The organism is Flagellimonas sp. (genome assembly GCF_965215805.1).
GTDB lineage: Bacteria > Bacteroidota > Bacteroidia > Flavobacteriales > Flavobacteriaceae > Flagellimonas.
This window is the reverse complement of sequence record NZ_OZ244124.1, coordinates 2,256,562-2,371,904: the sequence shown is the minus strand read 5'-3', so window position 1 is coordinate 2,371,904 and position 115,343 is coordinate 2,256,562. Positions and strand designations below refer to the sequence as shown.

Below are 115,343 nucleotides of genomic sequence, written 5' to 3'. Positions count from 1 at the left end.
GGGTTTGATGTTCATAGGGTTTCTGCCAGGGTCCATGATAAAAATGGCGTTTATAGTCCAGAATATGATCACATGGCTCTTTTGGTAACCCTAGATGATATAAAGTACCTGGTAGATGTAGGTTTCGGAAAATTTACCCTGGAACCACTGACCATAAACCTAAATGTCCCCCAACACGATCTCTACGGCACTTTTGTTCTAGATTCATACGAAACGGATCTCGCTTACATAAAGGTTAGTGAGCTATCCAATGGAAATCGGGTACCTCAGTATATTTTCAATCCCAAACCCAGGAGTTTGGATGAATTTGAGGGCATGTGCAACTATCATCAAACCAGCCCCGATTCCCATTTTACAAGAAAAAAGGTAATCTCCATAAGTACTGAAAAAGGTCGTATCACACTCAATAACAATAGTTTAAAAGTCACAAAAGGGTCAGATACTGAAGAAATTCAGTTTCATGAAAATCAGTTCGAGGAATACCTGAAAAAGTATTTTGACATAGATTTGAATAGTGCAAACTGACACCACATACAGAGCCTTTTTCCTTTAGGAGTGATGGCACTTTTTTTATTGATTTCTTTTGAACTTGCAAATTGTTATCTTTTAAGATAACTTTATACAGTGGCAAGACAGATTGTATTTTTTGAAAATCACTTTATCGACTTCTATCGCAAACAGGATTCCAAAGTGAGGGGAAAGATTCAATACGTCTTGGAATTGATCAAACAGGTTGAGCGTGTCCCTCAAAAGTTCCTCAAACATATTGCTGGTACTGGGGGATTGTACGAGATTAGAATAGAATATCATTCCAACATCTACAGAATCTTCTGTTATTTTGACGAAGGAAAGCTGATAATTCTCTTCAATGGTTTCCAAAAAAAGACGCAGAAAACTCCTAAAACGGAATTAGAAAAGGCCAATAGGCTGATGAAAAGATATTTTGAAAGCAAACAATAACCTCATGGATGCATACAAGAACATACGAACTTTTGAGGAACTCATTGAGCATGAGCATGGGAAAATAGGCACCGAAAATCGCAACAAGTATGAAGAAGGTGCCCAAATGTTCATTATCAGTGAAATGTTGAAGGAGGCCAGAAAGCAGGCCAACCTCACACAGGAACAGCTTGCAGAGCGGGCAGGCACTAAAAAGAGCTATATATCCAAATTGGAAAATGCCAAGGGCAACATTCAACTTTCCACGCTTATCCGGATTTTTGAACAAGGTCTTGGCCGAAGAATAGGATTGACATTTTTATAACCAAACATATGAACGCAGAATTATTAAAAACCTACAAGCAGTTGGAAGGCATGCCTCAAACCGAGGAGGTAGTCCAGATTAAAAACCAGATTAAAGAGTCCTTGTATCAACAATTGAGATTTCACTTCTTGGAACTTTCAGGGATTGGAAGAGTTATTGGGTACGATGAACTCCAAAGCGAACTAAGCAAGGCCATTGAATTGCTCGAAATTGAGAAGCAACGAGGAAAATAGCTCCTTGTGAATACAAACAACCCCAAATACAGAGCCTTTTTCCTTATTCCTCCAGAAGTGCAACTACTGGATTTTGCAGGCCCCGCCCACCTATTTTACGAGGCCACTTTGTATGGAGCCAATATTCAAAACCATTTTTTAAGCATGTCATCCACGCTGGAAGAGGTGACTTGTGCTGGGGTGTCCTTAGGTAAACTACAACCCTATGATGCATATGAATTGGGACCAAATGACCTTCTTTTTATTCCTGGATTGGAAGGATGGATTTTTGCAGAGCCGGGCTATGCGGCCAAAAACCAAGAATTCATCCTTTGGTTAAAAAATCAATATGGAACTGGGGCTCAAATATGCTCGGTTTGTACGGGAGCGTATATTGTGGCTTATGCTGGACTTTTCAACGGCAAGAATTGCACCACCCATTGGAAGTATTTGGAGGATTTTCAAAAACGGTTTCCACAATCCAAACTACTTGTTGATCGATTGATCGTAAAAGATGGGAATTTATATTCCAGTGCCGGCGTGTCATCCGGAATAGATTTGGCTCTTTTTATCTTGGAAGAACTATTTGGGCCGGTGTTTGCCACCAAAATTGCCAAAGCAGTGGTCATTTACCTGCGTAGAACGGACAGTGACCCCCAATTGAGTGTATTTCTTCAGTATAGAAACCATTTGGATAACCGAATCCACCAAGTACAGGATTATTTGGCCCAGAATTTGGCCAAAAAGACCAACTTGGAAAGCTTGGCAGCACATGTGCACATGAGTCCGCGAAATCTTAGTCGTTTGTTCAAAAAAGTCACTGGAATTACCGTTGGAAGCTATTTGGAAAAGCTTCGGGTGGAGCGTGCTGTTCAGTTATTATCGGATGGCTCTAAAGTGAGTGCTACATCCTTGGCTTGTGGTCTTCGGAGCAGTAATCAGCTTAGGGCATTACTAAAAAAACATACGCATTCCCTTCCTTCGGAATGGCAGGGATAAATGTCCGTATACTGCGCCCAGTTGTCCTTTCTTTAGTTCTTATATAGGTATAATTTTGTTTCATCATCAAACAAGAAACAATGAAACAGTCTTTTTTTATTATCACGCTACTATTTATGATTTCCAACGGCCTTGCCCAAGATTCCCAAATTCCATCCACCAAATACATTTGCCCCCCTTGCAACATGTCCTGTGACGAAGTGGAACACGACGGCCCTGGTATCTGTACGGATTGCAACATGGTCCTGATTCGAAAGGATTTGTCCAAAACCATAGCCTTTTATCTGCAAGACGGTGTGGAAGTCCTTGATTTTGCAGGCCCTATGGAGGTTTTTGTATATTCAGGATACAAAGTATTTACCGTTTCAGCCACCCAGGAGCCTATAATTTCCCAAGGTACACTAAAGGTCATCCCAGATTACAGTATTGAGAATGCCCCAAAGGCAGATATTTTAGCCTTTTTTGGAGGCAATTCGGGGGCCGCATCCCAGAACAAGGATGTTATCCAGTGGGTTCAAAAACAAGAGGAAGTTCAATACCACTTTTCTGTATGCACAGGAGCGTTTGTCCTTGCAGAGGCAGGTCTTTTGGACGGAAAAACAGCTACTACCTTTCACAGTGCCCTGAATAGTCTGGAAAAGGACTATCCAAAGATTGACGTAAAAAAGGACGCTCGTTTTGTAGATAATGGCAAAGTCATCACTACAGCAGGGGTATCTGCTGGAATAGATGGCGCCTTGCACTTAGTAGCTAAACTTCAAGGACTAAATGCAGCCAAACGCACGGCCTACTATATGGAATATGATAATTGGAAACCTGGTGACGGATTGATTTTGTCCAACGACAGTCCCTACAACCAGTTGGCAAATGCACGTTTTTTCCGCGAATTTGAAGGAAAGTACGAACATGAGGATGGAAGTCAGATTATAGTTGCCTACAACGGGGAAAAGGAAAATCTGCAGGCGCTAATCAATGGAATTCCTTATCCCGTATATCACGAAAGTGAAGATATGTTCTCCAATGTCAATAGTGAGCCCATATACTTCAAAAGAAACGATGCCAACCAAATTATTGGTTACTCCCTCACAGAAAATGGGGCTATCTACAAGAAGTTGTAATCACTCAATCCAACCAAAGTAAACATACCAAACAGTCCTTAGAAGGTCATGGTAATCACCATGGCCTTTTTCTTTTATTTGGATAAATCTACACGTTTTACCATACAAATACTTCATAGGTTAATCCAAAAGGGCCAACCGTCAGATCAGGCGCATTTCACAACCATACAACACTTACTTTTCCCCTTTAACCAGGGTCACAACAAAAATTCAATTAATTGTATTGAAAATGTAGATGAAATGACCCATCAATTTTGGGTTGATATGATGAGAATATTACCAATTGTACTCCTATGTATTTTATTTAGTCCAACCGGTTATGGGCAATGTCAGAATTGTAATGATGTTTCCAATTCAATTTCTTATAACGGAGACGGAACCTTTAGTGCAACCAATGCCCAAGCCTATTATTGGGAGATTTGTAGCGGGGTCGCCAGTATTATGGGTTCAAACACGAACCAAAATGTAGCGATAAGCTGTGGATCTGGAGTTTTTAAACTTAAACTGATTCGTTTTACGAATGGGAGCTGTGTTGAAACCTGCGTATCCCACGAATGTGAAAATGGCATGATCGGAGAAGGTGGTGGCAGTGAAGGTGGAGGGGGCATGGGTTCATCTGGAGATTGTCCTTCCGAGGAAGATATCATATTCTCCAATGAGGCCGGAAATGGATTGTGCGCCACTGGAATGGCGGCTATAGAAAATTTGGAAAAAATTAAATCCATAAAATGGACATGGGCCTTAGCAGGGCACTCTGGAACAGTTGTGACCACCGGCAATACGGCATCTTTCTACTATCCGCCAGGAAACTGGACCAATTACTATATGGCTGTTTGTGCCGAAGTAACTCTTGAAAATGGAACAGATTGCATTAAAAAATGCAATAGTTTTCTGTTGGATTGTGGAGGAAATGGTGGAAATAATGCAAAATCAATCATGTATCCCAATCCAGCCAAAACACAACTTACTATTCAATCCAATAATCAGAATTCCCAAATAGCAGAGGTAAATATCCACAATAGCTACGGTATCTTAATCCAGTCCATCGATAATCCAGATATGGAAAATCCTATACATCTATTGGAAAAGGGAAATGGAATCTATTTCGTGACAGTACATTTTGGTGATGGTTCTACCGAGTCCAAAAAACTGGTAATAAATAATTAGAGACAGCTAAAAATCGTCATCAAGACAATTTCTATGTAAATTTAACGTTAAGTAATTGTAAAGTAAACGTAATCTATTTATCTTTAGGAACTAAACCATCAAATTATGACTTCACGGACGCGTATTTGGAGAAAAATGGTGGCTGATAGGTATGAAAGCATATGGCAATACTTAAAGACCTATGCCAAAAAATGTAGGTTGTTGTATTATGACACCTTGAGCATTTAACGGGATACCTTGTATTTTTGAGGTAAATACACCACCTTTTTGGTTTCAAAAAAATCTTCGGAAAAATAATCCTTCAAATCAAAAACTTGAGCGTTTTGATAGGGCCGTAGTTCCTCTGACAGGTCGCCACCTTTCAAGTAGAGAATCCCATTTTTTCTACTATGCATCGAGTCTTTTTTGATTTTCCCCTTGGTCCAACGGACAAAAGTTGGCATAGCGGCAACTGCCCTGCTAACAATAAAATCAAATTGTTCCTCCAAGTCCTCAACCCTTGTGTGCAAAGCTTTCACATTGTCTAACTGAAGTCCATCCACCACTTCCTGTACCACACGTATTTTTTTGCCAATAGCGTCCACCAAAGTGAATTGGACTTCGGGGAAAAGGATGGCCAACGGTATTCCTGGAAAACCTCCTCCGGTACCCACATCGAGAACCATAGACCCTGAATTGAAAGTTTGAATTTTGGCTATCCCCAATGAATGCAGTACATGGCGCAAATACAACTCGTCAATATCTTTTCTGGACACTACATTTATTTTCTTGTTCCAATCCTGATATAATGCCTCCAAAGCCTGAAAATGCTCCTTCTGTTTTTCGGTGAGTGTCGTAAAATAGTTAAAGATCAAATCTGAGCCCATTTGTTAACTGTTAATTTCGGCAAAATTAATACTTTTGGGCACCTAATTCTCGTTTAGAAATGGAAGTGGCTATTGCAAGACATTAATAGCTATTTTTATAAAAAAATATTTTATGGAAAATACCATACGGTTTTCAAGAAAAGATTCCGCACAATTTTTTAGAACACTAAATAAACGGGTTAACCAATACTTTAGTGAAAACCAAATCAAGAAAACCGGTAATTGGAAACTTCACTTGAAAACCATAGTGATGTTCGCCGTCTTTTTGACTCCCTATTTTTTAATGCTGACCTTAAACTTACCTTTTTGGGGCTACGTATTGTTATCCATAACCATGGGTGTGGGCATGGCCGGAGTTGGAATGAACGTTATGCACGATGGAAACCACGGCTCTTATTCCACCAAAAAATGGGTGAACAAGTTAATGGGGGGTAGTATCTACATCTTGGCAGGCAATGTTTACAATTGGCAGGTACAGCATAATGTATTGCACCATACCTATACCAATATCCACGAGCACGATGAAGACATGGAGGCAGGCCGTATCCTTCGTTTTTCCAAACATGCAGCATGGCAGAAACACCATAAATTTCAGCATTACTATTCCATTTTCTTGTATGGACTTTTGACTTTCAACTGGGCCATCACCACAGATTTTCAGCAAATGTATCGCTACATGAAGCGAAAGCTGTCCTATGGAAAATTACCCAATCCGATTATCAATTGGAGTACTTTGGTAATTACAAAGGCCATATATATTACTATTTGGATTGTGCTTCCATTGATTTTTGTTGAAATTCCTTGGTGGCAAGTACTATTGGGCTTCTTTATTATGCACTATGTGGCGGGAGTGATTCTAAGTGTGGTTTTCCAGCTGGCTCATATTGTCCATGATGCGGAAACTCCGCTTCCAGAGAAAGATGGTACAATGAAAAATACTTGGGCCATCCATCAGCTTGCTACAACCGTTAATTTTGGGACCAAAAACAGGATTGTAAATTGGTTTACCGGTGGATTGAACCACCAAGTGGAGCACCATATATTTCCTAACATCAGCCATATTCACTACACAAAAATTTCCAAAATTGTGAAACAGACGGCCAGGGAATTTAATTTGCCCTACAACGAATATAAAACTACACGAAAAGCCATAATTTCGCACTTCAAACATCTAAAGGAGTTGGGGAAAAACCCAGCCCTTCAATTTCAGTAAAATAGCAAGGTCCATGAGCAACCAACTTTCTGAAAGAATTAATAGTTTAGTTCCTTCGGCAACCCTTGAAATGGCGGCAAAAGCCCGTGAGCTGAGAGCTTCAGGAAAAGATATTATTGGTTTAAGTCTGGGAGAACCGGATTTCAATACGCCAGATTACATTAAGGAAGCGGCCATTCAGGCCATTAATGATGGATACAACTCCTACACTCCAGTTGACGGCTATGTAGAACTTAAGGATGCCATCATCACCAAATTTCAGCGGGATAACGGCATTGGTTATGACCGCTCACAAATTGTAGTTTCCACAGGGGCCAAACAAGCTCTTTATAATGTGGCGCAAGCCTGTTTGGACAAAGGCGATGAAGTTATCCTACCTTGTCCATATTGGGTAAGCTACAGCGATATTGTAAAATTGGCCGATGGGGTTCCCGTAGAGGTTGCCACTTCCATAGAAAATGATTTTAAAATGACACCAGAGCAATTGGAGGCGGCGATTACGCCAAAGACCAAAATGCTTTGGTATTCCTCTCCTTGCAACCCAAGTGGTTCCATTTATAGCAAGGAAGAATTAAGAGGTTTGGCCGATGTGCTCCAAAAACATCCCCAAATTGTTGTGGTCAGTGATGAAATCTACGAACATATCAACTATGGGGTAACCCAGCATGCCTCTATGGCTGGTTTTGAAGACATGTACGATCGCACCGTTACGGTGAATGGGGTAGCCAAGGCTTTTGCCATGACCGGATGGAGAATCGGGTATATTGGAGCCCCAAGCTATATTGCCCGGGCTTGCAACAAATTGCAAGGTCAAGTAACCAGTGGAGCCAACTGTATTGCGCAGCGCGCGGTAATCACCGCCCTTTTGGAACCACCAAGCAGGGTTCAATACATGGTTGACGAGTTTAAAAACAGGCGAAAGCTCATTTTGGAACTCCTGAACAATATTCCAGGCTTTAAATGCAATGAGCCCCAAGGTGCTTTTTATGTTTATCCTGATGTTTCAGCCTATTTCGGAAAGACATTGAACGGCAAGAAAATTAACAATGCTTCGGATTTTGCAATGTACTTGTTGGAAGAAGCCAATGTGGCCACCGTTACAGGTGATGCCTTTGGAAATGGAAATTCCATCCGTATTTCCTATGCAGCCAGTGTGGAAGAAATCAAAGAAGCCATTGCCCGAATTAAGGCAGTTGTCTAACCCACATCCGTCAAAGGAATATAAGGGGGTTTATCTTAAGATAAACCCTTTTTTCATGGGGTCTTTGGGATCCAAAACAAACGTATGCATCCCAGTTATGTGAGCCGTGCCCTCAACCTGGGGAATAACAGCGGTGAATGGACCATAATCAACTTCCTTCACCACACTTCCAACAAATGTGGAATTAGTGATGCTTTCTATCACCATGGCCTGCCCAGATTTTATCTCATTCCTGGCCCAATGAATGGCCATTCTACCAGAAACACCGGAACCTGTGGGACAACGATCCACTTCTCCCTCAGCGAAAATGCAGACATTTCTACTATCCACCCCTTGAGTTTCGGAACCATCAATAAAAATAGTGCCATAAAGAAAACTCAAATCCTCTTCAAAAGGATGCAATATCTCTTGGTCTTGCTCCATCACGGCATGCTTGATACCCATTCCCTTTCTTATCAAATCTTGGAATGAATCTGAATCCAGTGCCAATTCCAGCTTGTTCTTTCTAAGGTCAACATAGGTATAAAAAGCGCCGCCATATGCCAAATCGTAGGTCACCTCTCCCAATCCTTTCACCCTTACTTTTCTATCCAATCCCACTACAAAGCTGGGCACACAATGAAATCGAACTCCTTTTATTTCTTTCCCATCCATTTCAACATAGGAGTAAATTCGTCCGCAAGGAGCGTCAATTTTCAACTCGGTCACTCCTTCTTTTTCATCAACCCACCCCATCTGAACAGCCAGGGTGGAAATGGCTATGATGGCATGCCCACACATGGTACTATACCCTTCGTTGTGAAGGAAAATAATCCCAAAATCGCCTTCCTCGTCATTGGGAGGCAACAGTATACAGCCATACATATCCGCATGCCCTCTGGGCTCAAACATCAAAGCAGTTCGCAGTTCATCGTAATGCTCCTTGCAATACCTTCGGTATTCCAGCACATTGTTCCCTTTCAATTCCGGGAAACCACCCACAATGACGCGAAGGGGTTCACCTCCCGTATGCATATCTATGGTCTTGATCTGCAACCAGTCCTTGGGTGGATCAAATGTGTTATGCTCTAAAATCCTATCGTACGTTTGTCCCATTCTTAAAATTTGGAATAATAATAGCTTGCGGCAATCAAATCCTCCAAAGCGTGTCCCACGGATTTAAAAAGGGTTATTTCATTTTCCGAAGTCCTTCCAGGAACCGCCTCCGCACACAAGTCAAATAAATCCGCTTTGATATCCGACTCCTTCAAAAGTCCATTTTTTAACGGGATGGCGATATCGCCACTTTCCTTCAGCCCACTTTCGCGAGTATCCAAAAACACCGATGCCCTGCGAATGGTCTCATCATCAGATTCCCTCATGTTTGGCTTGTAGGCTCCTACCAAATCAATATGCTGTCCGGGAACAAGGTCGCTTCCAATCACCAAAGGTGTTTCGGAAAGCGTGGCACAGGACACCAAGTCCACATCTCCAATACAGGATGCTACACTAGGCACGCTGCAAACTTCAAAAGGCTCTTGGGAGAGTTCCTGACATACAGCATCCGCTTTTGTTTGACTCCTACCCCATATATAGACCTTCTTTATTGGACGAACCGTTGCATGCGCCCTGATCAGATTGATGGATAAGGCCCCAGTACCAATAATAAGCATGGTCTCCGTATTTTTCCTGGATAGAAAAGACGAAGCCAAAGCAGATGTCGCGGCAGTGCGCTTGGCAGTCAAATTCTTTGCCTCCATGATGGCCTTTAATACCCCTGTTTTGGCATCCAAGTACAAATAACTTCCCTGAATGGACGGTAGGTCGAATTTGTCATTTCCCGGGTTTACCGTTACCACTTTAACCCCTGCTTCATTGCCTGGATTCCATGCAGGCATCAATAACAAAGTAGTATCCTTTTGGGTCTCTGGATTTGGAAAATCGTGATGATGACGCTCGGGAACCAGCATATTGTTATTTGCAAATCCTTCTTGCAGCGCCTGGGTCAATTCCAAAAAATTGGTGTGCTCTTCAATAAATTCCGAGCTGATCTGTAGTGGTTGCATGTTTGAAAAATAGAACTAAAATGGATTTCAACAGGACATATCCGCCACAATTTTCCACTCCCCATCAATCTTGCGAAGAATAATCAAAAACACCCCATTGGCATCTCCAGCTTTTCTTTTTAAATGGTACTGCCCCATGACATGATAAGAGTTGGACTCTATTTGGGTCATGTCATCAATAGTGAAATTCAAGGTTCCCGTTTCATCCTTGGTCGGATATCTTTTTTGGTAACCTTCCAATGTTTTTTGCCAGCCCAAGGTCAAGCCATTGGCTCCATAAAACTTCAAGGAATCACTCTTCCAATAGGTTTGCATAAACCCCTCCAAATCGTGATTTGACCACGTTTTTTCCTGATCTCTTAACAAGCTAATGATTTCAGCTTTATCGGCTTCTTCTGAGGTATTGCAAGCCATACACAGGAGCAACATCCCAATAAGGAAAGTAAATATTTTATTCATGACGTCCAGTTGATTTACTTCGGAACGGAAAACTACGTTTTTTTCCAGAAATATGGGGTCATCAGGATAAGGACCGTAAAAAGCTCCAATCTGCCCAAAAGCATAAGAAAACCACACCACCATTTACCAGCCGCAGGAAGACTGGCATAGTTACTTACCGGATTTAGGTCTCCCAAAGCAGGTCCCACATTACCCAATGATGAGGCTGCACCACCAATGGCGGAAACAAAATCCAGTCCCATAAAGCCCAATACCAAGGATCCTATGATAAATAGCAACATGTAAAGCACAAAAAAGGCGATAATATTGTAAACGATATGCTCGGTAACTGTCTTTTCGTTATACCGAACAGGAATTACGGCATTGGTGTGCAAGGTGCGCTTAAACTCCAAAATTCCATTTTTAATGATCAACAAGTGTCGCATCACCTTGATTCCCCCTGCAGTGGATCCTGCGGACCCTCCCAAGAACATCAAACCAAAAAAGAAAACGGTCAAAAAAGAGGTCCAACTCGTAAAATCAGCCGTTACAAAACCCGTAGTGGTCACAATGGCCACCACCTGAAACAAGGCGTGCCTAAAGGCACTTTCAGTAGCTCCCCACACCATGGGATGGAAATCGGAAACTGGAACTTCCACCTTATAATTCACCACCAAAAAAGCAGCCAAGGCAAACAGCACTATTAAAATGGAGTAGTATTTAAACTCCTCATCTTTAAGAATTCGCTGGACTTTTCCAGTAAACGCGAAATAGCTCAACACAAAATTGCTCCCTGCCAAGAACATGAACAAAATGGTAATGTATTGAATGATAGGTTGATGGTTCCAGTAGGCCAAACTGGCATTTTTGGTAGAAAATCCACCAGTGGAAAGTGTTGCCAAGGCGTGGTTCATGGCATCAAACAGGGACATCCCTGCCAAATTCAACAGTACCGTTTCTGCCACGGTGTAACCAAAGTAAATGAGCCACAATCGCTTTGCGGTATCGGTTATACGAGGGTGCAATTTGTCTCCGGCGGGGCCTGGAGCTTCCGCCGCAAAAAGCTGCATTCCCCCTATTCCCAAAAGTGGTAGAATGGCTATGGCAAGTACAATGATACCCATCCCTCCGATCCAATGCGTCAAACTTCGCCAAAACAGAATGCCTTTGGGCAATGCCTCTATATCGTTTAAAATGGATGCACCAGTAGTGGTATACCCTGATATGGTTTCAAAAAAGGCATCAGTAATACTTGGGATGGCTCCGGAAAAAAGGTAGGGAAGCGTCCCGGAAATAGACATGATGATCCAACCAAAGGTCACCACAATATATCCTTCCTTACGCTTGACCTCCTTTCTATGACCTCGGGTATAGAACATAGCCATAACCCCAAACAACATGGTTACAATGGCCGCCAAACTGATATCTAGGGTAACACCATCCTTGTACAGTCCACTGACAAAGGCCGCCACCAGCATAAAGGAACCATTGCAGAGCAGCAATAATCCCATGATATGAACAATTATTCGCGTATTAAGGCCCATTATAAGAAGAGCTTTTCAATCCTTGGAATGGCCTTGGGTAAGCAACATACCACAACACGGTCCCCTTCCAGAATCTTGAAATCCCCAAGGGCAATAATTCCCTTTCCATCTCGGATTACACCCCCAATACTCGCTTCCCGAGGGAAATTCAATTCCTTGATAATCTCCCCGTTGACCAAGGAAGTTGGTTTAACCTCAAACTCGAGAATTTCTGCGTTAAGGTTATTCAAGCGGGTAAGTGCCAAGACTTCCCCTCTTCGGATATATCTAAAGATATTGTTGGCTGCAAGCAGTTTTTTATTGATAAGTGTATCCACCCCAATGGACTGTGAAAGCTGGAAGTAGTCCATATTTTCTACCATGGCGATAGTCTTCTTTATCTTTTTTGATTTTGCAACCAAACAGGACATTATATTGGTTTCCGAATTTCCCGTTACCGCAATGAACGCGTCCATGGAATCCAAACTTTCTTCGTCCAATAGCTCAACATTCCTTCCATCCCCATTGATGACCAAGGCATGCGGAAGATCATCCGCTATATCAAAGGCCTTTTCCTTGTCCTTTTCTATCAACTTTACATTGAATTTTTTGGTACAAAGGTCCCTGGCTGTCTTGAAGCCCACCTTGCTCCCACCCAAGATCATCACATTTTTGATGTCCTTTTTCTGCATTCCAGTTAGTTTGTAGAGTTCCTCTACCCCTTCACTGGTGGTTATAAAGTACACCTGATCGCCTTCCTTAAAAACGGTATCACCTCTTGGAATCAATGTAAATTGGGTGCCCATGCGTTGCAGTGCAATGGGCATAAAGTGCAGTTCGGGAAAGATTTTGGCGGCTTCTTTTACCATCTTGCCCACAAATGGGGCTGCTTTAGGAAGAAAAACGCCAATCATGGTCAAGAGACCGCCCTCAAATTCATAGGTATCATTAAACGCCGACTGATTCAATAATAACTGGATCTCAGTAGCAGCCAATTCCTCGGGTGATATCAATTCATCTATCCCCAACTCATCAAACTTAATGAGTTCCCTATTATCCATGAACTCGGTATTGGATATTCGTGCAATGGTACGTTTGCACCCTAGTTGCTTCGCCAACATACAAAGGGTCAAATTGGTAGTTTCCGAAGCCGTTACTCCTATCACCAATTCGGAGCTCTGCACCTTGGCATCCCGTAAAACTTCTATGGAGGTGGCATCACCTCGAAGTACGCGAATATCCAAATGATTGTCCGCATAGGTAAGGCTTTCCTTGTCTGTATCGATCAATGTAATATCCTGCGCTTCATAAGACAAGAGTTTTGCCAAATGAAAACCTACTTCACCAGCTCCGGCAATAATAATCTTCATCGATTAAAATAAGATGTTCTTAAATAAATTCAATTCGCGCTACAAATGGTAAAAAAAGAATAGAGATTTGGTCCAAAAAGACACATACGTAACATGATACGGAAAAGCTTTCCTTTGTTGTACGGCAAAATTACACAATTATTTTTGTACGCCTTCCATATACCGAAGTTGTATATTTGCCCCCAAATTCAGTGAATGTCAAAAAAAGTCACCCCATACAAGGATTCCGAGCTGGGAAAAAAGGAACAGGTCACCCAGATGTTCGATACCATTTCCAAGGATTACGACGGGCTAAATCGGGTTATTTCCTTTGGTATTGATGTTAAATGGCGCAAAAGGGTTGTGGAAATTCTTAAAGGAAAAAAACCAGATTCCATCCTGGATATTGCCACAGGTACCGGAGATTTGGCCATTGCCATGACAGCAACAGGCGCCGAACATATAGTGGGATTGGACATTTCCCCTGGAATGTTGGAGGTTGGAAAAACCAAAATCACCAACAAAAAGCTTGAAAACATCATTGAAATGGTAGTAGGTGACAGCGAAAACCTATCTTTTAAAGACCAATCCTTTGATGCCGTTACGGTAGCTTTTGGGGTACGAAATTTCGAGAATCTTGAAAAGGGGCTTCAGGAAATACATAGGGTTTTAAAGCCTGGGGGCAGTTTGGTCATCCTGGAGACCTCTGTGCCTACTAAATTTCCATTTAAACAGGGTTACGGGTTGTACTGCGGCTACATCTTGCCCGTTATAGGCAAAATTTTCTCCAAAGACCGGTCTGCCTACGCTTATTTGAGCGAATCCGCTTCCAAGTTTCCACACGGTAAAGCTTTCAACAATATTTTGGCCAAAATTGGGTTTATAGGTATAGAGAACAAACCCCAGACATTTGGGGTGGCATCTATATATGTCGCGACAAAATAAATTGATGAAAAACCTCTTATCGTTACTTGGCTTGCTCTTGGTATGCCAAAGTGCCTTGTCCCAATTCAAAAAAGATCCCATTCTAAATCTTCAGACGGAGGATCAGAAGTTGTTGAACTGGGGTTATTATCTCGGGTTTAATCAATACGATTTCCAATTTGATTATAAAAACAATACAAGTCAAGACATCTTGGTGGACAAGAGTGTAGGCTTTAACGTTGGATTGATTGGTGAGCTACGAATCAACGAATTTTTGGATGCCCGCTTTGAGCCAGGTCTTTTATACACGCAACGGATTTTGGGATTTAGATGGTTTAGCGATGAGAATGACGCTTTTAGGGAAGTCCGTTCCACCTATATCCGTTTTCCATTGTTGCTCAAAGCCAGTGCCAAGCGTTTTGGCAACTGGAAGCCGTTCGTCACTGGAGGCGTTTACACGGCCATGAATCTAGGAAGCAAGGAGGACAGTTTGGATGACAACAGTACGGGTGAATTCCGTATGAAAAAGAATGTCTATGGGTATGAATTGGGCTTTGGAATAGATATTTACACAGAGTATTTTAAATTTTCACCTTCCATAAGAGGGGTATTTGCCCTAACGGACGAATTGGTACCTGACAACGACCCCAACAGCCCTTGGACAGGCAACATCAATGCCATGCGCACCAGAGGATTCTTTATCAATTTTACTTTTGAGTAGTTGGATAGTTGGATAGTTGGATAGTTGGATAGTTGGATAGTTGGATAGTTGGATAGTTGGATAGTTGGATAGTTGGATAGTTGGATAGTTGGATAGTTGGATAGTTGGATAGTTGGATAGTTGGATAGTTGGATAGTTGGATAGTTGGATAGTTGGATAGTTGGATAGTTGGATAGTTGGATAGTTGGATAGTTGGATAGTGAAACTATAAATTCCAAAACTCAAAATTCAAAATTCAAGAATTCCTCCTAATCTCATTAAGAAGAATAGCAGTTGCGGTTGCAACATTCAAACTTTCTGCTGATTTTGGGCCAAACTGTGGAATAGACACTCGTTTTGCAATAGCCTGTTCCACTTCTTTGGAAATTCCGTTCGCCTCATTGCCCATGACCAAAATACCTTTTTCGGGAATGTCCTCCCGATAGACGTTTTCCCCATCCATAAAGGCCCCATAAACCGGAAGTTTTGTTGTTTTAAGGAAATTCGGTAATTCCATATAATCTATCTGTACGCGGGCTATGGATCCCATGGTGGCTTGCAATACTTTTGGATTATAGCAATCCACGGTATCAGGGGAACAAATCAGATGCTTGATTCCAAACCAATCACACAATCGGATGATAGTGCCCATATTTCCTGGGTCCCGGACAGCGTCCAAAGCTACAATCCAATCTGCTTGTATGGATTCCTGGGGTTCGGGCATATGAAAAACACCCAAGACACCACTGGGGGTTGTTTGCCCGCTCATTTGTTTCAAATCCCGGGTGGTCACGGCTACCGTTTCTTTAAATTCCAATCCTTTCAAGGCTGGGTCAATAAATATTTTAAAGGGAATCAATCCCTCTGCCAACAACTCACTTACGGACTTTTTACCTTCCACAACAAACAGCTTATGTTGACTTCGGTACTTTTTTTGCTGTAAGCTTGTAACTAGCTTAATTTGGTTTTTGGTAACCATCTAAATCGTGTATTTTTGGCGTCTATGAGGGGTTCTTTTGGTCTAATGCATTACTGGGCAAAAATAGGGCTATTGTTGCTTATGCTGACCATGCTTGGTTGCAATACCTTAAAAAAGGTGGAGGACAACGAATTACTGCTCACCAAGAACTCCATTTATGCCGATGATGAGAAAATAACGGATGAGGATATTCGAAGCCTAATCGTCCAAAAACCCAATAGCAGTGTTTTGGGGTATCCGCTTCGGCTAAATCTTTACAATTTGGCCAAGGACAATCCAGATTCTTCATTTACCGATTGGCTTCATCGAAAAGAAAAAAGAGAAAAGCGACTCAACAACCTGCTTTCCCAAAAACAGGTAAATCGTCTTAGAGAGTCCTTTGTGGTTAAGGGTGCCAGTGAATTTCTAAAGAGAATTGGCGAACCACCGTCAGTAATCGATACCAGCTTAACACAAAAAACGGTGGATCGTTTGCAGGCTTACTACAACAGCAAGGGTTACTTTAACAATACAGGGAGCTTTGATATTGTAGAGAGCAAAAGAAAAAAACGGGCGGGAATTGAGTACAAAATCAATCTGGAAAAGCCATTTATGGTAGATACCGTGGTCACCAACATTACTTCTCCCGAATTGGATTCCATTTACAATAAAACGGCCGAGCAATCCTTTGTTAAGGAAGGGGATCAATTTGATTTGCTCAACTTCAACAATGAACGTGAACGGTTGACCATCCTTTTCAGGAATTCCGGAGTGTATAATTTTCAGGAAAGTTCCATCAACTACGATATTTTAAGGGATACAACCCTGGCCGCTGATGATCAATTGATGGATGTACAATTGAATATTCAAAAACCGCGAAGCACCAATGATAGTACTGCCCAAAGTCCTTATCGCATCCATCGGTTCAAAAAAATCAACGTATTTGCCGATTATCAGATAGCTGGAAGCCAAGATTCCCTCAGCACTTTGGAATATGGCAACTACACCATTTTTTACAATAACAAGCTCAGATACAGACCCAAAGCGCTTACGGATGCCATTTTCTTTCAAAAGGACAGCATCTACCGCGATTTGGACCGGATCAGGACCTATAGGCAAATCACCAACCTAAACACTTTTAAGTATCCCAATATTGAGTTTATACCGGATTCTACACAGGCCCAACTCATCACCAACATTTATCTGGCACCAAGACCCAAGTTTTCCTTGAACTTGGATTTTGATGTAACCCACTCCAACATTCAACAGGTGGGTACCGTATTTGGCGCTACCGTGATTACCAGAAATGTTTTTGGGGGAGCGGAAACCTTGAATATATCAGCTAGAGGTTCCATTGGATTATTAAAGAACCCTTCACTCTCTGATGAGACATTTACCTCTGAGCTGGGGGGAGATATCAATATCACTTTTCCACGCATTTGGTTTCCGCTGAACACAGAGGGCATTATTCCTTATTATATGTTACCCCAAAGTCGGTTTTTGGTGGGTACCAATTTTCAACGTAACCTTGGGTTGGATAGGCAAACGTTCAACACGGTTTTGTCCTATAATTGGACCCCGACATTGAGTTTGAAGAACAATATTGAACTGATGAACATTGAGTTCGTAAGAAATGTAAATCCAGATAATTTTTACAACGAATATCGAAATACCTTCAACAATCTGGACATCATAGCTGATGATTTTGACACGGATCCGCAGTATGCCTCCTTTTTCGAGGATTCCAGTGACCCGAATGATCCTAGATTAAGCATCCCTGATGGGGCAAACGGATTTGTGCAAGCAGTTTTGAACAATGAAATTCCAGTATCCCAAGATGATTTTAATGAGGTAAACAGTATAGAGGAACGCCGACAGCGGCTCACTGAAAACAATCTCATTTTTGCCAGTAATTACACCTTCACCAAAAATAGTAGGACGGACATTAATGACAACGACTTTTACCAGCTTCGGGTCAAGCTAGAAAGTGCAGGAAACCTACTGTCTGCTTTGGAAGATGTGGTTCCCTATAACAAAAATGACGACGGACAGCTCTTGGTTTTTGGGGTTCCTTTCTCCCAATATATCAAAACCGAGTTTGATTACATTCGACATTGGGAGCTTTCCGATACGGATGTTTTGGCCTTCCGAAGCTTCTTTGGACTTGCGGTGCCCTATGGGAACTCTGAAAGTGTGCCATTTGTCCGAAGTTATTTTGCAGGTGGTTCCAATGACAACCGCGCATGGAATCCTTATGAATTGGGCCCTGGAAGCACGGACAACATCAACGATTTTAATGAGGCCAACCTAAAAATTGCCATGAACCTGGAATATCGGTTTCCGATTGCGGGTGATGTGAAGGGTGCGTTGTTTGCGGATGCGGGGAACATTTGGAATGTCTTTGACAATGAGGATAATCCAGATGCTATTTTTAGCGATTTTAACTCCTTGGCAGACATTGCCTTGGGAACCGGATTAGGGTTGCGATACGATTTCACTTATTTCGTTTTTCGACTGGATGTAGGCTTTAAAACATACAATCCAGCGGAAGAATGGTCTCAACGTTGGTTCAGGAATTACAACCTCAGTGAAGCCGTATTCAATATCGGAATCAATTATCCTTTCTAGACTAATTATTTTATTACTTTTGTTCCCTAAATCAACAAATAACTAACTAAAATTATGTCCCACAATATCAAGCCGGGAGTAGCTACAGGAGATGAAGTTCAAGCTATTTTCAATCATGCAAAGGAACACGGATATGCCCTGCCAGCCGTAAATGTAATTGGTTCCAATACCATTAACTCAGTTTTGGAAACTGCGGCCGCACTAAACTCGCCCGTAATTGTCCAATTCTCTAATGGAGGAGCCCAGTTCAATGCTGGAAAAGGACTGTCCAATGACAATCAGAGAGCTGCAGTTCTTGGAGCCGTGGCCGGTGCCAAGCACGTTCACCAATTGGCTGAAGCTTACGGAGCAACTGTTATTCTTCATACCGACCACTGTGCAAAAAAATTATTGCCTTGGATTGATGGGATGTTGGAAGCCAGCGAGGAGCACTATGCTGCCACTGGCAAATCGTTGTTCAGCTCGCATATGATCGATTTATCCGAAGAGCCCATTGAAGAGAACATCGAAATCTGCAAAAAGTATTTGGAGCGCATGAGCAAAATGGACATGACCTTGGAAATTGAGCTTGGTGTTACCGGAGGCGAGGAAGATGGTGTGGACAATACCGATGTGGACAGCTCCAAATTATATACCCAACCAGAGGAAGTGGCCTATGCTTATGAGGAATTGTCCAAGGTAAGCCCAAAATTCACCATAGCTGCAGCTTTTGGTAATGTTCATGGTGTGTATAAGCCAGGTAACGTTACCTTGACTCCGAAAATCTTGAAAAATTCACAGGAGTTTGTTTCCGAGAAATACGGGGTAGAGCACAATCATATCGATTTTGTTTTCCACGGAGGTTCCGGTTCTTCAGTTGAAGAAATACGGGAATCCATTGGATATGGTGTTATAAAAATGAACATCGATACGGATTTACAGTATGCATTCCTATCCGGAGTACGTGATTATGTTCAGGATAAATCGGGCTATCTTCAAGCTCAAATTGGAAATCCCGATGGGGATGATCAGCCCAATAAGAAATTTTATGACCCACGGGTTTGGCTTCGTGATGGAGAAAAAGCATTTGTTGAGCGCTTGAAAAAAGCCTTTGAAGATCTAAATAACGTGAACACGTTGTAATTGACCATAAATAGCCGTTTAATTTAATACTGATTGCATGTCGTCTTGGTTTAAGAGAAAGGAAAAAGGAATTCAAACCGCTACTGAGGAGAAAAAAGACACCCCCAAAGGCCTGTGGTACAAATCGCCCACAGGTAAAATTGTGGAGTCAGAGGATTTGGCCAAAAACTTTTACGTAAGTCCAGAGGACGATTATCACGTAAGAATTGGCAGCAAAGAGTATTTTGAAATCCTTTTTGATGACAACAAGTTCAAGGAATTGGATGAAAAGCTGTCTGCCAAGGACCCTTTGAAGTTTGTGGATACCAAAAAGTATTCGGACAGGCTAAAGGCTGCTCAACAAAAAACAGGATTGAAGGATGCTGTTCGAACAGCGGTTGGGAAGTCCAATGGCAATGAATTGGTCATAGCTTGTATGGATTTTAGCTTTATTGGCGGATCTATGGGAAGTGTGGTTGGTGAGAAAATTTCCCGGGCCATCGATGTGGCCAAAAAGAAAAAAATCCCATTTGTGATGATTTCGAAATCGGGAGGTGCACGAATGATGGAAGCTGCGCTTTCTTTGATGCAATTGGCCAAAACATCAGCCAAACTGGCCCAATTGGCAGAGGCAAAGATTCCCTATATCTCTCTGTGTACCGATCCAACTACGGGCGGAACAACCGCTTCGTACGCCATGCTGGGTGATATTAACATTGCAGAACCTGGAGCTTTGATTGGTTTTGCAGGCCCAAGAGTGGTCAAGGATACTGTGGGAAAGGATTTACCGGAAGGTTTCCAGACTTCTGAATTTGTGAAGGAACATGGTTTCTTGGACTTTATTGCACACCGAAAAGAACTGAAAAGGAAAATTAATCTATACATCGACCTGATAATGAATCAGCCGATACGAGCATAAAAAAAGCCCCGATGAATCGGGGCTTTTTTACTTAGCCTATTCTTTTTACTTCTTCCAAAAACGTCTTAGGAATATTTCTACCTCCGTACCATCAGGTTGGGTCAAAATTCCTTTGGCATCACAGGTACCGTCTCCAAAATCCAAGCTAGCGGTACTGTCATTTCTTGAAATCTCCAGAACACCACTCACAATAAATCTACATGCCATTTCCCTACGTAGCGGTGTAATCACTTCCTTTACAAACTCATTGCCTTCGCGTCCTATATAGGTACGCTTGCCCGTAATCAAGAAAACATTGTCGCCCCAAAAGCCAGAGCCATATCCCTCGATCCATTCCCGCGTGCGGGTACCTTCAAAAGATGCGGTATCCCCTTCGGGCCATGTAGCATTGAAAGAGGCGTTGGCCGTACCCTGCGGGTTTCCGTTTTCGTTGGCACGTACCCTAAGGATATCTGCCGAACCTTCAACAGCAACACCATTAAAGGTGAAATTTTCCAAAGACAGGGCTATGGATTTGGAAGCGGCTTCCATATCCTTTTCATAGCTCAAATGAATAATCCCGGAAAGTACATTTCCATTGGGCAATTCGCAGCCATCACCAAAATCAATGGTCTTTTCCCTGGTAGTGTCCGTCACCACTGTAGTAACAATAACACAATCGGGCAAATGGTCTGAAACATAATCAAATTTTGAAGTCAGGGAGATTTCATCCGTGGCATAAACATCTTCCGCAATGGTAGTAACCTCCTCAGAAATCATTTCTGTTTCATCACTATATTGTAATTCGGTAGCAGAGATTACCTCTGTATCCGTGTCCGTTCCATCTTCCATGGACTCCGTTTCCTCAGAACATGAGGCAATAAACAATAACACTGTTCCAAAAAATAGTGGGGCAATTCTTTTCAAGTTCATTTGTTTGAGACTCTTTTTCATAATGATTGTATTTAATGGTTTGCCTCTTTGACCTTCCATAAAGCAAAAGGTTTAATCTTCTGTTAAAATTTTTCGTTCCAAAAAAAGGGGTTATCTTTGCACGCTGATTGCTCGTCCTGAGGAAATCGAAGGAACTGACAATCGCATACATAAAAATCATTTAACTAAATATTGGAATGTATTTAACTAAAGAAGTAAAGGCCGACATTTTTAAGAAGCACGGCGGCTCTGAGAGCAACACCGGTTCTACGGAAGGGCAAATTGCATTGTTCACACACCGTATCAACCACCTAACACAACACCTAAAAAAGAACCACAAGGATTACAACACTGAGCGTTCTTTGGTAAAATTGGTAGGTAAAAGACGTAGTCTTTTGGATTACCTAAAGAAAAAGGATATTGAAAAATATCGTTCCTTGATCAAGGAATTGAATATTAGAAAATAAAAACTGAAGGGGAGGTCACGGCTTCCCCTTTTGTTTTATAGTCAAAGTCCCATTTGTATTTTTGGGCAACACAAAAAGCTACCTATAGTTTTTCATTGGTCAGTGCCCTGGGCACACACAACAACAACACAACCCGACCGTCCGGCAGACGGTAGACCAAATGTTTAACGACCCGTATTATTTTGGCGGGTAAGATATTATTTATGATTCCAAAAACTTTTAAAGAGGTCATAGACCTTGGTGACGGTAGAGAGATTTCTATTGAAACCGGAAAACTGGCAAAACAGGCCCATGGTTCTGTTGTTGTCCAATCAGGCAAATGTATGTTGCTATGTACCGTTGTCTCCAACTACAAGCAAAGTGATGTGGATTTTCTTCCACTTACCGTAGATTATCGCGAAAAATTTGCGGCTGCAGGACGTTACCCTGGAGGTTTCTTTAAGCGTGAGGCCAGACCCAGCGATGGGGAAGTATTGACCATGCGTTTGGTGGACAGGGTTCTACGACCTTTGTTCCCGAAAGATTATCATGCTGAAACCCAGGTGATGATCCAATTGATGTCTCATGACGAGAATGTAATGCCAGATGCCATGGCAGGACTTGCGGCTTCAGCGGCTATCCAACTTTCGGATTTTCCATTTGAATGTGCCATTTCCGAAGTTCGTGTAGGTAGGGTAAACGGTGAATTGATCATTAACCCAACCCGTGAACAACTTAAAGAATCCGACATTGATATGGTTATCGGTGCTTCAGCTGATTCTGTAATGATGGTGGAAGGGGAAATGGATGAGATTTCCGAAGAAGAAATGGTGGAGGCCATCAAATTTGCCCATGAGGCGATCAAGGTACAATGTGAGGCTCAATTAAGATTGGCTGAAGCTTTCGGAAAGAAAGAAACCAGAGAGTATGAGCCTGAAGTGGAAGATGAAGATCTTCAAAAGAAGGTTCACGACCTTACATATGACAAGGTATACGCCATTGCAAAAGCAGGTTCCGCCAAGCACGAGCGAAGCGAAGCTTTTCAGGCCATTAAAGAAGAGGTGGAAGCTACTTTTTCCGAAGAGGAATTGGAAGAAATTGGTGGCTTGGTGTCCAAATATTTCTACAAGGCAGAAAAAGAAGCCGTTCGTAACCTTACTTTGGATGAAGGATTGCGTTTGGATGGCCGTAAAACCGATGAAATCAGACCCATCTGGTGTGAAATTGATTATTTGCCGTCTGTTCATGGTTCTTCCATCTTTACCAGAGGGGAAACTCAAGCATTGGCAACAGTAACCCTTGGAACATCAAGAGAAGCCAACCAAATAGATATGCCATCTTACGAAGGTGAAGAAACGTTCTATTTGCACTACAACTTCCCTCCGTTCTCAACTGGAGAGGCAAGACCTATTCGTGGTACTTCCCGTAGGGAGGTAGGTCACGGAAACTTGGCCCAACGTGCCCTAAAAGGAATGATTCCTGAGGATTGCCCGTACACCGTACGTGTGGTTTCCGAAGTATTGGAATCCAACGGTTCCTCTTCCATGGCAACGGTTTGCTCTGGTACTATGGCCTTGATGGATGCTGGGGTGCAACTTAAAAAGCCTGTATCCGGAATCGCAATGGGATTGATCACCGATACCGAAACTGGAAAATATGCTGTTCTTTCTGATATTTTGGGAGATGAGGATCATTTAGGGGATATGGACTTTAAAGTCACAGGTACTTCTGATGGTATTACCGCCTGCCAAATGGATATCAAAGTAAAAGGATTGTCTTACGAGATTTTGGTTAAAGCTTTGATGCAGGCCAAAGATGGAAGACTGCACATTCTTGAAAAACTAACGGATACTATTGCAGAGCCTAAACCGGAGGTGAAGTCCTACGCACCAAAAATCGTTACCAAGATCATTCCTGGAGAATATATTGGTGCAGTTATCGGTTCTGGTGGAAAAGTGATCCAAGAGTTGCAGAAAGAAACCAATACGACCATTGTTATCAACGAAGATCCGGATACAGAAGAAGGTATTGTTGAAATTTTGGGTACCGATCAAGATGGTATCGATGCGGTTATCGCCAAGATCGATGCGGTAATGTTCAAACCTGAGGTTGGTAGCGTTTACGAAGTAAAAGTGATCAAAATGCTTGACTTTGGAGCCGTGGTTGAATACATGGAAGCTCCGGGCAACGAAGTATTGCTTCACGTTTCCGAATTGGCTTGGGAACGTACCGAAAATGTTTCGGATGTGGTAAACATGGGAGATGTATTTGATGTGAAATACTTCGGTCTAGATCCTAGAACCAGAAAAGAAAAGGTTTCCAGAAAAGCCCTTTTGCCAAAACCTGAAGGATTTAAAGAGCGTCCACCAAGAAATGATCGTGGTGGAGATCGCAGAAACAATGACCGCAGGGGAGGCAATCGTGACAGAAAGCCCAGAAGAGACTAATTTTTAGTCAAATAGCAGAATTTAAAGGCTCCAAGTATCGCTTGGGGCCTTTTTTACAACAAAAATCCAAATAAACTTTACCAAATTGTAACTTTTTGCAATTTCCTACGTATAACTTAATGAGCTTCGGTTCTAAAATTATAAAAGAAGGGAAAATTAGATGAGACAGTTAAAGATCACAAAACAGGTTACCAATAGGGAAACCGCGTCGTTGGACAAGTATTTACAGGAAATCGGTAAGGTAGATTTGATCACCGCCGATGAAGAAGTGGAATTGGCACAACGAATCAAAGCGGGAGACCAGATAGCCTTGGAAAAATTAACTAAAGCCAACCTCAGGTTCGTGGTTTCGGTAGCAAAACAGTACCAAAACCAAGGATTGACCCTTCCTGATTTAATCAATGAAGGAAATTTGGGACTCATCAAGGCTGCACAGCGTTTTGATGAAACCCGTGGATTTAAGTTCATTTCGTATGCAGTTTGGTGGATTCGTCAGTCCATTCTACAGGCATTGGCAGAGCAGTCCCGTATTGTTCGCTTGCCTTTGAACAAGATTGGTTCCATCAACAAAATCAATAAAACCTTTGCTTTTTTGGAGCAAGCACATGAGCGTGTTCCTTCAGCTGAGGAAATTGCCAAGGAATTGGACATGACCGTGGAAGACGTAAAGCAATCCCTGAAAAATTCAGGACGACACGTATCCATGGATGCCCCTTTGATTGACGGGGAAGATTCCAATCTTTATGATGTGTTGCGAAGTGGGGAATCCCCAAATCCAGATAAAGAATTGTTGCACGAGTCCCTGCGTACCGAGATTGAGCGGGCGTTAGAGACCTTGACACCGAGAGAGGCCGATGTTATCCGCCTTTACTTTGGTTTGGCCGGGCAACATTCCATGACATTGGAAGAAATTGGTGAAACATTTGACCTTACCAGGGAAAGGGTTCGCCAGATTAAGGAAAAAGCTATTAGAAGGTTAAAACATACCTCTAGAAGTAAAATTTTAAAGACTTATTTGGGATAACTATAAGATTATCCGCACAAATTACAGTTAAATAAAGCCCAAATTGTTTTTTTGGCAAGAAAGTTGTAATTTGTAATCCTACAACAGTTTATCATGACTGTTCGTTTTTTGATTGATGAATAAACTCCGGCTGATTACCGGAGTTTTTTCATTTTATCCCATTCCATTCCCGTTAAGAAATGAACATTTAGCGCTACAAACGGGTTATCTACGGCCCAAATTCCCAAAAAATGGGCGCTTATTTGTAATTTTCGCACCGTTTATGATATTTAAGAAGTATTGTCCAAACATATGATAGACAAGGTACTATACACAAAAAACCGGATTTACTACCACCTACTGTTTTGGTTGGGGTACATTCTGTTTTTTACTGTTTTTTGGGGCAGTTATGAGGACAATTACTTTGATCAGTTTCTGCAAGTATTGTTTCTGCTCCCGTGGAAAATAATCCCTACCTATATCACATTATACTACCTAATGCCCAAATACTTGTATCACAAGAAAATGGGCATGTACATCCTGCTTTCCTTAATCTTGGCCATCAGTATGGCCTTGATTGATAGGTATATGACCTGGCAATATATTTATCCATGGTTCTATTATGAAGTTGGGCATGGCAAAGACCCAGTCTGGTATTTCCCCAAGATCCTAAATTCACTGATTAGGGTATATACACCCGTTTTTGTGGCCATGTCCATTAAACTGCAACGCTTTTTTTATCAGAAGGACCAAATCAACAAAGCCCTTGAAAAGGAGAAAGTGGAAACGGAACTGAAATTTCTTAAGGCCCAGATCCATCCCCATTTTCTATTTAACACCCTCAACAGTATCTACTCCTTGTCCTTGGCAAAATCTACCAAAACCCCAGATGCCGTACTCGGATTGTCCAAGTTCTTGGATTATATGCTATACGATTGCAACGATAAGTTTATTACCGTAGATAAAGAATGGGAACAGCTAATGAATCTGGTGGAATTGGAGCGCCTGCGCTATGGTGACCAGCTTTCCATTTCAGCCACCATCAAGGACGACAACAAAGAAAGCCTCATTCCACCTTTGCTTCTCTTGCCTTTTGTAGAAAATGCCTTTAAACATGGGGCCGATAGTCTACTTACCGATTCCTGGATCAAAATTGATCTTAAGCTGGAGAACCAACAAATGCAGTTTATGGTTGAGAATAGCAAGGCCACCACAGCATTGGAAGAAAATTTGGATAGCGACAAAAACATTGGCCTTAAAAATGTGAGGAGACGCTTGGATCTTTTCTTCCCCGAAAAACACGAGCTTAAAATCTTGGAGGAACCCGATAGTTTTTTGGTCAAGCTGGAAATTGACCTAAGCGATATTAGTTCCTAACTTCGTAACAAGCTATGACTGCAAAAATCAAATGTATTATTGTTGATGACGAGCCTTTGGCGAGGGATGTATTGGAAGGATATGCCAACCAAATTGACCAGTTGGAGGTTGTGGCCGTGTGCGCCAATGCCGTTGAAGCCTTCGGTCACCTTCAAAAAGAGCAAATTGATTTGGTTTTTTTGGACATAAAAATGCCCAAAATCAACGGATTGGAGCTATTGGAATCGCTTAATCCAGTTCCACTGGTAGTATTTACTACTGCGTATAGGGAGTTTGCCATTAAGGCATTTGAATTGGATGCCATAGATTACCTGCTAAAACCCATATCTCTTAGCAGGTTTATGAAAACGGTTGCCAAGGCCAATAAGTACCTCAATGGCGGAAATGGGCAGGGATCCAACGAACCTATCCAAGAAACCTCAACCTCCAACCCTACTCCAGAAGAACCTGAATTGCTGTACATCAAAGCCCAGCGTAAAATTGTAAAGCTGGACTTGGCTGACATCAGCTATTTGGAAAGTTTGAATGACAAAGTCATTATTCATACCTCAAAATCCCAGATTCAGACTACCCAGCGTATCGGTTATCTGGCAGAAAAATTGCCGAAAAACCATTTCATAAGAACCCATAGATCTTTTATTGTTGCCTTGGATAAGGTCACTGCTTTCAATAGCATCATGGTAGAGGTGAATGGGAAAGAACTTCCCATTGGCAGAAATTACCGATCACACGCGCTTGACGTTTTGCAGAAAAAATCGAGCTAACATACCTTTAACTTTTAGGGCTTTTTACTGTTAAGCATTCCTTAATTCCGCCCCAAACAGCTCTTCTTTTACATTTTCAGCCTCTTTTTGGTCTTTTTCGGCACCAAACTGCCCTTGAGTGTCATTCGCAAGCACCCACCCTACATTCCCAAGGAGCATTTGTTATTGCCTTTTTGACTATGGTTCTTTGATGTCATCATCATCAATCAAAAAACGAACGGTTCATGAAAACCATTTGGCCACATCTGCTTTTATTGATTCCAATACTTGGTTTTTCCCAAAACGGCAGTGTCGACACAAGGGCGCAGTACCAATACCACATCAAAAAAACTACGCATCCTATTACCTTGGATGCTGCCGTGGGGGAAAACGAATGGGACAATCATCTACCGGTGAGCCAATTTTTCAATCACTGGCCTTCTGATGTAGGTCAGGCCCAAAACCAAACCGAAGTAAAACTGACCTACGATGATCAGAACCTATACCTTTTGGCGAAGTGCTTTGACAATGGGGAACGGATTGTGCAATCATTGGTAAGGGATAGTGATGAGGACTACTGGGGCAGTGATAATTTCTCCCTGGTTCTGGATCCCGTGAATACCAAACAAAGTGGATTCTTTTTTGGGGTTACCGCTGGCGGCGCCGAAACAGAAGGTAGCCTAACCATTGAGGGATCCCTGACCTGGCTTTCTGAAAATTGGGATAACAAATGGGCCTCTAAAACCGCCCAGTATCCAGGATACTGGCTTGTTGAGATGGCCATTCCCTTTAAAACCTTGCGATACAACCCAAACCAAAGTACTTGGGGCATCAATTTTGTTCGTGGGGATAAACAAAACAACGCCTATACCACATGGACACAGTTTCCTGTAAATTTTAATGGCATAAGCATGAACTATATGGGCTCCCTGCAATGGGACCGAAGTCCCGAAAAGGCAAAAGGTACTTTTATTTTTAATCCATATGTGACCTCCTCATCCATTCGCGATTTTGAAGATAGCGAAGAATTGGAAGCGCAGTTGAACAGCGATTTGGGTGGGGAAGTCAAAATTGCACTGACCAGCAACCTAAACTTGGATTTGACCCTATTTCCCGATTTTTCCAATGCCGATGTGGACCAACAGGTGACCAATATTACCCGTTTCAACATATTCCTCCCTGAGCAGCGGAACTTCTTTCTGGAAAACAATGATGTATTCTCCAATTTTGGAACCTACGACGTAAAACCCTTCTTCTCCAGAAGAATCGGTATTATGGACGGGGAAGCCATTCCCATCGATTTTGGTGGACGCTTAACGGGTAACATCTCCCCCAACCTACGTATTGGAGTTATGAACGTTCAAACCCGACAAACAGGAGAGTTTGCTGCCCAAAACTACAGTGTTGGTGCGTTTCAACAGAAAGTTTTGAAACGATCCGTGATCAAAGGCATATTTATCAATCGGCAGGCAACCAGCAATACCCAAGAACTGGAGTACTCCAGAAATGCTGGATTGGAATTCAGTTATGTGTCTGAAAGTGGGAAACTGAACACTACTTTTTTGTACCATACCTCCATTACCCCTGAAAATCATAAAGACACCCACTTTTACGGTTTTGATGGTTACTACAGCTCGAAGCGCTTGCGGACTGGCTGGACCCTCAATGTTGTTGGGGATAATTATATCACAGAATTGGGAATCAATCCGCGACTGGAGAACTACAATGCGGAGACCGAGGAAACTGTGAGATTGGGTTACACCTTGATCAACCCATGGCTGCGGTATTTGACTTTTGTGGAAGATGAAAACAAAAAGTTGAATTACCACGGGCTTAGGACGTGGCACAACCTCTATCTCAATTCAGACGGAACTTTTAATGAGAGCCAGAACAATGTAGGTTGGGACTTTGAATATCGGAATACAGCTCGTATGATCGTACTTACGCGCTTTAGAAAAGTGGATCTAATGTTCCCCACTTCCCTACTGGGAGATGATTTTACGCCCATTCCAATTGGCGAATACAACTTTCCGTGGGGAGAACTTCGTTATAGCTCGGATGTGCGCAAGAAGTTTGTCTGGAAAGCCAACCTTGCTTACGGGCAATTCTTCAATGGAACACGCAACGGCGCCATGGTGGAAGGCTCATACCGACTAAGACCTTGGGGTAGTTTTGGGATTACATACGATTACAACGACATCCGTCTGGCCGAAGGTTATGGGGAGGATAAGATTCATCTCATGAGATTTAACGGGGATATTAGTTTTTCCAACAAACTATTTCTTCGTAACGTGGTGCAATACAATACCCAAGGTGACAATGTGAGTGTTTTCTCCCGTCTGCAATGGCGTTACAGTCCCATGTCGGACATTTTTCTGATCTATAATGAAAACCACGATACTGCTGGATTGGGAATCAAAAACAGATCTGTGGTGTTGAAGGTCACCTATTGGTTATAGTAAACTTTCTCCCTAGGGTTTAAAGCCAGATCATTTCGCTATTTTTGTGTAAGTTTTAATCCGATGCATAAAAAATTAGTTGCACCTTCCCTTTTGGCAGCCGACTTTGCCAACTTACAACGAGATATTGAAATGGTAAACCAAAGTGAGGCCGATTGGTTTCATTTGGATATAATGGATGGGGTTTTTGTCCCGAACATTTCGTTTGGGATGCCTGTGATCAAGGCCATGGCCCAACACACCCAAAAAACCTTGGATGTACATCTAATGATCGTTGACCCCGACCGATATATCAAAACCTTTGCAGATTTAGGTTCCAATAATTTGACTGTACATTACGAAGCCTGCAATCATTTGCACCGAACGCTTCAGTCCATTAAGGCCGAAGGCATGAAAGCTGGGGTGGCCTTGAATCCTCACACTTCCATAAAATTATTGGAAGACACGATCCAAGATATTGATTTGGTTTGCCTGATGAGCGTTAACCCAGGATTTGGCGGTCAATCCTTTATTGAAAACACCTATCAAAAGGTTGCAGACCTAAAAAATCTGATCGAACAAAAGAATTCCAACACCCTAATTGAAATTGATGGAGGGGTAAATGCGACCAATGCCAAGAAGCTAGTGGAAGTTGGGGCAGATGTCCTAGTGGCTGGAAGCTTTGTTTTTAAGAGTGATGATCCAACCGCGACCATAAAAGCTTTAAAAGAACAGATTGCGTAATGCAGGTGAATTTTGATATTATTATTGTTGGTGGTGGCCCCATTGGCATCGCTTGTGGGCTGGAGGCAAAAAAGCAAGGCTTAACGTATTTGATCATCGAGAAAGGTCCTATCGTCAATTCGCTGTTCAACTACCCCATCAACATGCAATTTTTTTCTTCTTCTGAAAAATTGGAGATTGATGAAATCCCCTTTATCAGTAAAGAAGCCAAGCCTAAACGAAACGAAGCCCTGGAATACTATAGGAGAATTGTTACTTCCAACCAATTGAACATCCATCTTTTCGAAAAAGTGCTTCAGGTCAAAAAGGAAGTGGATGAATTTTGGGTTCAAACAGATAAATCCGAATACAGAGGGAAACACATTATTGTGGCCACAGGATTTTACGATCTCCCCAACAAGATCAATGTTCCTGGAGAAGATCTACCCAAAGTATCCCATTACTACAAGGATCCCCATTTTTATGCCAGTCAAAAACTGGCTATTGTGGGAGCTAGCAATTCTGCCATAGATGCCGCACTTGAATGCTGGCGGAAGGGAGCCGAAGTAACCCTGATCATCCGTGGTCCTGAGGTGGGGCAACGGGTTAAATATTGGGTGAGGCCCGATATCATCAATCGGATTAAGGAAGGGAGCATAAAGGCCTACTACAATTCCAACCTCAAGGAAATAAAAGAGACCGAAATCATTGTAAATACCCCAGAAGGAGAGCTTAATCTCCAAAACGACTTTGTGCTTGCCCTGACCGGTTACATGCCCAATTTCGAGTTCTTGGAGCAATTGGGTATTGAGTTATCCGATGACGATAAAAAACTTCCCAATTACAATCCCGATACCATGGAAACCAATGTTGAAGGTTTGTTTTTGGCCGGGGTGATCTGCGGGGGCATGGAAACCCATAAATGGTTTATTGAGAATTCAAGAATTCACGCTCCCATCATCATCAACAGCATTGTAGAAAAAATGCAATTGGTACAGAAATCCTGAGTAAGACCAAAGTCCGACAACCGTTTCAAACGCATTCCAAAATTCCGTATTTTTAAGGGAGTACCTATAAGATATCGCCATGGAAATGCTTCAACAATTGCATCTTGCTGCCCAATACCTAGCCACTTCCGGTATTAGTTTCTTGGAGAAAAAAGCAGATGATAGCCATACCAATCTTGGTTTTTCAGTAGACAAAGCGCGCTTGGAAACCTGGCCACTGGATTCAACTGGAACGCAATTATTCTTAAACTACCGGGAGTTTTCATTAGCGTGGTCTACCAAAGAAGCACTTTCTCTGGATTTAAGAGGGAAAGGTCATGAAGAAGTTGTAACATGGTTGAAGAAAACGTCAGAACAATTGGGTTTACCGTCCTATCGCTTTGATTTGCACTATTCGCTGCCCTATAATCTGGACGAAAATTTCCAATTTGAGTTCTCCAATGCAGATCAAGTAGAACATTTAATTCAATCCAGAACCTTGGCACAACAGGCTTTGGCTTCTTTTCTGGAAAAGGAAGAATTGGTTTCGGAAATCCGAATCTGGCCACACCATTTTGATACTGGGGCCTTTACGGCCTTAAATGACGGTTCTGGAAAGTCGATTGGCTTGGGAATGGCCATCCCCGACACTCTTGTTGATGACCTTTACCTATACATTAGCGGGTATCGTGGCCACGACGCCCTCCGCACCTGGGCCTTCAAATCCCTGACTCGTGGCAAATGGGTAAATGATGCATTCAAGGGTGCAGTATTGCCCGTATCAGGTTTAACCCAGGATATGGGAGTGCAATTTTTCCATGAGGCCTTGGCACGTTATAAAAATCTAGAGTAAAATCAAATACTGAAGGGATATACTTGCAATAAAGCCTTGTTCCACTTCTTCACCACTGGTAATGGCATTGATTTCCCTACCGAACCCCAACGTAAGTCCAATCTCCGAATTCGACTTTTTGAAAGGCAAAAAGTATCCTCCTTCCAGCCAAGGCTGAACTACAAGAACGTAGGTACTTCCCGAAATGATTCCATCTGCAGGCCCCATATCCGTCCAATCGATATGCATGCTCCAAACATCCAAGTTTAGGCCCGCAATAAACTTTCCGTTACCAGAGGGAAAGTGTTTCCTAAGCCCCAAAGTGCCCCCAAAACCATCACCTTCTTCGGATATGTTGACATCACTGAAATCCTTTCTATCTGCAAAGTTTGCTCCTGCCCTAAACAGTAGGGAAGTATTATCGTTTACCGCGTGTTCAAAATTCAAGGTTGGGATAAAACCGGCCGGATATACTTGAAAAGAAACACCAACAGCTGTCTCCTGCGCATGTGAATACCACATACCGATCATTAGAAACAAACCTAAAAGTGCTCTTTTGTCCATTCAAATCACTCTTAATTGGGCCTCCAGGGCACCATTGGCCCGCAGCATTTCCCTTCCATCCCTAAAACTCAAATAAGAGTGACCCATTTGGTGGTTCAGAATGCTGATTTTGTTCATATAATTCCAATGCTTGGTAATTTCCCTCCAAGCAAAAAACAGGGAATGTTTTGGGTCATAAATATGCGTGGCTTCTCCCCCTGCCCCATTAATTTCAATAATGCTGAAATTCTTGCCTTCCGCAAGGTCTTCCAAAGAATGGTAAAGGACATCCAAACGACCATAGTAAAAGCCGTTCATTCTGGAGCATATACCATCAATGGTTTTGGATAGCCCCTCATTCAATTTATGGGTAATATCCACAAATTTGGCTCCGCGGGTGTGACTCCCGAAAGGCACCAAGATAAATTCTTCGTCCAGGGCCAACACTTGCTTTAACTCAGCTCCAAACTTTTTCTGCAGTGCTTTTAGCTGCAAATGACTTCTTGGATTTTTCTTGATAAGCTGCTCAATGGAACTTTTGCCATCACCAATAACGGACAAAAACTCTTTGGATACTATTCCAGTGATTTTACCACTTTCATCCCCAGGAATACGGACATAAAAAATACCCACCTCTTTGGTGTGTGGAATAAGTTCTTGCACTAAAAAATTCTCAGGGGTCTTTGCAAAGTAGCCTTGAAATTCATCCTTGTTATGGATTTTTTCGACCCCGAAAGCCTTCATTCCAATATCCGGTTTTGCAATAAATGGGAAGGATATACCACTATCCAGAATTTTCTCTAGCTTCATCGCTGGATCAGCCTCTTTAGAAACAAATAGGGTTTGCGGGATATGTTCTTGGGGAATCAGCTTATAAATATCCATTTTGGACTCCATTGCCATACCCCCATTTTTCATAGACGGATTGGCTGCATTGAAAAAGAAAAAGGAACGGGCTTTCAAGGAAAAATAAAGCCACACCGGGAACAGCGGATAATATATAGCCCATAAAGGCCAATACTCCCAATGCGTTAATTTATGCCATTTTAACTTCCACGAGCTCATTTTGAGGTCTCCAATGTTTTGGGTGAAAATGGGATATAATATTTCCGATCATTCAACAAATCGAAATGTTGCATGGCCATTTGGTCCTGATCCAAAACCATTTGGGTTACGCTAAAGGTTTTTAGGCCCGTATTTCGGTCGATAATAAAGCCATTTTCAAAATCCTGGTGGTTATTGGAATGAAAATCAACAATATCGGACTCTGTAATTTCTTCAGTAGTGGCAATGAAATCTTCAAACAAGGATTCGCGCCTAGCAATGGCTTTTTCATCATACAAAGTTACAGAGGACCAGATATGGTCTTTTCCAGCATCCAACTGCTTTAGACGTTTCTTTTCTCCATCCCATCGAAGTTCCAACAAATCGGCACCATCATACAAAACCAAGGTAAAAGGTTCAACCTGTTTTAATTCCATGGTCTGTAAAACTACCTGTGGTTCAGAGTTGGCGATTACATCCAACAAAATCAGACCCCTACTCCTAACATAGGGTAATTTGCGTTCGTGGTTCACAAAGGCACCATTCAACAATACGGCTACCACTCCAAATTCATTGATGGCAAACCAGGTACCTCCAGCTTGTGGATCTTTTGGAAACAACAGTTTAACCGAATTGACAATTTGCTCCCGGGGTTCCAAAGCTATCGGACGGGAGATATGCTCATCCCTGTTGGATGTGATAAAACAACGTCCTTGTCGCGATATATAGCTTACTGTACACATGCCTGTCTGTATTGAAGCGTGGATGGAGCCACTCCAAACGATTCCGGAAGCTCCATTTGGGTGAAATGCTGTATGCCTACTTTGATTAAGGCGTGGTGGTGAATGGTATGTTCCAGGTTGTACATTACCTCACGAAAGTAATTGGATTCCAAACAAGTCTTCTCCCCGCAAAGTTCATAGGTGACCTTAACGGCTTTGTTCGGTTTCTCCAAATGTTCCTGTATCAATTCAAGTTGCTCAATGGCAAATGGGAGTTCCTGTTCTATTCGTTTGTTCCTTTCCCGATTGTCGTAGGACACATCAGCATCCTGATATCCTTTGAGAAGACATAGATACAGTTCAATGATATGGCGCGTATGTTGACCTATACTGCTTTTGGAAAGCACAGCGCAAGAATGTGTATAGCATCCGTCTGGCAGTTGCAGCAGAATTTCTTTGAATTGTTCCAATGTGTTAATGGAAGACCTGAACATAAGGTTTATTGAATTTTTAGATTAAGACGTTTTTTAAGCAACAAATACCCGAGATAAATAGCGAAGCCCAAATAGAGCAATCCCATAAATAAGTTGGTTATCATGGTATAGTTACCGTAGTTGGCAAAAATGAATTTTCCTGCCGCAATAAAAACCCCAAGACCCAATAAGGATCCAAATCCTATCCCAGCCAGATAAAAATTGTAGTGACCCTTGGTACTTTTAAGCACTCCTTTGTTGGAGAGTACCCTGTTCCATGTCATCCAAAAGGGAACTTGTAAAGGATTAAGGGCACTTAACAACAATCCTAGTACAAAGGCTGAACTTATCTTGGGCAAGGCTGTGACTTGTTGCTCCACATTTGCCAAACGCATCGAAGCTTGAAAACTGGAAATTGACAGATACAATAACAACGCAATTCCCAATAGAATGAGATATGATGAAAACTTCTCCCCAAATTGCAAGTGTTCGTTTCCAATTAAGGTAAGTCTAACCACGGTCAACTCTACCAGTACTACGGCCAGTGCGAACCAAATAGCAGCAGTTAAACCTTGGGAAGCGGCAATATCAAAGGCGGTGAGGTTAAGCGTTCCCAAGGGCAATGCTCCCAGAAAGCTAACCAATACACCATAAAAACCAACCTTTGCGTGCTTATTCATTTGACAACAAGTGTTCGCTAAAACATTGTTTATTATAGTCTCTAAAATAGGGATACCTAACAGCCTAAACCAAATTTGAAGCGAAGAATTGCAAATTTAACCTAAGCTTAAGATTAATCGGCAATGAGATTGTTCCAGTTTTGATCCGCCTTGGTTCTTAGTTTTTCCGGGGATTCCTTCAACCAAAGCTCCAAAGTGTTTGTGTTTCCGGAATTATAGAATAAATAGAGTTTATCATCCCGAATTTCAAAGGTTTCGGGATTAACGTTAACCCTTTTACCTGAAACCGCAACAGCATAGGCACAATACCCGCCATACTGGGGAACAAATTTATCTGGATTGGCATTGAAAGCATTCAAGTTTTCCTCGGATGAAAACTTATAGTCAATCCCTGCATGGTTTGCCTTGTATTTTTTACTTCCTTCCTCTGCCTCGCCATTAAAATAGGCAACTACGTCATAGCCATTGGCCGCATACCCTTTTTTGGTGTTTACATGCTTGGATTGCCCATAGATTAGGGCTCCCATAAAGAAAAATGCTAAAATCAGTATTCTTTTCATATTAATAGATTGAAGATTTTTTATCTAGTGTTTGACCGGTGTTGATATCAATACCTATCTGGTACCAGTCCCTGGTTTTTTCCATCCCCCCTAACCCGTTCAAGGAGTTGGACTATATATGATATTATGTCTTTATGCCAAGAGATTCCTTTCATTCCCACCGACAAATGGGAATGGAAAGATGCCACTTAAATCAGATTCACATCAGTGATCACTTCCAAAACAGCTGGGCCGTTTTCTGCAAAAAGTTCCTCCATTGCAGCCTTCAAATGTTCTTGATTTTCCACACGCTTACCCCAGGCACCGCAGGACCTGGCAAATTCGGCAAAATTAGGATTGGAGAGCGAGGTTTGCCATACATCAAATTCCCCAGCACGTTGTTCTTTGGATATTTTACCCAGTTCATGATTGTTCAACACAATCAATTTTATGGGCATTTTATATTTGACCAAGGTGGTGATTTCAGCCAAGTACTGACAGAGACCGCCATCCCCGGCAACAGCTACAACAGGCCTCTCTTCCCCAACAGCCGTCCATGCCCCCATGGCCGCAGGCAAGGCAAAACCAATGGAACCCAAATAACCTGACATTAGAAAATCCTGCTCCTTGGATTCAAAATAGCGCCCAAAAGAATAGGCATTATTCCCCACATCAACACACATTACAGCGTTTTCAGGGGTTAGTTGATTCATGGCGTCAAAGACCGCAATTGAACTCACCCCATTATCTGAAATTTCCAAAAGGCGCTTGGCCTTCTCCTCTTTCCATATTTTCCAGCGCTCAGCCACTTCCTTGGTTTGATCCAGAGCATTTACGCCTGATTTTAGTTCTTCCTCAAAAATTTCCAAAGTTCTGGAGATTTCACCCCATACGGCCACTTCAACTTTATGGAATTTACTTAGCGCCAAGGGATCAAAGTCCACTTGGATAATCGGTTTTTTAGGGGTAATCCCCGTGTGATTTGAAAAGGAGGCACCAAAAACAATCAACAAATCTGATTCGTTCATAAACCATGAAGCAATTGGGGTTCCACTCCTGCCCAAAACCCCTCCTCCCAAGGGATGATGGTCCGAAATAAGGCCCTTCCCTTTAAAGGTGGTCACCACTGGTGCGTTCAATTGTTCAGCAAAAGCAGCCAGTTGTTTTTTATGCGCCCTGGCTCCATGTCCCAAAATAATTACGGGTCTTTTGGCTTTTTTGATTAAAGCCACTGCCTCTTTCACCGCCTCTTTTGGTGGAGCAATTTCCAGTGTGGTCATTCGCTTTTCTGGAGTTTTTGCCTTGGCATAAGGCTTGGCTTTTCGTTCCTGAACCTCATCGGGAAAGGTCAAATGGGAAACATCCCGCTTAAGAATGGCGTGCTTGACTGCCAGAGACATCAACTCGGCATGTCTACTGTCACTTTGGACTCTATGGTTAAATTCAGCCACACTTCCAAAAGCCTGAACCAAGTCAACTTCTTGAAAATTTCCGGTTCCTACTACTTGGGTAGCCACCTGACCTGACAATGCCAATAAAGGGGCTCTATCCACCTTGGCGTCCCACATTCCAGTAAACATATTGGTAGCACCAGGGCCTGCTATGGAGAAACATGCGGCTGGCTTCCCTGTCAATTTTCCATAAGCCGAAGCTGCGAAAGCAGCTGCCCCTTCATGCCGAATTCCATAAAAGTTCAATTTGCCTTTTTGCTCCATACGCTTCATGGCATCCGCAAAACCCAAATTGGAATGTCCCACCATTCCAAAAACCTTGGTCACTCCCCAGTTGACCATGGTCTCTACCATGATGTCCGAAACCGTGGTTTCATGGGGTACTTCCTCCTCCACTCCCACATAAATGGCATTGTTTTCCTCTTTGACTTCAAAGGTTTCAATCCCATCATCATAACCCCCTGGCGGAACCCCGGTTTGGGGATGAAAGTCCCAACCATGCCAGGGACAACGGAGCATTCCATTTTCAATGGAACCTTCACCCAATGGACCTCCCTGATGGGGGCATTTGTTATCCAAAGCAGAATATTTGCCCTCGAAATGCGTAAGACAAATGCCCTTGTGCGCAGCGGTAACGGTTTTCACCCTTCCTTCAGGCAACTCATTTTTGTTATCCAGTACTTTGTACCATACTTTTTTCTTTGAAGTGGCCATAGATCGATTCGTTTATTTTATTCCTGCATAGTTGATTCCGGTAAGCACGTGCATTTCCTTATTAAAGGTGGATAGGTCGTCGTGGTTGAACTTGGCAATGTCGTCATAACCGCATGAACGCGCCACTACCTTGATCAAATCATTGGTGGCAGAGAAAAAGTTATACAATTGTTTGGCCGATGCATCCACAATCAATCGGCTTCTCAGATGTTCTTTTTGGGTAGCAATTCCCACAGGGCAGTTGTTACTCCCGCAGGCTCGCATTCCCAAGCATCCAACCGCCTGGATAGCCGCATTGGACACCGCAATGGCATCAGCACCCAACATCATCGCCTTTGAAAAATCCTCAGCAATGCGAAGTCCTCCCGTAATCACCAAGGAAACATCGGTGGCTCCAACCTTGTCCAGATATTTTCTAGCTCTGGCCAGGGCGGGAATCGTAGGAACATTGATGTTATCCCTTAAGATGGTTGGTGCTGAGCCTGTTCCACCACCCCTACCATCCAAAATGATATAATCCACTCCCACATCCAGGGCAAATTGGATGTCTTTTTCGATATGACTGGCCGCAATCTTAAACCCGATGGGAATTCCTCCCGTGCGGTCCCTTACTTTTTGGGCAAAGGCCTTAAAGTCTTCCACTCCATGAAAATCGGGAAAAGTGGCTGGGCTAATAGCAGTTTCTCCTTCTTTTAGACCTCGAACCTCAGCTATTTCCTTGCTCACTTTATTTCCGGGCAAATGCCCCCCAGTTCCTGTTTTGGCTCCCTGGCCTCCTTTAAAATGAAAGGCTTGGACCTTGTCCAATTTGTCCCAGCTAAAACCAAATTGAGCCGAAGCCAACTCATAAAAATATTTGGAATTGTTCTTTTGTTCATCCGGCAGCATGCCCCCTTCCCCAGAGCAAATACCCGTTCCGGCCATCTCTGCTCCTTTGGACAGGGCGATTTTTGCTTCCCTGCTCAATGCCCCAAAACTCATGTCACTTACAAAAAGAGGAATGTCCAAAACCAACGGTTTTTTTGCTTTTGGGCCAATGGTCACCTTGGTGGAAACCTCCTCGTGATCCAGCAAAGGTCGCGTGGCCAACTGAGCTGGTAAAAATTGAATATCGCTCCATTTGGGTAGCGTATTCCTATCCACACCCATAGAGGCGGAAAAACCATGATGTCCTAGATTTTTCAAACCATTTCTGGCGAGTTCCTTGATATAACCCGTATAGGGTTCCGTATCTTCAGGGTGGGTGTCCGCATAAGTTCCCAGATAAGCCTCCCTGTCAAAGGGTTGTGGGTGCTGCTGTTCAAATTGCTCTACTTCATTTTCGTCAATTTGCAGGGAATCCCCTTCAATATATTCCTGGAACTTGTGTAGTTGTTCATCGTTATTGTATTCACTAATACCCGTATCGTATCGGTAGTCCCAACCGTGTACCCCACAAATTAAGTTTTTCCCATCTATGCGGCCATCTGCCAACAATGCCCCTCTGTGGTGACATCTTCCATATAACACCGATATCCCTGTTTCGTGCTTAACAATGACCAAATCTGTATTTTTAACGAGGGCATAGGAAGGTTCTTTAGCTTTCAGTTGTGACACCTTGGCTATTTCAATCAATTTCTGAGACATATTTGCTGGGTATTTAGGTTAGATCTAAAACTTAGGTCGAGCCCGCATAAAACTCATTACATCAGTGTGTTTTATGCCCGATCCAATTCCTACTTAAGATAACACAAAATGGTCAGATTTCCATTTTAGGTGTATGCCCAAACAAAAACGCCCAAAGATTTCACAATCCATGGACGTTTGCTAACCAAAAATCTACAACCACACTGGTAATTAAACTCAACTAGTTCATTACAGTAAAGGTTTAGATGCAAACGTTGCGATAAACTTGCGCTTGATCATACAAAAACTTTGAAAGGTAACTTTTTAATGCTCTCTAGGAGGTGGAGGGCCCATATGTCCCTCGGGTGGACCTTTCCTTCCAGGGCCTCTTCTAAGTGTCTCACTTAATATACTCTCCAATATTTTTCGTTGTTCTGGGGTACACATATCCCCAATACGCTTAAAATGGTTGAACACCTCCAAATCTTTTTGCTGATGGAGCCAACCCATAAGCTCAACTATGGAATCTCTTTTTCTTTCCAAAAAATCCTCATTTTGGGTATTGGAAAAGAGCATATGCCTCATTTCCCGAAGTTGGCCATCCATAGTTTTCATACGTATGCGATGTTCCCCCTCCAACATTCTGAATTCTTGGGTTTGGTCCGCTGTCAAATTCAACTCATTGATGATAAAATCATGGGACGGTCTTTTCCGAGGTCCAGGTTCTGATAGGACAAGGTAAAGCAATACCCCGTTCATGATCATCAAGAAAAATAGTATGGCTGCAATTAACTTATTTTTCATCGGTGTCTAATTTAGGAAAGAGGTATTAACAGAACCAGACAAATTATAGGATTCCGCAAAAGTCTGAAGCTCATCCTGTTTGTTAGCACTATTGTAAAGGTACAACACCGCAAAGTTTAGCGCAGCAAAAAGTAATAAGACGGCAATTTGATATTTGGGAACAAACCAGGCCAAAACATCCAGTTGCGGCTTAACTTCTTCCAAGTCCACCAGTTTTCTGAGCACCTTATCCTTAAAAAATGGCGGGGAATTGACCGCCTCGATACCATCTGCGGATTCCAGAATTTTATCTATCTCTTGTTGTGTAGTTTTTTTAGCATCCATTGTTTTTCTGTTATTTCTTTAGATGTGATTTCTTATTGAAACTTGCGCTTATTTTTCACTTTTATAAAAATGGGCCAATATTTTCTGCAAGTTCTTTTTAGCTCGAAACAAAAGCGATTCAACTGAGGAAACACTTTTGTTGGTAATGGTGGCCACCTCCTTATAACTCAATCCATCAATCTTGTGCAGCGTAAAAACCACACGCTGGGCTTCGGGTAATCTGTTTATGGCCTGAAACAAAGTTTCATTTCGTTCCTTGTTTTCCAGCTGTATCCCAGGATGGTCAAATTCGGTAAAATAGGTGGATTTATCCATTGGAACCATGTTCCCTGTAATGGACTGCATAAAACCAAACCGTTTTTTTGCGTTCTTTTTCCGAATGAATTCCAAGCTTTTGTTCACTGAAATCCTATAGATCCATGTAGACAATCTGGCTTCTCCCTTGAATTTGGATATGGCATGGTACACCTCCACAAATACTTCCTGGGCTATATCTTCCGCATCCTCCCTATTGGGCACAAAGGAAAGACAGGTATTGAAAACCTTCGCCTGATATTCATCCAACAGTCTGCTATAGGCAGATTGTTTTTTGTCCTTCAGATCTTGTAAAAACTGATTGTCTTCCAATGAATTAGCGCTTATCCCTATCGCAATTTATAAGCTTTTTTGGAACCATCATCCAAAAAAAACCCCCTAAGCCCACAAGTTTTTTTACTGGTTCACATCTAAACTAGAAATGTAAAACAATTGAACAATGATTAAAAAGAAGACAACATTTGGAATTCTAGCAGTGACTGCAGCTGCACTTTTTTCCTGTCAGTTAACTGCCCAAGAGGGATCAAATAGAGGAGAAAGAAAAGGACCGCCCTCTTTTGAAATGCTTTTGGAAAAAATGGACGCCAACGAAGATGGAAAGCTTTCTGAAGAAGAAGTAAAGGGGCCATTAAAAAAGGACTTTGCCAAAGTGGACCTGAACGAAGATGGTTATATCTCAGAAGAGGAATTCGATAAAGCTCCAAAACCCAAAAGAAGGGAGAAAAGCCAATAAAAGCATAAGGTCTAACATTTCAAATCCCAATACAATGAAAAAGAAATCGATTATACAACAATTGATCAGTGGATCTACTTTAATGTCCATGATACTGGCCGGGTTTATTGCATGCAGCTCGGATGCGGAAGATGGCGATGATGGAGAAATTACAACCACTGGAGAACTGCATGCCGCATTTTCAGAGTTTGATGAGGCAAATACAGATATTTATCTGGAGGGAACCAATGTGGTCATAGAGACCAATGGACTCCCAAACCACTCCACGGTGTATTGGGGAGTGGGTCAAGATTTGTATCTGGACGAGCCAGATGTAGAAACCACCCCAAGTATCATCCCCAACTTTAATGGAGAAGCTACTTTAAGGGTTCCCCAAAGTCCGGAACTGGCATCCAGCAGTTCCTCCACCAATATGGGCGCTATAGGGATTGCGGTAAGTGGGGCGGCCATATTTAACGATCAGGAAGGAAGTGGTCCGCTTAACGAAGCAGCCGCATCTTTGGATTATACTGGTGGGCACATTGGCCCTGCCGAATATCACTACCATTTGGAGCCCACTGCTTGGTCCGAAGACGATGACAACCTCATTGGAATTATGGCAGACGGTTTCTTCATTTATGGAAGAAAATGTAATTCCACAGGAGACTATCCTACCGATTTGGATGATTCCGGGGGTCATACCCATACAACTCAGCACAGCTCTGGTGATGAATATCACTATCATATACAGAACGAACTTTACTTGAATGAGTATTATATCATTTTTCCAGGTGATTATCAAGGTAGTCCCAATGCAATTAACTAAGTGTGCCTTTGTTGGGCTGTTATCCATTTTATCCATGGATAGCGGTCCATCTTTTCCTTTGGGAAAAAGTATCCTAATGGAAGGGCAAGAAGTTTTTAAGGAAGAACTGGTCCTCAACCCTTTGGAAGGGGTTTGGTACTATGAAGGTCAACCTTTTACGGGATACGCCTTAAACTACCATCCAAATGGCGTATTGGCAGAACAAATTGGGTATTTCCAAGGAAAGAAAGAGGGAATGGCCAGAAAGTGGTTCAGTTCTGGGATGCTTCGTAGCCAAGGGAATTACGTTAGGAATAGGCTAAACGGAGAATTTAAGTCCTGGTGGCCCAATGGGGTCCTAAGCACCACTTCTCAATATAGGATGGGAGTCAAACATGGGGAGCAGTGCAAATGGTATCCCACAGGACAACTTGCAAGGGTCACCCGTTTGAATTTGGGAAAAGAGGAAGGTCTTCAACAGGCCTGGCTTGCCTCCGGGAAGATCTATGCCAACTACGAGGCCAAAAATGGTCGCTTTTTTGGATTGAAACGCTCAAATCTATGCTATGAACTTAAGGATGAAATCGTTCAGAAATAGCCAAATTTTTATCTTGTTATGTTTGATAGCTATGCTAAGTTATCGATGCAAGGAAAACCATCCGACCAAAAAGGAAAGTAGGGTCGCTATGTTGCCCTATTATGATGACCCTTCATTCACCCCTAAATGGGTCAATTCCAAAAGTGATTCCATAAACGGATTGCATAGGATTCCCAATTTTAAATTGATCAATCAAATGGGAGACACCATTACGGAAAAGACATTTGACAATAAAATCTACGTCACCGATTTTTTCTTTACCTCCTGTCCAGGAATATGCCCCAAGATGACCGAAAACATGAACCTTATCCAAAAAGCATTTAAGGACGATGAAGAGATTCTTTTGTTATCCCATTCCGTTACTCCCCAGCTTGACTCTGTTCCCATCCTAAGGCATTATGCAGAGACCAAAGGTGTTTTGGAAAACAAATGGCATTTGGTCACTGGTGAGCGCAGAGAAATATATAACCTTGGGCGATTTGCCTATTTTGTTGAGGAAGACCTAGGCTTTCAAAAATCCATGGACGAATTTCTCCACACGGAAAACTTTGTTCTCATTGATAAAAAGAGACATATCCGTGGAATCTACAACGGGCTCAACAAAACAGCAATCCATCAGCTTATAGCTGATATCAAGACACTGCAAGAAGAAGAGTAAGCTTACCCTTTAGGATTTTGGCAATTGATACATGCCGTCTTCCAACCTCAAAATATTAAGTGGATTCCCATCCTTTAATTCATCAGGTAGCAGGGAATCCGGGAAACCTTGATAACAAATAGGTCTTGTAAAGCGTGTTATGGCCGCCGTTCCCACCGAGGTCATCCTAGCATCCGATGTTGCTGGGAATGGCCCTCCATGAACCATGGAATGGCATACTTCCACTCCCGTAGGAAAAGAATTGATGAGCAATCGACCCACCTTTCTTTCCAACACCTTGAGTAGATCTGCATATTCCTTCAAGTCTTCATCGGTACCATGCACGGTTGCCGTTAGATGCCCATTGAGATTCTGGGCAATTTCAAGCATTTCTTCTTTATTCTCGGATTTGACCAAAAGCGTGGAAGGTCCAAAAATCTCTTCTTCCATTTCCTTGTCGGCCATAAAATCCGTAGCGGTAGCAGTAAGCACTTCTGCAGTGCCCTGAGCACCCCCATCCGTTTGGCTCCCTTTACCAAGTGATGTCACCTCGTTTTTCGATTTTAAGGTCTCCAAACCGGAAACATAATTTTTTTGAATAGCCTCGGTGAGCATGGTAGCTGATTCTGAAGTTGAAATTTGTTGCTCCAATTCCTTTTCAAAGTTGGCTGCTTCCTCTGATTTAGGCACAATGGTAATTCCAGGGTTGGTACAGAATTGACCTACGCCTAATTGCACCGAACCAGCAAGACCCGCCGCCAAGCTTCCAAAATTCTCTTTCAACGCTCCAGGCAACATAAAAACGGGATTGGAACTTCCCATTTCGGCATATACGGGAATGGGTTCCTCACGTCTGGCAGCTTCGTCAAAAAGTGCCTTTCCACCTCTAAAAGATCCTGTAAAGCCAATGGCTTTGATCAAAGGATGTCTCACTATGGCCTGACCCACAGCAATGGATGCCCCATGTACCAGTGAAAAAACTCCGTTGGGCATGTTGCATAGGCGAGCTGCATTGGCAATGGCCTGTCCCACCAATTCCGAAGTTCCAGGATGCGCGGGATGCGCTTTAACTACTACTGGGCAGCCTGCTGCAAGTGCAGAAGCTGTGTCTCCTCCAGCCACGGAAAAAGCCAAGGGAAAGTTACTGGCACCAAAGACCCCTACAGGTCCGAGGGCTATTTGCATCTGACGGGTATCCGGTTTGGGCACAGGGGTTCTATCGGGATTGGCACGATCTATCCTGGCATCAACCCATGAACCCTCGCGTAATAAACTCGCAAACAATCTCAATTGTCCTGTGGTTCTTCCCAATTCGCCCTTTAACCTACCTTCGGGGAGTCCAGTTTCCAACGTACACCTTTCAACCAGGGAGGCCTCAATTTTGGTAAGTTCAGCGGCGATGGTTTCCAAAAATTCAGCACGGTCCATACCAGATTTTTGTCTGTAAACGTCAAAGGCGGATTCGGCCAATTCCGCTGCCTTGTCCACTTCGGCCTGGGTAGCTTCGGTAAATGCAACTTCCAGTGCATGACCTGTTGCAGGATTGTTGGCGTAAAAAGTAGTTGCGCCTTCTGCCGACTGATGATTTCCAAGGATATTTTTCCCACTCAAATGCATAATTGTCCAGATTATAATTGGTGGCTAAAGGTAGTAGGATCCAAACAAAGGAAAAAGGAAAATAATGTATGGATTAAAGGTGATTTTTTTTGCGTAGATACTCCGCTTTGAAAATAGTTCAAACAAAAAAACGCTCAAGCGAGGATTTCCTTTAAACAATCAACTTTCGATGCGACGGATTGGATATCCTCACAAAGCTCCGCTTTGAAAATTGTTCAAACAAAAAAACGCTCAAGCAAGGACCTCCTTTAAATCAGTGAACTTCGATGCGGCGGATTGGATATCCTCACAAAGCTCCGCTTTGAAAATAGTTCAAACAAAAAAACGCTCAAGCAAGCTTGGCGTTTTTTCTTATCGAACTACTTATTCGTGACCACGGTAGGATTCAAACCTACGACCGCTGGAGCCGAAATCCAGTGCTCTATTCAGCTGAGCTACGTGGCCAATTTATTTTATGAACTCAATTTTGCCTTGACAATACTTGAAATGGTCTTTCCGTCTGCCTGGCCAGCCAATTCCTTGGAAACCATTCCCATCACTTTTCCCATATCTTTCATCCCCTCTGCACCTACCGCATCAATGGTCTGGACAACCACTTTTTCAATTTCCTCTTCAGTCAATTGTTCTGGCAAAAACTTTTCAATAACTGCAACCTGGGCAAGCTCAGGAGCGGCTAAATCATCCCTTCCCTGCTCGGTAAAGATGGTAGCACTGTCCTTGCGCTGTTTTACCAGCTTCTGCACCAATTTAATCTCATCTTCCTCAGAAAGCTCTCCTCCCGCACCTTTATCTGTTTTAGCCAGTAAAATGGCAGATTTTATGGCACGCAATGACTCAAGGGCAACAGCATCTTTTGCCTTCATAGCCGCTTTCATTTCCGTCATGACTTTTTCCTGCAAACCCATTTGAAATTATTTTGGGCTGCGAAGATAAAAAAATAAACCCGAAAGTCTCTTAACCATCGGGCTTATCATTTCCATTTAAAATGGATACAATTTAAACACTACTAATCAACATTATCGTGCAAAAAGGAGTTGTTGGAACGCAACTGCATTTCGTCATTGCTGTCCTCACTCAATGTGGTGCGGGAAACCTTTTGCTCTTTGGGCGTATCTGATAAATCTACCCCCTGCCTTTTGTAGGCTGGCTGCTTCTCTATTTCATCTATGCTGTTTCTATTATTCTGAAACTTATAATTGAAATTTTTCAGTTTTTTTCTACGTTCATCGGCTCTGTCCTTCAGCATATCACTAATGGAACTATTGAACGGGTCTTGGTCCCCAGAGGCGTTATCTCCTGTGGAAGCTTGCGGTTTTATGGTCTTTTTCTCAAAAACCAACTCATTTTCCACCAATTTAGGCTCATGGGTCTCGGCAACTGATTTTGCTCCCGTCAGTTGTGTCTCCAATTCCATGTATTCCTCCAAATCGTATCGAGTTTCACCTTGCTTGTTGTATTCCAGCACTGGCTTTACCTCCACATACTCCTCCACATCAATTTCTTTGATGGTATCGTCATCCAAATCGAAAGTGATGGTATGCTGGGTTTCATCTTCCTCCGACTCAATGGCATTCAATGGCATGTCAAAGGTCAAAGCAAACTGATCTTCCTCCGCTTTTGGCGCCAAAATTTCGGGATCAACAACCTCAATATCATTTAGGATACTTTTGGCTTCAATGATTACAAAATCATCTTCTACGTTCTCAGGAACCACTTCCTCATAGAAAACATTGAAGTTTCTGATGTAGTTGGTGGTCGGAATCAAATCTGATTCCATTTCTTGGGGAACAAATTCAGGTTCGCTGATTTCCTCCTCCATGTCCAAGGTATGTCGCACCACCTCAGGTTCCTTCTTGACCGGAGGTTTTTCCAATTTGATTTCTTGTACGGCTGTTGCTTCAGGGGTCAACTCTTGCTCAGCGGTTTGCTCATCTTCCAAAGTGTAAAACACTTTTTTGCTCTCTGTGTTTACAATATGGTCTTGCTGATCCACATTAAATCCTGTTGCAATAACAGTTACCGCAATGGCATCTCCCAAATTCTCATCTTCCCCTACACCCATGATAATATTGGCGCTATGACCCGCTTCTATCTGGATATAATCATTGATTTCCCCAATTTCATCAATGGTAATTTCTTGCGTTCCGGAAACAATCAGCAACAGTACATTTTTGGCTCCATTGATCTTGTTATCGTTCAACAATGGAGAATCCAGGGCTTTCATAATTGCCTCACTGGCCCTTGCCGACCCAGATGCGGTGGATGAGCCCATGATGGCCGTACCACTATTGGAAAGCACTGTTTTAGCGTCCCTGAGGTCAATGTTTTGGGTGTAATGGTGTGTAATAACTTCGGCAATACCCCTTGCTGCCGTTGCCAATACTTCATCTGCTTTGGAAAAACCTGCCTTGAACCCTAAATTTCCATAAACTTCACGGAGCTTGTTGTTGTTGATCACGATCAACGAATCCACATTGGCCCTTAATTTTTCTATTCCAGCCTGCGCTTGTTTGTTCCGCATGGCTCCTTCAAACTGAAAAGGTATAGTCACGATCCCCACGGTAAGCACGTCCATCTCCCTGGCTACCTTGGCAATGATTGGGGCAGCACCTGTCCCCGTTCCACCGCCCATTCCCGCGGTTATAAATGCCATTTTGGTATTGCTTTCCAGCATACCCTTAACCTCTTCCATGCTTTCCAATGCGGCTTGCTCACCAATTTCGGGATTGGCTCCAGCACCCAATCCTTCCGTTAGGGAAACCCCCAACTGAATCTTATTGGGAATTGGGCTGTTTTGCAGGGCTTGTGCATCTGTGTTGCAAATGACGAAGTCCACTCCGTTGATTCCGGCTTGGAACATGTGATTGATGGCGTTTCCACCACCTCCACCAACGCCGATTACCTTAATTACGTTGCTCTTGTTTTTGGGGAGATCAAAAGCGATGTTGTCAAATTCGGTGCTCTTACTCATGACAGTTGTGTTTCGTTTTAATGGGGTTATTATTCTGCGTTATCCAAAAAGTCCTTCAATTTCTCGGACCATTTGTCAAATATCGATTTGCGTTCTTTATGGGAAGTGCTTCCCGTATGTTCCTGACCTACCAGCACTTTCTCCTCTTCAAGAACTGCCTCTTCTTCAACTATTTGCTGTCGGTGGTTGGTTTCCAGCGCATTCATCAGCAAACCAACAGCAGTGGCATACAATGGGCTGGCAATTTCCTCATCGGAATCGCCGGCCAAATGTTCGTTGGGATACCCAATTCGCGTATCCATTCCTGTGATATATTCAACTAATTGCTTCAAATGTTTTAACTGGCTTCCTCCACCGGTCAAAACTATTCCGGCAATAAGTTTTTTCTTTTGCTCTTCGTGGCCGTAATTTTTTATCTCCACATAAACCTGCTCCACAATTTCCACTACTCTGGCATGGATAATCTTGGAAAGGTTTTTCAGGGTGATTTCCTTAGGTTCGCGCCCTCTTAGTCCAGGAATGGAAACAATTTCATTGTCCTTGTTCTCTCCTGGCCATGCGGATCCAAATTTGATTTTCAAAAGCTCCGCCTGTTTCTCAATTATGGAACAACCTTCCTTGATATCTTCAGTGATTACGTTTCCTCCGAAAGGAATCACAGAGGTATGTCGAATGATACCATCCTTAAAAATGGCCAAATCCGTAGTTCCACCTCCTATATCGATCAAGGCAACCCCTGCTTCCTTTTCTTCCTGACTTAAAACTGCTTCTGCAGAGGCCAAAGGCTCCAAGGTGATGTTGCCCAAATCAAGTCCTGCACTTTTAATGCATCGACCAATATTTTTGATGGAGGATACCTGCCCTACCACTACATGAAAATTGGCTTCCAATCGACCGCCATACATTCCTTTGGGCTCCTTAATCTCGGATTGACCGTCCACTTTATATTCCTGAGGCAATACATGGATGATTTCTTCCCCGGGAAGCATGACCAATTTGTACACTTGGTTGCACAGTTTTTCCAAATCATCATCATCGATGACTTCCTCGGAATTGGGACGGGTGATATAGTCGCTATGTTGAAGGCTTCTTATATGCTGCCCCGCAATGCCTACCACAACCGATCCAATTTTTAGACCCGAATTCAACTCTGCCTGTTCCACCGCTTGCTGGATGGAAGAAATGGTTTGGGTAATGTTATTAACCACCCCACGGTGCACACCCAAACTCTTGGATCTACCGGTTCCTAAAATTTCAATTTTTCCGTAATCATTTTCCCTTCCAATGATCGCTACGATCTTGGTAGTTCCAATGTCCAATCCAACTGAATAATTCCCCTGTTCCATATTTTAAATTTTGGTACAAACCACTTGATTGCTGAATTCTAAACTTACTACTGCATATTTCTCCAAGGATTTATCCTTGGCAGCTTTTGCATAAAAGGCCATAAAATTTTTGAACTTCTCATCGAGATTCTCAACCCCGCCCAAATTCACCACAAAATTCTCCAGTCGGAATTTGAGTTGATATTTCCCTTCTTCCTCGATATGTATTCCGATGACATTTTTCCTTAGAAAATCGTCTTCGTTGATATAATTCAAAATGACATAGGCATCCTCCAAGGTTTTCCCCGTAATCTTCCCTGTAATTATGGGCACCCTTGCGGAATGATGCTTGGACAACGGCATGCGTTCTCCCAAATCATCCAAATAAAATTTGGAGATTCCCTCTACCCTTCCAATTGGTTTTCGCTGAACAATCTTGGATATAAGTTCTCCGTTTACAGTAAGATAGACTTGGGCATTTTTCACCATATCATTGGACCGTAATACCTCCTCTATGGTATTCAAAACTAATTGTTCTTTAGGCCTATTTTTTACGGTGCCATAATTTTGTATTAACAATTTATTAACTGAGGCTTCTGTGAGATATAAGTTGTTGTCTCCCAAAAATTTAATGGAAATGTCGTCTATTCTTTTTTGGTCACTCCTATAATCGGCAAACCCGTAAAGGGCGATAACCATCATACCCAAAAATCCCAGTTTTATGTTGTTCCAGTTAACTCGCATAGGCCAATTCTTTTCTGATTTTGGGAACTTCCAATCCAATGTCACCTGCTCCCATGGTCACCAAAACCCCTGTTTTACTTTGTTTTATCTCATCAATCAAGTTGGCTTTTGAAATCAATTTTTTTCGAGGGTTTTGAATTTTGCCCAATAGCCATTCCGAATTGACTCCAGCAATTGGTTCTTCCCTGGCCGGATAGATTTCCAGCAAGAAAATGATATCGAACTTGGAAAGGCTTTTGGCAAAATCATCTCCAAAATCCTGGGTCCTTGAAAACAAATGGGGCTGGAATATGGCCGTCACTTCTTCCTCTGGATGCATTTCCCGAATGGCATCATAAACCGCATTGATTTCTCTGGGATGATGTGCATAATCGTCAATAAAAACAAAATCCTTTTCCTTAATTTGATATGAAAAGCGCCGCTGCACGCCTTTAAAAGTCCCTAAAGCTTCAGCAAGACGATGCGGAGGGGAACCAGCCTGCATCGCCATTGCAAAAGCAGCTAATCCATTGAGCAAGTTGTGCCTGCCCGGTTTATTGAAACGTACTTGCTTTACCACTTCAGATGGGGTAATCAAGTCAAAAATGTAGGTGCCTCGTTCAATTGAAATATTTTCTATTCTATAGTCTGAATGGTCATCAATACCATAAGTAAATCCATTCAGGGGCAGACCATTTCTAACAAACAAACGACCTCCTGGCTTTATTTTGGCCACAAAATCTTGAAAGGATTTATGTAGTTCCTCCTTGGTTCCGTAGATATCCAAGTGGTCCGCATCCATAGAGGTTACACAGGCCACATTGGGTGATAATTGCAGAAATGACCGGTCAAACTCATCAGCCTCTACCACGGCATGGGAGGTACCCTCCAACACAAAATTGCTGTTGAAATCCTCCGATATCCCACCTAAAAATGCCACCAAGGGAGTGCCTGTCTCTTTGAGCAAGTGGGCCAATATACAGGAGGTAGTAGTTTTCCCATGTGTTCCTGCCACAGCAAAGCAAAAAGTATCCCTGGTGATAATTCCCAGCACCTCCGAGCGCTTTTTCACCTCAAAACCATTTCTTTTGAAATATTGCAATTGCCTATGTGAATTAGGAACGGCAGGAGTATAAACCACTAAGGTGTTTTCAGGATTCTTAAAGAGGTCTGGAATTAAATATACCTCATCCCTAAAAAGGACAAAAATTTCGCTTTCAATCAGTTCATCTGTGATAGGTGATTGTGTTTTGTCATAGCCCATTACTTTCTTGTCAACATACTTGAAATAGCGGGCCAAAGCAGACATTCCAATGCCTCCAATACCAATAAAAAAGACGTTATGTATATCTTTTAAGTTCAAAATCAAGAATCAATTCTAAAATTCATTAGTATCATATGTGTCAAGCAAAAAATTTCAAATCCCAAATCCCAAAAATCCTTTCAACAATTAACTTTTAACTTTTAACAACTTATCAATCTCGTCAACGATATGTTCAGTGGCCTTTGGCAAAGCCAGTTTTTTAATATTCGAGCTTAATTCGGCTTGTTTCTCCTCTGATTCTATTAATTCCCCAAATACGGTTTCAAACTTGGATTCCAATTCGGATTCTCTCAATAACACGGCCGCGTTTTTGGATGTCAATGCCTGTGCGTTTTTGGTTTGGTGATCTTCGGCCACGTTGGGCGACGGGATAAAAATCACAGGTTTGCCCACCAGACACAATTCAGACACGGAACTGGCCCCCGATCGGGAAATAATAAAATCCGCTGCGCTATAGGCATGGTCCATTTTGTTGATGAAGGCCATAACCCTTACGCTATCCGAATCGTATTTTTTGTATTCATCGTGGTACAGTTTCCCGCATTGCCACAACAGCTGCACGTTTTGTTGTTTGAAAAAATCGAGTTGCTGTTCTATCAACTGATTGATGCGTCTAGCACCTAAACTTCCACCAAGAATCAATACTGTTTTTCTTCCTTCATACAAACCGAAGGTTTCCAGCGCCTGTTTTTGTCCTACTTGCAAATTCACCAAATCTTGCCGCACTGGATTTCCCGTTTTTACAATCTTTTCCTTCGGGAAAAACTTTTCCATTCCATCATAGGCCACACAAATACTTTGGGCCTTCCCAGCTAAAATCTTGTTGGTAATTCCTGCATAGGAATTCTGTTCTTGAAGCACACATGGCACCCGGGAACCTGCCGCCACTCGCAATAGCGGTCCGCTTGCAAATCCCCCGGTGCCGATAGCTACATCGGGTTGAAACCTCTTTACTATGTTGCGCGCTCTCAACAAACTACTTATCAGTTTAAAGGGAAACATGAGATTTTTCAATGTCAGTTTCCGTTGTAATCCGCTTATCCACAGCCCTTCTATTTTATAGCCCGCCTGTGGTACTTTTTCCATTTCCATTTTATCCTTGGCCCCCACAAAAAGGAACTCCGCGTTTGGATGCCTTTTTTTAAGCTCGCCAGCTATGGCAATGGCCGGATAAATATGTCCTCCCGTACCTCCCCCAGAAAGTATAAACCTATAGTTGCCCACTTAATACTTCTAAAGGATTGGTTTCATCTATATCATAGGATTCCTCCTCCAAATTTTCATTTTTATTGCTGGCACTCAACACAATTCCAATGGCCATACAGGTCATCCAAATGGAGGTTCCTCCCATACTTATAAGCGGCAAGGGTTGTCCAGTTACGGGAAACAACTGAACCACCACCGCCATATTGATAAAGGCCTGAAAAACGATGGGCAAGCCCACACCTATGACCAAAAGCTTGGAAAAAATGGTCTTGGCCGAATTGGCGACCACCACTATCCGAAACAGCAATAGCAAATAGAAAAACAACAATGCACCCCCGCCCAACAATCCATATTCTTCAATAATGATTGCAAAAATGAAATCCGAGGTGCTTTGGGACAACATGTTCTTGATCACACTTTTTCCAGCTCCTTTCCCAACCACTCCACCTTCCGCAATGGCAATTTTAGCCAAGGTCAATTGGTGCAAATCATCCTTATCCGCTTTTTCGGGACTCCAGAAGGTCTCAATTCTTGATTTCCATGTTGTGGCCCGCTGCCCGGGAATCACTTCAGGGGTTTTGAAGACCACGAACATAAACATGGCTCCCAACACTAACCCAGCACCAACAATACTAAACAGATATTTTAGCGGGTATCCACCCAAAAAACAGAGTACCAATACCATGAAAGAGATGATGGCCGCTGTTGAGAAATTCTCTGGGAGTATTAACAAGACCACTAGGGCAGTTGGTAACCAAAGTGGCAAAATGCTTTCCTTAAATGTGATTACCGTATCCTTGATCTTGGTAAGATATCTGGCCACCCAGATCATCAACACCACGGATGCCAATGTGGAGGTCTGAAAGTTGACTCCCACAAAGGGAATCTTAATCCATCTATTGGCCGTAACGCCCCCAATTTTAGTTTCCACAGTTAGGGTATATGCCAATAGAATGAGAACGATGGGCAATGCTATTATGGAAAGTCCCTTAAAGTAGTGGGTGGGTATTCGGTGAACCGCATAGATAATTCCAAACCCCAAAAACAACAACACCCCATGTTTTACCAAATGTCCAATAGTAGTTCCATCATCATTGACATAGACCAAATTGGTACTGGCGCTGTAAACCGGCAAAAATGAGAAAAGGGCCAGTAGGGCCACGAGTCCCCAAATGGCTTTATCCCCTTTCAGATTTTTAAATACCGATAGCATTTCTATAAATTTTTAATCGCTTTTTTAAATTGATCTCCCCGATCCTCATAGTTTTCAAAAAGGTCGAAGCTGGCACAGGCGGGAGACAGTAATACGGAATCCCCGCGCTCTGAAATTTTATAGGCCACCTTGACCGCTTCTTCCATGGAATAGGTCTCGACCATCAAATCAATGACATTACCAAAGGCTTCCTTGAGTTTGGAATTGTCCATCCCCAAACACACAATGGCCTTTACCTTCTCCCTTACCAAAGGCATTAATTCCGAATAATCGTTGCCTTTATCCACGCCACCCACAATCCAAACAATGGGCTTCTTTATACCATCAAGGGCATAATAGGTAGCATTCACATTGGTTGCCTTGGAATCATTCACATACTCTACATGATTGATTTTCAATACTTTTTCCAATCTATGCGGTACCCCCTGGAAAGACTGGATACTCTTGCGGATAGTTTCCTTTCTCACATTCACCAATAGGGCTGCCAAACCCGCTGCCATGGTGTTTTTTACGTTGTGCTGACCATCCAAGGCCAAAATATCTGTGCTCATTTCCAAGGTTTTATGTTCTACATTCATCTTTATAATATTCTTATCGAGCCAAGCTCCATTTTCCTGTTTTGCCTTTAATGAAAAGGGCAACAATTTGGATTGAACCGGGTTTTGCAAAAGCCATTCACCAATCACTGGATCATCAGCATCATAAATCAGATAATCATTGTGATCTTGATTCATGGCAATCCTAAATTTGGAGGCGATATAGTTTTCAAACTTGTAATCGTACCTATCCAAGTGATCGGGGGTGATATTGGTGATGATGGCAATGTTCGGTTTAAAATCCACGATGCCATCCAATTGGAAACTGCTTATCTCCAACACATAAGAATCCAAATCCTCCTGCGCCACCATTTTAGCATAGCTATCGCCAATGTTTCCTGCCATTCCCACATGCAGACCTTCTTCCTTTAGCAGGTGATAGGTCAACATGGTCGTGGTGGTTTTTCCATTGCTTCCAGTAATTCCTATGAGTTTGGCATCGGTATAGTTTGATGCAAACTCAATTTCAGAAATGACCGGAATCCCTTTATTCACCAATTGCTGAACCAAGAGAACCTTATCCGGAATCCCAGGGCTTTTCATCACCAGGTCAGCATTCAGAATCTTAGCTTCCGTATGCTGTCCCGACTCCCATTCAATCTCAAAATGTTCAAGAACTTTTTTATAATCTTCTTGGATTTTACCTTTGTCCGAAACAAAGACCTCAAATCCTTTTTTTAGTCCCAAAATGGCGGTTCCCACACCGCTTTCTCCCCCACCAAGTACCACCAAGCGTGCCATCTACCGAATCTTCAAGGTGACGATACTCACGATGGCCAGAAATATTCCAATGATCCAAAAGCGGGTTACTATCTTGCTTTCATGGTACATTTTCTTCTGAAAATGATGATGCAACGGAGCCATTAAAAACAATCGTTTGCCTTCACCGTATTTCTTCTTGGTCCTTTTGAAATAGCTCACCTGCAACATTACCGACAAGGTTTCGGCAAAGAAGATCCCACACAAAATGGGAATCAACAATTCCTTTCTTACAATAATGGCGATCACCGCAATAACCCCACCTATGGTCAAACTACCCGTATCTCCCATAAAGACTTGTGCTGGATAAGCGTTATACCATAAAAATCCTATCAGGGCCCCAACAAAGGCCGCGATAAAAATCAAAAGCTCACTTACCCTTGGGATATAGAAAATGTCCAAATAATCCGAAAATTGGATGTTCCCTGACACCCAGGCAAATATCCCAAGTGCCAATGCTATTATTGCCGAAGAACCCGCTGCCAGGCCATCAATCCCATCCGTAAGGTTGGCCCCATTGGAAACTGCGGTAACAATCAAAATCACTACGGGAATAAATATGAGCCAGGCATAACTTTCCATGCCCTCCCCCGTCCAAGAAATCCACTCGGCATAGTCCAGCTCGTTGTTCTTAAAAAAGGGCACATTGGTCATAACGGATTTGGTCTCCTGACCAAAAACGGTTTCAACCTTAAAATTTTCCGTAATTCGGGTGCTATCCTTTTCCTTAATGGTCACTTCCGGATGGAAATACATAATGGAGCCCACGATAAGACCCAATACCACCTGCCCCATAATCTTGAAGCGTCCCTTTAATCCTTGTTTGTCTTTTTTGAAGATCTTGATATAGTCATCCACAAAGCCAATGATGCCCATCCATATGGTAGTTATTACCAATAGGATGACATAGATGTTCTTTATATCGGCAAACAACAAGACCGGAATTAGGGTAGACATAATGATGATCAGTCCTCCCATGGTGGGTGTACCCGCCTTTTGTTGCTGTCCTTCCAGGCCCAAATCACGAATACTTTCCCCTATCTGCTTTTTTTGAAGGAAGAGAATGATTCTTTTACCGTAAACCATGGCTATTAAAAGGGATAAAAGCACGGACATGGCTGCGCGGAAAGTTAGGAACCCAAAGAGTCCTGCTCCGGGCAGTTGGTATTGTTTCTCTAAATAATCAAATAAATAGTACAGCATTCGCTAGATATTAGATGATAGACATGAGACAAAATACATTGGATACACAACGGCTACATGCCAAGTCTAGATTCCTGAATCTTGTCTCTTGTTTCTTGGTTCATCTTTCTTTTCAATATTACTTTCCAAGACCCTCAAGGGCCTCTTTTACTTCTTTAAAATCATCAAAATCCACCCGGACCCCATCCGTTTCCTGATAGGTTTCATGGCCTTTGCCCGCCACAAGAATGATATCGTTGGCCAAAGCCAGTTTGCAAGCTGTCTTAATGGCCTGTTTCCTGTTTTCAATGGACAACACCTTTCTGGTGTTTTGGGGTTCCACCCCTGCCTCCATTTCCTCAATAATTGTGGTTGGGGACTCGGTTCTGGGATTGTCTGATGTAAATATGGCCTGATTGCTCATTTCTGAGGCGATATGACCCATAACCGGACGCTTAGACTTGTCACGATCACCACCACACCCCACTACGGTGATGACGTTTTCATTTCCAGTCCTCAATGCGTTGATGGTAACCAACACATTTTTTAATGCATCCGGCGTATGGGCATAATCAACAATAGCCGTAATTTTCTCTTTCGATATAAAATATTGGAACCTACCGTCAACGTTTTCCAGCTCACTGATAAGTTTCAAGGTTTCCATTTTTTCCAAGCCCAAAAGGTCTGCTGTGGCATAAATTGCCAGTAAGTTATAGGCATTAAAATCGCCTATAAGCTTTGACCACAGTTCATTATCATCAATCTTCAACAACTGCCCATTGAACTGCTTTTCCAAAATTTGGGCCCTATAATCCGCATAGGTTTTTAGGGCATAGGTTTGCTTTCTGGCCTTGGTGTTCTGCAACATTACCTTCCCATTCTTATCATCAAGATTGGTTAAGGCAAAAGCGGATTTTGGGAGGGCATCAAACAACTTCTTTTTGGTATCCCTGTATTCCGCAAAATTCTTGTGGTAGTCCAAATGATCATGGGAGAGATTGGTGAAAATGGCACCTGCAAAGTGTAATCCTTCCGACCGTTTTTGATGTATCCCGTGGGAACTCACTTCCATAAAACAAAACTCCACCCCTTCCTCGTTCATTTGGGCAAGTCGTTGATTAATGGTCAACACATCCGGAGTAGTATGGCTTGTTTTGTATTCCTGGTTATCCACCATAATCTTGATGGTAGAAATCAATCCAACTTTATAGCCTGCCTTTTTGAACAAATTGTACAATAAGGTGCTTACCGTTGTTTTTCCATTGGTACCCGTAATCCCGACCAGTTTTAGGTTTTTGGACGGATTGTCATAAAAATTGGAGGCCAAAACAGCAAGTGCACTGTTACTATCTGCTACTTTCAAATAGGTAACGCCATTGACCAAAATATCCGGAAGTTCTTCACAAACTACAGCTTTTGCACCCAACTCCACCGCTTTCTGAATGTACTTGTGGCCGTCCGTTAGGGTTCCTCTTACAGCCACAAAGACATCATCCATTGCTACCTCTCTGGAATCAAAATGCACGTTATTGATCATAACGTTTGTATCCCCACTTACGGCAGACAGACTTACTCCATATAATATGTCCTTCAACAATTTCATGAAAGTTCCAACACAATTTTTGTAACCTGATTGATATCTGTTCCTTGATTGACCGATTGTTTTTTCACCTTACCGTTACCCCTTACTTCCACTTCCAATCCCAAATTTTCCAGCAGGGATACCGCATCCATTCCACACATACCCTTTACATTGGGCACTCTTGGATGCTCTTTTTGCACATGGGCATAGTATTGCTTATATCTTTCATCCAAAAGCTCTCCGTTGAAAGCTTTACCCTTTACTTCATCCGTAATGGGCGATGTGGCATATATTTTTTGGGCCATGGACTTGAATACGGGACCGGAAACGTCAGCACCGTAGTAACCCACACTCTTATCGGGTTCATGAATGACCACAATGCAGGAATATTTGGGGTTATCCGCTGGGAAATAGCCTGCAAAGGACGAGATATAAGCCAATTTATCCGGGTCCTTGGCCACATAGTTCTTTTGTGTGGTTCCTGTTTTACCGGCCATGGAAAAGTTTTTGGAATACAGTTTATGACCTGTTCCATAATCCTTTTCCACCACTTCCTTCATCAAGTGTTTTACCTTTTTAACCGTTTCCTCCGAACAAATGGATGCATTGGCCACCTCCTTATCAAACCTTTTCAATACTTTGTTCCCTTCTTTTACCGCCTTGATCAATCTTGGTTTTACCATCTCACCATCATTGGCAATGGCATTGTAAAATGCCAGGGTTTGCATGGGCGTAAGTGAAACTTCATAACCATGCGACATCCACCCCAATGAAATACCGGACCAACCTTCATCGCCAGGATAGCGGATCACAGGTTTTCCTTCTCCGATTATGGGTAAATCCAGCTTTTTATGCAGCCCCATGTTCATTAAGCGGTTCACAAATTTTCCCGGAGTTTCCTTGTAGTTTTCATGAATCATTTTGGCAAAAGCCGTATTTGAGGAAACTGCAAATGCTTCTGAAACGGAAATCTTTCCGTAACCGCCCCATTTTGAATCCTTGACCACCCTATCATAGATTCGATACCTTCCTTTTTCCGTATCGATGACCGAACTGGTGTCCACTACTTGATCCTCCAAAGCGGCCACAAGTGACATCAACTTAAAGGTGGAACCAGGCTCATGGGATTCCCCAACAGCGTAGTTGAGTTTTTCATAGTATTTCCCTTCTGATGTCCTCCCCAAATTGGAAATGGCCTTCACCTCTCCCGTCTTTGTTTCCATGACCACCACGCAGCCGTGGTCTGCTTGATACTTTTCCAATTGTGCCAGTAATTCATGGTGCGCAATGTCCTGGATGCTGATATCAATGGTCGATACCACGTCCAAACCATCCTGAGGCTCCACAATATTGTCCAAGCCTACGGGTTTCCATTGTCCCTTGGCTATTTTTTGCTTAAGGCGCTTACCCTCCTTACCTCTCAAATATCGCTCCCCAAAGGCTCCGTCCAAACCAACTCGGGTATAGTATCCATTTTCATCCACGCGTTCATAACCAATGCTTCGAGCCGCCATTTTACCCAGCGGATATTCCCGAACCACTCGATGGGTTTCGATGAAACCACCTTTATAGGGTCCTTTTTCAAAAAGAGGGAATTGTTTGATGCGGACGTAATCCAAGTAATCCACATTGCGGGCCACCAATTTGTAACGATTGCCATTGGCCCTGGCTTTTCTGAACAACTTCCGATAATACGAAGAAGGCCTATTGAACATATTCCCCAAGGAATCGGATAGGGCAGCCACGTTTTCGGTGAAATTTTCTTCGGATACCGTTTTGGCATCAAACCGAATCTCATATTTGGGCACTGAAGCAGCCAACAAACTTCCATCATCCGAATACAGATTGCCCCTGTTTGGCTCTATGGTGAACATTTTTTCGGTCTTATTAAGGGCCAACTCCTTATATTCTTCCCCTTTGACCATTTGGATATCCACCAAACGCACCACCACGGCAATAGCAAATACCAGCAGACATCCTGCGACAAGGTATAGGCGATTCATGATATTTTTTTCGGTGATGGCCATTAATCTTCAGACTTTACTTTGATTTTTTGTGGTGGATTTTTTGATGGCGCCAAACCTTCAACGGCAACGGTCTCCCTTAAAGTGGACTCCAGTTTGAGCTGTTGTACAGTGGAACGGTGCTTGAAGAATTCGCTTTTAAGTTTTCTCACCTCTTCGTTCAAGGCTGCGATTTCATGTACCTTTTTATCGGCGTTGTGGCTACTGGAGATCATCATGGCCGCCAAGAAAGAGGCAAACAACAAAAACATCCAGTTCTTGGGAGCATCCCCACTCACCAAAAACTTTCCTTTTAGTATGTCCAGTAATCCTTTTTTCATTTCTATGTTTCTTTTGTCATTTCCGCAAAGGCGACAATCCAAATGTCTTATTCTTAAACAGTGCTCTGTGCAAACACCCAAAATCCATCATCGGCTTGACACGAATTTCACAGATACCCTCTAATGGGCATACATCTTATATGCGTTCCGCAATGCGGAGTTTTGCACTTCTCGCCCTGTTATTCCTGGCTATTTCTTCGGTTGTCGGAACTATGAGTCCACCCACTTTTTTTAAGGGAACGTTGATGTTTCCATAAAAATCCTTTTCCGGCTCCCCTTCAAACTTACCAGCACGGATAAATCGCTTTACCAAACGATCCTCCAAAGAGTGGTAACTGATCAGGCTTAATCTCCCTCCTGCCTCCAATAGATCTGGTGCTTGTTGCAAAAACGCCTTCAAGACCTCAATTTCCTGGTTAACCTCAATCCTTATAGCCTGATAGATTTGTGCCAAAATCTTGTTCTCCTTCATCTTGGGCAGAAACCTTTGCAAAACCGCTTTCAACTGGTCCGTGGTCTTGATGGGTTGTTCAGTTCTATAATCGACTATGGTTTTTGCCAATGCTTTGGCATTTCGCAATTCGCCATACTGAAATAAAACTGCTGCTAAATCTTCTTGGGAATAGGTATTGACCACTTCGTAAGCGGACAATTCGCTGTTTCTGTTCATCCGCATATCCAATTCGGCATCATACCGAATGGAGAAACCACGTTCAGCTTCATCAAATTGGTGCGAAGACACCCCAAAATCTGCCAAGATTCCGTCAACTTTCCGAATGCCATAGAACTTTAAATACTGCTTTAGAAATTGAAAGTTTTGGTTGATCAATTGAAATCTATCGTCATCAATGGCGTTGGCCAGTGCATCCTCGTCCTGATCAAAGGCAAACAACTTACCTTCCTTACCCAGCCGTTTCAAAATCTCCTTGGAATGCCCTCCGCCACCAAAGGTGACATCCACATACACTCCATTTTCTTTTATATTCAACCCGTCAACTGATTCTTGCAGCAAAACGGGGTCATGGTATTGACTACTCATCGTCAGCAAAAATCTCCTCTGCCAAATCCGCGTAATCCTTTTCGCTTTCCGCCAGGACTTTTTCATATTTGTCCTTGCTCCAGATCTCTATCTTGTCAAACACCGCATTAAGGACCACTTCTTTTTCAATGCCCGCATATTCCACTAGGTTTCTCGGAATCTGAATTCTCCCGGTATCGCCGTCAATGGACAACTCTTTCATTCCGGCCACGAAGTTTCGAACAAAGGCATCGTACTTGCGATTGATCTTGCTTTTCTTCATCACTTTCTGCATTAAAACATCAAATTCCTGCTTGGGATACAGCTCCAAACATTGCTGAAAAACAGACCGTTTGATCACAAACCCATCCTTCAAAACAGGCAACAGCTGATTCTTAAGGGATATGGGCAAAATCACCCTACCTTTGGTGTCAGCTTTACAATCATGTTGTCCTATGATATGGGTCACTCGAAATCAATTAGTTATAAACCATAACTCAAATATATAGATTTTATTTCCACATTTCTCCACTTAAAAACACTTTTGTTAATAAATTCTCCACTTTTTAGATGAAAAGCGGAATTACGGGCATGAAATGATACCGAGAATCCATTTGGTCTATCCAGCGGTCAAAACCCATGTATAAATTCCCCATTTTGAAGACGCGTTCAAAGTCAAGTTTTGTGTAGTCTGAATTGTCTATATTTGCCTACCAAGGACCAACTGATCGTAGATGGAAGACCAAATCATTAAGGAAGGTAAATTCAGATATATTGAAATAGGTGAAGGAACCCCAATGATCATCCTACATGGCTTGATGGGGGGATTGAGCAACTTCCAGGGTGTATCCGAGTACTTTCCCTCCAAGGGCTACCAAGTACTCATCCCCGAACTTCCCATCTATGACATGCCCATGCTTAAGACCACAGTAAAGAATTTTGCCAAATTCTTGGAGGAATTCATAGAATTTAAGGGTTTAAAAGATGTGATTCTTTTAGGCAACTCACTTGGCGGACATATTGGCCTTTTGCACACCAAAATGTTTCCCGAAATGGTCAAGGCCTTGGTCATAACAGGAAGTTCAGGGCTTTACGAAAGTGCCATGGGAGACGGATATCCCAAACGTGGCGATTACGAGTTCATCAAAAAGAAGGCGCAGGACGTGTTCTACGACCCTGAAGTAGCAACGAAAGAAATTGTGGACGAGGTGTTTGCCACGGTAAACGATCGCATGAAGTTGGTCAAAACTTTGGCTATAGCCAAAAGTGCCATCCGTCATAATATGTCCAAGGATTTGCCACACATGAATACCCCTACCTGTATCATTTGGGGAGAAAATGATTCCGTTACCCCACCCAACGTTGCCGAGGAATTCCACGAGCTGCTTCCTGATTCCGACTTGTTCTGGATTGAAAAATGTGGTCATGCACCTATGATGGAACATCCTGACGAGTTTAACAAAGTCTTGGAAGCTTGGTTGGAAAAACGGGAGTTTTAACGGAAGGCTCTTAGCAGTTGGATGCTAGATATCCTTGGTAAAATCCCTTTATCTTCCAATTACAGAGAAATGCACAAGTTCAAGTTCAAACTCGATTATCCGATTGTTGGATTGTTGGAGACATTAGCTGACTAGAATCAGTTTTCTATTTTCCATTTATAGCGTTCGAATTTGAAAGGCCTAACTCCAACCATCCAAGTGGCCAAAAATCCAATGTCCATTCCGACTAGTCTTGTATCTTTGCCCCTGATTCTTAACAGCTGCAATGAAAATCACTTCCGCCGAATTTGTAATGAGTAATTCCAACGTGGCCAAATGCCCCAACGAGCCCCTGCCGGAATATGCTTTTATTGGTCGCTCCAATGTGGGAAAGTCCTCATTGATCAATATGCTGATGGATCAGAAAAATTTGGCCAAAACCTCTGGAAGACCAGGTAAGACCCAGCTCATCAATCATTTTAAAATCAACAAGAACTGGTTTTTGGTGGATTTACCAGGCTACGGCTATGCCCGGGTATCCAAAAAGGACAAAAAAGTGTTTCAAAAGTACATTCGGGAGTACTTTCAAAAAAGAAAGCAATTGGTATGTGGTTTTGTTTTGGTGGATATTAGACATGAACCCCAACCGGTTGATATGAAATTTATGGAATGGCTGGGTACCAATGCCATCCCTTTTGCCATTGTTTTTACCAAAGCAGACAAGTTAAAACCTGGGGCCGTCGAAACCTATGTTTCCAACTACCTAAAAAAACTTTTGGAAGGGGTTTGGGAAGAAGCTCCTCCCTATTTTATCACCTCCTCGTCCAAACATATGGGCAAGGATGAGCTATTGGGCTACATTGACGACATCAACAAAGATTTCTTTGCCAATCAATAAAAGGCATTGCGCATGCTAGGTACGTTTTTGAATGAGGTCAATGAGATTTTTTGCAGACTCCAGTTGATTAAGTTCCTTGGTTTCAACCAAAACTCGCAATCCTTCATTTTCCTTGACCAAAACTATTGGTAGGGAATACTTTTCAGCTACTTGATTGCCTATTTGCTGGGCAAATTCGTCCTTGTGCAAAAAATCCATTTGTATATTGCTTTCCTCCCGAAACTTCTTCCATTCCTTGTTTTCGGAGACTATGCCAAAGGTGATATCGCACAAGCTGCATTGATAAGTTGAAGGACTAAACACTTTGTGCATACTGTCCAAAATGGCATTTCGGGCACCGGAGTTGGCGTTGTATACAAATACGAGTTCGGTACTTTTCTCATTCATGGGGACTTTAAAGGTAGGTTTAAATCCCAAAAGATTACATGCTTATTGCACTTATAGACCATCTACCGCAATTTAGTTTTTGATTTTTGTACTTTAGCACACCCCAAATGTTACTTGTTTTGCTTTACAGAAAAATATGGTTTTGGCTATGTGTCGATTTTCTGCTATGTCTTTTGGCAGTCATAACCACCATAATAGCATTTGCCGAACCCATTCAAAACCAATTTACTTTAGTTAACTATATATTTTCAACAATCATTTTCTTGTTAGTTGGGACTTCACCAATCCATTTTATTCTTGCATTTCTAGAACTTAGGAACAAGCGATTTTTTAATGGGTTTTTTCTCCTCGTTTATATCCCAATCAAGTTGTACTTGATTTGGGCCCTAGTGATTTTCCATATTTCAATTGGAGCGGGAGGTCTCCCTACATTAGATTAACCACTATCGCGTAACAAGTTGGATGTCAAAATTTAGGTATAGTAATCCTGAAACGTTATCTTAATCCCATGACTTTTGCACTTATCTTAATAGCTCATTGGGTGGGGGACTATTTGTTTCAGACAAGCAATATGGCGGTCAAAAAAAGTTCCAGTCTTAAATGGTTAACCGCACATGTATTAACCTATTCTTTGGTTCTAGGGGGTTTTGCCATCTTTCTTTTCCCATTGGAATCGGCCCTGATTTATGTGGCATTAAATGCACTGTTGCATTTTGTGACCGATTTTTTCACTAGCAAACTGGCTTCGAAATATCAAGATAATCCCCGGATATTTTATCCTGTTCTAGGTTTTGACCAAATGGTACATGGCCTTTGTTTATACCTTACTTTTGTCAATAAAGACACCTTCCTTTAATTGTTATGGACCAATCCACCGCACCACTTACACCGAATTCTTATATAAAAACCTTGTCCATCATTCATCTAGGGTTATTGGCAGGGCCTTTTATCCTGGGGGTCATTGCCTATTTGCAAACAGAACATCCCTTTTTGGATTATACCAATGCCGAAGATGTTTTTATATACGTGGTTCCCATTTTTGCCCTAAGTGGAATTTTCATAGGAAACTTACTCTTTAAACAGATAATGACATCTGCAGTGAACATCGATGGATTACGGACAAAACTGGCCCGTTTCCAAACCGCTTCCCTGATAAAATATGCATTGATTGAGGGTCCTGCCTTGCTGGGAGCCGTAGCCTTTTTAAATACGGGAAACCTTACCTATTTATATATAGCAGGGGTAATGATCCTGTTCCTGTATTTGCTAAGACCCACCAAAGAGAAGATTGAACTTGGTTTGCAACTCAAGGGAGAAGAGAAAGCCCAATTCAACAAATCCAATCAACCCATTCCGTAGCTGGAACAGTTATTTCTTCAACTCCAGCTTTTCGGCAAAATAGTCGCAAAAATCTTTCATGGTTGCCGTCATCTTTTCATCTTGCGTAGCCTTCATAAAAGTATCCGACATGGTCACCAAAGTCTGATGAAAGAAAACCTTCATTTCATCCACGGGCATGTCCTTGGTCCAAAGATCTATCTTTAAGGATTCTTGATTTTTGCTATCCCAAACAGAAAGCATCATGGCCTTTGCTTCTTCGTGCTTTACACCACCGTCCTCGGCCGACCAATGCAATTCCTCTGGAACCCTATTTTCATCCAGGCCAACCGTTAATTTTATTTCTGAAGTATGTGCTATTGCCATCTATTTTCTTGGTTTGTAATTTGATTTCTTAAAAATTTCATCTGCTGACAAAGCCAACATTTGCTGTAAGTTCAACTCATTCTTGTCCATAAAGGCCCTTACTATTTGCCAGCCCATATACCTTCCCAACTTCCCAGGCGACTCACTGTCCAACTCCAATTGAAACTTAGAGAACGGGGCAGGATCCAAAAAACGCCTATCCAGTTTGGCATCGGTACTATATAGCAGTTCCCGCTCAACAAAGTATCGCCATATTTGCTCCTCGTTGTCTTGGGCCCACGTAATCTCTTCTTCGGAATAACCCATTTTTTGCCCATTTGATGCATTGGGCAACAACTTGTCCTTTATATATAACTCTTTTCCGTAATATATCATTCGGGATAAAAAGGAACGGTTTTTTGGATAATTCACCACCTTCTTTGCTATTGCGCTGGCCACATCAGAAGTTAGATACCTCTTGTCCAGGCCAGCTGCCAGATATTTTTGAATGCCTCTATAGAAGTGATGATCTGGTCCCAGATAATTATCCAGTCCCAATAACAAAAGCGTATCGGTTAGAATCACACGCTGGTCATATCTTACATCCGAAGTAACGGTCACCACCGATGGTGGCTTCATCTCTGGAAAATAATATTTCACATACCTAAAAAGGGATTCCAAGTCTTCTGCCTCGGTTTTAAAATCCCCAAAAGCTTTATGCACTTCTTCTGACAATTCCTTTTGGATGGTATCCGTAAGCTTTGCTTCCCAAATACTATCTGGAAACTGCGCAGGGAATAGATAAGGGTACTTGGATTTTAGCTCAGGTAAATCTTGTGGGTTGGCATTGGCGAATTCCCAATCAAAACGTGAGATGGAGAGCTCAATGGGTATTTTGGCCACCTCCTCCGCGGTTTTGTCCTCATTTTTGCAGCCAACAACCAACAGAAGAAACGAAAGCCCCAAAACAGGCGATCCAAAGTAATCAAGCAAGCTCTTTATTTTTAGCACTACAGCGTTTAAATTTACAGGGCACAAAGGTAAATTATTGAATCTAAAAAATAAGATATGCAAACTGAAAAGGTAATCGAACATATTGTTGACTGGTTAAAGGACTACGCCACCAAGGCCAATTGCAAAGGATTTGTCATTGGAGTTTCCGGAGGGATAGACTCAGCCGTTACATCTACTTTATGTGCTAAAACGGGATTGGACCTCTTATGTGTGGAGATGCCCATACATCAGGGTAAAAATCAGGTTACCCGGGCAGATAGGCATATCAATTGGTTAATTTCAACCTATCCCAACGTTAAACGGCAACCTGTAAATTTGACTCCGGTGTTCGACGGCTTGGTTGCCGCGCTTCCAGAAGTTGAAAACGAAGAAGAGCGATTTATGTCCTTGGCCAACACGCGCGCCCGACTGCGCATGACCACCCTCTATTACTTTGCGGCTCTAAAAGGCTATTTGGTGGCCGGAACTGGGAACAAAGTAGAGGATTTTGGCATTGGTTTCTATACCAAATACGGGGATGGAGGTGTAGATCTTAGTCCAATTGCTGATCTACTCAAAACCGAAGTGTATGCCCTTGGAAGTGTTCTTGGCGTTAACCAAGATATTATGGACGCAGCCCCTACAGACGGGCTTTGGGGAGATAGCAGAACGGATGAAGATCAGATTGGTGCCAGCTATCCAGAGTTGGAGTGGGCCATGCAAATGGACGATGAAGGAAAGGCGATTGATGATTTTTCTGACAGACAACGGGAAGTATTCGCTATTTTTAAAAAGTTTAATACTGCCAACAAGCATAAGATGATTCCGATACCAATTTGTGAAATTCCTGCAAGCCTAAAATGACCTTTTGACCGAAAAAACCCAGCTTAAGACGAAAAAAACCCCAGAAATTCTAAGGTTTTAAGAAAAAAATTACAGTTTTACGTTCTCAATTTGTTAACTTGCCTGCTACGCCACGTAAGGAATTAAGTACTAAACAACGTAAAACTCAAACCAAATGATTAAAGTATTAATAGCTGACAACCATCCCATTGTTCGCTTGGGCCTTAAACAGGTCCTGGAACATAGTTCAGATATTGAGGTCATTGCTGATGTTTCCACAACCTCGGAACTATTCGGAACATTGGAAGAAGTTTCCCCTGATGTAGTCATGTTGGAAATGGACATTCCCGAAATCAACGGGATTGCCACCCTAAGGAAGTTAAAACAAGATTTCCCCGCAGTAAAAACCTTAATGTATAGCGGACAATCAGAAGATGTGTACGCCCTGAGCACCATTCGGGCCGGAGCCTTTGGATATTTATCCAAAAGTGCCGACTTGGATTACATCATGACCGCCGTTAGAAAAGTAAGTGAAGGAAATATGTTCATCACCAATGAACTGGCCCAACGACTTGCTTTTGACGAAGGAACGCAAAAACCAAGAAGGTTCTTTAGAAAACTCTCTTCAAGAGAAGTGGAGGTCTTGAAACTCTTGGCCAGCGGAAAGCGAAACAAAGAGGTAGCCGAAGGCTTAAATCTCAACGAAAAAACGGTAAGTACGTACAAAGCACGTTTGATGAAAAAATTGAACGTGGACAACTTGGTAGATCTTTTGCAACAGGCAAAGGCCTTGGAATTGTACTAGTACCCTAAGCATAAAATTTGAAATCCCGGGCAATTGTTCGGGATTTTTTTATGAAAGTACCCGATTCAATTTGGCATTGAGAAGCTTATTTAGCTGGAGATAGTTCACAATTTCCTCCAGTACTTCAGAATTGTCACCATTACTACCTTCAGTGTCCTTCTGAAGCTTTTTTATCCGGTTTTTTATGAGATTGCAGCGTAGGGTAAGAATGGTTTCGGCCACTAATTGGGCCACTCCCATTTTTTTGGCTTTGGGATAAATATCCTTCCGTTCCCAATCATGTAAGGTATAGCGCTCCTCCTCCATCAAAATGGAAGACACTTCATTGACCATTTCTTGGTCCAAATTGGATAAAAAAGCATTTACAGTAAACTCCTCACGTTCATTCAAATCCTCGATTAGTTTGTAGTAAATACTTCTAAATTGATCATTGGTCAGTTCAATTTCGTCTTCCTGAAGGTCCAGGTACACTTTTTCATAGACTTTGGCTTCTACGATTTCCGGTTCCAAAACCAAATCCCCTTCTTCATTTTCTTTCAATACCAAATCCTCAAATTCCTGTTTTTCACCTCCGTACAACAACAGCAATTCAATAATTTGCTTTTCCAGTTCGTACTGCACATCCACCTTCTCAACGGTCTGCTGGGACTTCACCACTTCAAAGGCTTTTTGCTCCTGCTTAAGCTTTTTGGAAGCATCCGCTACCCCTTTTTTATCGATTTGGGCCAAGGTATTGTACAGCACCTCCTCTGAAATATGCATTATTTTTGCACATTCCTGAATGTAAATCTCTTTTTTGATTCGGTCAGGAATTTTGCTGATGCTATTTACTATATCCCTCACCGTATCTGCCCTTTTTATGGGATCGTTGGCAGCTTCTTCTGCCAAAAGTGACGTTTTGAATTGGATAAAATCCTTGGCATTTTCCTCCAAGTACAGCACCAAATCTTCATAGGAATTGTTTTTGGCGAAACTATCTGGGTCTTCCCCTTCGGGGAAAGTACAAACCTTCACATTCATTCCCTGTTCCAAAATAAGGTCTATTCCACGTAGGGAAGCCCGTAAACCGGCAGCATCCCCATCAAAAAGTACGGTGATGTTCTTGGTAAGCCTATTGATGAGTCTGATTTGCTCGGGGGTCAGGGCGGTACCACTGGACGAAACCACATTCTTTACCCCGCTTTGGTAGAGTTGTATCACGTCGGTATAACCCTCAACCAAGTAACAATTATCTTCTTTGGCTATGGATTGTTTAGCAAAATAAATCCCATAAAGCACCTTACTCTTATGGTAAATCTCGCTTTCCGGAGAGTTCAGATATTTGGCGGCTTTCTTATCATTCGTTAAAATACGTCCTCCAAAACCCAACACACGACCACTCATGGAATGGATGGGAAACATGACCCTGCCCTTAAAGCGGTCAAATTTTCTGGATTCGTCCCCAGCCTGTTCTTTAACTATGGTGAGGCCCGTTTTTTCCAAAAACTCCAGCTGATATCCCTTGTCCAATGCTGTATTAGTAAAGGAATCCCAATTGTCTAGACAGTATCCCAGACCAAATTTTTTAATGGTTTCATCGGTAAACCCCCGTTCCTTAAAATAGGTAAGTCCAATGGCCTTGCCCGATTCACGTTCCCACAAAGATTCGGAAAAATAGGTTTGGGCGTACTCCGAAACCAGGTACATGCTCTCCCGTTCGTTGGCCTGTTCCTTTTGCTCGTTGGTCTGCTCGGTCTCCTCTACCTCAATATTGTACTTCTTGGCCAAATACTTAATGGCTTCGGGATAGCTGAAGTGCTCATGTTCCATTAAAAAAGCTACCACATTCCCTCCTTTGCCACTACTAAAATCCTTCCAAATCTGCTTTACTGGAGACACCATAAAACTAGGAGTTCGCTCATCCGTAAATGGGCTTAAGCCCTTAAAGTTGGAACCGGATTTCTTCAATTGGACAAAATCCCCAATAACCTCTTCCAGTCGGGCGGTCTCATAAACTTGATCTATGGTGGTCTTGGAAATCAACGCTTGGATTTAAATAGCCTTTAAAGGTAGCGAAAAAACAAAATTTTAATTGAAAAGCAGCATCCATCAATTGAAAAGGGGCATCCATCAAACCAACCCCTTGAATTTGACTGGATTGAGCTACTTTTTCCATGAAAATTGGAGTCCAGAAACCAAAAAACGGGGCGGAACCGAAAAGCCATATGAGTAGGACAACCAACCAAAAACACAAAGATGAATTGGTATTTAAAAGTTTTAAAACAGTACGCGGATTTTAAGGGAAGGGCCAGACGCACGGAATATTGGATGTTTACCTTGTTCAATATCATTTTTAGTGGAATTGCCATTTCGGTGGACAATGCTACTGGATTAGCGCAAATGGGTGTTGGCCCTATCTATGGACTCTACGCCCTTGCGATGTTGATTCCTGAGCTGGCTGTTGCTGTTAGAAGATTACATGACGTTGGAAAGAAAGGAGTAATGCTCTTTGTGGTATTGATTCCTGTTATCGGATCCCTTTGGTTGCTTTTCTTATTGGTCAAGGACAGCGACCCTAATGAAAATGCCTATGGAGCAAATCCCAAACTGGTACCAGCTTAACTGAAGCACAATTCAACCTCCACTTCCTTTTGCAACATAACCCTAATACAATATAAAATGGAATGGTATTTACAAGTCATAAAAAACTACGCAAATTTTAAAGGCAGGGCCCGTAGGGCAGAATATTGGATGTTCACACTGTTCTGTTTGTTCTTTAGCCTATTCGCAGTTGCCTTGGACAATGTTTTTGAAATCGCCATAGCAAATATAGGTTTTGGGCCGCTCTATATATTGTATGTATTAGCGGTTTTTCTTCCTGCACTTTCCGCTACGGTAAGACGATTACATGATGTTGGTAAAAGTGGTTGGACCCTTTTGATTCTGCTTATCCCCATAGTTGGGGTGCTTTGGGTTTTTCTTCAGCTAGTCAAAAATGGCATTAGGGAAGAAAACCAATATGGGCCGTGCCCTAAATCCCCATCCGTCAATTGAAAACGGGCATTCGTCAATTCAGAATGAGCAAAAGAACATCTTTTCCTTCTTTTTACGTGTGTTTCAATTCGAAAACCAGCAACCCCGTTAAGTATGAACATTTTAATCTAAAAAGTAAACTATGAAAAAAGTATTATTAAGTCTGGCCACTATTGCTGTCTTGGTTGGGTGCGAAAAGGAAAACAGCGTCGATGATCCTATTTTAAAAAGTAGCTTGTCTGGTGCAGTGCAAAAAGGTCCCTTTGTAAATGGAACCAGTATATCCATTAATGAACTGGAAGAAGATTTATCACAAACAGGTAAAACCTTCAATACCCAGATTACCAATAGTCAGGGAAGTTTTGAAATCAATAATGTGGAATTGGCCTCTAACTTTGTACATCTGCAGGCCAATGGCTTTTATTTTAATGAGATATTGGGCGAACAATCCTCTGCGCAATTGACTCTGAATGCTATTTCAGATGCATCTGATAAAACCACGATCAACCTGAACATTCTGTCCCATTTGGAGAAAGAACGTGTTGAATATCTTATTGGTGAAGGTTCAAGCTTTAAGGATGCCAAGGAGCAGGCCCAAAATGATGTATTGGACATCTTTGGATTTAGCAGCGAAGTAACGCAATCCTCAGAATTACTTGATATTTCGCAAAGCGGAGATAACAACGCTATGTTATTAGCTGCTTCCGTAATATTACATGGGTACCGTACTGAGGGAGAACTTACTGAACTTTTATCCAATATTGGTGAGGATTTAAAGGAGGATGGTCAACTGGATAGTGAAGCTTTGGGCTCTCAATTGATAAATCATGTGGGCTATTTAGATGTTGAGGGAATTCGTGAAAACCTGGAGACTCGTTACGAAGAATTGGATATTGATGCCGAAATCCCAAATTTTGAGAAATACATAAAAGAATTTGTTGAAGGCACCGATTTTGAAATTACCGAAAAACTAATTGAATATCCAGAAAATGGAGAGTATGGACCAAACATTTTGGAATTGAACAAATTGCAATATTCTGGAGGTCATAACAACGGGAACGATCTTAGTTTGGCAGTTAACCTCAAAAAGAGTTCAGCACTAACAATCAAAATCATCTCGCTTGGAGAAGGACTACCATGGTATATGTTGGGTTCAGAAATAAACTGGAACATATCTGCATACGACTATGAGACAAAATCTCAAATATACAGCGTAATTGATGCTGGCAAGTCATGTGATCTAAACATGGTCTTCGATGCAGGACAGTACAGAATAGAGTATTTTGAGATGAACTCTGACTCTCCTACATTTTCAAAGGAAATAACAGTTACCGAGTAGCGGTCAAAAGTTTTGGTTTGCCTTCATTATACCTCTATTTTTATAGGGGTATAATTTTTCTATATGATCCTCTTCTTCGGAACCAAGCTGGGCAAAAAAGAAAGTAAAACCCTTAGTGGGGTAAGCTGCCTTCATTGTGGCCAATTTGGAACCCTAACCTCTGTTTCCCAAACCAACTATTTCCATTTTTTCTGGATTCCCCTATTTAAAATAGGCGCTAACAGCTTTGCCGAATGTTCCCATTGCAAAAGAGGGTTTTATAAAGAAGAGTTTTCCGCAGAAATGGAAAGGGCCATTAACAGATAAAAGGAGCGCAATCCGAATCCAATAATTCTCGACTGCGCTCGAATTGACAGTTGGTTATAAATCAAACCTTAGGCCCAGGGAAATATTATGTTGTTCCACATCCGCATCCTTAAAAATGGGATTCAAGTCATATTTTACATAAAGAAGAATCTCATCGAAGCCAACATACCCGCTAATTCCGTATATCAAATCGCTGGTATTGTAATCCCGCTTAAATTTGTCTTTTACATTTTCTCCATCGCGTGAATATTTGAGCTTCTGCCGCGTTCCCAGGTTAAATCCCCCATAGCCACCAACGCCCATCCGGAATTGGTTTTGAATGGAATATCGGATGCTTTTTTCGGTTTCCCGAAAACGGGAAGGTCCAAATTCAAAATGTACAGGAAAGACCAGATTATCCATCCGAAGCTTGGATTTGTCCAATTCAAACTCAAATTCCTCCAAAACCGTCTGATCTCCATTTTGGACAAAAATCTGATTGTCATCCGGTTTTAAACCATTAAACTGAAATGAAAAACCATAATTGAAGCGCAACCAATTGGTATGCTTAAAAACGCGTGTCCGCCATTGCCAACCCATTTCAAAAAAGCGACTACCTCCAACCTTATATGGGGAATCATCCAATGATTGGCCATCAATCAAGGCATTGTTAAGTCCAATGGCAAATACTGGATCGGAATAGGTTCTTCGATCATATTTAATATCATCTTTCCATCTTCTGGAATTGGTAAAGAAAATAGGTTCCCCATCAATTCGAATTGAAAAGCCGTCTTCGTCGTCCCATCGGTCCCGTTCATCGGCAATGGTCAAGGTTTCCCCTTGATTTCGCTCCAAAAGTGAAATTTGATGGTCTATTATGGCTACCCTATTTTCAATGTTCAGTGCTCTCTTTTTTGCGGCCTCTGCCTTTAGCACTTTAGCTTCTTCCGCACTCAAATCTCCCCGTTCCAATCTCCTATTGATGTTTTCTACCTCCTCTTTTAGCGCATCCTTTTCCTGTTGGGTTATTTTTTCCTTCTTTTCCCTTAAATCTTCAATTTTTTGCTGATAAGGTTCTTGTGCCATCAGGTTTTGTGATAGCAACAACAATACAAATGCTGCCAGGTAAAAAGTAATTGTTCTCATGATTGTTTTGATTTGCCCCTCCTAATCTCCCCTCCCGGACTATTCCAGGAGCGGGAAACTAAAAAGGTATTTTTGATTGATGAATAAGTTCTAGTTGTTTCTGTCTGCCACGGCGGTTCGTAATTTGAAATACCCATCCTTGAGTGCATCAAATATCTGATCTCTAAAAGAGGCATCCAGTTCGTCTTCAACTTCGGTTAGGAGGGCCATGGCATCTACCGAGCCACTTTCGTCAAACAATTTTTCGGTTAGAATATCTCTCTGGGCAGCACGTAGTAACGAGTCCACTTCAGCGTCGGTCACTTGGGCGTTAACTGATTCCAAAAGCTGAACCTGAGCCATTACTTCATTTACTTTTTGGGCTATTAGGGGGTCGGTTTCTTGTATTAAATCACTTTGAATGGATTGCTTGGAGGCTACTTCCGTTTCATCCAAGGGCATGGATTTCAAAGGTTGATTTTCCGCTCCTTGCTCTTGCAAGTTTTCGGTACCATTTTCTGTAACCACCAGTACAGCTTCCGTTCCGTTCTTATCCACAATTTCTGTTTGCCCTTCCAAGGCAGGGATTACGGGACGCACATGCAAGTTTTCATCAACCACCTGAGCAGGCTCACGTTTTTCACCTGATGCAAAAAAGAAAACGGATGCCAAAAGCAAACCCACAAACCCAGCGGCAATAGCATATACATATTTTCTCTTGGGCTTTGTAGTAACAGGTGTATCCAATTGACTTGAAATTTTCTCCCAAGCCCCTAGAGATGGCTTGATCTCCCGATTCCCCAGTTTGTCCTTGATATGTTTTTCCAATTTCTCCATAACTCCTTCTATGTTTGTCTAGACTGTGCTCGACTAGTCATTCCTTGTAGTTTTAAATTCTCCTGCAGCATTTTCCGAGCCTTGAACAATTGCGATTTTGAAGTACCCTCGGATATCTGCAACATTTCCGCTATTTCGTGGTGCTTGTAACCTTCAATGGCATATAACAAAAACACCATTTTATACCCCTCTGGTAAATTATCTATCAGCTGCTGTACATATTCCACGTCCAAAATTGAGGACTGTTCTTCCGATTTTTCTGCCTGCTGATAGGCTTCATCATCATAAACCACGAATTGCTTTTTCCGTAAAAAGGAAATACTCTCTCTTACCATTATTTTCCGAATCCATCCTTCAAAACTTCCCCTGTGTTCAAAGGAAGCCAGATTGCGAAAAACCTTCACAAACGCACTGACCATAACATCCTCCGCAAACTGCACATCCTTTATGTACTGGCGGCAAACGCCCAACATTTTGGGAGCAAATTTTTCATAAAGCAACTTCTGACAATTGGAATCGCCAGAAATGGACTTTTTGATCAGTTGCTTCTCGTTCGTATATAATGACACGATTTTCAACAGTGGTTCTCGTTTAGTTTGTTATAAAGATAGACGAGGCGCTTTTCAAAATGGTTGCCTTTAGGTAGGATTTATTTGCAAATAGCTATAAACAAGCAAAATATATTCCATTGTTGGATTCAAGATACAAGATTCAAGATACAAGACATAGGATTTGTTGCTTGGTGTTTGGATAGTTGGATTGCTGGATTTATGGAAGTAATAGAAAGTGGCAGACAATAGACAGTTTACAGCTAACGGCCAACAGTTTTCAATTTTTAATTTTCTTTTTTCAATTCCATTTCACAGTCCCAAAATTTGATACTTGTATTTGAGCTTGAACTTGAACTTTAAAAGCTGGATTATTAGATTGTTGGATTGTTGGAATTAATCCGTAATAAATGCTAGAGGACAGTTTTTAACTTTCCATTTTCCCTTCCTTTAATCAAGGCATGAAACTTGAAACTAGGATCACCTATTTTTTACGATCCACAACGTAGTTGACCATCAAAGTAAGTGCACTCTTGTATTCAGAATCTGGGTATTCATCAAGCAAGGCCAGCGCCTCGTCCTTAAAAGCAAGCATTTTGGTGACGGCATAATCCAGTCCTCCCATTTCCTTTACATAGGCTATAACTTCCTTTACCCGTTTCTTGTTTTTGTTGTGTTTTTTGATGGAATTTATAAGCCAACGTTTCTTGTCTTTATCACTTTGGTTCAAGGCATAAATAAGCGGAAGGGTCATTTTTTGTTCCTTAATATCGATTCCGGTTGGCTTTCCGATTTTCTCCTCCCCGTAATCGAACAGGTCATCCTTTATCTGAAAGGCCATTCCGCAAAGTTCCCCAAACCGCCTAAAAGTTTCCACTTCTTCTGAATCCGGTTTAACCGAGCATGCCCCCATACTGCAGCAGGCAGCAATCAGAGTGGCTGTTTTTTGCCTGATGATATCATAATAGACTTCTTCGGTGATATCCAAAAGTCGCGCTTTTTCAATCTGAAGGAGCTCACCCTCACTCATATCCCGAACTGCGTTGGATATAATATGCAAAAGGTCGTAATTCTTGTTCTCCAGGGCTACTAAAACTCCTTTGGAAAATAGGAAATCCCCAACCAGGACGGCAATCTTGTTTTTCCACAGCGCATTTATAGAGAAGAAACCTCTTCGTTTATGGCTGTCATCCACAACATCATCGTGGACCAAACTTGCGGTATGGATCAATTCAATGATGGAGGCGCCAGTATAGGTTCTTTCGTTGACATTCCCCCCATTGATCAACTTGGCGGTCAAGAAAACGAACATGGGTCGCATCTGCTTCCCTTTTCGGTTCACAATGTAGAAGGTAATTCTATTGAACAGTGCCACCTTAGAGGACATGGATTTGAGAAACTTCTCCTCAAATAGTTGCATCTCCCGTTCAATAGGTTCCCTAATTTGTGAAACTACCTTCAAAACTTAGACGTTAGCAAATTTGGTTTTGGACGCTAAAAGTAGGGAAAATGAAAGAGTTCAGCACTGGATGCCCCAAGTTTTAAGATGGGCGGTTTAAAGCGTCGACAAAATACCGTTGACAATTATCAACAAACTACTATTTAAAGGTGTTGGATGTTTGGTGTTTGGTGTTTAGTGTTGGATGTTTGGTGCTTGGTGTTTGGTGATGGGTGATGGGTGATGGGTGATGGGTGATGAGTTAAAACTAACTGTTTACAGCAAACTGTTAATTGCTAATTGCTAATTGTCAACTGTTTACTATTAACCACTTATTGCTTATTGGCCAATTGCCCGCATGCTGCATCAATATCCTTGCCCCTAGAGCGACGAACGGTCACCGTAATCCCATTTCGTTCCAATGTCTTTTTATACATTTCCACAGCGGCTTCTGATGCTTGTTGGAACTCCCCATCATCAATGGGGTTATACTCGATAAGGTTTACCTTGGAAGGCGCAAATCGGCAAAACTTGACCAGGGCATCCACAGCCTCTTGAGTGTCATTGATTCCCTTCCAGACCACATATTCGTACGTAATTCGGTTTTTTGTTTTTTGATACCAATATTCCAAGGCCTCCCTAAGATCTTTCAAAGGAAAAGTGGCATTAAAGGGCATAATGGAAGTTCGAACTTCATCTATGGCTGAATGTAAGGATACCGCCAGGCTGAATTTCACCTCTTCATCCGCCATTTTTTTGATCATTTTAGGCACCCCTGAAGTTGACACCACAATTCTTTTTGGCGACATACCCAATCCTTCCGGGGAAGTTATTTTTTCAATGGCCTTGAGCACATTGTTATAGTTCATCAAGGGTTCCCCCATCCCCATAAAAACAATATTGCTTAACGGGCGATCAAAATACAATCGACTTTCATTGTCAATGGCCACCACTTGATCGTAGATTTCATCAGGATTCAGATTACGCATTCTTTTAAGGCGGGCAGTTGCACAAAATCTACAATCCAAGCTGCAGCCTACCTGGCTGGAAACACAAGCTGTTGTCCTAGTCTCTGTAGGTATCAACACGGACTCCACTACCAATCCATCATGCAACCGGACCGCATTTTTTATGGTCCCATCCGAACTACGCTGCATTTGATCCACCCTTATGTGATTGATTACAAAGTGATCCTCCAACATTTGCCGTGTTTCCTTGGAAATATTGGTCATGGCATCAAAAGAATGCGCAGATTTTTGCCAAAGCCATTCGTACACCTGATTCCCACGGAAAGCCTTATCACCTTGGGAAACAAAGAAATCCCGCAGTTGTTCCTTGGTCAATGCCCGTATGTCCTTTTTTTTGGTTTCCACCGTTTAAAGATAGTCAAGAAAAATCCCGAGAAGCAATCTACTACTCGGGATCAATTACTTAAGGTTCCTTTGGACAAGGAACTATTTTATTTTAGATGACCAACATGGCATCTCCGTAGGAGTAGAATCTATACTGCTCCAAGATGGCCTGTTTGTACGCTTTTTTCATCAAATCGTGACCAATAAATGCCGAAACCATCATCAAAAGAGTGGATTTTGGCAAATGGAAATTGGTAATCATGCAATTGGCAATGCTGAAGTCATAAGGAGGAAAAATAAACTTGTTTGTCCACCCTTCAAAGGTGTTCAATGAATGTTCTGATGAAACCGCACTTTCCAAACCGCGCATTACTGTTGTTCCAACAGCACATACCTTTCTTTTATTTGTCTTGGCGTTGTTAACCACTTCCGTTGCCTTTTCGTCAATAACCAATTCCTCGCTGTCCATTTTGTGCTTGGACAAATCTTCTACTTCAACGGGATTGAAAGTTCCCAGTCCTACATGCAGGGTCACCTCGGCAAAATCGATACCTTTTATCTCCAATCTTTTCAACAAATGTTTAGAGAAGTGCAAACCTGCGGTAGGAGCAGCCACTGCTCCTTCGTACTTAGCATAGATGGTCTGGTAGCGCTCTTCATCCTCTGGCTCCACATCTCTCTTTATGTATTTGGGAAGCGGAGTTTCTCCCAACTCGCGAAGCTTCCTTCTAAAGTCAGTATATGATCCATCATAAAGGAAACGCAATGTTCTTCCCCTTGAGGTAGTGTTGTCGATAACCTCAGCCACCAAGCTTTCATCTTCCCCAAAATATAATTTGTTTCCAATTCTAATCTTTCTGGCAGGATCAACCAAAACATCCCAAAGTCTTTGCTCTTGATTTAATTCGCGCAACAAAAACACTTCAATTCTTGCACCGGTCTTTTCTTTGTTTCCATAAAGTCTTGCTGGAAAAACCTTGGTGTTGTTCAAAACCATTACATCTCCCTCGTCAAAATAATCGATAAGGTCTTTGAACATTTTGTGCTCAATTTTACCGGTTTCCCTATGAATCACCATGAGTTTGGACTCATCCCGATTTTCAGCAGGGTATTCGGCCAATAATTCCTTAGGTAATTCAAAGTTGAAGTTTGATAATTTCATGTAGACTTTTTTTGGAAATTTTTAAAGAGCGCAAATATACAATCTCGACATAGGGGATGTCAAGTAATTTGGTGATTAAATGTTAATTACAGCGTGTCCACCCTAAAACCAAGGGTTGCGAGATCCTTCCAATAATCTGGATAGGACTTGGATACCACCTCCGCTTCATTGACCATCAATGTGGTTTTCATGCCCAAAGGACCAAAGGCCATCGCCATTCTGTGGTCGTGGTAGGTGTCTATAGCAACATCGGAAATGATGTTTTGGGAAGGTTCTAGAGTTAAACTTTCATGATCTATGGCCACTTTTGCCCCTACTTTTTCCAATTCCGTTTTCATGGCTCCCAACCTATCTGTTTCTTTAATAGGCAAGGTGTGCAAGCCGGTCAAATGACATCCCATACCCAATCCAAAACAGGTCACTGAAATGGTCTGCGCAATGTCAGGGGCATTGGCTAAATCGTAGTTAACGGTTTCCAAATTACATTCTTGAACTTTCTCCAGGGTTATTCGGGTGTCAGAGTAGCTTGTTTTCACGCCAAAATCCTGATAAATCTGAGCAAGTACACTGTCGCCCTGCAAAGAGTTTTCCTTATAAGCTGAAAGCTGGATTTTGGTTCCCACATCGCACAATGCAGCTATGCTATAGAAGTAACTGGCAGAGCTCCAATCGGATTCCACGACCAAAGTAGTGTCTTCAACCTTTTCCTTAGGTGCAATTTGGATGTGGTTGCCTTCAAACTTGGTCTCCACCCCTATTTGCTCCAACAATCCCAATGTCATTTTGATGTAAGGTACCGAAGTGATTTTACCAACAAGTTCCAATTCCAGACCATTGGCCAAACTTGGAGCTATCAAAAGAAGGGCAGAAATATACTGGCTACTAATATTGGCAGGTAAGGAAACCCGACTTTTGGTCAACGTCTTTCCCGTTATTTTAATGGGTGGGTATCCTTCATTTTTTTCATAGGATATTTCTGCACCCAAATCCCGTAATGCATCCACCAAAACCTTAATGGGTCGTTCCTGCATACGCTGAGAACCCGTTAGCACTACCTCCTTTCCTTCTTGGGAAGCAAAATAGGCGGTTAAAAACCGCATGGCCGTACCGGCATGATGGATATCCACCACTCCGTGAGAAGTGGCCAAACCCTTCTGCATGACCTGGCCATCGTCAGAGTTGGATAAATTTTTTATAGTCACATTGGGAAACAATGCCTGCAAGAGCAATGACCTGTTGGTTTCACTCTTGGAACCTGTAACTGCAATGGATTTATCTATTTTTTTACTTTGGGAAAAGGACAGTTTAAGTTTCAAAGCCTAGCTGTTTGGTTGAAAGACCAAAACTAGAAAAAACACCCCTAAAGTCCCTGTACAGGGCTAACTTTATTTGAGCTTTTTGTTATTCTGATGACGATCATGGTCACGCTTGGCCTTCAAGTCCAACTTTTTGTCGAAGGCCTCCTGTAGGTCCACCCCAGTTTGATTGGCCAAACAGAGCACCACAAACAGGACATCTGCCAGTTCCTCACCTAAATCCTTATCCTTATCAGACTCCTTTTCACTTTGTTCGCCGTAACGCCTTGCTATGATACGGGCCACCTCCCCAACTTCCTCGGTGAGTTGGGCCATATTGGTAAGCTCGTTGAAATAGCGAACCCCGTGATTTTGGATCCATTCATCAACCGCTTGTTGGGCATTTTGGATATTCATAATCTAGATTTTGGACAAAACTAGTTGTTCTTCTTCTTTTGCAATTACCTGTTTAAAAAATTCCCTTAGATAAGGATAGGTTACAGCCGCAATCATGGCCCTATTTATTTCAAAATTAACCCTAACAGTTATTTTATTCCCTTCTTGCGCCACAATATATTTAAAGGAACCCATTTTATCTGGCATGTTCATTACCGTGGGAGCCGGTATAAAATCTACCTTATATCCTTCCGGTATCCCAATATTCACCATGTAAACATCCTTAAACGGGTATCCAAAATCCACTGGATACTCGCGGGACTCTGTTTTGAATGGATTTTCTTCCAAACTAAGAAAGCCTAAAGGTTTAAGGTATAGTTTGTCATCAATCACATCCGCTCCGTAATCGTTATAAAAGTTAAACGATTCACTTACTGCACCTTTATAAGTGTCCACTTTTTTTGCTTCATAGTCATTGATTTCAATATCCGAGAGCTTTTTTTCCTTATCCGTCAAAAACGATTCCAGTTCTTGCTCTTTATAAGCCTTTCGAAATCTAAGAGCACTATGTCTGTCAAATCTTGCCTTGCATGTGCCCTCACAACTTCCATCCTCATTAACATTTAGATCCAACGCATACATATTGGAAGATGATCCTGGGGACATAATATCAATCTGCTTCCAAACCATATCGTGGTTATCAATTAGAATACCTTTCCAATTGTAATCTTTTATGGGGAGTACATTCAAATCGCTAAATTCCTCTGTTGCATCCATAAAATACTTTTGCTCATCGATAATGGCATAGGCCAAGACATAATTCAATCGATCAATAGTTGGAAAAATTGGAACAAGATTGTCCTTGGTGCTTATGATTACCGGATTGGCATCAATTCCTGCATACCTAAGCATTGCCACCAAAAGTAAATTGATATCTGCAACATTTCCTTTTTTCTCCTTCAACGTTTTTTTAATACCATTGAAAAAGTATTTGCCATCCATTCCATTCCAAGTTATTTCATCTTTGACATACTTGAATATAGCATTCATCTTCTCAATCTTTGTTGGGTTTTGGCTGATTATGGAATCAATTTCATCATCGAAGGATTTGGTCTTATCCAATTTGTTTTTATAATCATCCGAATTTCCAATGGTTTTGGCCACGTCTGCCCAGGATTTGGAATAGCTTCTATAAAAACCCGGTAATTCAATGGAAACCAACTCAAAAATCACCCCAGCGCGATAATTGTCGATGTTATCCACATAGTTTTCCTCCTCAAGTGCCGGCATTTTTTCAAGATTGTAGGTGTTGATAACCACATCCATTCCTATTCTATTATCCCTTTTTGTTGTTGTTTTTGGGAAAACATTGTAGTAGCCTTTGGGGGTTTGTTTAAACCTGAATCCCTTTGGAGTTCTAATTTCGGCCCGAAGCCTTTTTACAGGAATGTCATATTGAAACTGAAATTCATCAATGTTCCAAATAAAAGGTGAGACCACTCTATAGGAATATTCAATTACCGATCCCTCTTTAACATTGGGCAGTGTAAACTTTACCTGATTGTAGTTATAACTTGCTTCGGTCTTAAATATCTCATCCTTTCGTAGCTCAGCTTCAACAATTTTACCGTTTTCAAGATTATAGGTAACCGCCTTAATATTCTTTATCATTTCATCATCATGTCTCTGCTTAAACAGATTTACCTCCTTGGTGGCATAATCAAAACCTTGTTGATCATATATTTTGATACGCTCATGTATCTCCGTAATTAAGTGGTTGGTTCCACCTGAGGATTGAATGTAGGTATCCCTATTCTTATACAGAATAACGGCGTGAGCCGATTTGTCATGTTCATACTCCTTTTCCAACAATTCTTCATTGGAAATTTCTCCAAATTTCAACTTTTGGGAATTTCCTTGTGCAATACACAAAAGAAATAGCAAGGCAACACAAAACAATCTATTCATTCTAGGACTTTTTTATTATTACTATTTTGGAATTATCCATTTTGGAAACATTCCTTTTAAAACTTCTATATGCGTTATAATCGGAACTCAAATAGGTTCCTTTTTTGATCAGTATCCTTCGTTTCACGAGTATCTCTCCACCCACCGATTCAAAACCTAGGGAATAACTTCCAAATTTTGTATCCAAATCAATCGAATTGGGCAATGACTCAATTTTATAGTTCTCAGGAATAGATATCTTAAATTCATCTTCATCCAAGTAACCTCTGGAAATCTCCAAGGGAAACTTCCTGTTTCTATAACGTCTGGGCACATTTTGGGGATTGTTCAGGGCATTGGCAACAAAAACCAATCTATTGTCAGACTTTGAAGCATATTTGACAGAATTAAGGATTACTTTTTCCTTAAAGATCACCTTCTCCTTGTCATTGTTGAATTCAAATTGCTCAATAGTTAGATTGTCAATATTTGACCAGTAGTGCTTGTAGTATTTTTCAATATCTGTCTTGGAACTCCGCTGCAATCCAAAATGTTGATCATATTGAATGCCTTTGGTTTCTATTTGAACATTACCATAAAAATCTCCTTGCTCATTCAATTGAAAATGACCTGTGGTCCGCTGCAAATTTTCTTCATTGATGTATGATACGGTACGAGCAATTTCCCCGCCATCCGGTTTCATGACCAATACAGTCCGATCATCCGTGAAATCTCCCAAAAAGCCAAACGGATGAACTTGGGATGTACAATCTATCCAATAATAATTACCGTCATGGGGTATGGCCAATATTACATGGTTCCCCTGGCTCAAAGAGGCAATGTCTGGCTCAAAATCCACTTTTTCCGATCCAGCTTCAACATGAACATAGTAAGATCGGACCCCCGCAGCGCTTAAAAGTGCTTTTGTATAATTTGCCAATCCCTTACAATCCCCGTATTTCAATCTATCCACCTCGATGGCGCTTATTGGTTTAAGTCCCCCGATTCCTATTTGTACGCTGATGTATCTTGTATTCTGCTGAACATATTCATAAACCTTTTTTGCTTTTTCCAAGACATCATCATAACCCTGCACTAAATTTTTGATTTTAGCAATCGTTGAGGGGTCTAGCTCATCTTGGTCTTTCAACAAATTATTGTTCATCCAGTTGCCAAGATCAGTCCAGTTATTGATATATGCATTGTAACCCTCGTAGTGGAAATTAATCGGACTTACAACAAGTTGGGGGAAAATCTTATGCCCCGATGGCCTTAGGCTTTCATCTTTAAAGGCTTTTATGTTTTTGGCTTTGTAGGAAATGCCATTTTCCAATTTGCTTACATTAACCGGAAAATTATCCAGGTTCTTTTCTAGAATGCTAGGTTTTAATGATGGATCGGCATATTCAATGGCGTAGGTGGAAGTTTCTGTACTTACCAAAAAATTATCAACGAATGACCACGAAGGAACGGTACCGGTGTTATCCGTTTTTATTTGATATTGGAATTTTATGGTATATGGGTATTCCACAGGTAAATATCCGGTATATAGAACCCTGGAATCTGAATACAAAGTTCCACCATCTACGGCGCTGACATCCAAAAAATCCTTCTTTTTGATTTTTTTTATAAGCTCCCCAGACTTATTATAAACTTCTGCGTATGCGTTTTTTACATGTATGCCGTTATTATAGCTTACAAATAAATTGGTGTGGATATTCCCATTCTCATTTAGTACGGTAATGGTACGTTCATAATCTACTTCCATGTCCCTTAAGGAAATCAGCCTAACATGCATTTGATGGTTTCTAACAACTGCATTTGCACCTTCAAGCAAGTCCTGATTTATAGAGGACATGGACAAGTCCGATTCTTGGGAAAATAAAAAAGAAAAACTTAGGAAGGCAAGTAGGAAAGTAAGAATTCGCATCAAAAGACAGTAGGTTGATTTAGTCGCCGCTAAGATGCCAATTTTCCTACAAACTGAAAAATACTAATCGATAAAAGCACACTATTCTTTGTTCTTTGTATCGATTATGATGGTAACAGGGCCATCATTGCGCAAGTCCACTTTCATATCAGCGCCAAATACACCAGTCCCCACTTTCTTGCCAAGTTCCAGTTCCATGCGTTGCACAAATTTTTCGTACAAAGGAACGGCGATATCAGGCTTGGAGGCTTTAATATAAGAGGGTCTATTCCCTTTTTTGGTCATGGCATGCAGTGTAAACTGACTCACCACAATAGCCTCTCCTTTTTCGTCCAGTACGGAACGGTTCATAACCCCGTCGGCATCGTTAAAGATTCTGAGGTTGGCAATCTTTTTGGCCAACCATTGTATATCCGAGTCGTCATCCGCATCCTCAATTCCAAGTAGCACCAAAAGCCCATGATCAATTTTGGATACCACTTTACCTTCAACCGTTACACTGGCCTCGGAGACCCTTTGGATTACTGCTCTCAATTATCGCTCTTTATAGATATCGGTTCTGTAATTCTCTTCCTCGCCCGTAATCATTTGCACATAACTTCTATACCTGCTCCAGGCCAGTTCATTGTTTTCCAAGGCATTTTTTATGGCACATTTGGGTTCGTCCAGATGGAGGCAATTATTGAACTTGCATTCAGACTTTAGCTTGAAAAACTCAGGGAAATAATCTCCAATCTCATCTTCTTCCATATCCACAATGCCGAACCCTTTTATTCCAGGAGTATCAATAATTCTTGCCCCAAATGACAAATCGTACATCTCTGCAAAGGTGGTAGTGTGCTGTCCTTGTAGATGTTGCTCCGAAATCTCTGCTGTTTTTAACTTCAATCCCGGTTCCAGCGCATTGACCAAGGTTGATTTTCCCACCCCGGAATGACCCGCGAACATACTGGTTTTGTCCAACATCAATTCCCTGACTTGTTCAACATTGGTGCCTTCTTTGGCAGCGATCTCCAGACATGGGTACCCAATGCTTCTATAGAGCTGCACCAAATAATTCACTTCCACCATCTCGTCCTCATCATAGCCGTCCATTTTATTGAAAAGCAATACCACGGGAATATCATAAGCTTCCGCAGTGACCAAAAATCGGTCTATAAAACTTGTAAATGTTGGGGGATTGTTGAGGGTAATCAACAAAAAAACCTGATCCAGGTTTGTGGCAATAATATGCGTTTGTTTGGAGAGGTTTACCGATTTACGAATGATATAATTCTTTCGTTCCTTTATTTCGGAAATCACCGCAACGGTCTCATCCCCAATTTTTTGCAAATCAAAGACAACTTCATCCCCTACGGCAACGGGGTTTGTGCTCTTAATCCCTTTGATTCGGAACTTGCCTTTTATCCTACACTCGTAAAAATCAGCATCTTCCGATTTCACGGTGTACCAACTCCCAGTGGATTTATAAACAGTTCCTTGCACTTATTTGTTCATATTTTCAGTACAAAGAAACAATAATCCTCCCATTGGCACGTATATCTTTGTGTACAGTATTAACTATAATCAATCCAATTATGAAAAAAATCTTATTTATCGCTTTTATTGCACTGGCCGCAACCTTTGAAATGAACGCACAACAGTACAAGGTAATCACCAGTGTAGAATCCATTGTTCCTAACGGTCTTGGACGTTCTCGAATTGTAAATGCCCTTGAAGACAAGGATTACAGGGAGTACACCAGTGTACAGACCGAAGAGGATAATACCAGAAACAAATCCAAGCGTGGAGATATCCGTGTAAAGAACTTTGAGGAAACCAAACTGTTGAACTTCTACAACTTGGGCGGTATCCGTTTTCAGAACATTGCAGCCAACGATGCGCTAATTACTTCCATGATCAATAGCATGATTGCTGATGGATGGGAACTGGCCTTTGTGAACAGTGCAGTGGAAAGTGAAGGTGGTAAAGGAGATGGACAGGGTATTTTTATTACTCGATATATTTTTAGAAAATAAAACACCTACGGTGTATTTGAAAGCCCTTGGAAATCCAAGGGCTTTTTTTATAGATGCAACCCTTGGTTATTTCATCTTGTCTTTAGAGCAGAATAAATTAAGACATTATGAAAAAAGCATTTATCATTATCGGGATGGCCTTAGGAATAAATTTTGGTCTTTCCGCCCAGGAATACAAGGTAATTACCAGTGTGGAATCCATAATCCCCAGTGGGCTTGGTCGCTCGCGGATCATCAACGCATTGGAAGACAAGGATTACAAGGAATATACCAGCGTACAAACTGCCGAGGACAACACCCGAAATAAATCCAAAAGAGGAAACATTCGTGTGAAAAATTTTGAGGAAACCAAACTTCTTAACTTCTTTAACCTCGGTGGCATCCGCTTTCAGAACATTGCTGCCAATGACGCCATGTTGACCTCCATGATGAACGATATGGTGGCCAACGGTTGGGAATTGGCCTTTGTAAGCAGTGCCGTTGAGAGCAACGCAGGGGAAGATGACCATCAAGGTATCTTTATTACCCGTTACATCTTTAAAAAATAGAAAGTTCAATCCAAAAGAAAAGCCCAGTGTATTCTCACTGGGCTTTTCCTTTTATACTAATCTAGCTAATCCACAACGTGAATTCTTCCACCGGCAAAGGTATTCTTATATACCCTTTTGGGTTTTCCGTATACGTTTACATCACCTCCGGCACGAACACTGATATCCACAACTTCCGAAGCAAAAACATCCGCTTCACCTCCAGCGGAAATCTTAATGTCCGTATTGGAAGTGCGTAGATCTCTTCCATCAAAAATACCTCCCGTATTTAAGACAATGGACTGATTATTTGCCAATCCTGTTGCTTCCACAATACCACCGGTCACCGCTCTGATGTCCACATTTTCTACATCCATTCCTATTCGTATCCTTGCGCCTTCCTGAGCCCTTAATTCCAGGTTGTTCTTTGTAACAAGTTCGTTGCAGGTGATTTGGGCTCCTTCATTCCCGTCAATGACATCCAAATTGGTGTAGTACACCTCAATGAAGGTATCCTCGCCCGTGAATTTCATATCCAACTGCATTCTGAGTTTTAGAACGCCATTCTTGTTCATCCATTTGATGTCGTCCACATTTCTTCCTTTGATCACAATTCTGTTCTCATCGGATTGGATCAAGTTGACTTCGATAAGGTCAAAAACCTTTATTTCATTGAACTCCCCAACTTCGGTATCAATGGTACGCTGTGCAAAAAGAACTGAAGATGAAAGGATAAGACTGAGTAGTAGCAGTTTTTTCATGACTATTGGTGTTAACTTTCTAAAAGATAATCCATTTTGGAGATTGTTACAGTTAACACATAAAAAAAATGCCATTTGCCCAAGGGTAGTATCCCCGGTTCAAATGGCACTTTATCCGATTGGTTTTAAACGCTATGCGTTGATAATCTTCTCTTGGTGATTAATGGATTCTTGGTGGATGGCCTTGAACATTCTCAAAACAAATTCCTCGCTAAGTCCTTGCGACTCGCCTTCCAAAATCATCTTGCCCAAAATGGCGTTCCATCTGTTGGACTGCAGAACAGCTACATTCCTTTGCTTCTTAAGCTCTCCGATTCCGTCTGAAACTTTCATGCGCTTTCCAAGAATATCAATCAATTGATTGTCGATTACATCGATTTGGGCCCTCAAATTGCTCAATTTGCTATTGTATTCAGCTTCTTGGTCAGTTTCTTTTCTAATGCGAAGGTCTTTCATAATCTGCACCAAAGCAGCCGGTGTTACCTGCTGCGCTGCATCACTCCATGCACTATCAGGATCATGATGTGTCTCGATCATCAAGCCATCAAAATTAAGATCAAGGGCGGTTTGCGATACATCAAAAATCATATCGCGTTTCCCAGTGATATGGCTTGGGTCATTGATGATGGGCAAATCCGGAAACTTGGACTGCAGTTCAATGGCCATTTGCCATTCCGGGATATTTCTGTACTTCGTTTTTTCATAGGTTGAAAATCCTCTATGGATCACTCCTAATTTCTTGATGTCAGCAGAATACAATCTTTCCACCGCACCCAGCCACAAGGATAAATCGGGATTAACCGGATTTTTGATCAAAACAACCTTGTCCGTTCCTTCCAAAGCGTCTGCAATTTCCTGCACGATGAACGGGCTTACGGTTGATCGAGCTCCAATCCAAAGCAAATCCACATCGTGTTCCAATGCAAGGTCTACATGAGCCCTATTGGCCACTTCGGTGGCTGTTTTCAAACCTGTTTCTTCCTTGACTTTCTGAAGCCACTTTAGGCCTATGGCCCCCACTCCTTCAAAATTTCCTGGGCGCGTCCTTGGCTTCCAGATACCTGCCCTGTAGTAGTTAACATCGGTATCCTTCAAATCGTGGGCAATTTTTAACACCTGTTCTTCTGTTTCAGCACTACAGGGTCCGGCAATTACCAATGGATGCGGTAAATCCAGGTCATCCAGCCATTTTCTCATTTCTTTATTGTTTTCCATAATCAGTTCTAACTTTTTGTGAGGGGTATTCCTTTTAATATTTGTTTTATTCTATTGGTATTGTTCATTTCCTGATGGACATCCTCAAACTCGTTGTCCAAGAGCAGCTGCTTAAAGGTTTCCAAATTTTGGATATACTCTTCCAGCGACTCCACCACATTCTCTTTATTCTGTTCAAAGATGGGGGTCCACATGTCTGGTGAACTCTTGGCCAAACGGACAGTACTCTCAAATCCACTACCCGCGAGGTCAAAAATATCACGCTCATTTTTTTCTTTCTCAATAACCGTTTTTCCCAACATAAACGAGCTTATATGTGATAAATGGGAGACGTAAGCTATGTGTTTATCATGCGCTTGCGGATTCATGTACCGAATGCGCATTTTCATCTCCTGGAAAAGTTCCAATGCCCGTTCTTGAAGCTTGAAAGCAGTTTTTTCCACTTCGCAGATTATATTTGTCTTGCTTTCGTACAAACCATTTATGGCGGCAGAAGGTCCGGAAAACTCAGTACCGGCAATTGGGTGACAAGCCAAGTAATTTCTTCTTTTAGGATGGTCTTTGACTGCTTCACAGATTAGTCCTTTGGTTGATCCTGCATCAATGACCACCGTATCATCATCCACGGCGTCCAAAATCTTTGGCAGTTCTTCCGTTAAAGCGTTAACCGGGATACTTACATAAACCACCTCGGCTGAGGCCAAAGTATCGTACCCCCCTTTTTGATCTATGATTCCCAATTCCAGGGCTTGATCCAAATGGGATTCGTTTTTATCAATTCCAACAATATGGGTATCTGGATGCATTTTTTTGACATCCTTGGCAAAAGAGCCCCCAATCAACCCAATTCCAATGACAACTAGTTGCATACCACTGAATTTGGGATTTGAACGCTGAGATGTGAGTTTGTTGACTTCATCTTCTGTTTAAAATCTATTGATAGCTTCTTTAATTTTTTCTTCTTTCACGCAAAGGGAAAAACGAATGTATCCTTCTCCATTACTCCCAAAAATGGTTCCAGGCGCAATAAAGATGTGCTTGTCGTTCAACACTTGATCTATAAATTCTTCCGAAGGAACGGAACCTTCAGGTAATTTGGCCCAAACAAAAATTCCTACAGCATTTCTATCATAGGAACACCCCAGTTTTTCCACCAGTTGGAACATCAGTTCCCTTCTTTTTGTATACACCTCATCCAAAGCCTTGAACCATTCTTGTCCACTTTGCAATGCAGCTATAGCCCCTTTTTGGATACCGTAGAACATTCCTGAATCCATATTGCTCTTCACTTTTAGTACCGCATTAATATGCGCTTGGTTTCCCAATACCATCCCCACGCGCCAACCGGCCATGTTGAAGGTTTTGCTTAAACTGTTCAGTTCCAAAGCGCAATCCTTGGCTCCTGGAATGGACAAAATACTGGTTGGGTTCTTGGACAATACAAAACTGTATGGATTATCATTGACCAATAGTATTTCATGCTCCTTTGCAAAATTCACTAAGGCCAAAAGTTTCTCTAGACTGGCTGTGGCCCCTGTTGGCATATGTGGGTAGCTTACCCACATTAGTTTCACTTTGGATAAATCCCTTTGGGCCAAAGCCTCCAAATCCGGAAACCATCCATTTTCTTCCTTTAGGTCATATGATTTGGGTATTGCACCAATCAGTTTGGTAACCGAGGTATAGGTAGGATATCCCGGATTGGGCAATAAAACTTCATCCCCTTCATTCAAAAAGGCAAGACCTATGTGCATAATGCCTTCCTTAGATCCCATCAAAGGAAGAATTTCATTGGCCTCATCTACCTGCACCCCAAACTTTTCTTGATAGAAATCGGCAATGGCCAACCGTAGTTCCGGCAACCCTTGGTAGCTCTGATACTGATGTGCCCCAGTATCGGTAATGGCATCCTTAAGTGTTTCCAAAACCTCTGGAGACGGAGCCAAATCAGGACTTCCTATACCCATATTTATAATGGGCTTCCCCTCTTTGATCATCCCTCTTACTTCCCTAAGCTTTCTAGAAAAGTAGTATTCCTGGACTGTTTGCAACCTATCTGCTGTAATCATGGCAACAATGCATTTTTATATTCTCCCAACAACCTGAAATCTTCGGACATGATCTCCAACAAGGATTTCGCCTTGGCAAAATGATCATAGGCCTCAAAAGTGACATCCACAAAAAAGGCATATTTCCAAGGCGTTTCTATCACGGGCAAGGATTGTATCTTGGTCAGGTTAAGGTTGCAATCACTCATCACGTTCAACACCGTAGCCAAACTTCCGCGTTTATGATCGGTAATAAATCGTAAAGAGGCTTTGTTGATTGCTTCTTTGGGCAATACTTTATTCTTTTTCTTGAGGATGATAAACCTAGTGGCATTATTTTTAATGGTCTGGATTTCTGGGGCGATGATATCCAAATCATATAAATCTGCAGCTACTTTTGGAGCAATGGCCGCGACCTTGCTCAATTGATTATCCCTGATACGTTTTGCAGTTTCAGCCGTGTCCACATCTTCCACCAATTTGATATGTGGGTACTGTTTTAAAAAGGTCTTACACTGAAGCAAAGCCATGGGATGCGACCTAACTTCCTCCACATCCTCAATGGCCGTGCCCTTAAGCGCCATTAGATTGTGGTGAATGCTTAAATAATGCTCACCAATTATATGAATGTTATTGTGGTACACCAAATTGTAGTTGGGAATAATAGATCCCGCGATGGAATTTTCAATGGCCATAATCCCTTTGTCGGCGGTGCCTTGGCACAGGTGGTCGATCATGGTATCAAATGAAAGACATTCCACCAGCTCAATTTGCTCCCCGAAGTACTCCTTGGCCACTTGATGATGGTTAGACCCCTTAATTCCCTGAATAGCTACTTTTAAATTCATGGTAAAAAAAAAGTCCCGGTAAAACGGGACTTTATCTATTTTATATACTTTTCGTACACCTAGAACAGTCCCATACTTCTCTTAAAAAAGAAGTAGAAATAAAAACCGTTCCAGAAATACGTCTTTGTCATTTTTCAAAAATCTTGGGCTAAGATAGGTATTCATATGAAAATGGGTAGCAGATCATAAATTTTTTTTGATTTTTTGTTGAACTCCTTCTTTTTTTGAATTTTACTCGCTCAAATCCCCCTTTCTTTATGAATATTCAATATTGGGATTTATCAAATAAGGGTTTATGGGAATCTATCTAAAGCTGTATTTTTGATTCAAATTCGCATTCATGTCCATCATCGTAAAGAATGTTTCCAAACACTTTGGAAAGCAAAAAGCCCTGAAAGATGTATCCTTTTCCATAGCAAAAGGGGAGATTGTGGGTTTCCTTGGGCCCAATGGGGCTGGCAAATCCACCATGATGCGCATTTTGACCACCTATTATAAAGCGGATAATGGAAATGCCGAGGTCAACGGGTTTGATGTCCAGGATGCAGAAAGTGAGGTTAAAAAAAGTATCGGATACCTACCGGAACACAACCCGCTTTATTTGGATATGTATGTAAAGGAATACTTGGCGTTCAACGCAGATGTCTACAAAGTTTCCAAAAACCGCGTTGATGAAGTCATAGAACAAACAGGCCTGACCCCGGAATCACACAAAAAAATAGGTCAACTTTCCAAGGGCTATCGACAACGTGTTGGATTGGCGGCCGCCTTACTCCATAATCCGGAGGTCTTGATTTTGGATGAACCCACTACGGGCCTTGACCCCAACCAATTGGTTGAAATCCGAAAATTGATACGGGAAATTGGGAAGGAAAAGACCATTTTACTCTCTACCCATATCATGAAGGAAGTGGAAGCTGTCTGTGACCGTGTTATTCTTATCCATAAAGGAAAGTTGGTGGCAGACAAAAAACTGGAAGAACTTCGGGAGGTCAATGAGCAGATTATAGAAGTTGAATTTGATTATCGAGTGGAAGAGGTCCTGCTCAACCAATTGCCCAATGTCTCCAAAGTAAAAAACACGGGTGGTTTTGTTTACGAGATTACTTTTTCCACGGATAAAGATATGCGTCCTGCTGTGTTTGATTTTGCGCATGACAACGAACTCAAAACCTTGCAGCTGAGCAGAAAGAACAAAAACCTGGAGAGTTTGTTCGCAGAATTGACTTCTTAGTTAGGATTGGTTTTATTCAGCCCGTGATGCTTTTGGAGATTAATTCGTCAATTCGAGTGGTTTTTTAGGGTCATACCCTGAAAAATTGTATCGAGAATTGGAATTTTAAGCTAAAACCCTTGTTCTCGATACTTTTCCTCTGGAAAAAACTCGAACTGACGGGTTTATTTAATTTATCCGCTCCAAATTAGAGTCCACATCCCGATTCTTAAAATCTGCACTTTTCTTATTCCCAAATCGATATTTTAATGATATGGCCACTTCCCTTCCATCAGCATAATACACCCCATCTGCATTAACGCCATTTATGGCATAACGCTCCTCAAAGTTCATGGCTCGGGTAATATCATTGAATCTTAATGTACAATCCCAATTGGTGAAAAGGGTTTTGGATATGGACGCCTCAAAAACTGCCAGGCTATTTCTTTTAAAAATACCCTCTTGCCGTCTGCCCATACCCCAGGCTCCCAAAACTAAAGTGGTATCCTTTGCAATCTTTAGCTGGTGATTTGTATAGGCATAAACAAAGGGTTTGACCGTGGAAAATCCAGCTTCATCATCCTTTAGCTTGTTATAATTCAAGGAAATGGTGCTGTTTGAAGTCCATATCCCCTTGGAAAAAGGCAGGGTCACCCCCGCATACACCCCAATTTCCTTGTCCTGATTTACCTGGGAAAGAATCGCCCTATCATTGGTTTCGTCATAGGAAATAGTAAAATTCATGGGATCCTCACTTTGGTAATAGGTCATAAATAAAGTCTTGTTCTTTTTCTGGTAGTTAAGCGAAACTTCATTGGTACGGGTGGGAATTAGGTTCACGTTACCCGCCCCTTCCAAAAAAGGATTGATAAAAACCGTAATGGAGCTGGCCCTGGAAAAATCAGGTCGCCGGATGCTCCTCCCATAATTTAGGTTCAGAGTTTGGCTGGAATCCAAAGCTACGGACACATTGGCCTTGGGAAACAGATTGGTCTGCGCTCTGGAAACTATGGGCGAACCGTCATTTACCGTAGCGCCATCAACCTTATTATATTCTACGCGCATACCCAGGTCAAAATCGAATTTCGTGCTGAGCTTACCAGAGACGGAACTATATGCGGCATACAATTTCTCTTCGTATGAAAAATCGATAGTAGTTTCTTCGGCATTTGCCAAATCTTGGATCTCGGTAAACGCATCAGCCTTGGCTTGACTCAGATTTATCCCCGATTCCCATTTATGATCTTGGGATAAGACTTTTTCAATATCCAGTCGAAAAGCCAGCGAATGAATATCATACTCCTGTTCCCGCTTTTGGTCCATTACAAACTCTGAATTGTCAATATTGTTTGCAATCTCCGTAGATAAGGTTTGGCTAAAACCAGTACTTTGAACCCCCGTAAAAAGGTTCCACGAATCGCTTAACTTTTTGTTGAAGTTGAACGAGGCACTATAATAGTTCTTTGTTTGGTCATTCCCAGTATCGGTTTGGATAAATTGCTCCGCCCCATCCCTTAAAAAAGTATCCGTAACTATGGGGGCATCATCAGTCTGCAACCGCAAAGTGGTATTTAACGACACATAATCGGTTTCGTTCCATTGAAAATACGTGCCAAATCCAGCGTTGAGTTGCAATCTATCATTTCTTGGTACCAAAACAGTGTAATCCACAGCGACGTCCCTTGCCGGTATTTCGAACAGAAAACTATTGCTTTCCCACTGCAGCAGCTGGTTGTAGGCCAAATTTCCCCGAAGTGTCCAATCATTGCTAGCATAACTTGAGTTAAAATCCAGATAGTTGTTAAAATTCTGTTTTGAAGATGCCGTCTCGGATACACTTCCGCGAAAACCTAGTTGGGCGTTCTTTTTCAAGCTTATCAATAAGACTGCCCGACCTTCTGCTTCATATTTTGCAGATGGATTGTTGATCAGTTCAATCGTAGCAATCCCGTCAATCGGTAGCGCAACAAACTCTTCCATTGAAATGCGTTGATTTCCCAGATAGATCAAGGGGTTGCCCTTGCCTAAAATGGAAATGGATTCCCTATCCGGTGCCACTTGTACATTGGGAAGTCTGGACAACAAATCAATGGGATTGGGTATGGATGAGAAATAGGGATTCTGGACATCCACCTTTAAATTACCTGATTTGTACTCAATGGGATTCTTCGCTGCCACCACCTCAACTTCACTTAACTGGGTCGTTGCTTCTTTCAGGCTTATGGAGAACTGACGATCACTGGTAAGGAAAAAAGTCTCCTTATAGGTTTCAAACCCCAGAGCAGATACCTGTAATTGGTATTCCCCGATTGGTACATCTTCCAAGGTAAAATGACCTTCCAATATTGTGGCGTACTTTACCAATGTATCGCTCCCTTCCATAAACAAAAGTGCATCCCCTACGGTCACGACTGCACCGTTTTCATCGAAGACCTGCCCTGTGATTTGATGGGTATTTTGTGCATTGGAATGGTAAACAACAAAAAAAAGTAAAGCAATTATTCGTCTCAAAACTGTTGTGTTTAAAGACAAATTAAGATTGGAAATACCCTTATTGGAGCATTTTAGCGGTCTGAATTAGGTACTAGCACCCGTATTTTTTTGCAGCAACTCTTGCCTACCCTTTACATTGAGCTTGCTGTAAATACTCGTAATATGGGTTTTAACGGTACTCAGGCTTATGAAAAGCTCATTGGCAATTTCCTTATTGGTTTTACCCTCCAAGATCAAAGCCTTGACATTTTTTTCCTGTCTGCTCAAGTGGGCATTGGGTAGGGTACGTCTTCCCAGTTTAAAGCTGAGAATGCCCAAACCAGCGACCAATACAAGCAGGATCAGGTTAAGCCATCTACTGGTTTTTAACTCCTGCTCCATTGCCAGCTGGGTCAAATAGGCCAATCTTTTCTCCAAAAACCAGTATTCAGAGGCCTCAATGGGACTTTCTTTTAATTCTGACAACAATTCAAGATAATAGGTTGGGTTTTCAGAAATGTCCTTATCCAATAATTTCTTATCTGCCAATTGTTTTATTCCAATTAGCTTCACCATCAAAATCTGTAATGAATCCTTCACAAAACCCTTTCTTGGGTCGATTTTGTTTTCTTGAGCCAGATATTGCTTTACCAACTTTGACTCAAAGGTTTTCAGTTTTTGCCATTCCCTATCTCCTTGATTGGTATTGGTATACGTACCAAAAACTCGTGAGCCTTTTTTAAATTCGATTTTATCCCTCGCAGAGAACATAAAATGAACCTCCTTGTTCACAGTATCGTTTACAATTTTTCTGATCCGTTCCACATGGAGGCGATAAATCTTATTGCTGTCCGAAAAGTGCTTTTTGTCAAACTTAAAAAATCCATCTTTTTGAACATCCGCTATAGCAATTGGTTTAGCCTCGTTTTGGTTTGCAGTATTCGAAAGGGATAAGTGACTCAAATATATCTGTGGTTTCCAGTTAGCGGAACCATCAAAATTCACAAAACCCGAAACCGCCTGCTGTGCACTGAGTTGCAAACCGGATAAAACGAAAACAAGAAGCAGAATAAGGTTCTTCATCGCTTAAATTTACTGTATTTGTATTGCAGAAGCAATAATATTCCCAGTTTCATCTTTTTTGGTGCATGGACAACATTTTAGATCAAAAATCATATTATCACGATGTCCAAATCGGTATTTTTGCGCTTCAGTTTAAACCGATTTCATGAAAAAGAACACAGCACAACTCGAATTATCCAAAGAAGCCATGCAAGAATATGGATATCAGGTTGTTGATGCCATTGTAAACCACCATTGCACCCAAGGTGACCAGCAACCCGTTGCCCTGGGATCTAGGGAGGAAATGGATTCCCTGTTTTTGGAGGAAGCTCCCGAAAAGGGAACAAATCCCGAACAGGTGCTTCAATTTGTCTTGAAAGAGGTTATGACCAATAGCACCAATATGTCCCACCCCAAATCCTATTCCTTTGTTCCAGGCCCGAGTAACTATGTAAGCGTAATGGCAGATTCGCTTGCCACGGGATACAATATTTTTTCGGGTGGGTGGGCAGCTTCACCTGCTGCCGCCGAATTGGAAATCATTACCATCCAATGGTTGCTCAAAATCTTTGGATTTCCGGCCAAAAAAGGTGGTGGAATTTTCACCAGTGGGGGTTCCATGGCCAATTTAACGGCGCTTACCACGGCTAGAAAAGTAAAATGTGGTCAAGATTTCTCCAAAGCCGTGATTTACTTGTCAGACCAAGCCCATTCTTCCAATATTAAGGCCATCCGCGTTCTGGGATTTAAAAAAGAACAGATTCGGATTATCCCTACTGATATTGAGTTTAAGTTTGCCGTAAACAAACTCAAAAACTGTATTGCCAAAGACCGATTGGAAGGGTTACAGCCCTTTTGTTTGATAGCCACCTCGGGCACGACCAACACAGGGACAGTGGATCCTTTGGTGGAACTGGCCAAAATCTGCAAAAAAGAAAATATTTGGTTCCATATTGATGGTGCCTACGGAGCCGCGGCCATTTTATCCAAAAAAGGCAAGTCGCTATTGAAAGGAATTGAGAAAGCGGATTCCTTGACCGTAGATCCGCACAAATGGTTTTTCCAACCTTATGAAATGGGCTGTCTCTTGGTACGCAATCATAAACACCTCAGCCAAACCTTCACGGAAAAGCCAGAATATCTCAGGGACATTGAAGGCAATACCTCGGAAATCAACTTTTATGATCATGGGATCCAGTTGACCCGTAGGTTTAGGGCGCTTAAGTTCTATATGTCAATTAAGACATTTGGTTTAAAGGAATTTAGAAAGGCCATTACCTATAACATAGAACTTGCCGAAGAAGTTGAGAACCATCTGCGGAGCAGTCAGCATTGGGAGGTGATTTTTCCCGCGACCTTGGCGGTCATTAATTTTAGGTATCATCCTATTGGAAAAAAGTACTCGCAAAAACAACTAGATCAAATCAACCAGTACATTTCAGAACAGGTGGTAACCTCCCGAAAAGCCCTATTGGTGACCACTTTGCTGCACGGACAAGTGGTGCTGCGCATGTGCTTGATCAATCCTAGAACAAGCTTATCCGCCGTGATGGAGACTTTGGAGCTTTGTGAACATTATGCCAAGGAATACACGCAAAAAATTCAAACAAAGCATTAGCGATACGGTTCTGTTTTGCGCTTTTGCTGTTCAAAAATGGTAATGAACATGCGAACGCTAATATTTCTTGCGCGCTGTTTGGCCTTTTCGGCATTGGCCCCCACAAAATAGGTGTCTATGGTCTCAATCCAATGTCGTAGCCAAATCCCAAAGTGATAATTGGTAATGGTATTGTCCATATTTTCATCCACTTCTGCATGCACTTTTAACGGGTTGCCTTTATATTTTTGGACAAAGAACAAATTGGTCTCCCAAAAATTGACTAGTTTTTCTATATGTTCCGGCCAATCCTTGATGGTTTCGTTAAAAAAATGACCTATTTCCTTGTCCGCCCTTACTTTCTCATAAAAGCGAGTGACCAATAGGGTCACATCTTCCCGGGATTCAATTTCCTTTTTGGACATCTCACAGCAAATTTAATATTAATGCCACGGTACTCACCACTAAACTAAGGATAAACAAGTTTATTACGATTTTGGGTTTTTGCTGCGACAAAACTGCGGCGTTGAATCCCATACAAGCGATAGTGACCAAAAAAAGTTGGACCATCTGCCATGCTTGCACCCCATTGATCAAGATGTACATGGCCGCCACAGAACCTAAACAGCTTTGGGCAATGATAAAAATTGTGGAATAGCCCCTTGCATCCTTTTCAAATACTTTCAAACTTTTAAGATATAGTTCCATAATCCTGTCATTTGTCATTGTATGGAACAAATTTATTTCCGATGGGTCGGGCTTTTTTATGACCGAAATCATATTCAAGCCTATCTGGGAGGTTACCGCAGGATTTTATGAGATTGTAATTGTAAAAGTCCCTTTTTTTCCAGGGATTTTACCGCCCTAATAACGGTTTCAACCCTTAACCCGGTCAAGTCGGCCATTTGTTGTCTGGACAATTCCACCAAATACGGCTCGGATTTGGGAATATGATGAATATGGGATTTGAAGTAATCGATGAGTTTCAGCAAGCGGTGCTCTGGATTTTCAGTGGAAATTTCGGCAACCATAGTTGCCTTATAATGCAATCTACTGGCCAAAACCTTGGTTAGTTCAAGGTGTACTTCGGGATGTTCTTTAAGCAATTGTAAGAATTTGGACTTTTCCAATTTCCAGACCACTGCATCCTCAACGGCCTCTGCTTGTGCTGGATAGTCCAAATCCTGAAACAAGGGAGGTTCACCAAAACTGGAACCTGGTGGAAAAATGCCTTGAATGTATTCTTTACCATCCTCGCTGTAATTGTTCATTTTAATCTTGCCTGAAAAAACTTGAAAATAATACCGAGGTTGGGTATTTATATGAAAAAGAACCTCCTTCTTCTTTAAGGCTATTTTTTGTGCTCCATATTGATGTAATAGCTCGTCTGGAATCATAGCTTTTCCTCAAATTCGATACAATCCAAGCGAATGTCTTCGTGCTTCAACTGCTTTTCCAACAAGTGACAATAATGGTTGGCTCTTGTTTTTTCATAAAATTTACAGGCAAAACAAGTACGCTGCACCGTTAATATACCCTCCCTGTTCAACTTGCTGATCAGTTGGGTCAAGACTTTAAAAAAGCCTTCTTTCTCCTCGGGCATAACATCGTCAAAAAAATCACTTAGGCCTCCTGCAAAATGTTGGGTGCTTTTTACTACTTCACTTCCCAAACTTGACAATAAAATGGTATAGCTACGGTTATCCTCAGAGGAGTAATCCTTGATAATCAAAGATTTTTTATCCAGAACCCGAATGGCGTCACTGATCGTGGGTTTGGTCACATTGAATTCCTGGGCCAGGGCGCTAACGTTATTGTGTTCACTTTTGTGATAGGCCACAAAAAGCAAGATTTGAATCTGAATCGGGCTTAATCCCAATTCCTTGGCCTTGTTCCAAAGCAATACCTTAAAGGCTTGGGAAATACGCTCCAGACCAATAACAATCTTACTGGAAAGGTCTTCTTGCTGCCGAGTGGGGTCAAATGTACTTTTATTTTCCATAAAAAAGTGCCTGCCGGGTGTACCGACAGGCAAAGTTAGCTATCCTAATTAAATTAGGAACAATTTTCCATTTCGACAATAAAGTACCCTTTGGTCCTGATCTCGTCTTCCACTTCAGTTTGTACCGATTGGATATGGCAAAATCTGCATTCGTTGGAGGTAAGCGTACCTGTTTTAAATGTTTTCGTACCCAAATACTGCTGTCCGTATGAAAAAATACGGCCCTCATCAGTTACGTCCTTGGGAACCAAAATATCGAAATGCATCGTTATACCATCTTCCCTTTCTACATAGGTATCCCATACTGCGATTTTCATATCATCTACTTTACGGTATAAGGTAAGGATAGGTCTCCACTACGAACACTGTAAACCTTATAAACGCCCAACATAGGTAGTTCTTCGTTGCTCGTGTTTACTTTCATGAATGCGGACACTCCATCGTAATTAAACTCCGTTTGATGCTGTATCCGATAGTCCGGAACCACCACCTTAATATGATGACTCGCAGTTACGACAGGATATCCAGGAGAGTCCATATACATGGGCATACCGGGATTTGTTGGGGGCAACACCACAGTCTCATCCGCCTTTTTAAACTGTTTGACCGATAATCCACCCGCCACTCTTTGGTCTTCTACGAGCACCACCCAATGTGGGTGCCAAACTACTCCATCGTTGTTCAAATTGGCATCGCCATTTTCATCCCATAAGGGCGTATCATCAAAATCAGGGTGGGAAGTAAGTGCCAAAGCCAAGATTCCCTCGGTCTTGCCAAATCCAACAAACTCCGGGCTAAGCGTGGTAGGAAAAACGTATCCCAGCACCGGGGCGCCATCCAGCTGACCCAATTTTTGTGGTACCGTGTTTCCAGCGCTTCCTTCCACCATAATTTCCCAAACGGTGACACCCAACTCTTCCTGATGAGTCACCTGAACGTCTTGAATCTTAAAATCCTCATTGTTGTAAGGACTCTGCTGGCCACAGGAGGTCAACATATTTCCCATTAAGAGTAGTCCCAACAGGTATAAAGTTTTTGCTTTCATATTATTTATTTAGGATTCCTAACTATATAATTCAAAATTAACCTTTCACGTCTTCAATGGAAGCTCCAAAATTGATGTGAAGCACATTTCCATTAGGGGTAACCAATGCAGGAACCGACTTTACTCCATGTTGTTCCGCTTCGGGAATTCTAGCTTGGTCCTCGCCTAAATGAACGATGGATACCTTTTCAGCTCCAATAAGATTAACCAAATCTTGTTCGGCACTTACACATACTGGACATCCAGCATGATAAAAAACTGATCTACTCATTTGTCTTAAAATTTAAGTTATCGCATTATTGCGATACAAATATAGTAAGGATTCCTAATTATTAATTATTTTTCAGTAAATATTTAACTATTGCGTTTAGTTCCTCCTGCACTTTGGGATCAGTGCTATTAATCAGGATAGTGATCACCATCTCTTCTTTGGGATAGATAAAAAAATTGGAATACGCGCCTACGCTATTGCCTACATGCCCTACAAAGGGTATGCCTTGTTCATCTTGGCTCACCTGAAAACCCAATCCGTAGTAAGTAGCATCTCCATCCACCTTTTGCGAAGTGAGAATTTCCTGCATTGCGTCAGGTTGTACCAATTTGCCCTCTAAAATGGCCATGCCCAACTTTCCAATATCCGAAGCTGTGGATAGGTATCCCCCGCCAGCCAATTTGTATTGGTTGTTAACCGAAACCGCCTTCTTAAAACCTCCTCTGGTTTTGGTATAAAACCCAGCTTTTTGCAAGCCTTTGGTCGTCAAAATGCTTGGGTTTTGCTCAATCTGATTGGGTGAAAGGGTATTTTGCATGCCCAATGGCCCCAATACTTTGTTCTGGACATATTGTTCAAAAGAAACTCCACTAGCTTCTTGCATGGCCAGGGAAAGTAGAACAAAATCAAAGCTATTGTACAAATACCCTTTCCCTGGTTGAAACTGCAGGGGAGCGTCCTTAAATACCTCAATGCTGTCCTTAATGGAATAAGGTTGGTTCAACGCATATTCCTTTCCGCGATATGATCTGATTCCAGCGGTATGGCCCGCCAATTGCCTCAAGCTAAAATCAAATTCTTTTTGGGGAAAATAGGGTACATGTTTATAAAAAGAATCGTCCAGGTCTAAGAGCCCTTCCTCTACCATCCTTGCCAAAGCAAGACCCGTTATGCATTTGGATACACTTGCAATTCTAAACAAGGTAATTTGCGGGTCAACCGCGGTTTTCCCATCCAAATTGGCATAGCCATAGCCCTTTTGCAGCAATGGTTGACCTTGTTTTATAACACTCACCGACATTCCAGGAATTCGAGTTTGGGTCGCCAAATCAGTGAACATGGCGTCTACCTTTTCAAGACCCTGCAAATCCTCAATTGACCTTGCCCCAGTGTTGGAAAACCAATTTTTAATGTTTGAGAAAAATGCCTTCACCTTATATGCTTAAGTCTCCTAACATAGTGAGAATTCCAAAGAACAAAAAACGGGTTTTATCCCAAATGAGCAAGAACGGAAAAGTTACACTTTCAAATTCCGTATACATTTGTGTCAAACAAAACAGGAAAATGCAATCCACGGACAATAGACAACTTTATCATCAAAAATTGAATCGTGTTTTGGAATACATACATAACCATCTGGATGAAAAAATTGACGTAAGGGCTTTGGCAGAACTCTCCCACTTTTCCCCTTTTCATTTTCATCGGATAACACGGGCCATGCTGGGTGAACCTATCGGAGCCTACATCAACAGGGTACGGTTGGAAGCTGCGGCCAAAATGATTCGATATTCTACATTGTCCATGGAAGAGATCGGATATAATATTGGATATGAAACCCCTTCCTCCCTAACCAAGGCCTTCAAGCATCATTTTGGGGTAACGCCCTCGGCCTACAGAAAAAACAAAACATTGAACTTAAATAGCGTAAATAAGATGGAAACAACATCCCTAAACATTAAAAAACCTAAAATCCTGACCGTTGAGGATAAAAACTGTATTTACATTACCCTTAAGGGGGCTTATCAAAAATTGGACTACCCTTCTGCTTGGGCTGCCCTCTGGGCAGAGGTCAAGAGCCAAAAACTGTTCACCGCTGGTATTGAACATATTGGTCTCCCATTTGACGACCCCAAGGTAACCGAAGAAAGCAATATTCGTTATGATGCCTGCCTAATCATTCATAAGGAAGCCAAGCCCAGTGGAAAGGTGGGGGTTAAAACCATAGCTGGCGGAAAATTTGCCGTGTTCCACTATCAAGGTAGTTATACACGCTTAGATCAGGTCTATAACTATATCTTCAATACTTGGCTATTGCAAAGTGAGTATGAACTACGGGAGGAGCCAGTTCGTGAGAAATATTTGAACAATGCTGAAAAAACTGAGGAAAGCAAACTCAAAACCGAGATTTACATCCCAATCAAATAGTTAATCCCTAAAAATCAATCGCCCATTAAAGATTTCTTCCACATCAACTTCTGGTGGGCGATTGATGCTAACAACATCCCCAGTACTTCGGATTGTCCCAGAAATCCGTTGCTGGGGATTTACCAGAATATCGTTGGTCCCCCTATGGTTGACACTCACATTTTCAGCGACCAAATTTTCTGCTTCAACCCGGGAGTCCCCTGCTGCAATGTTCACATTGAGACTCGTAGTTGTTCCACGCAACTTGAAGTAAGCGATTCCATTGACCACAACACTAACCGAGGTAGAGTTCAAGTTCAAATCAAAAGAACCATCCGTGGTTTCCGTTTCTGGATTGACGAAACTTTCAGATATTAAACTAAGGTTAGGGTATGAAAGTACGCCATCACTGGAAATTAAAAGTCCCGTACTGCTTCTAATTTCTTCAATGTTTGGTGAGGTGACATGAATGGTAGTTAGGCCGTAATCCCGAATAAAATTACATCCATTCGCATTCTCAAGGATGAGCCTGTCCCCTGACACCTTTGCTGATACTTCATTCTGAAGAAATTCCCCAGTTTCTATTTCCACCCTTTGGGTGTCACCCTCGGACAACACCAGGTTAATATTCTCAAAAACAGTGATTTTTGTAAAGTTGGACAGCTCGACAGTCCTTCGGGTCAAATCCCCAGCATTTTGAAAGCAATCAGGAACGTTTTCGCCGTTGCACGCAGCAAAAAGAAAAGCCAAAAACAAATATAAAGACCTTACGACTGCCTGCCTGACGGCGGACACGGCGCTCGGGGTGACATTGGCCCTATCTTTTGTTTTTCTCAATGCTTTCATCATATATCTATAATCTGACCCCAATTCCAAATTCAACGGTTTCCGCTTTAGCTCCATGAGATTTTAGGGTGATGGCTCCGAAGAGCTTGTCCCCAAAATAGCGCTTCAATCCAATTCTATTATACATACGGCCTTCAAAATCGAATGGATAGTACACATAATACCCCAATTGGGTCTCAATACTCATTTTATTGATGAAAAGTTCGTGACCTGCAAAAATCCCAACCCTTTTAAAATCGGTGTCTGGTGCCACATCCAACTCAGGAAAGGAAGTGGCCTGAAGCCGAATCAGCTCCTTTAGAAAATTGGAGAAAAAAGCATCCACCCCAAACTGAAGGGCGCTTTTTCGTCCCAAACGCTTGTCCGCATAGGCAGAGAATATCCAAAAACCGTACCGACCAGAATTGATGACGTCACTCTCATTCACCCCGCCCCGTAACGCTAAATTATATCGGATTGGGTAGCTTTTCTTCTCTACTTTTTCCGTTGGAATGTAATCATAAGTCTGACCGTCACTTAAATCGTATGTCAATCCCAGATTTAGCGCAAAGGTGTTGGTTGACGTATTGGGCGCTTTAAAATTGGCATTGGAATAGTGAATTAGGGAAATTCCAGCCTTGACACCCAAATTATGCCATAGATTATCCTTTTGATAATTGACCATGGCCATAGTGGAACTCAACAAATGCGTTCCGTAGGCATTGTTCCTGAAATTGGTGTTCTTGTCGTATGGATTGGTGTTGTAGGCTACACCCTGCCCTACTCTTAATTGTAGCTTCCGTTTAAAGAAATAGAAATTATAATGGGCATACAGACCAAAATGCTCTCCCAAGGTGGGATTGTTCATGTTCTGATAGATAAATGTAAATCCAGTATCAGGATATCCATACAGGCCTTCCCAAGCTTCCCGCCCATAGCGTTTTCTGTTAATTCCTAGAATAAATCCGCTTGGATGTTCAGTAATCAAATGGGAAATATCCGGGTTGTGCAAAAGGATGGAGCCATAGAAGTAATTCGCATCTATGACGTACTTTTTGGGTGGTTGGTCTTCCTGGCTAAATCCGCAAGTCACAGATAATCCCAATAGAACACATAAAAGAAGTAGGTGCTTCATGAGGGGCAAAAATAGACATATTTGGTTGAATCCGATGACTTACAAACCCACCTTGTTCCCTTGCTCCCAATCAGATAAATCTTAGAAAACAGCCTTGGCTATAGCCTTAATATTGTCAGATTTTCCCATGGAATAATAGTGGAGTACGGGTACCCCTGCATCCTTCAGTTCCTTGGATTGCTGAATGCACCATTCTACGCCTACTTGACGTACTTCTTTGTTATTCTTGCAGGATTCCACAGCTTCTATGAGGTCTTCTGGAATATCTACACGGAACACTTGGGGCAATAATTGCAAATGTCTTTTTACGGCAATGGGCTTAATTCCAGGGATTATGGGCACATCAATGCCATTTTTTCGGGCTTCCTCCACAAATTCAAAGAATTTTTGGTTATCAAAAAACATTTGTGTAACCACATAATCAGCTCCCAATTCCACTTTTTGTTTCAGTCTTTTTAGATCCGATTTCAGGGAAGGTGCCTCCATATGTTTCTCAGGATATCCCGCTACGCCAATACAGAAATCGGCACAATTATCGGTTTCAATTACCTCATGCAGATAATTGCCCTTGTTCAATTCTCGGATTTGGCCCACAAGATCAGAAGCGTACTTATGCCCGCCAGAAGTCGGGGCAAAATATTTTTCTTCTTTCATGGCATCCCCCCTTAGCGCCATGACGTTGTCAATGCCCAAATAGTGACAGTCCACCAACAAATATTCAGTCTCCTCCCTGGTAAACCCGCCGCATAGCACATGTGGGACAGTATCCACATCGTACTTGTGCTTGATCGAGGCACAGATTCCCAAAGTTCCAGGGCGCATACGGGTGAGTTTTTTGTCCAAAAGCCCATCGCGATCAATATAGACAAACTCCTCCCTAGATGTGGTCACATCAATAAATGGGGGCTTAAACTCCATCAAAGGGTCTATGTTATTATATAGCTCCTGGATGCTCCTGCCTTTTACCGGGGGAATAATTTCGAAACTAAAAAGGGTTTCTCCTTTAGCTTGTTTTATGTGGTCTGTTACTTTCATTCAATTTATGTTGATGTAGGTTTTGTGGTTATTGGCTATTGGCTATTGGTTATTGGTTATTGGTTATTGGTTATTGGTTATTGGAATAAAATCAATTCTCCACGATGTTAGGGGCCAGCCATTTTTCAGCCTCCTCAATTGGCATTCCTTTTCGTTCCGCAAAATCCGCTACTTGATCTGGTTTAATTTTTCCCAATCCAAAGTACTTTGTTTCGGGATGTCCAAAATAATAGCCGCTTACACTAGCCGCGGGCCACATGGCTAAGCTGTCGGTCAATTGAACACCTATTTTTTCTTCCACTTTGAGCAATTCCCAGATAGTCAACTTCTCCAAGTGATCAGGACATGCCGGATAGCCAGGAGCAGGCCGTATCCCCTGATACTTCTCCTCTATCAGTTCATCGTTGGACAAGGTCTCTGATGTTGCATAACCCCAATGTTTGGTCCGCACTTCCTTATGCAGGTATTCCGCAAAGGCTTCTGCTAAACGATCCGCAAGTGCTTTTACCATGATGGAACCATAATCATCCAAGTTTTTTTCATATTCCTGCGCCAGTTCTTGGGTACCGAATCCTGTGGTCACACAAAAACAGCCCATATAATCCTGGATTCCTGTTGTCTTTGGAGCGATGAAATCTGCCAAAGCAATATTGGGAACGCCTTTGCGCTTTTTTAACTGTTGTCGTAAGGTTCGGAAAACATACTGGGTGCTTTTGCTTTCCCTGTTTTGCACAGCAAGTGCAATATCATCCTCATTGATCTGATTGGCCGGAAACAATCCAAAAATCGCCTTGGCTTTTAGCAGCTTCTCATCCAAAATCTGATTCAACATCTTTTGTGCATCCTGAAAAAGTTCTTGGGCTTGTTCGCCCACCACTTCATCCTTGAGAATATTGGGGTACTTCCCATGCAGATCCCAACTTCGAAAGAATGGACTCCAGTCAATGAAATCTTTCAGTTTTTTCAAATCGAAATCCTCCCAAACCTGAATTCCCAATGCTTTGGGTTTAGTGATATCCGAAGCCTTCCATTCAATCTGCAATTTATTTTGACGTGCTTCTTCCATTGTCAAATACTCCTTCTGCTTGGTCCGATTTAAAAATCGATCCCTAAAGCTCTCATAATCCAGCTTGATGGACTTCTTATACCCCTCTGAAGTATCTTTTTGCAAGAGGTCACCTACCACCGTCACTGCCCTTGAGGCATCATTTACATGCACCACGGATTGACTATACACAGGGTCAATTTTTACAGCCGTATGGGCTTTACTGGTCGTTGCTCCTCCTATAAGGAGGGGTACGGTAAACTGTTGCCTTTCCATTTCCTTGGCCAAAAAGACCATCTCATCCAAGGAAGGGGTAATCAATCCACTTAATCCAATAACATCCACCTGTTCTTCCCTAGCTTTCTGAATAATCACCTCTGGTGGCACCATCACCCCAAGGTCAACAATTTCATAGTTGTTGCAGGCCAGTACCACGCTGACAATATTCTTTCCTATATCATGGACATCTCCCTTTACCGTGGCCATCAATATTTTACCAGCTGCTGAGGCATTGGCATCCTTGGATTCCTCTATAAATGGAGTGAGATACGCCACGGCCTTTTTCATCACCCTGGCCGATTTTACCACTTGTGGCAAAAACATCTTTCCACTTCCAAAAAGGTCGCCAACCACATTCATCCCTGTCATTAAATTCCCCTCAATCACCTCCAAAGGTCTGGAGGCTTGCTGACGAGCTTCTTCAATATCCTCTACAATGAATTGATCAATCCCCTTTACCAAAGCTCTGGTAATCCGATTCTGCAAGGGTTCCTCCCGCCAAGACAGGTCCACTTTGTTTTCCTTGGCCTTGCCCACGACGGTTTCGGCAAATTCCAATAGACGTTCCGTAGCATCATCCCGTCTATCGAGAATCACATCCTCCACATGTTCCAAAAGATCCTTGGGAATGTCATCATAGACTTCCAGCAAAGCTGGATTTACAATTCCCATGTTCATACCAGCCTCAATGGCGTGGTACAAAAACACGGAATGCATGGCCTCTCTTACGGGATTATTCCCCCTAAAAGAGAAAGAGACATTGCTCACGCCCCCACTAACACTGCAATGCGGTAAATTTTCTCGCACCCAGCGGGTTCCCTCAATAAAATCGATGGCATTTTTACGGTGCTCTTCCATTCCTGTAGCCACCGGGAAAATGTTTAAATCGAAAATGATGTCTTGCGGGGGGAATTTTACCTGATTCACCAAAACATCATACGAACGTTTGGCAATTTCTATCCTTCGTTCATAGTTATCTGCCTGCCCCACCTCATCAAAAGCCATGACAATTACAGCAGCACCATATCTTTTGATCAAAGTAGCCTGCCGTATGAATTCTTCCTCCCCTTCCTTTAAACTGATGGAGTTTACCACGCATTTCCCTTGGACTACCTGTAATCCCGCCTCAATAATTTCCCATTTTGAACTATCGATCATGATAGGAACACGGGCTATATCAGGCTCTGAACCGATAAGGTTCAAAAAGTTGACCATGGCCTCTTTTCCATCTATAAGGCCATCATCCATGTTAATGTCGATGATTTGGGCACCACCCTCTACCTGATGACGCGCCACATCCAAGGCTTCCTCAAATTTCCGCTCCTTGATCAAGCGAAGGAACTTTTTGGATCCAGCCACGTTGGTCCGCTCTCCTACATTGACAAAGTTGCTGTCAGGGGTTATGATCAGGGGTTCCAGACCACTAAGTTTCAGGTATTTTGTATGTTGATCAATCATTTAGTTATAATGCAATACTTCAGGAAAAGGTTCATAAAAATGGTGCAACAGCTTTTTCCAGTTTTGATATTCCTTGGATTTTCGAAATCCTTCTTCATGGTCTTCCAAGGTTTCCCATTTGACCAATAAAATGTATTGGTCTGGTTTTTCGATGCACTTTTTGAGTTCATGATGAATGTAACCTTTCATCGTTTCAATAATTAATGAAGCTTCCTTGAAACTTGCTTCAAATTCCGACGTAAGGCCATTCTTTATGTTCAATATTGCCACCTCCAGTACCATATGACGTTAAATCAACACTTGGGACTTACGAGGTTCATATTCCTTAACCAAATCTGCTATTTCCTTAATATGCTCTGGAGTGGTCCCACAACATCCTCCCACAATATTCACCAGGCTCTTTTCCAAATATTCCTTGATTTGTGCCGCCATTTGCTCAGGGGTCTCATCATATTCCCCAAAGGCGTTGGGCAATCCAGCATTGGGGTGTGCAGAAATTGCAAATTCCGATTTAGCAGAAACAACCTCCAAATGTGGTACCAATTGATTGGCCCCCAAAGCACAGTTGAATCCAACGGATAAAATGGGCAAATGGGAAATGGATATCAAAAATGCCTCTGCCGTCTGGCCAGATAAGGTTCTCCCAGAGGCATCGGTAATGGTACCACTTACCATGATGGGAACATGGATGTTTCGTTCTTCCCTCACCTCCTCAATCGCGAACAAGGCCGCCTTGGCGTTCAGGGTATCAAAAATGGTCTCCACCAACAGAATATCTGCTCCCCCATCCAACAGGGCCTCTACCTGCTGCTTATAGGCTATTCGCAGCTCATCAAAAGAAATCGCCCTAAAACCAGGGTCATTTACATCGGGCGACATGCTGGCCGTTTTATTGGTAGGACCTATACTTCCTGCTACAAACCTCGGTTTATGCGGTTCCTTGGCCGTAAACTCATCTGCCACTTTTTTGGCAATCCTGGCCGACTCAAAGTTAAGTTCGTACACCAGTTCTTCCATGTGGTAATCTGCCATAGCAATGGTAGTACCTGAAAAAGTATTGGTTTCCACGATATCCGCGCCCGCCTCAAAATACTTGGCATGAACCTCGGCAATGGCCTCGGGCTGTGTAAGTGACAACAAATCGTTATTCCCCACTAGGGGATGTTCCCAATCCTTGAAGCGTTCCCCGCGGAAATCTTCTTCGGTAAATTTATAGCGCTGCAGCATGGTACCCATGGCACCATCCAAAACCAGAATGCGTTTTTGTAAAATATCTTCAATGGTCTCCATAACAATATTACTCCCTTAAAGGGATTTAGATGTATCAAGAAAGTTGCGGAAACGACGTTGAGAAGTATTCTTTGCGTTATCCATCCCAGAACCACCATATTTGGATGTTTGTGGGTAGAATGTAGCACCTTCTTAGATCCAAGAAATGGAATTCCTAAGGGTTGCTAAGGCTTCATAGGGTCTATTCCCTCCACCTTTCTTGATAACCAATTCAATTTTTTAATGAACTGAGGACAAAATAACCACGTTTTGTCCTCAAAAACAACAGAAATCTACATTTTGTTGGTCAATACCCTCCTAAGCGTTGCATAAGAGGGCGTTGACTAACTCAAAATAATCTAAAAAAAGCTCTAGACTATACTTTGCACCACCTCTTTCTTGGCTTCTTTTTTGGAGCCGTCAAATCCTTGTACTCCGCCAACGGTGGTATATTTCATTACAAATCGTTTATCTGGATTGATAATTTGATACGCATACTGACACATTACAGCTGCCTCATGGAATCCGGATAAAATCAATTTTAATTTGCCTTCATAGGTGTTTACATCGCCAATGGCAAAAACACCTGGAATATTGGTCTGGTAATCCTTGGCATTGTTCACCTTGATGGCGTTCTTCTGAATTTCCAAGCCCCAATTTCCAATGGGTCCCAATTTTGGTGACAAACCAAACAATGGTATAAAGTAGTCTGTTTCCACATAGGTCTGGCCTTTGGCTTCATCATTATGTTTGATGACCACTGCCTTTAGCTCATTTTCTCCGTGGATTTCCTTCACTTCAGCCTCTGTATACAATTGGATTTTCCCCAATTTGGCCAGTTCGGAAGCTTTTTCAACAGAATCCAAGGCACCTCTAAACTCATTTCTTCGGTGTACCAAGGCCACTTCGGAAGCTACGTCTGCCAAATAAATGGCCCAATCCAAGGCGGAATCACCTCCCCCTGCGATCACTACTTTTTTATCCCGATATACTTCAGGGTCCTTGATCATATAGACCACTCCTTTGTCCTCGTAGTTCGTAATATTGGAAATCAAGGGTTTTCTGGGTTCAAATGAGCCCAACCCTCCAGCTATTACGACTACAGGAGCATGGTGTTGGGTTCCTTTGTTTGTGGTAACGATGAAGGAACCGTCCTCTTGCTTCTCCAAGGTTTCAGCACGTTCTCCAAAAGTAAATCCAGGCTCAAAGGGCTTTATCTGCTCCATCAGCCTGTCTACTAAATCTCCTGCCAAAATCTCTGGATAGGCAGGGATATCATAAATAGGTTTTTTGGGATAAATCTCTGAACATTGGCCACCTGGTTGCGGAAGTGCGTCAATCAAATGCGTCTTCAATTTTAAAAGTCCAGCCTCAAACACTGTAAATAAACCTGTTGGTCCGGCGCCAATTATAAGTATATCTGTCTTTATCATCTTATTCCTTTTTCTACTAACTCCAATTCTTTGTTTCTGTTTTCTTTTTGAATTTCCAATAATCGCTGTCGATGGTTCACCACCTCGCCAATTAGTATAATGGCAGGATTGGATAACTGCTGCTCCTTTGCCTTGTACTCAATGGAAGCAACAGTACCAATTCCTATTTTTTCGTTTTCCATGGTGCCATTTTGAATAATGGCTACCGGTGTATTTTCTTTTCCTTCATTTTTGAACAGCTCCATAATCTCCCCCAATTTGGACATCCCCATCAAGATTAGGACCGTTGCGTTTGATTTGGCCGCCAATTCCACATCCTTTGAAAGTTTGTGTTCCTTGGTAGTTCCCGTAATCACCCAGAAACTCTCGGTTGCTCCTCTCTTGGTAACCGGAATATTTTGTGATGCCGGGACGGAAACTGCGGATGAAATCCCTGGCACAACGGCTACCTCAACTCCAAATTGGGCAGCGTATTCCATTTCCTCGGCTCCACGGCCAAAAACGAATGGATCACCACCTTTAAGACGAACCACATGACCTTTGGTCTGTGCTCTTTGAACAATCAATTCATTAATTTGGTCCTGTTGATAGGCATAGCATCCCTTTCGCTTTCCTACGAAAATTTTCTCCGCATCAGGAGCATATTCCAAGAGTTGGGTATCCACCAAGGCGTCATAAAGGACCACATCCGCATTGCGTAAGGCCTTTATCCCCTTAAGCGTTATCAAATCCACGTCACCGGGACCTGCTCCAACTACTGTCAATTTTCCGTTATACATGGGCCAATTCCAATTTTCTATAGGCTTCCAATTTTTCCAAAACTGATTTCGCATCAATCAGAAAACTCTCCGCAAATGCCTGACTTGGCTTGTTCTTGTTCAACTGAAGGGCCAAATCCGCAAAACTTCCTGTAAAGCCAATTTTATCTGTTTCCACGTAGAGTCTGTCAAAATCCTTGATAATCCCTGCATGGGTGTTCACTTTTACTTTTTCCGAAGTCAACAAGGCCTTGGCCGAGTTTACTATGGATTGATAGGAATAATAGATACTTGCCGCCCATTTTTCCTCATTCAAAGCTTCTTGGGCGCTGTCTATTTTTTCTTGACTTTCAAAGAATAGGGTAGCTACAAGGTCCACAATGACCCCGGCACATTCACCAATACCTATCTCCTTTTTATACTTTTCCTCGGTTCCCCAATCAATAAAATCGCCTTGGGTAAGGTTTTCGATATCTGCCAAAGGTTTAAGGAAATCATAGAAGTAGTGCTCTCCTTTTTCCCAATAGTAATCTGCAAATGAGGCCCCGTTTCCGTTACTGTTGAAATCATCCAAAATCAGCCTTAATGCTTGCGGTCCTCTTTTACTTGGGATTTTAATCACTTTGTCCGCAAATCTGGCTTTTCCATTTCCGAAATTTCCACCACCCAATAGCACTTGAAGTGCTGGGGCCACCAATTTATCCTTGGTTCTTATGGACATTCCCTGAAAACCAATATTGGCCATATTGTGCTGTCCACAGGCGTTCATACAACCACTAATTTTGATGACCA

119 protein-coding genes, 1 tRNA gene and 1 riboswitch (2 of these 121 only partly in view) are annotated in these 115,343 nt (G+C 42.1%); of the genes, 44 read left to right on the top strand and 76 right to left on the bottom strand.

The window, feature by feature from the left end:
* The 8 genes from ACOOE0_RS10475 to ACOOE0_RS10440 form a co-directional block, all read left to right on the top strand.
* Positions 1-525, top strand: partial view of an arylamine N-acetyltransferase family protein gene (locus tag ACOOE0_RS10475; RefSeq protein WP_420398877.1) — the 3' portion only. 243 nt of this gene lie to the left of the window's left edge; 525 of the gene's 768 nt are visible here — the last part of the coding sequence; the start codon falls outside the window, past its left edge; the stop codon is at positions 523-525.
* Positions 526-624: 99 nt separating this feature from the next.
* Positions 625-960, top strand: coding sequence for a type II toxin-antitoxin system RelE/ParE family toxin (locus ACOOE0_RS10470; RefSeq protein ID WP_420398876.1), 336 nt, complete (start codon positions 625-627; stop codon positions 958-960).
* Between the two features lie 4 nt (positions 961-964).
* Complete coding sequence (locus ACOOE0_RS10465) at positions 965-1,264, top strand: helix-turn-helix domain-containing protein (RefSeq protein WP_420398875.1); 300 nt, start codon at positions 965-967, stop codon at positions 1,262-1,264.
* An 8-nt stretch (positions 1,265-1,272) separates the two neighbouring features.
* Positions 1,273-1,497, top strand: coding sequence for a hypothetical protein (locus ACOOE0_RS10460; protein ID WP_420398874.1), 225 nt, complete (start codon positions 1,273-1,275; stop codon positions 1,495-1,497).
* A gap of 6 nt (positions 1,498-1,503) precedes the next feature.
* Positions 1,504-2,475, top strand: a complete 972-nt coding sequence (locus ACOOE0_RS10455) for a GlxA family transcriptional regulator (protein WP_420398873.1) — start codon at positions 1,504-1,506, stop codon at positions 2,473-2,475.
* Between the two features lie 80 nt (positions 2,476-2,555).
* On the top strand, positions 2,556-3,593 hold the full coding sequence (locus ACOOE0_RS10450) for a DJ-1/PfpI family protein (RefSeq protein WP_420398872.1): 1,038 nt from the start codon (positions 2,556-2,558) through the stop codon (positions 3,591-3,593).
* Between the two features lie 264 nt (positions 3,594-3,857).
* Positions 3,858-4,760: a T9SS type A sorting domain-containing protein gene (locus ACOOE0_RS10445; RefSeq protein WP_420398871.1), complete on the top strand. Its 903-nt coding sequence runs from the start codon at positions 3,858-3,860 to the stop codon at positions 4,758-4,760.
* A gap of 105 nt (positions 4,761-4,865) precedes the next feature.
* A complete protein-coding gene (locus tag ACOOE0_RS10440; protein WP_420398870.1) occupies positions 4,866-4,988 on the top strand; it encodes a hypothetical protein in 123 nt (40 codons plus the stop codon).
* Here ACOOE0_RS10440 and rsmG read toward each other — a convergent pair.
* The gene (gene rsmG / locus ACOOE0_RS10435) at positions 4,985-5,626 is read right to left on the bottom strand and encodes a 16S rRNA (guanine(527)-N(7))-methyltransferase RsmG (RefSeq protein WP_420398869.1); all 642 of its coding nucleotides are present in this window, start codon (positions 5,624-5,626) and stop codon (positions 4,985-4,987) included. The genes ACOOE0_RS10440 and rsmG overlap by 4 nt on opposite strands.
* A 112-nt stretch (positions 5,627-5,738) precedes the next feature.
* On the opposite strand from rsmG, the gene ACOOE0_RS10430 reads away from it, so the two are divergent.
* Both ACOOE0_RS10430 and ACOOE0_RS10425 read left to right on the top strand, forming a co-directional pair.
* The gene (locus ACOOE0_RS10430) at positions 5,739-6,839 is read left to right on the top strand and encodes a fatty acid desaturase family protein (protein WP_420398868.1); all 1,101 of its coding nucleotides are present in this window, start codon (positions 5,739-5,741) and stop codon (positions 6,837-6,839) included.
* A 13-nt stretch (positions 6,840-6,852) separates the two neighbouring features.
* Positions 6,853-8,040, top strand: a complete 1,188-nt coding sequence (locus tag ACOOE0_RS10425; protein WP_420398867.1) for a pyridoxal phosphate-dependent aminotransferase — start codon at positions 6,853-6,855, stop codon at positions 8,038-8,040.
* Between the two features lie 30 nt (positions 8,041-8,070).
* Here the strand turns inward: ACOOE0_RS10425 and ACOOE0_RS10420 are convergent, their stop codons facing one another.
* Genes ACOOE0_RS10420 through trkA form a run of 5 tightly spaced genes read right to left on the bottom strand, consistent with a single transcriptional unit; the run spans position 8,071 to position 13,416 of the window.
* A complete protein-coding gene (locus ACOOE0_RS10420) occupies positions 8,071-9,135 on the bottom strand; it encodes a proline racemase family protein (RefSeq protein WP_420398866.1) in 1,065 nt (354 codons plus the stop codon).
* Positions 9,136-9,137: 2 nt separating this feature from the next.
* Positions 9,138-10,085 (bottom strand): ornithine cyclodeaminase family protein, encoded by a 948-nt coding sequence (locus ACOOE0_RS10415; protein ID WP_420398865.1) that lies wholly within the window; start codon positions 10,083-10,085, stop codon positions 9,138-9,140.
* A 27-nt stretch (positions 10,086-10,112) separates the two neighbouring features.
* Positions 10,113-10,544 carry a YybH family protein gene (locus ACOOE0_RS10410; RefSeq protein WP_420398864.1) on the bottom strand — a complete coding sequence of 144 codons (432 nt, stop codon included), beginning with the start codon at positions 10,542-10,544 and terminating at the stop codon, positions 10,113-10,115.
* A gap of 32 nt (positions 10,545-10,576) precedes the next feature.
* Positions 10,577-12,067, bottom strand: coding sequence for a TrkH family potassium uptake protein (locus ACOOE0_RS10405; RefSeq protein WP_420398863.1), 1,491 nt, complete (start codon positions 12,065-12,067; stop codon positions 10,577-10,579).
* Complete coding sequence (gene trkA, locus ACOOE0_RS10400) at positions 12,067-13,416, bottom strand: Trk system potassium transporter TrkA (protein WP_420398862.1); 1,350 nt, start codon at positions 13,414-13,416, stop codon at positions 12,067-12,069. The genes ACOOE0_RS10405 and trkA overlap by 1 nt, the downstream gene beginning before the upstream one ends.
* Before the next feature lie 195 nt (positions 13,417-13,611).
* Between trkA and ubiE the strand changes: the two genes are divergently transcribed.
* Both ubiE and ACOOE0_RS10390 read left to right on the top strand, forming a co-directional pair.
* Positions 13,612-14,340, top strand: coding sequence for a bifunctional demethylmenaquinone methyltransferase/2-methoxy-6-polyprenyl-1,4-benzoquinol methylase UbiE (gene ubiE / locus ACOOE0_RS10395; RefSeq protein WP_420398861.1), 729 nt, complete (start codon positions 13,612-13,614; stop codon positions 14,338-14,340).
* 4 nt (positions 14,341-14,344) lie between these two features.
* Positions 14,345-15,040, top strand: coding sequence for a porin family protein (locus tag ACOOE0_RS10390; protein ID WP_420398860.1), 696 nt, complete (start codon positions 14,345-14,347; stop codon positions 15,038-15,040).
* 235 nt (positions 15,041-15,275) lie between these two features.
* Here ACOOE0_RS10390 and ACOOE0_RS10385 read toward each other — a convergent pair whose 3' ends face one another.
* Entirely contained in the window at positions 15,276-15,998 is a 723-nt protein-coding gene (locus ACOOE0_RS10385; RefSeq protein ID WP_420398859.1) for a TrmH family RNA methyltransferase, read from the bottom strand.
* A gap of 24 nt (positions 15,999-16,022) precedes the next feature.
* Here ACOOE0_RS10385 and ACOOE0_RS10380 point away from each other — a divergent pair, with 24 nt between their 5' ends.
* From ACOOE0_RS10380 to accD, 3 genes are read left to right on the top strand one after another with little or no spacing between them, the layout of a single operon-like run.
* On the top strand, positions 16,023-18,605 hold the full coding sequence (locus ACOOE0_RS10380; RefSeq protein ID WP_420402213.1) for a BamA/TamA family outer membrane protein: 2,583 nt from the start codon (positions 16,023-16,025) through the stop codon (positions 18,603-18,605).
* A 54-nt stretch (positions 18,606-18,659) separates the two neighbouring features.
* Entirely contained in the window at positions 18,660-19,727 is a 1,068-nt protein-coding gene (gene fbaA, locus ACOOE0_RS10375) for a class II fructose-bisphosphate aldolase (protein WP_420398858.1), read from the top strand.
* Positions 19,728-19,764: 37 nt separating this feature from the next.
* Positions 19,765-20,625, top strand: a complete 861-nt coding sequence (gene accD, locus ACOOE0_RS10370; RefSeq protein ID WP_420398857.1) for an acetyl-CoA carboxylase, carboxyltransferase subunit beta — start codon at positions 19,765-19,767, stop codon at positions 20,623-20,625.
* 45 nt (positions 20,626-20,670) lie between these two features.
* Here the strand turns inward: accD and ACOOE0_RS10365 are convergent, their stop codons facing one another.
* A complete protein-coding gene (locus ACOOE0_RS10365) occupies positions 20,671-21,558 on the bottom strand; it encodes a hypothetical protein (protein ID WP_420398856.1) in 888 nt (295 codons plus the stop codon).
* Positions 21,559-21,734: 176 nt separating this feature from the next.
* Here ACOOE0_RS10365 and rpsO point away from each other — a divergent pair, with 176 nt between their 5' ends.
* The 5 genes from rpsO to ACOOE0_RS10340 all read left to right on the top strand — a co-directional run bounded on the left by rpsO (position 21,735) and on the right by ACOOE0_RS10340 (position 27,574).
* Entirely contained in the window at positions 21,735-22,004 is a 270-nt protein-coding gene (rpsO, locus tag ACOOE0_RS10360; RefSeq protein ID WP_420398855.1) for a 30S ribosomal protein S15, read from the top strand.
* 203 nt (positions 22,005-22,207) lie between these two features.
* Positions 22,208-24,430: a polyribonucleotide nucleotidyltransferase gene (locus tag ACOOE0_RS10355; protein ID WP_420398854.1), complete on the top strand. Its 2,223-nt coding sequence runs from the start codon at positions 22,208-22,210 to the stop codon at positions 24,428-24,430.
* A 160-nt stretch (positions 24,431-24,590) separates the two neighbouring features.
* Positions 24,591-25,454, top strand: coding sequence for a sigma-70 family RNA polymerase sigma factor (locus ACOOE0_RS10350; protein ID WP_073180565.1), 864 nt, complete (start codon positions 24,591-24,593; stop codon positions 25,452-25,454).
* Between the two features lie 291 nt (positions 25,455-25,745).
* Complete coding sequence (locus ACOOE0_RS10345) at positions 25,746-26,810, top strand: sensor histidine kinase (protein WP_420398853.1); 1,065 nt, start codon at positions 25,746-25,748, stop codon at positions 26,808-26,810.
* 14 nt (positions 26,811-26,824) lie between these two features.
* The gene (locus ACOOE0_RS10340; protein WP_420398852.1) at positions 26,825-27,574 is read left to right on the top strand and encodes a LytR/AlgR family response regulator transcription factor; all 750 of its coding nucleotides are present in this window, start codon (positions 26,825-26,827) and stop codon (positions 27,572-27,574) included.
* A 30-nt stretch (positions 27,575-27,604) separates the two neighbouring features.
* Here the strand turns inward: ACOOE0_RS10340 and ACOOE0_RS10335 are convergent, their stop codons facing one another.
* Positions 27,605-27,733: a hypothetical protein gene (locus ACOOE0_RS10335; protein ID WP_420398851.1), complete on the bottom strand. Its 129-nt coding sequence runs from the start codon at positions 27,731-27,733 to the stop codon at positions 27,605-27,607.
* Between the two features lie 65 nt (positions 27,734-27,798).
* Here ACOOE0_RS10335 and ACOOE0_RS10330 point away from each other — a divergent pair, with 65 nt between their 5' ends.
* The 4 genes from ACOOE0_RS10330 (at position 27,799) to ACOOE0_RS10315 (ending at position 32,553) form a co-directional block, all read left to right on the top strand.
* Complete coding sequence (locus tag ACOOE0_RS10330; RefSeq protein WP_420398850.1) at positions 27,799-30,012, top strand: DUF5916 domain-containing protein; 2,214 nt, start codon at positions 27,799-27,801, stop codon at positions 30,010-30,012.
* 63 nt (positions 30,013-30,075) lie between these two features.
* Complete coding sequence (rpe, locus tag ACOOE0_RS10325) at positions 30,076-30,735, top strand: ribulose-phosphate 3-epimerase (protein WP_420398849.1); 660 nt, start codon at positions 30,076-30,078, stop codon at positions 30,733-30,735.
* The gene (locus ACOOE0_RS10320) at positions 30,735-31,721 is read left to right on the top strand and encodes a YpdA family putative bacillithiol disulfide reductase (protein ID WP_420398848.1); all 987 of its coding nucleotides are present in this window, start codon (positions 30,735-30,737) and stop codon (positions 31,719-31,721) included. The genes rpe and ACOOE0_RS10320 overlap by 1 nt, the downstream gene beginning before the upstream one ends.
* A 79-nt stretch (positions 31,722-31,800) precedes the next feature.
* Positions 31,801-32,553: a hypothetical protein gene (locus ACOOE0_RS10315; RefSeq protein WP_420398847.1), complete on the top strand. Its 753-nt coding sequence runs from the start codon at positions 31,801-31,803 to the stop codon at positions 32,551-32,553.
* On the opposite strand, the gene ACOOE0_RS10310 is transcribed toward ACOOE0_RS10315, so the two are convergent.
* The 11 genes from ACOOE0_RS10310 to ACOOE0_RS10260 form a co-directional block, all read right to left on the bottom strand.
* Positions 32,545-33,096, bottom strand: a complete 552-nt coding sequence (locus ACOOE0_RS10310) for a hypothetical protein (RefSeq protein ID WP_420398846.1) — start codon at positions 33,094-33,096, stop codon at positions 32,545-32,547. The genes ACOOE0_RS10315 and ACOOE0_RS10310 overlap by 9 nt on opposite strands.
* Entirely contained in the window at positions 33,097-33,978 is an 882-nt protein-coding gene (locus tag ACOOE0_RS10305; protein ID WP_420398845.1) for a D-alanine--D-alanine ligase, read from the bottom strand.
* 158 nt (positions 33,979-34,136) lie between these two features.
* Positions 34,137-34,862, bottom strand: coding sequence for an NRDE family protein (locus ACOOE0_RS10300; RefSeq protein WP_420398844.1), 726 nt, complete (start codon positions 34,860-34,862; stop codon positions 34,137-34,139).
* Entirely contained in the window at positions 34,850-35,335 is a 486-nt protein-coding gene (locus ACOOE0_RS10295; RefSeq protein WP_420398843.1) for a DinB family protein, read from the bottom strand. Before ACOOE0_RS10295 ends, ACOOE0_RS10300 begins: the two co-directional genes overlap by 13 nt.
* A 5-nt stretch (positions 35,336-35,340) precedes the next feature.
* Positions 35,341-35,994, bottom strand: a complete 654-nt coding sequence (locus ACOOE0_RS10290; RefSeq protein ID WP_420398842.1) for a LysE family transporter — start codon at positions 35,992-35,994, stop codon at positions 35,341-35,343.
* Positions 35,995-36,107: 113 nt separating this feature from the next.
* Complete coding sequence (locus ACOOE0_RS10285) at positions 36,108-36,554, bottom strand: YHS domain-containing (seleno)protein (RefSeq protein WP_420398841.1); 447 nt, start codon at positions 36,552-36,554, stop codon at positions 36,108-36,110.
* Between the two features lie 188 nt (positions 36,555-36,742).
* Positions 36,743-38,698, bottom strand: a complete 1,956-nt coding sequence (locus tag ACOOE0_RS10280; protein ID WP_420398840.1) for a thiamine pyrophosphate-dependent enzyme — start codon at positions 38,696-38,698, stop codon at positions 36,743-36,745.
* 12 nt (positions 38,699-38,710) lie between these two features.
* Positions 38,711-40,324 carry a glutamate synthase-related protein gene (locus tag ACOOE0_RS10275; RefSeq protein WP_420398839.1) on the bottom strand — a complete coding sequence of 538 codons (1,614 nt, stop codon included), beginning with the start codon at positions 40,322-40,324 and terminating at the stop codon, positions 38,711-38,713.
* 303 nt (positions 40,325-40,627) lie between these two features.
* Complete coding sequence (locus tag ACOOE0_RS10270) at positions 40,628-41,107, bottom strand: Spy/CpxP family protein refolding chaperone (RefSeq protein ID WP_420398838.1); 480 nt, start codon at positions 41,105-41,107, stop codon at positions 40,628-40,630.
* A 6-nt stretch (positions 41,108-41,113) separates the two neighbouring features.
* The gene (locus ACOOE0_RS10265) at positions 41,114-41,431 is read right to left on the bottom strand and encodes a hypothetical protein (protein ID WP_420398837.1); all 318 of its coding nucleotides are present in this window, start codon (positions 41,429-41,431) and stop codon (positions 41,114-41,116) included.
* A 48-nt stretch (positions 41,432-41,479) separates the two neighbouring features.
* Positions 41,480-42,058 carry an RNA polymerase sigma factor gene (locus ACOOE0_RS10260; protein WP_420398836.1) on the bottom strand — a complete coding sequence of 193 codons (579 nt, stop codon included), beginning with the start codon at positions 42,056-42,058 and terminating at the stop codon, positions 41,480-41,482.
* A 127-nt stretch (positions 42,059-42,185) separates the two neighbouring features.
* Here ACOOE0_RS10260 and ACOOE0_RS10255 point away from each other — a divergent pair, with 127 nt between their 5' ends.
* Genes ACOOE0_RS10255 through ACOOE0_RS10240 form a run of 4 tightly spaced genes read left to right on the top strand, consistent with a single transcriptional unit; the run spans position 42,186 to position 44,519 of the window.
* On the top strand, positions 42,186-42,479 hold the full coding sequence (locus ACOOE0_RS10255) for an EF-hand domain-containing protein (protein WP_420398835.1): 294 nt from the start codon (positions 42,186-42,188) through the stop codon (positions 42,477-42,479).
* A gap of 34 nt (positions 42,480-42,513) precedes the next feature.
* Entirely contained in the window at positions 42,514-43,284 is a 771-nt protein-coding gene (locus ACOOE0_RS10250) for a YHYH protein (RefSeq protein WP_420398834.1), read from the top strand.
* Positions 43,271-43,861 (top strand): toxin-antitoxin system YwqK family antitoxin, encoded by a 591-nt coding sequence (locus ACOOE0_RS10245; protein WP_420398833.1) that lies wholly within the window; start codon positions 43,271-43,273, stop codon positions 43,859-43,861. Before ACOOE0_RS10250 ends, ACOOE0_RS10245 begins: the two co-directional genes overlap by 14 nt.
* Positions 43,862-43,892: 31 nt before the next feature.
* A complete protein-coding gene (locus ACOOE0_RS10240) occupies positions 43,893-44,519 on the top strand; it encodes an SCO family protein (protein ID WP_420398832.1) in 627 nt (208 codons plus the stop codon).
* 9 nt (positions 44,520-44,528) lie between these two features.
* Here ACOOE0_RS10240 and ACOOE0_RS10235 read toward each other — a convergent pair whose 3' ends face one another.
* From ACOOE0_RS10235 to mraZ, 16 genes are all read right to left on the bottom strand, one after another.
* Positions 44,529-46,115, bottom strand: coding sequence for an aldehyde dehydrogenase (NADP(+)) (locus ACOOE0_RS10235; RefSeq protein WP_420398831.1), 1,587 nt, complete (start codon positions 46,113-46,115; stop codon positions 44,529-44,531).
* Between the two features lie 370 nt (positions 46,116-46,485).
* Positions 46,486-46,559, bottom strand: a tRNA-Arg gene (locus ACOOE0_RS10230).
* A gap of 8 nt (positions 46,560-46,567) precedes the next feature.
* Positions 46,568-47,020: a GatB/YqeY domain-containing protein gene (locus tag ACOOE0_RS10225; protein WP_420398830.1), complete on the bottom strand. Its 453-nt coding sequence runs from the start codon at positions 47,018-47,020 to the stop codon at positions 46,568-46,570.
* Positions 47,021-47,121: 101 nt separating this feature from the next.
* The gene (gene ftsZ / locus ACOOE0_RS10220) at positions 47,122-49,086 is read right to left on the bottom strand and encodes a cell division protein FtsZ (RefSeq protein WP_420398829.1); all 1,965 of its coding nucleotides are present in this window, start codon (positions 49,084-49,086) and stop codon (positions 47,122-47,124) included.
* Between the two features lie 29 nt (positions 49,087-49,115).
* Entirely contained in the window at positions 49,116-50,432 is a 1,317-nt protein-coding gene (gene ftsA / locus ACOOE0_RS10215) for a cell division protein FtsA (protein WP_420398828.1), read from the bottom strand.
* A gap of 3 nt (positions 50,433-50,435) precedes the next feature.
* Positions 50,436-51,155, bottom strand: coding sequence for a cell division protein FtsQ/DivIB (locus ACOOE0_RS10210; protein ID WP_420398827.1), 720 nt, complete (start codon positions 51,153-51,155; stop codon positions 50,436-50,438).
* Positions 51,145-52,497 carry a UDP-N-acetylmuramate--L-alanine ligase gene (murC, locus tag ACOOE0_RS10205; RefSeq protein WP_420402212.1) on the bottom strand — a complete coding sequence of 451 codons (1,353 nt, stop codon included), beginning with the start codon at positions 52,495-52,497 and terminating at the stop codon, positions 51,145-51,147. Before murC ends, ACOOE0_RS10210 begins: the two co-directional genes overlap by 11 nt.
* 87 nt (positions 52,498-52,584) lie before the next feature.
* A complete protein-coding gene (gene murG, locus ACOOE0_RS10200; protein ID WP_420398826.1) occupies positions 52,585-53,682 on the bottom strand; it encodes an undecaprenyldiphospho-muramoylpentapeptide beta-N-acetylglucosaminyltransferase in 1,098 nt (365 codons plus the stop codon).
* Positions 53,669-54,877 (bottom strand): FtsW/RodA/SpoVE family cell cycle protein, encoded by a 1,209-nt coding sequence (locus ACOOE0_RS10195; protein WP_420398825.1) that lies wholly within the window; start codon positions 54,875-54,877, stop codon positions 53,669-53,671. The genes murG and ACOOE0_RS10195 overlap by 14 nt, the downstream gene beginning before the upstream one ends.
* A 2-nt stretch (positions 54,878-54,879) precedes the next feature.
* Complete coding sequence (gene murD, locus ACOOE0_RS10190; RefSeq protein WP_420398824.1) at positions 54,880-56,214, bottom strand: UDP-N-acetylmuramoyl-L-alanine--D-glutamate ligase; 1,335 nt, start codon at positions 56,212-56,214, stop codon at positions 54,880-54,882.
* Positions 56,215-57,435: a phospho-N-acetylmuramoyl-pentapeptide-transferase gene (gene mraY / locus ACOOE0_RS10185; RefSeq protein WP_420398823.1), complete on the bottom strand. Its 1,221-nt coding sequence runs from the start codon at positions 57,433-57,435 to the stop codon at positions 56,215-56,217.
* 118 nt (positions 57,436-57,553) lie between these two features.
* Complete coding sequence (locus ACOOE0_RS10180; RefSeq protein WP_420398822.1) at positions 57,554-59,017, bottom strand: UDP-N-acetylmuramoyl-L-alanyl-D-glutamate--2,6-diaminopimelate ligase; 1,464 nt, start codon at positions 59,015-59,017, stop codon at positions 57,554-57,556.
* A complete protein-coding gene (locus tag ACOOE0_RS10175; protein WP_420398821.1) occupies positions 59,014-61,023 on the bottom strand; it encodes a penicillin-binding protein in 2,010 nt (669 codons plus the stop codon). Before ACOOE0_RS10175 ends, ACOOE0_RS10180 begins: the two co-directional genes overlap by 4 nt.
* Positions 61,023-61,340: an FtsL-like putative cell division protein gene (locus ACOOE0_RS10170; protein ID WP_420398820.1), complete on the bottom strand. Its 318-nt coding sequence runs from the start codon at positions 61,338-61,340 to the stop codon at positions 61,023-61,025. The genes ACOOE0_RS10175 and ACOOE0_RS10170 overlap by 1 nt, the downstream gene beginning before the upstream one ends.
* A gap of 136 nt (positions 61,341-61,476) precedes the next feature.
* Entirely contained in the window at positions 61,477-62,379 is a 903-nt protein-coding gene (gene rsmH / locus ACOOE0_RS10165) for a 16S rRNA (cytosine(1402)-N(4))-methyltransferase RsmH (protein ID WP_420398819.1), read from the bottom strand.
* Entirely contained in the window at positions 62,372-62,827 is a 456-nt protein-coding gene (mraZ, locus tag ACOOE0_RS10160) for a division/cell wall cluster transcriptional repressor MraZ (RefSeq protein WP_420398818.1), read from the bottom strand. Before mraZ ends, rsmH begins: the two co-directional genes overlap by 8 nt.
* A gap of 265 nt (positions 62,828-63,092) precedes the next feature.
* Between mraZ and ACOOE0_RS10155 the strand changes: the two genes are divergently transcribed.
* On the top strand, positions 63,093-63,857 hold the full coding sequence (locus ACOOE0_RS10155; protein ID WP_138838542.1) for an alpha/beta fold hydrolase: 765 nt from the start codon (positions 63,093-63,095) through the stop codon (positions 63,855-63,857).
* Between the two features lie 265 nt (positions 63,858-64,122).
* Positions 64,123-64,734, top strand: coding sequence for a ribosome biogenesis GTP-binding protein YihA/YsxC (gene yihA / locus ACOOE0_RS10150; RefSeq protein ID WP_420398817.1), 612 nt, complete (start codon positions 64,123-64,125; stop codon positions 64,732-64,734).
* Between the two features lie 15 nt (positions 64,735-64,749).
* Here the strand turns inward: yihA and ACOOE0_RS10145 are convergent, their stop codons facing one another.
* Complete coding sequence (locus ACOOE0_RS10145; protein ID WP_420398816.1) at positions 64,750-65,121, bottom strand: GTPase; 372 nt, start codon at positions 65,119-65,121, stop codon at positions 64,750-64,752.
* 571 nt (positions 65,122-65,692) lie between these two features.
* Between ACOOE0_RS10145 and ACOOE0_RS10140 the strand changes: the two genes are divergently transcribed.
* Positions 65,693-65,977 carry a hypothetical protein gene (locus tag ACOOE0_RS10140; RefSeq protein WP_420398815.1) on the top strand — a complete coding sequence of 95 codons (285 nt, stop codon included), beginning with the start codon at positions 65,693-65,695 and terminating at the stop codon, positions 65,975-65,977.
* Positions 65,978-65,982: 5 nt separating this feature from the next.
* Positions 65,983-66,480 (top strand): hypothetical protein, encoded by a 498-nt coding sequence (locus tag ACOOE0_RS10135; protein WP_420398814.1) that lies wholly within the window; start codon positions 65,983-65,985, stop codon positions 66,478-66,480.
* A gap of 9 nt (positions 66,481-66,489) precedes the next feature.
* Here ACOOE0_RS10135 and gldC read toward each other — a convergent pair whose 3' ends face one another.
* Positions 66,490-66,825: a gliding motility protein GldC gene (gene gldC, locus ACOOE0_RS10130; RefSeq protein WP_420398813.1), complete on the bottom strand. Its 336-nt coding sequence runs from the start codon at positions 66,823-66,825 to the stop codon at positions 66,490-66,492.
* The gene (gldB, locus tag ACOOE0_RS10125; RefSeq protein WP_420398812.1) at positions 66,826-67,797 is read right to left on the bottom strand and encodes a gliding motility lipoprotein GldB; all 972 of its coding nucleotides are present in this window, start codon (positions 67,795-67,797) and stop codon (positions 66,826-66,828) included.
* A 75-nt stretch (positions 67,798-67,872) separates the two neighbouring features.
* Here gldB and nadE point away from each other — a divergent pair, with 75 nt between their 5' ends.
* Together nadE and ACOOE0_RS10115 are read left to right on the top strand one after the other, a co-directional pair.
* Positions 67,873-68,661, top strand: coding sequence for an NAD(+) synthase (nadE, locus tag ACOOE0_RS10120; RefSeq protein WP_420398811.1), 789 nt, complete (start codon positions 67,873-67,875; stop codon positions 68,659-68,661).
* Between the two features lie 154 nt (positions 68,662-68,815).
* Entirely contained in the window at positions 68,816-69,445 is a 630-nt protein-coding gene (locus ACOOE0_RS10115; protein WP_420398810.1) for a response regulator, read from the top strand.
* Between the two features lie 48 nt (positions 69,446-69,493).
* Here ACOOE0_RS10115 and dnaG read toward each other — a convergent pair whose 3' ends face one another.
* The gene (gene dnaG, locus ACOOE0_RS10110; RefSeq protein ID WP_420398809.1) at positions 69,494-71,467 is read right to left on the bottom strand and encodes a DNA primase; all 1,974 of its coding nucleotides are present in this window, start codon (positions 71,465-71,467) and stop codon (positions 69,494-69,496) included.
* Between the two features lie 49 nt (positions 71,468-71,516).
* Here dnaG and ACOOE0_RS10105 point away from each other — a divergent pair, with 49 nt between their 5' ends.
* From ACOOE0_RS10105 to ACOOE0_RS10085, 5 genes are all read left to right on the top strand, one after another.
* Positions 71,517-71,657 (top strand): hypothetical protein, encoded by a 141-nt coding sequence (locus tag ACOOE0_RS10105; protein WP_420398808.1) that lies wholly within the window; start codon positions 71,517-71,519, stop codon positions 71,655-71,657.
* Positions 71,658-71,680: 23 nt separating this feature from the next.
* Entirely contained in the window at positions 71,681-72,046 is a 366-nt protein-coding gene (locus ACOOE0_RS10100; protein WP_420398807.1) for a DUF805 domain-containing protein, read from the top strand.
* A gap of 57 nt (positions 72,047-72,103) precedes the next feature.
* A complete protein-coding gene (locus ACOOE0_RS10095) occupies positions 72,104-72,478 on the top strand; it encodes a DUF805 domain-containing protein (RefSeq protein WP_420398806.1) in 375 nt (124 codons plus the stop codon).
* 121 nt (positions 72,479-72,599) lie between these two features.
* Entirely contained in the window at positions 72,600-73,796 is a 1,197-nt protein-coding gene (locus tag ACOOE0_RS10090; RefSeq protein WP_420398805.1) for a hypothetical protein, read from the top strand.
* Positions 73,797-73,859: 63 nt separating this feature from the next.
* Positions 73,860-74,102 carry a zinc-ribbon domain-containing protein gene (locus ACOOE0_RS10085; RefSeq protein WP_420398804.1) on the top strand — a complete coding sequence of 81 codons (243 nt, stop codon included), beginning with the start codon at positions 73,860-73,862 and terminating at the stop codon, positions 74,100-74,102.
* 54 nt (positions 74,103-74,156) lie between these two features.
* On the opposite strand, the gene ACOOE0_RS10080 is transcribed toward ACOOE0_RS10085, so the two are convergent.
* The 12 genes from ACOOE0_RS10080 to rsgA all read right to left on the bottom strand — a co-directional run bounded on the left by ACOOE0_RS10080 (position 74,157) and on the right by rsgA (position 87,596).
* Complete coding sequence (locus tag ACOOE0_RS10080; protein WP_420398803.1) at positions 74,157-75,227, bottom strand: coiled-coil domain-containing protein; 1,071 nt, start codon at positions 75,225-75,227, stop codon at positions 74,157-74,159.
* 90 nt (positions 75,228-75,317) lie between these two features.
* Positions 75,318-76,043, bottom strand: a complete 726-nt coding sequence (locus ACOOE0_RS10075; RefSeq protein WP_420398802.1) for a hypothetical protein — start codon at positions 76,041-76,043, stop codon at positions 75,318-75,320.
* Between the two features lie 8 nt (positions 76,044-76,051).
* On the bottom strand, positions 76,052-76,621 hold the full coding sequence (locus tag ACOOE0_RS10070; RefSeq protein ID WP_420398801.1) for an RNA polymerase sigma factor: 570 nt from the start codon (positions 76,619-76,621) through the stop codon (positions 76,052-76,054).
* A gap of 454 nt (positions 76,622-77,075) precedes the next feature.
* Positions 77,076-78,053, bottom strand: coding sequence for a polyprenyl synthetase family protein (locus ACOOE0_RS10065; protein ID WP_420398800.1), 978 nt, complete (start codon positions 78,051-78,053; stop codon positions 77,076-77,078).
* A gap of 308 nt (positions 78,054-78,361) precedes the next feature.
* A complete protein-coding gene (gene rlmN / locus ACOOE0_RS10060) occupies positions 78,362-79,402 on the bottom strand; it encodes a 23S rRNA (adenine(2503)-C(2))-methyltransferase RlmN (protein WP_420398799.1) in 1,041 nt (346 codons plus the stop codon).
* A gap of 91 nt (positions 79,403-79,493) precedes the next feature.
* Positions 79,494-80,543, bottom strand: coding sequence for a tRNA preQ1(34) S-adenosylmethionine ribosyltransferase-isomerase QueA (gene queA, locus ACOOE0_RS10055; RefSeq protein ID WP_420398798.1), 1,050 nt, complete (start codon positions 80,541-80,543; stop codon positions 79,494-79,496).
* Between the two features lie 86 nt (positions 80,544-80,629).
* Positions 80,630-81,859 carry a 3-phosphoshikimate 1-carboxyvinyltransferase gene (locus ACOOE0_RS10050; RefSeq protein ID WP_420398797.1) on the bottom strand — a complete coding sequence of 410 codons (1,230 nt, stop codon included), beginning with the start codon at positions 81,857-81,859 and terminating at the stop codon, positions 80,630-80,632.
* A gap of 69 nt (positions 81,860-81,928) precedes the next feature.
* Positions 81,929-82,255, bottom strand: coding sequence for a nucleotide pyrophosphohydrolase (locus ACOOE0_RS10045; protein ID WP_420398796.1), 327 nt, complete (start codon positions 82,253-82,255; stop codon positions 81,929-81,931).
* A 3-nt stretch (positions 82,256-82,258) separates the two neighbouring features.
* A complete protein-coding gene (locus ACOOE0_RS10040) occupies positions 82,259-84,202 on the bottom strand; it encodes a transglutaminase domain-containing protein (protein WP_420398795.1) in 1,944 nt (647 codons plus the stop codon).
* A gap of 1 nt (position 84,203) precedes the next feature.
* Positions 84,204-86,111, bottom strand: coding sequence for a DUF3857 domain-containing protein (locus tag ACOOE0_RS10035; RefSeq protein WP_420398794.1), 1,908 nt, complete (start codon positions 86,109-86,111; stop codon positions 84,204-84,206).
* Positions 86,112-86,192: 81 nt separating this feature from the next.
* The gene (gene dtd, locus ACOOE0_RS10030; RefSeq protein WP_420398793.1) at positions 86,193-86,645 is read right to left on the bottom strand and encodes a D-aminoacyl-tRNA deacylase; all 453 of its coding nucleotides are present in this window, start codon (positions 86,643-86,645) and stop codon (positions 86,193-86,195) included.
* Positions 86,646-87,596 (bottom strand): ribosome small subunit-dependent GTPase A, encoded by a 951-nt coding sequence (gene rsgA / locus ACOOE0_RS10025; protein WP_420398792.1) that lies wholly within the window; start codon positions 87,594-87,596, stop codon positions 86,646-86,648.
* A 92-nt stretch (positions 87,597-87,688) separates the two neighbouring features.
* Between rsgA and ACOOE0_RS10020 the strand changes: the two genes are divergently transcribed.
* Both ACOOE0_RS10020 and ACOOE0_RS10015 read left to right on the top strand, forming a co-directional pair.
* Positions 87,689-88,129, top strand: coding sequence for a hypothetical protein (locus ACOOE0_RS10020; RefSeq protein ID WP_420398791.1), 441 nt, complete (start codon positions 87,689-87,691; stop codon positions 88,127-88,129).
* 107 nt (positions 88,130-88,236) lie between these two features.
* Complete coding sequence (locus tag ACOOE0_RS10015; RefSeq protein ID WP_420398790.1) at positions 88,237-88,677, top strand: hypothetical protein; 441 nt, start codon at positions 88,237-88,239, stop codon at positions 88,675-88,677.
* A gap of 65 nt (positions 88,678-88,742) precedes the next feature.
* On the opposite strand, the gene ACOOE0_RS10010 is transcribed toward ACOOE0_RS10015, so the two are convergent.
* The 5 genes from ACOOE0_RS10010 to ACOOE0_RS09990 all read right to left on the bottom strand — a co-directional run bounded on the left by ACOOE0_RS10010 (position 88,743) and on the right by ACOOE0_RS09990 (position 93,528).
* A complete protein-coding gene (locus ACOOE0_RS10010) occupies positions 88,743-89,417 on the bottom strand; it encodes a head GIN domain-containing protein (protein WP_420398789.1) in 675 nt (224 codons plus the stop codon).
* Positions 89,418-89,549: 132 nt separating this feature from the next.
* Entirely contained in the window at positions 89,550-90,632 is a 1,083-nt protein-coding gene (locus tag ACOOE0_RS10005; protein WP_420398788.1) for a chorismate mutase, read from the bottom strand.
* An 8-nt stretch (positions 90,633-90,640) separates the two neighbouring features.
* Positions 90,641-91,501 (bottom strand): prephenate dehydrogenase, encoded by an 861-nt coding sequence (locus tag ACOOE0_RS10000; RefSeq protein ID WP_420398787.1) that lies wholly within the window; start codon positions 91,499-91,501, stop codon positions 90,641-90,643.
* A 57-nt stretch (positions 91,502-91,558) separates the two neighbouring features.
* The gene (locus ACOOE0_RS09995) at positions 91,559-92,701 is read right to left on the bottom strand and encodes a pyridoxal phosphate-dependent aminotransferase (protein WP_420398786.1); all 1,143 of its coding nucleotides are present in this window, start codon (positions 92,699-92,701) and stop codon (positions 91,559-91,561) included.
* Entirely contained in the window at positions 92,698-93,528 is an 831-nt protein-coding gene (locus ACOOE0_RS09990) for a prephenate dehydratase (RefSeq protein WP_420398785.1), read from the bottom strand. Before ACOOE0_RS09990 ends, ACOOE0_RS09995 begins: the two co-directional genes overlap by 4 nt.
* Positions 93,529-93,868: 340 nt before the next feature.
* Here ACOOE0_RS09990 and gldA point away from each other — a divergent pair, with 340 nt between their 5' ends.
* Positions 93,869-94,762 (top strand): gliding motility-associated ABC transporter ATP-binding subunit GldA, encoded by an 894-nt coding sequence (gene gldA, locus ACOOE0_RS09985; protein WP_420398784.1) that lies wholly within the window; start codon positions 93,869-93,871, stop codon positions 94,760-94,762.
* A gap of 168 nt (positions 94,763-94,930) precedes the next feature.
* Here the strand turns inward: gldA and ACOOE0_RS09980 are convergent, their stop codons facing one another.
* Together ACOOE0_RS09980 and ACOOE0_RS09975 are read right to left on the bottom strand one after the other, a co-directional pair.
* On the bottom strand, positions 94,931-97,252 hold the full coding sequence (locus tag ACOOE0_RS09980) for a TonB-dependent receptor domain-containing protein (RefSeq protein ID WP_420398783.1): 2,322 nt from the start codon (positions 97,250-97,252) through the stop codon (positions 94,931-94,933).
* A gap of 66 nt (positions 97,253-97,318) precedes the next feature.
* Positions 97,319-98,296 carry a LuxR C-terminal-related transcriptional regulator gene (locus ACOOE0_RS09975; RefSeq protein ID WP_420398782.1) on the bottom strand — a complete coding sequence of 326 codons (978 nt, stop codon included), beginning with the start codon at positions 98,294-98,296 and terminating at the stop codon, positions 97,319-97,321.
* A 145-nt stretch (positions 98,297-98,441) separates the two neighbouring features.
* Between ACOOE0_RS09975 and ACOOE0_RS09970 the strand changes: the two genes are divergently transcribed.
* The gene (locus tag ACOOE0_RS09970) at positions 98,442-99,893 is read left to right on the top strand and encodes a pyridoxal phosphate-dependent decarboxylase family protein (protein ID WP_420398781.1); all 1,452 of its coding nucleotides are present in this window, start codon (positions 98,442-98,444) and stop codon (positions 99,891-99,893) included.
* On the opposite strand, the gene ACOOE0_RS09965 is transcribed toward ACOOE0_RS09970, so the two are convergent.
* The 8 genes from ACOOE0_RS09965 to ACOOE0_RS09930 form a co-directional block, all read right to left on the bottom strand.
* A complete protein-coding gene (locus ACOOE0_RS09965) occupies positions 99,890-100,297 on the bottom strand; it encodes a group III truncated hemoglobin (protein WP_420398780.1) in 408 nt (135 codons plus the stop codon). The two genes, ACOOE0_RS09970 and ACOOE0_RS09965, sit on opposite strands and share 4 nt — an antisense overlap.
* A 1-nt stretch (position 100,298) precedes the next feature.
* Positions 100,299-100,580 (bottom strand): hypothetical protein, encoded by a 282-nt coding sequence (locus ACOOE0_RS09960; RefSeq protein ID WP_420398779.1) that lies wholly within the window; start codon positions 100,578-100,580, stop codon positions 100,299-100,301.
* Positions 100,581-100,672: 92 nt separating this feature from the next.
* Complete coding sequence (locus ACOOE0_RS09955) at positions 100,673-101,269, bottom strand: Crp/Fnr family transcriptional regulator (protein WP_420398778.1); 597 nt, start codon at positions 101,267-101,269, stop codon at positions 100,673-100,675.
* Complete coding sequence (locus ACOOE0_RS09950) at positions 101,266-101,874, bottom strand: MarR family winged helix-turn-helix transcriptional regulator (protein WP_420398777.1); 609 nt, start codon at positions 101,872-101,874, stop codon at positions 101,266-101,268. Before ACOOE0_RS09950 ends, ACOOE0_RS09955 begins: the two co-directional genes overlap by 4 nt.
* A 53-nt stretch (positions 101,875-101,927) precedes the next feature.
* The gene (locus ACOOE0_RS09945; protein WP_420398776.1) at positions 101,928-102,191 is read right to left on the bottom strand and encodes a DUF2024 family protein; all 264 of its coding nucleotides are present in this window, start codon (positions 102,189-102,191) and stop codon (positions 101,928-101,930) included.
* Positions 102,192-102,196: 5 nt separating this feature from the next.
* The gene (locus ACOOE0_RS09940; RefSeq protein ID WP_420398775.1) at positions 102,197-102,919 is read right to left on the bottom strand and encodes a hypothetical protein; all 723 of its coding nucleotides are present in this window, start codon (positions 102,917-102,919) and stop codon (positions 102,197-102,199) included.
* A 37-nt stretch (positions 102,920-102,956) separates the two neighbouring features.
* Positions 102,957-103,190, bottom strand: a complete 234-nt coding sequence (locus ACOOE0_RS09935) for a thioredoxin family protein (RefSeq protein WP_420398774.1) — start codon at positions 103,188-103,190, stop codon at positions 102,957-102,959.
* Positions 103,191-103,251: 61 nt separating this feature from the next.
* A complete protein-coding gene (locus ACOOE0_RS09930) occupies positions 103,252-104,343 on the bottom strand; it encodes a serine hydrolase domain-containing protein (protein ID WP_420398773.1) in 1,092 nt (363 codons plus the stop codon).
* Positions 104,344-104,474: 131 nt separating this feature from the next.
* Here ACOOE0_RS09930 and ACOOE0_RS09925 point away from each other — a divergent pair, with 131 nt between their 5' ends.
* Positions 104,475-105,335: an AraC family transcriptional regulator gene (locus ACOOE0_RS09925; RefSeq protein ID WP_420402211.1), complete on the top strand. Its 861-nt coding sequence runs from the start codon at positions 104,475-104,477 to the stop codon at positions 105,333-105,335.
* Here ACOOE0_RS09925 and ACOOE0_RS09920 read toward each other — a convergent pair whose 3' ends face one another.
* From ACOOE0_RS09920 to ACOOE0_RS09880, 9 genes are all read right to left on the bottom strand, one after another.
* Positions 105,336-106,163 carry a head GIN domain-containing protein gene (locus ACOOE0_RS09920; RefSeq protein WP_420398772.1) on the bottom strand — a complete coding sequence of 276 codons (828 nt, stop codon included), beginning with the start codon at positions 106,161-106,163 and terminating at the stop codon, positions 105,336-105,338. It lies immediately after the preceding gene.
* Positions 106,164-106,167: 4 nt separating this feature from the next.
* On the bottom strand, positions 106,168-107,274 hold the full coding sequence (locus ACOOE0_RS09915; protein ID WP_420398771.1) for an acyloxyacyl hydrolase: 1,107 nt from the start codon (positions 107,272-107,274) through the stop codon (positions 106,168-106,170).
* Between the two features lie 81 nt (positions 107,275-107,355).
* A complete protein-coding gene (gene metF / locus ACOOE0_RS09910; RefSeq protein ID WP_420398770.1) occupies positions 107,356-108,309 on the bottom strand; it encodes a methylenetetrahydrofolate reductase [NAD(P)H] in 954 nt (317 codons plus the stop codon).
* A 91-nt stretch (positions 108,310-108,400) separates the two neighbouring features.
* Positions 108,401-111,091, bottom strand: coding sequence for a methionine synthase (gene metH, locus ACOOE0_RS09905; protein ID WP_420398769.1), 2,691 nt, complete (start codon positions 111,089-111,091; stop codon positions 108,401-108,403).
* Positions 111,092-111,373 carry an antibiotic biosynthesis monooxygenase family protein gene (locus tag ACOOE0_RS09900; protein WP_420398768.1) on the bottom strand — a complete coding sequence of 94 codons (282 nt, stop codon included), beginning with the start codon at positions 111,371-111,373 and terminating at the stop codon, positions 111,092-111,094.
* A 6-nt stretch (positions 111,374-111,379) separates the two neighbouring features.
* On the bottom strand, positions 111,380-112,381 hold the full coding sequence (locus ACOOE0_RS09895) for a homocysteine S-methyltransferase family protein (protein ID WP_420398767.1): 1,002 nt from the start codon (positions 112,379-112,381) through the stop codon (positions 111,380-111,382).
* A gap of 73 nt (positions 112,382-112,454) precedes the next feature.
* Positions 112,455-112,590: riboswitch (SAM riboswitch) on the bottom strand.
* Between the two features lie 141 nt (positions 112,591-112,731).
* Positions 112,732-113,793, bottom strand: coding sequence for an NAD(P)/FAD-dependent oxidoreductase (locus tag ACOOE0_RS09890; protein WP_420398766.1), 1,062 nt, complete (start codon positions 113,791-113,793; stop codon positions 112,732-112,734).
* A complete protein-coding gene (cobA, locus tag ACOOE0_RS09885; protein ID WP_420398765.1) occupies positions 113,790-114,572 on the bottom strand; it encodes a uroporphyrinogen-III C-methyltransferase in 783 nt (260 codons plus the stop codon). The genes ACOOE0_RS09890 and cobA overlap by 4 nt, the downstream gene beginning before the upstream one ends.
* A protein-coding gene (locus ACOOE0_RS09880) for a HEPN domain-containing protein (RefSeq protein WP_420398764.1) crosses the window boundary here: on the bottom strand, positions 114,565-115,343 show its 3' end. Its footprint extends 1,312 nt past the window's final position; the window shows 779 of its 2,091 coding nt (coding positions 1,313-2,091); its start codon lies off the right edge, out of view — the gene reads right to left on this strand; its stop codon occupies positions 114,565-114,567. Before ACOOE0_RS09880 ends, cobA begins: the two co-directional genes overlap by 8 nt.

Coding starts and splice junctions, on each gene's coding strand:
- ACOOE0_RS10315 (WP_420398847.1), top strand. CDS start 31,801: ATGGAAATGCTTCAACAATTGCATCTTGCTGCCCAATACCTAGCCACT.
- ACOOE0_RS10015 (WP_420398790.1), top strand. CDS start 88,237: ATGAAAAAAGCATTTATCATTATCGGGATGGCCTTAGGAATAAATTTT.
- queA (WP_420398798.1), bottom strand. CDS start 80,543: ATGAAATTATCAAACTTCAACTTTGAATTACCTAAGGAATTATTGGCC.
- trkA (WP_420398862.1), bottom strand. CDS start 13,416: ATGAAGATTATTATTGCCGGAGCTGGTGAAGTAGGTTTTCATTTGGCA.
- ACOOE0_RS10265 (WP_420398837.1), bottom strand. CDS start 41,431: ATGGATGCTAAAAAAACTACACAACAAGAGATAGATAAAATTCTGGAA.
- accD (WP_420398857.1), top strand. CDS start 19,765: ATGTCGTCTTGGTTTAAGAGAAAGGAAAAAGGAATTCAAACCGCTACT.
- ACOOE0_RS10420 (WP_420398866.1), bottom strand. CDS start 9,135: ATGGGACAAACGTACGATAGGATTTTAGAGCATAACACATTTGATCCA.
- ACOOE0_RS10140 (WP_420398815.1), top strand. CDS start 65,693: ATGGCGGTCAAAAAAAGTTCCAGTCTTAAATGGTTAACCGCACATGTA.
- ACOOE0_RS10345 (WP_420398853.1), top strand. CDS start 25,746: ATGATAGACAAGGTACTATACACAAAAAACCGGATTTACTACCACCTA.
- ACOOE0_RS10145 (WP_420398816.1), bottom strand. CDS start 65,121: ATGAATGAGAAAAGTACCGAACTCGTATTTGTATACAACGCCAACTCC.
- ACOOE0_RS10465 (WP_420398875.1), top strand. CDS start 965: ATGGATGCATACAAGAACATACGAACTTTTGAGGAACTCATTGAGCAT.
- ACOOE0_RS10135 (WP_420398814.1), top strand. CDS start 65,983: ATGGACCAATCCACCGCACCACTTACACCGAATTCTTATATAAAAACC.
- ACOOE0_RS10285 (WP_420398841.1), bottom strand. CDS start 36,554: ATGAAAAGAATACTGATTTTAGCATTTTTCTTTATGGGAGCCCTAATC.
- ACOOE0_RS09945 (WP_420398776.1), bottom strand. CDS start 102,191: ATGAAAATCGCAGTATGGGATACCTATGTAGAAAGGGAAGATGGTATA.
- ACOOE0_RS10350 (WP_073180565.1), top strand. CDS start 24,591: ATGAGACAGTTAAAGATCACAAAACAGGTTACCAATAGGGAAACCGCG.
- yihA (WP_420398817.1), top strand. CDS start 64,123: ATGAAAATCACTTCCGCCGAATTTGTAATGAGTAATTCCAACGTGGCC.
- rsmG (WP_420398869.1), bottom strand. CDS start 5,626: ATGGGCTCAGATTTGATCTTTAACTATTTTACGACACTCACCGAAAAA.
- ACOOE0_RS10450 (WP_420398872.1), top strand. CDS start 2,556: ATGAAACAGTCTTTTTTTATTATCACGCTACTATTTATGATTTCCAAC.
- ACOOE0_RS10255 (WP_420398835.1), top strand. CDS start 42,186: ATGATTAAAAAGAAGACAACATTTGGAATTCTAGCAGTGACTGCAGCT.
- ACOOE0_RS09915 (WP_420398771.1), bottom strand. CDS start 107,274: ATGAAGCACCTACTTCTTTTATGTGTTCTATTGGGATTATCTGTGACT.
- ACOOE0_RS09995 (WP_420398786.1), bottom strand. CDS start 92,701: ATGATTACAGCAGATAGGTTGCAAACAGTCCAGGAATACTACTTTTCT.
- ACOOE0_RS10335 (WP_420398851.1), bottom strand. CDS start 27,733: ATGCTCCTTGGGAATGTAGGGTGGGTGCTTGCGAATGACACTCAAGGG.
- ACOOE0_RS09925 (WP_420402211.1), top strand. CDS start 104,475: ATGCAATCCACGGACAATAGACAACTTTATCATCAAAAATTGAATCGT.
- ACOOE0_RS09990 (WP_420398785.1), bottom strand. CDS start 93,528: ATGAATTTAAAAGTAGCTATTCAGGGAATTAAGGGGTCTAACCATCAT.
- ACOOE0_RS10095 (WP_420398806.1), top strand. CDS start 72,104: ATGGAATGGTATTTACAAGTCATAAAAAACTACGCAAATTTTAAAGGC.
- ftsA (WP_420398828.1), bottom strand. CDS start 50,432: ATGGAACAGGGGAATTATTCAGTTGGATTGGACATTGGAACTACCAAG.
- gldA (WP_420398784.1), top strand. CDS start 93,869: ATGTCCATCATCGTAAAGAATGTTTCCAAACACTTTGGAAAGCAAAAA.
- rpe (WP_420398849.1), top strand. CDS start 30,076: ATGCATAAAAAATTAGTTGCACCTTCCCTTTTGGCAGCCGACTTTGCC.
- fbaA (WP_420398858.1), top strand. CDS start 18,660: ATGTCCCACAATATCAAGCCGGGAGTAGCTACAGGAGATGAAGTTCAA.
- ACOOE0_RS10460 (WP_420398874.1), top strand. CDS start 1,273: ATGAACGCAGAATTATTAAAAACCTACAAGCAGTTGGAAGGCATGCCT.
- rsmH (WP_420398819.1), bottom strand. CDS start 62,379: ATGAGTAGTCAATACCATGACCCCGTTTTGCTGCAAGAATCAGTTGAC.
- ACOOE0_RS10170 (WP_420398820.1), bottom strand. CDS start 61,340: ATGAAAAAAGGATTACTGGACATACTAAAAGGAAAGTTTTTGGTGAGT.
- ACOOE0_RS10445 (WP_420398871.1), top strand. CDS start 3,858: ATGATGAGAATATTACCAATTGTACTCCTATGTATTTTATTTAGTCCA.
- ACOOE0_RS10275 (WP_420398839.1), bottom strand. CDS start 40,324: ATGTCTCAGAAATTGATTGAAATAGCCAAGGTGTCACAACTGAAAGCT.
- ACOOE0_RS10310 (WP_420398846.1), bottom strand. CDS start 33,096: ATGGACAAAAGAGCACTTTTAGGTTTGTTTCTAATGATCGGTATGTGG.
- ACOOE0_RS10180 (WP_420398822.1), bottom strand. CDS start 59,017: ATGAAATTGTTGAAGGACATATTATATGGAGTAAGTCTGTCTGCCGTA.
- nadE (WP_420398811.1), top strand. CDS start 67,873: ATGCAAACTGAAAAGGTAATCGAACATATTGTTGACTGGTTAAAGGAC.
- ACOOE0_RS10210 (WP_420398827.1), bottom strand. CDS start 51,155: ATGCGAGTTAACTGGAACAACATAAAACTGGGATTTTTGGGTATGATG.
- ACOOE0_RS10320 (WP_420398848.1), top strand. CDS start 30,735: ATGCAGGTGAATTTTGATATTATTATTGTTGGTGGTGGCCCCATTGGC.
- ACOOE0_RS10355 (WP_420398854.1), top strand. CDS start 22,208: ATGATTCCAAAAACTTTTAAAGAGGTCATAGACCTTGGTGACGGTAGA.
- ACOOE0_RS10020 (WP_420398791.1), top strand. CDS start 87,689: ATGAAAAAAATCTTATTTATCGCTTTTATTGCACTGGCCGCAACCTTT.
- ACOOE0_RS10175 (WP_420398821.1), bottom strand. CDS start 61,023: ATGGCCATCACCGAAAAAAATATCATGAATCGCCTATACCTTGTCGCA.
- ACOOE0_RS10085 (WP_420398804.1), top strand. CDS start 73,860: ATGATCCTCTTCTTCGGAACCAAGCTGGGCAAAAAAGAAAGTAAAACC.
- ACOOE0_RS09920 (WP_420398772.1), bottom strand. CDS start 106,163: ATGATGAAAGCATTGAGAAAAACAAAAGATAGGGCCAATGTCACCCCG.
- ACOOE0_RS09955 (WP_420398778.1), bottom strand. CDS start 101,269: ATGATTCCAGACGAGCTATTACATCAATATGGAGCACAAAAAATAGCC.
- ACOOE0_RS10390 (WP_420398860.1), top strand. CDS start 14,345: ATGAAAAACCTCTTATCGTTACTTGGCTTGCTCTTGGTATGCCAAAGT.
- ACOOE0_RS10040 (WP_420398795.1), bottom strand. CDS start 84,202: ATGAATAGATTGTTTTGTGTTGCCTTGCTATTTCTTTTGTGTATTGCA.
- ACOOE0_RS10340 (WP_420398852.1), top strand. CDS start 26,825: ATGACTGCAAAAATCAAATGTATTATTGTTGATGACGAGCCTTTGGCG.
- ACOOE0_RS10410 (WP_420398864.1), bottom strand. CDS start 10,544: ATGAATAAAATATTTACTTTCCTTATTGGGATGTTGCTCCTGTGTATG.
- ACOOE0_RS10100 (WP_420398807.1), top strand. CDS start 71,681: ATGAATTGGTATTTAAAAGTTTTAAAACAGTACGCGGATTTTAAGGGA.
- ACOOE0_RS10330 (WP_420398850.1), top strand. CDS start 27,799: ATGAAAACCATTTGGCCACATCTGCTTTTATTGATTCCAATACTTGGT.
- ACOOE0_RS10405 (WP_420398863.1), bottom strand. CDS start 12,067: ATGGGCCTTAATACGCGAATAATTGTTCATATCATGGGATTATTGCTG.
- mraY (WP_420398823.1), bottom strand. CDS start 57,435: ATGCTGTACTATTTATTTGATTATTTAGAGAAACAATACCAACTGCCC.
- ACOOE0_RS10000 (WP_420398787.1), bottom strand. CDS start 91,501: ATGCAACTAGTTGTCATTGGAATTGGGTTGATTGGGGGCTCTTTTGCC.
- ACOOE0_RS10045 (WP_420398796.1), bottom strand. CDS start 82,255: ATGAATATCCAAAATGCCCAACAAGCGGTTGATGAATGGATCCAAAAT.
- ACOOE0_RS10250 (WP_420398834.1), top strand. CDS start 42,514: ATGAAAAAGAAATCGATTATACAACAATTGATCAGTGGATCTACTTTA.
- murD (WP_420398824.1), bottom strand. CDS start 56,214: ATGGCACGCTTGGTGGTACTTGGTGGGGGAGAAAGCGGTGTGGGAACC.
- ftsZ (WP_420398829.1), bottom strand. CDS start 49,086: ATGAGTAAGAGCACCGAATTTGACAACATCGCTTTTGATCTCCCCAAA.
- ubiE (WP_420398861.1), top strand. CDS start 13,612: ATGTCAAAAAAAGTCACCCCATACAAGGATTCCGAGCTGGGAAAAAAG.
- ACOOE0_RS10010 (WP_420398789.1), bottom strand. CDS start 89,417: ATGAAAAAACTGCTACTACTCAGTCTTATCCTTTCATCTTCAGTTCTT.
- gldC (WP_420398813.1), bottom strand. CDS start 66,825: ATGGCAATAGCACATACTTCAGAAATAAAATTAACGGTTGGCCTGGAT.
- ACOOE0_RS10225 (WP_420398830.1), bottom strand. CDS start 47,020: ATGGGTTTGCAGGAAAAAGTCATGACGGAAATGAAAGCGGCTATGAAG.
- ACOOE0_RS10415 (WP_420398865.1), bottom strand. CDS start 10,085: ATGCAACCACTACAGATCAGCTCGGAATTTATTGAAGAGCACACCAAT.
- ACOOE0_RS09900 (WP_420398768.1), bottom strand. CDS start 111,373: ATGGTACTGGAGGTGGCAATATTGAACATAAAGAATGGCCTTACGTCG.
- metF (WP_420398770.1), bottom strand. CDS start 108,309: ATGAAAGTAACAGACCACATAAAACAAGCTAAAGGAGAAACCCTTTTT.
- ACOOE0_RS09895 (WP_420398767.1), bottom strand. CDS start 112,381: ATGGAGACCATTGAAGATATTTTACAAAAACGCATTCTGGTTTTGGAT.
- ACOOE0_RS10090 (WP_420398805.1), top strand. CDS start 72,600: ATGAAAAAAGTATTATTAAGTCTGGCCACTATTGCTGTCTTGGTTGGG.
- ACOOE0_RS09890 (WP_420398766.1), bottom strand. CDS start 113,793: ATGATAAAGACAGATATACTTATAATTGGCGCCGGACCAACAGGTTTA.
- ACOOE0_RS09970 (WP_420398781.1), top strand. CDS start 98,442: ATGAAAAAGAACACAGCACAACTCGAATTATCCAAAGAAGCCATGCAA.
- ACOOE0_RS09960 (WP_420398779.1), bottom strand. CDS start 100,580: ATGGAACTATATCTTAAAAGTTTGAAAGTATTTGAAAAGGATGCAAGG.
- ACOOE0_RS10245 (WP_420398833.1), top strand. CDS start 43,271: ATGCAATTAACTAAGTGTGCCTTTGTTGGGCTGTTATCCATTTTATCC.
- ACOOE0_RS10300 (WP_420398844.1), bottom strand. CDS start 34,862: ATGTGTACAGTAAGCTATATATCGCGACAAGGACGTTGTTTTATCACA.
- ACOOE0_RS10290 (WP_420398842.1), bottom strand. CDS start 35,994: ATGAATAAGCACGCAAAGGTTGGTTTTTATGGTGTATTGGTTAGCTTT.
- metH (WP_420398769.1), bottom strand. CDS start 111,091: ATGATTGATCAACATACAAAATACCTGAAACTTAGTGGTCTGGAACCC.
- ACOOE0_RS09950 (WP_420398777.1), bottom strand. CDS start 101,874: ATGGAAAATAAAAGTACATTTGACCCCACTCGGCAGCAAGAAGACCTT.
- ACOOE0_RS10440 (WP_420398870.1), top strand. CDS start 4,866: ATGACTTCACGGACGCGTATTTGGAGAAAAATGGTGGCTGATAGGTAT.
- ACOOE0_RS10305 (WP_420398845.1), bottom strand. CDS start 33,978: ATGGCAATGGAGTCCAAAATGGATATTTATAAGCTGATTCCCCAAGAA.
- ACOOE0_RS10385 (WP_420398859.1), bottom strand. CDS start 15,998: ATGGTTACCAAAAACCAAATTAAGCTAGTTACAAGCTTACAGCAAAAA.
- ACOOE0_RS10115 (WP_420398810.1), top strand. CDS start 68,816: ATGATTAAAGTATTAATAGCTGACAACCATCCCATTGTTCGCTTGGGC.
- ACOOE0_RS10295 (WP_420398843.1), bottom strand. CDS start 35,335: ATGTTCAGGTCTTCCATTAACACATTGGAACAATTCAAAGAAATTCTG.
- rpsO (WP_420398855.1), top strand. CDS start 21,735: ATGTATTTAACTAAAGAAGTAAAGGCCGACATTTTTAAGAAGCACGGC.
- ACOOE0_RS10005 (WP_420398788.1), bottom strand. CDS start 90,632: ATGGAAAACAATAAAGAAATGAGAAAATGGCTGGATGACCTGGATTTA.
- ACOOE0_RS10080 (WP_420398803.1), bottom strand. CDS start 75,227: ATGAGAACAATTACTTTTTACCTGGCAGCATTTGTATTGTTGTTGCTA.
- ACOOE0_RS10280 (WP_420398840.1), bottom strand. CDS start 38,698: ATGGCCACTTCAAAGAAAAAAGTATGGTACAAAGTACTGGATAACAAA.
- ACOOE0_RS09965 (WP_420398780.1), bottom strand. CDS start 100,297: ATGTCCAAAAAGGAAATTGAATCCCGGGAAGATGTGACCCTATTGGTC.
- ACOOE0_RS10425 (WP_420398867.1), top strand. CDS start 6,853: ATGAGCAACCAACTTTCTGAAAGAATTAATAGTTTAGTTCCTTCGGCA.
- ACOOE0_RS09935 (WP_420398774.1), bottom strand. CDS start 103,190: ATGAGTAGATCAGTTTTTTATCATGCTGGATGTCCAGTATGTGTAAGT.
- ACOOE0_RS09975 (WP_420398782.1), bottom strand. CDS start 98,296: ATGAAGAACCTTATTCTGCTTCTTGTTTTCGTTTTATCCGGTTTGCAA.
- ACOOE0_RS09940 (WP_420398775.1), bottom strand. CDS start 102,919: ATGAAAGCAAAAACTTTATACCTGTTGGGACTACTCTTAATGGGAAAT.
- ACOOE0_RS10240 (WP_420398832.1), top strand. CDS start 43,893: ATGCTAAGTTATCGATGCAAGGAAAACCATCCGACCAAAAAGGAAAGT.
- ACOOE0_RS10155 (WP_138838542.1), top strand. CDS start 63,093: ATGGAAGACCAAATCATTAAGGAAGGTAAATTCAGATATATTGAAATA.
- ACOOE0_RS10195 (WP_420398825.1), bottom strand. CDS start 54,877: ATGCTATCGGTATTTAAAAATCTGAAAGGGGATAAAGCCATTTGGGGA.
- ACOOE0_RS10235 (WP_420398831.1), bottom strand. CDS start 46,115: ATGCATTTGAGTGGGAAAAATATCCTTGGAAATCATCAGTCGGCAGAA.
- ACOOE0_RS10035 (WP_420398794.1), bottom strand. CDS start 86,111: ATGCGAATTCTTACTTTCCTACTTGCCTTCCTAAGTTTTTCTTTTTTA.
- ACOOE0_RS10365 (WP_420398856.1), bottom strand. CDS start 21,558: ATGAAAAAGAGTCTCAAACAAATGAACTTGAAAAGAATTGCCCCACTA.
- ACOOE0_RS10270 (WP_420398838.1), bottom strand. CDS start 41,107: ATGAAAAATAAGTTAATTGCAGCCATACTATTTTTCTTGATGATCATG.
- cobA (WP_420398765.1), bottom strand. CDS start 114,572: ATGTATAACGGAAAATTGACAGTAGTTGGAGCAGGTCCCGGTGACGTG.
- ACOOE0_RS10380 (WP_420402213.1), top strand. CDS start 16,023: ATGAGGGGTTCTTTTGGTCTAATGCATTACTGGGCAAAAATAGGGCTA.
- ACOOE0_RS10075 (WP_420398802.1), bottom strand. CDS start 76,043: ATGGAGAAATTGGAAAAACATATCAAGGACAAACTGGGGAATCGGGAG.
- ACOOE0_RS10430 (WP_420398868.1), top strand. CDS start 5,739: ATGGAAAATACCATACGGTTTTCAAGAAAAGATTCCGCACAATTTTTT.